Source organism: Citrobacter sp. Cu231 (assembly GCF_030332265.1).
Taxonomy (GTDB): Bacteria; Pseudomonadota; Gammaproteobacteria; order Enterobacterales; family Enterobacteriaceae; genus Citrobacter; species Citrobacter meridianamericanus.
Genome location: NZ_JAOWIE010000046.1, coordinates 1 through 114795, shown reverse-complemented (window position 1 = coordinate 114795; position 114795 = coordinate 1). Strand labels below are relative to the sequence as shown.

The 114795-nt window shown below is 52.5% G+C and carries 115 protein-coding genes and 4 tRNA genes (1 of these 119 only partly in view); 40 read left to right on the top strand and 79 right to left on the bottom strand.

The annotated features are described in order from the left end of the window. Together nrdD and nrdG are read left to right on the top strand one after the other, a co-directional pair. Positions 1 to 118, top strand: partial view of an anaerobic ribonucleoside-triphosphate reductase gene (nrdD, locus tag OGY15_RS20355; protein ID WP_151217433.1) — the final stretch only. It extends 2021 nt beyond the left edge of the window; 118 of the gene's 2139 nt are visible here — the last part of the coding sequence; its start codon lies beyond the left edge, outside the window; the stop codon is at positions 116 to 118. Between the two features lie 159 nt (positions 119 to 277). Then, positions 278 to 742 (top strand): anaerobic ribonucleoside-triphosphate reductase-activating protein, encoded by a 465-nt coding sequence (gene nrdG / locus OGY15_RS20350; protein ID WP_151217431.1) that lies wholly within the window; start codon positions 278 to 280, stop codon positions 740 to 742. 33 nt (positions 743 to 775) lie between these two features. Here nrdG and OGY15_RS20345 read toward each other — a convergent pair whose 3' ends face one another. The 11 genes from OGY15_RS20345 to pmbA all read right to left on the bottom strand — a co-directional run bounded on the left by OGY15_RS20345 (position 776) and on the right by pmbA (position 10297). Then, the gene (locus tag OGY15_RS20345) at positions 776 to 2689 is read right to left on the bottom strand and encodes a BglG family transcription antiterminator (protein WP_151224486.1); all 1914 of its coding nucleotides are present in this window, start codon (positions 2687 to 2689) and stop codon (positions 776 to 778) included. 21 nt (positions 2690 to 2710) lie between these two features. Then, complete coding sequence (gene dagF / locus OGY15_RS20340) at positions 2711 to 3451, bottom strand: 2-dehydro-3-deoxy-phosphogluconate aldolase (RefSeq protein WP_151217427.1); 741 nt, start codon at positions 3449 to 3451, stop codon at positions 2711 to 2713. Then, positions 3448 to 4566: a DgaE family pyridoxal phosphate-dependent ammonia lyase gene (locus OGY15_RS20335; protein ID WP_151217425.1), complete on the bottom strand. Its 1119-nt coding sequence runs from the start codon at positions 4564 to 4566 to the stop codon at positions 3448 to 3450. Before OGY15_RS20335 ends, dagF begins: the two co-directional genes overlap by 4 nt. After that, the gene (locus OGY15_RS20330) at positions 4550 to 5683 is read right to left on the bottom strand and encodes an amidohydrolase/deacetylase family metallohydrolase (RefSeq protein WP_210904370.1); all 1134 of its coding nucleotides are present in this window, start codon (positions 5681 to 5683) and stop codon (positions 4550 to 4552) included. Before OGY15_RS20330 ends, OGY15_RS20335 begins: the two co-directional genes overlap by 17 nt. 58 nt (positions 5684 to 5741) lie before the next feature. Beyond that, positions 5742 to 6386, bottom strand: a complete 645-nt coding sequence (locus tag OGY15_RS20325) for a DUF4310 family protein (RefSeq protein ID WP_003830379.1) — start codon at positions 6384 to 6386, stop codon at positions 5742 to 5744. 11 nt (positions 6387 to 6397) lie between these two features. Further along, positions 6398 to 7174, bottom strand: coding sequence for a DUF4311 domain-containing protein (locus OGY15_RS20320; RefSeq protein WP_151217421.1), 777 nt, complete (start codon positions 7172 to 7174; stop codon positions 6398 to 6400). A 22-nt stretch (positions 7175 to 7196) separates the two neighbouring features. Further along, entirely contained in the window at positions 7197 to 7496 is a 300-nt protein-coding gene (locus OGY15_RS20315) for a DUF4312 family protein (RefSeq protein ID WP_038636649.1), read from the bottom strand. Positions 7497 to 7498: 2 nt separating this feature from the next. Beyond that, complete coding sequence (locus OGY15_RS20310; RefSeq protein WP_103675660.1) at positions 7499 to 7861, bottom strand: SFCGS family glycine-rich protein; 363 nt, start codon at positions 7859 to 7861, stop codon at positions 7499 to 7501. 10 nt (positions 7862 to 7871) lie between these two features. Continuing rightward, positions 7872 to 8180 carry a PRD domain-containing protein gene (locus OGY15_RS20305; RefSeq protein ID WP_016151467.1) on the bottom strand — a complete coding sequence of 103 codons (309 nt, stop codon included), beginning with the start codon at positions 8178 to 8180 and terminating at the stop codon, positions 7872 to 7874. Positions 8181 to 8510: 330 nt separating this feature from the next. After that, on the bottom strand, positions 8511 to 8897 hold the full coding sequence (gene cybC, locus OGY15_RS20300) for a cytochrome b562 (RefSeq protein WP_151217419.1): 387 nt from the start codon (positions 8895 to 8897) through the stop codon (positions 8511 to 8513). Positions 8898 to 8944: 47 nt separating this feature from the next. Then, the gene (pmbA, locus tag OGY15_RS20295; RefSeq protein ID WP_003830385.1) at positions 8945 to 10297 is read right to left on the bottom strand and encodes a metalloprotease PmbA; all 1353 of its coding nucleotides are present in this window, start codon (positions 10295 to 10297) and stop codon (positions 8945 to 8947) included. A gap of 95 nt (positions 10298 to 10392) precedes the next feature. Here pmbA and yjgA point away from each other — a divergent pair, with 95 nt between their 5' ends. After that, positions 10393 to 10944: a ribosome biogenesis factor YjgA gene (gene yjgA / locus OGY15_RS20290; RefSeq protein ID WP_087051760.1), complete on the top strand. Its 552-nt coding sequence runs from the start codon at positions 10393 to 10395 to the stop codon at positions 10942 to 10944. Positions 10945 to 11043: 99 nt separating this feature from the next. On the opposite strand, the gene mpl is transcribed toward yjgA, so the two are convergent. Further along, positions 11044 to 12423, bottom strand: a complete 1380-nt coding sequence (gene mpl / locus OGY15_RS20285; protein ID WP_187259196.1) for a UDP-N-acetylmuramate:L-alanyl-gamma-D-glutamyl-meso-diaminopimelate ligase — start codon at positions 12421 to 12423, stop codon at positions 11044 to 11046. A gap of 175 nt (positions 12424 to 12598) precedes the next feature. On the opposite strand from mpl, the gene fbp reads away from it, so the two are divergent. Then, entirely contained in the window at positions 12599 to 13597 is a 999-nt protein-coding gene (gene fbp / locus OGY15_RS20280; protein ID WP_003025742.1) for a class 1 fructose-bisphosphatase, read from the top strand. A 52-nt stretch (positions 13598 to 13649) separates the two neighbouring features. Here the strand turns inward: fbp and OGY15_RS20275 are convergent, their stop codons facing one another. From OGY15_RS20275 to ytfQ, 5 genes are all read right to left on the bottom strand, one after another. Then, positions 13650 to 14762, bottom strand: a complete 1113-nt coding sequence (locus tag OGY15_RS20275) for a methyl-accepting chemotaxis protein (protein ID WP_151224482.1) — start codon at positions 14760 to 14762, stop codon at positions 13650 to 13652. A gap of 103 nt (positions 14763 to 14865) precedes the next feature. Then, the gene (yjfF, locus tag OGY15_RS20270; protein WP_151217415.1) at positions 14866 to 15867 is read right to left on the bottom strand and encodes a galactofuranose ABC transporter, permease protein YjfF; all 1002 of its coding nucleotides are present in this window, start codon (positions 15865 to 15867) and stop codon (positions 14866 to 14868) included. Further along, positions 15854 to 16876 carry a galactofuranose ABC transporter, ATP-binding protein YtfT gene (gene ytfT, locus OGY15_RS20265; RefSeq protein WP_151217413.1) on the bottom strand — a complete coding sequence of 341 codons (1023 nt, stop codon included), beginning with the start codon at positions 16874 to 16876 and terminating at the stop codon, positions 15854 to 15856. The genes yjfF and ytfT overlap by 14 nt, the downstream gene beginning before the upstream one ends. Positions 16877 to 16889: 13 nt before the next feature. Then, complete coding sequence (gene ytfR, locus OGY15_RS20260; protein ID WP_187253625.1) at positions 16890 to 18392, bottom strand: galactofuranose ABC transporter, ATP-binding protein YtfR; 1503 nt, start codon at positions 18390 to 18392, stop codon at positions 16890 to 16892. 84 nt (positions 18393 to 18476) lie between these two features. Then, positions 18477 to 19433 (bottom strand): galactofuranose ABC transporter substrate-binding protein YtfQ, encoded by a 957-nt coding sequence (gene ytfQ / locus OGY15_RS20255; protein WP_005134480.1) that lies wholly within the window; start codon positions 19431 to 19433, stop codon positions 18477 to 18479. 308 nt (positions 19434 to 19741) lie between these two features. Between ytfQ and ppa the strand changes: the two genes are divergently transcribed. Then, a complete protein-coding gene (gene ppa, locus OGY15_RS20250; RefSeq protein WP_003025726.1) occupies positions 19742 to 20269 on the top strand; it encodes an inorganic diphosphatase in 528 nt (175 codons plus the stop codon). A 104-nt stretch (positions 20270 to 20373) separates the two neighbouring features. On the opposite strand, the gene OGY15_RS20245 is transcribed toward ppa, so the two are convergent. Genes OGY15_RS20245 through tamA form a run of 3 tightly spaced genes read right to left on the bottom strand, consistent with a single transcriptional unit; the run spans position 20374 to position 26227 of the window. Next, positions 20374 to 20718, bottom strand: coding sequence for a gamma-glutamylcyclotransferase family protein (locus OGY15_RS20245; RefSeq protein WP_029139743.1), 345 nt, complete (start codon positions 20716 to 20718; stop codon positions 20374 to 20376). A 2-nt stretch (positions 20719 to 20720) separates the two neighbouring features. Then, positions 20721 to 24497, bottom strand: a complete 3777-nt coding sequence (tamB, locus tag OGY15_RS20240; RefSeq protein ID WP_286540838.1) for an autotransporter assembly complex protein TamB — start codon at positions 24495 to 24497, stop codon at positions 20721 to 20723. Further along, positions 24494 to 26227 (bottom strand): autotransporter assembly complex protein TamA, encoded by a 1734-nt coding sequence (gene tamA, locus OGY15_RS20235; protein ID WP_003025718.1) that lies wholly within the window; start codon positions 26225 to 26227, stop codon positions 24494 to 24496. The genes tamB and tamA overlap by 4 nt, the downstream gene beginning before the upstream one ends. A gap of 211 nt (positions 26228 to 26438) precedes the next feature. On the opposite strand from tamA, the gene msrA reads away from it, so the two are divergent. Together msrA and paeA are read left to right on the top strand one after the other, a co-directional pair. Further along, positions 26439 to 27077 (top strand): peptide-methionine (S)-S-oxide reductase MsrA, encoded by a 639-nt coding sequence (msrA, locus tag OGY15_RS20230; protein ID WP_286540836.1) that lies wholly within the window; start codon positions 26439 to 26441, stop codon positions 27075 to 27077. A gap of 274 nt (positions 27078 to 27351) precedes the next feature. After that, positions 27352 to 28692: a polyamine export protein PaeA gene (gene paeA, locus OGY15_RS20225; RefSeq protein WP_151217392.1), complete on the top strand. Its 1341-nt coding sequence runs from the start codon at positions 27352 to 27354 to the stop codon at positions 28690 to 28692. A 67-nt stretch (positions 28693 to 28759) separates the two neighbouring features. Here the strand turns inward: paeA and OGY15_RS20220 are convergent, their stop codons facing one another. After that, positions 28760 to 28966 carry a DUF1107 domain-containing protein gene (locus OGY15_RS20220; RefSeq protein WP_003025710.1) on the bottom strand — a complete coding sequence of 69 codons (207 nt, stop codon included), beginning with the start codon at positions 28964 to 28966 and terminating at the stop codon, positions 28760 to 28762. A 328-nt stretch (positions 28967 to 29294) separates the two neighbouring features. Here OGY15_RS20220 and OGY15_RS20215 point away from each other — a divergent pair, with 328 nt between their 5' ends. Continuing rightward, positions 29295 to 29852: a YtfJ family protein gene (locus tag OGY15_RS20215; RefSeq protein WP_286540833.1), complete on the top strand. Its 558-nt coding sequence runs from the start codon at positions 29295 to 29297 to the stop codon at positions 29850 to 29852. On the opposite strand, the gene cysQ is transcribed toward OGY15_RS20215, so the two are convergent. Then, positions 29842 to 30582, bottom strand: a complete 741-nt coding sequence (cysQ, locus tag OGY15_RS20210) for a 3'(2'),5'-bisphosphate nucleotidase CysQ (protein WP_008786026.1) — start codon at positions 30580 to 30582, stop codon at positions 29842 to 29844. The two genes, OGY15_RS20215 and cysQ, sit on opposite strands and share 11 nt — an antisense overlap. Before the next feature lie 188 nt (positions 30583 to 30770). Here cysQ and cpdB point away from each other — a divergent pair, with 188 nt between their 5' ends. Continuing rightward, positions 30771 to 32714 carry a 2',3'-cyclic-nucleotide 2'-phosphodiesterase gene (cpdB, locus tag OGY15_RS20205; RefSeq protein ID WP_286540829.1) on the top strand — a complete coding sequence of 648 codons (1944 nt, stop codon included), beginning with the start codon at positions 30771 to 30773 and terminating at the stop codon, positions 32712 to 32714. A 45-nt stretch (positions 32715 to 32759) separates the two neighbouring features. On the opposite strand, the gene OGY15_RS20200 is transcribed toward cpdB, so the two are convergent. Next, on the bottom strand, positions 32760 to 33140 hold the full coding sequence (locus OGY15_RS20200) for a winged helix-turn-helix transcriptional regulator (RefSeq protein ID WP_005134463.1): 381 nt from the start codon (positions 33138 to 33140) through the stop codon (positions 32760 to 32762). Positions 33141 to 33230: 90 nt separating this feature from the next. On the opposite strand from OGY15_RS20200, the gene OGY15_RS20195 reads away from it, so the two are divergent. The 3 genes from OGY15_RS20195 to OGY15_RS20185 all read left to right on the top strand — a co-directional run bounded on the left by OGY15_RS20195 (position 33231) and on the right by OGY15_RS20185 (position 36027). Next, positions 33231 to 34097 carry an SDR family oxidoreductase gene (locus OGY15_RS20195; protein ID WP_286540825.1) on the top strand — a complete coding sequence of 289 codons (867 nt, stop codon included), beginning with the start codon at positions 33231 to 33233 and terminating at the stop codon, positions 34095 to 34097. 63 nt (positions 34098 to 34160) lie between these two features. Continuing rightward, positions 34161 to 34985: an AraC family transcriptional regulator gene (locus tag OGY15_RS20190; RefSeq protein WP_286540823.1), complete on the top strand. Its 825-nt coding sequence runs from the start codon at positions 34161 to 34163 to the stop codon at positions 34983 to 34985. A gap of 76 nt (positions 34986 to 35061) precedes the next feature. Beyond that, positions 35062 to 36027 (top strand): DMT family transporter, encoded by a 966-nt coding sequence (locus OGY15_RS20185; RefSeq protein WP_151217489.1) that lies wholly within the window; start codon positions 35062 to 35064, stop codon positions 36025 to 36027. A gap of 64 nt (positions 36028 to 36091) precedes the next feature. Here OGY15_RS20185 and OGY15_RS20180 read toward each other — a convergent pair whose 3' ends face one another. Continuing rightward, the gene (locus OGY15_RS20180) at positions 36092 to 37663 is read right to left on the bottom strand and encodes a methyl-accepting chemotaxis protein (RefSeq protein WP_187253613.1); all 1572 of its coding nucleotides are present in this window, start codon (positions 37661 to 37663) and stop codon (positions 36092 to 36094) included. 244 nt (positions 37664 to 37907) lie between these two features. Between OGY15_RS20180 and ytfE the strand changes: the two genes are divergently transcribed. Then, positions 37908 to 38570, top strand: a complete 663-nt coding sequence (gene ytfE, locus OGY15_RS20175; protein ID WP_151217382.1) for an iron-sulfur cluster repair protein YtfE — start codon at positions 37908 to 37910, stop codon at positions 38568 to 38570. Between the two features lie 82 nt (positions 38571 to 38652). Here ytfE and cycA read toward each other — a convergent pair whose 3' ends face one another. Together cycA and bamJ are read right to left on the bottom strand one after the other, a co-directional pair. Next, complete coding sequence (gene cycA / locus OGY15_RS20170) at positions 38653 to 40062, bottom strand: D-serine/D-alanine/glycine transporter (protein ID WP_286540821.1); 1410 nt, start codon at positions 40060 to 40062, stop codon at positions 38653 to 38655. 308 nt (positions 40063 to 40370) lie between these two features. Then, the gene (gene bamJ / locus OGY15_RS20165; RefSeq protein WP_003025685.1) at positions 40371 to 40991 is read right to left on the bottom strand and encodes a BamJ family beta-barrel-assembly machinery protein; all 621 of its coding nucleotides are present in this window, start codon (positions 40989 to 40991) and stop codon (positions 40371 to 40373) included. Between the two features lie 219 nt (positions 40992 to 41210). Between bamJ and OGY15_RS20160 the strand changes: the two genes are divergently transcribed. Continuing rightward, positions 41211 to 41861, top strand: coding sequence for a LysM-like peptidoglycan-binding domain-containing protein (locus OGY15_RS20160; protein WP_286540819.1), 651 nt, complete (start codon positions 41211 to 41213; stop codon positions 41859 to 41861). 55 nt (positions 41862 to 41916) lie between these two features. Here the strand turns inward: OGY15_RS20160 and OGY15_RS20155 are convergent, their stop codons facing one another. From OGY15_RS20155 to OGY15_RS20130, 6 genes are all read right to left on the bottom strand, one after another. Further along, on the bottom strand, positions 41917 to 42840 hold the full coding sequence (locus tag OGY15_RS20155) for a DMT family transporter (protein ID WP_187253612.1): 924 nt from the start codon (positions 42838 to 42840) through the stop codon (positions 41917 to 41919). Between the two features lie 144 nt (positions 42841 to 42984). Continuing rightward, positions 42985 to 43434 (bottom strand): 50S ribosomal protein L9, encoded by a 450-nt coding sequence (gene rplI / locus OGY15_RS20150; RefSeq protein ID WP_003025676.1) that lies wholly within the window; start codon positions 43432 to 43434, stop codon positions 42985 to 42987. Between the two features lie 41 nt (positions 43435 to 43475). Beyond that, positions 43476 to 43703: a 30S ribosomal protein S18 gene (gene rpsR / locus OGY15_RS20145; RefSeq protein WP_000135199.1), complete on the bottom strand. Its 228-nt coding sequence runs from the start codon at positions 43701 to 43703 to the stop codon at positions 43476 to 43478. A gap of 4 nt (positions 43704 to 43707) precedes the next feature. Continuing rightward, a complete protein-coding gene (priB, locus tag OGY15_RS20140) occupies positions 43708 to 44022 on the bottom strand; it encodes a primosomal replication protein N (RefSeq protein ID WP_003025674.1) in 315 nt (104 codons plus the stop codon). Positions 44023 to 44028: 6 nt separating this feature from the next. After that, positions 44029 to 44424, bottom strand: coding sequence for a 30S ribosomal protein S6 (rpsF, locus tag OGY15_RS20135; protein ID WP_003025672.1), 396 nt, complete (start codon positions 44422 to 44424; stop codon positions 44029 to 44031). Positions 44425 to 44582: 158 nt separating this feature from the next. Beyond that, positions 44583 to 45347: a TSUP family transporter gene (locus OGY15_RS20130; protein WP_151217375.1), complete on the bottom strand. Its 765-nt coding sequence runs from the start codon at positions 45345 to 45347 to the stop codon at positions 44583 to 44585. Between the two features lie 298 nt (positions 45348 to 45645). Between OGY15_RS20130 and yjfY the strand changes: the two genes are divergently transcribed. Continuing rightward, positions 45646 to 45921 (top strand): DUF1471 family protein YjfY, encoded by a 276-nt coding sequence (yjfY, locus tag OGY15_RS20125; protein WP_151224466.1) that lies wholly within the window; start codon positions 45646 to 45648, stop codon positions 45919 to 45921. Between the two features lie 132 nt (positions 45922 to 46053). Here the strand turns inward: yjfY and OGY15_RS20120 are convergent, their stop codons facing one another. The 6 genes from OGY15_RS20120 to ulaA are packed head-to-tail and all read right to left on the bottom strand — an operon-like array spanning position 46054 to position 50462. After that, positions 46054 to 46740, bottom strand: a complete 687-nt coding sequence (locus OGY15_RS20120; RefSeq protein ID WP_151217371.1) for an L-ribulose-5-phosphate 4-epimerase — start codon at positions 46738 to 46740, stop codon at positions 46054 to 46056. After that, a complete protein-coding gene (locus tag OGY15_RS20115) occupies positions 46740 to 47594 on the bottom strand; it encodes an L-ribulose-5-phosphate 3-epimerase (protein WP_151224465.1) in 855 nt (284 codons plus the stop codon). The genes OGY15_RS20120 and OGY15_RS20115 overlap by 1 nt, the downstream gene beginning before the upstream one ends. Before the next feature lie 9 nt (positions 47595 to 47603). Then, on the bottom strand, positions 47604 to 48254 hold the full coding sequence (ulaD, locus tag OGY15_RS20110) for a 3-keto-L-gulonate-6-phosphate decarboxylase UlaD (RefSeq protein ID WP_151217368.1): 651 nt from the start codon (positions 48252 to 48254) through the stop codon (positions 47604 to 47606). 12 nt (positions 48255 to 48266) lie between these two features. Continuing rightward, positions 48267 to 48734, bottom strand: coding sequence for a PTS ascorbate transporter subunit IIA (gene ulaC, locus OGY15_RS20105; protein ID WP_151217366.1), 468 nt, complete (start codon positions 48732 to 48734; stop codon positions 48267 to 48269). A 9-nt stretch (positions 48735 to 48743) separates the two neighbouring features. Beyond that, on the bottom strand, positions 48744 to 49049 hold the full coding sequence (gene ulaB, locus OGY15_RS20100) for a PTS ascorbate transporter subunit IIB (protein WP_003025655.1): 306 nt from the start codon (positions 49047 to 49049) through the stop codon (positions 48744 to 48746). A 15-nt stretch (positions 49050 to 49064) separates the two neighbouring features. Next, positions 49065 to 50462, bottom strand: a complete 1398-nt coding sequence (gene ulaA, locus OGY15_RS20095) for a PTS ascorbate transporter subunit IIC (protein ID WP_151217364.1) — start codon at positions 50460 to 50462, stop codon at positions 49065 to 49067. A gap of 364 nt (positions 50463 to 50826) precedes the next feature. On the opposite strand from ulaA, the gene ulaG reads away from it, so the two are divergent. Next, on the top strand, positions 50827 to 51891 hold the full coding sequence (gene ulaG, locus OGY15_RS20090) for an L-ascorbate 6-phosphate lactonase (protein WP_151217362.1): 1065 nt from the start codon (positions 50827 to 50829) through the stop codon (positions 51889 to 51891). A gap of 105 nt (positions 51892 to 51996) precedes the next feature. Continuing rightward, positions 51997 to 52752, top strand: coding sequence for an HTH-type transcriptional regulator UlaR (gene ulaR / locus OGY15_RS20085; RefSeq protein ID WP_003025646.1), 756 nt, complete (start codon positions 51997 to 51999; stop codon positions 52750 to 52752). On the opposite strand, the gene yjfP is transcribed toward ulaR, so the two are convergent. Further along, positions 52749 to 53498 (bottom strand): esterase, encoded by a 750-nt coding sequence (gene yjfP, locus OGY15_RS20080; RefSeq protein ID WP_151224462.1) that lies wholly within the window; start codon positions 53496 to 53498, stop codon positions 52749 to 52751. The genes ulaR and yjfP overlap by 4 nt on opposite strands. Positions 53499 to 53679: 181 nt before the next feature. On the opposite strand from yjfP, the gene bsmA reads away from it, so the two are divergent. Beyond that, complete coding sequence (bsmA, locus tag OGY15_RS20075) at positions 53680 to 54009, top strand: biofilm peroxide resistance protein BsmA (protein ID WP_151217358.1); 330 nt, start codon at positions 53680 to 53682, stop codon at positions 54007 to 54009. 147 nt (positions 54010 to 54156) lie between these two features. After that, positions 54157 to 54432, top strand: coding sequence for a DUF1471 family protease activator YjfN (gene yjfN, locus OGY15_RS20070; RefSeq protein WP_151217356.1), 276 nt, complete (start codon positions 54157 to 54159; stop codon positions 54430 to 54432). Positions 54433 to 54517: 85 nt separating this feature from the next. On the opposite strand, the gene OGY15_RS20065 is transcribed toward yjfN, so the two are convergent. From OGY15_RS20065 to nnr, 22 genes are all read right to left on the bottom strand, one after another. Continuing rightward, positions 54518 to 56140 (bottom strand): isovaleryl-CoA dehydrogenase, encoded by a 1623-nt coding sequence (locus tag OGY15_RS20065; protein ID WP_286540812.1) that lies wholly within the window; start codon positions 56138 to 56140, stop codon positions 54518 to 54520. Positions 56141 to 56224: 84 nt separating this feature from the next. Beyond that, entirely contained in the window at positions 56225 to 57391 is a 1167-nt protein-coding gene (locus tag OGY15_RS20060) for a glutathionylspermidine synthase family protein (RefSeq protein ID WP_151217354.1), read from the bottom strand. A gap of 2 nt (positions 57392 to 57393) precedes the next feature. Then, positions 57394 to 58035, bottom strand: coding sequence for a DUF1190 domain-containing protein (locus OGY15_RS20055; protein ID WP_187259217.1), 642 nt, complete (start codon positions 58033 to 58035; stop codon positions 57394 to 57396). A 9-nt stretch (positions 58036 to 58044) separates the two neighbouring features. Continuing rightward, on the bottom strand, positions 58045 to 58443 hold the full coding sequence (locus OGY15_RS20050; protein ID WP_006686318.1) for a DUF350 domain-containing protein: 399 nt from the start codon (positions 58441 to 58443) through the stop codon (positions 58045 to 58047). A gap of 17 nt (positions 58444 to 58460) precedes the next feature. Further along, entirely contained in the window at positions 58461 to 59144 is a 684-nt protein-coding gene (locus OGY15_RS20045; protein WP_187253605.1) for a YjfK family protein, read from the bottom strand. Beyond that, a complete protein-coding gene (locus tag OGY15_RS20040) occupies positions 59120 to 60187 on the bottom strand; it encodes a potassium channel family protein (RefSeq protein WP_286540808.1) in 1068 nt (355 codons plus the stop codon). Before OGY15_RS20040 ends, OGY15_RS20045 begins: the two co-directional genes overlap by 25 nt. Beyond that, positions 60187 to 60885: a PspA/IM30 family protein gene (locus OGY15_RS20035; protein WP_187253603.1), complete on the bottom strand. Its 699-nt coding sequence runs from the start codon at positions 60883 to 60885 to the stop codon at positions 60187 to 60189. The genes OGY15_RS20040 and OGY15_RS20035 overlap by 1 nt, the downstream gene beginning before the upstream one ends. Before the next feature lie 15 nt (positions 60886 to 60900). Continuing rightward, on the bottom strand, positions 60901 to 61305 hold the full coding sequence (locus OGY15_RS20030) for a YjfI family protein (protein WP_151224459.1): 405 nt from the start codon (positions 61303 to 61305) through the stop codon (positions 60901 to 60903). A gap of 123 nt (positions 61306 to 61428) precedes the next feature. After that, positions 61429 to 62160 carry a 23S rRNA (guanosine(2251)-2'-O)-methyltransferase RlmB gene (rlmB, locus tag OGY15_RS20025; protein ID WP_003830482.1) on the bottom strand — a complete coding sequence of 244 codons (732 nt, stop codon included), beginning with the start codon at positions 62158 to 62160 and terminating at the stop codon, positions 61429 to 61431. A gap of 70 nt (positions 62161 to 62230) precedes the next feature. After that, positions 62231 to 64693 carry a ribonuclease R gene (gene rnr / locus OGY15_RS20020; protein ID WP_210904351.1) on the bottom strand — a complete coding sequence of 821 codons (2463 nt, stop codon included), beginning with the start codon at positions 64691 to 64693 and terminating at the stop codon, positions 62231 to 62233. A 38-nt stretch (positions 64694 to 64731) separates the two neighbouring features. Beyond that, positions 64732 to 65157: a nitric oxide-sensing transcriptional repressor NsrR gene (nsrR, locus tag OGY15_RS20015; protein WP_005134424.1), complete on the bottom strand. Its 426-nt coding sequence runs from the start codon at positions 65155 to 65157 to the stop codon at positions 64732 to 64734. 216 nt (positions 65158 to 65373) lie between these two features. Beyond that, entirely contained in the window at positions 65374 to 66672 is a 1299-nt protein-coding gene (purA, locus tag OGY15_RS20010) for an adenylosuccinate synthase (RefSeq protein ID WP_003025606.1), read from the bottom strand. 102 nt (positions 66673 to 66774) lie between these two features. Next, positions 66775 to 66972 carry a DUF2065 domain-containing protein gene (locus OGY15_RS20005; protein ID WP_006686310.1) on the bottom strand — a complete coding sequence of 66 codons (198 nt, stop codon included), beginning with the start codon at positions 66970 to 66972 and terminating at the stop codon, positions 66775 to 66777. 82 nt (positions 66973 to 67054) lie between these two features. Further along, positions 67055 to 68059 carry a protease modulator HflC gene (hflC, locus tag OGY15_RS20000; RefSeq protein ID WP_151217347.1) on the bottom strand — a complete coding sequence of 335 codons (1005 nt, stop codon included), beginning with the start codon at positions 68057 to 68059 and terminating at the stop codon, positions 67055 to 67057. Between the two features lie 2 nt (positions 68060 to 68061). Beyond that, positions 68062 to 69315, bottom strand: a complete 1254-nt coding sequence (hflK, locus tag OGY15_RS19995) for an FtsH protease activity modulator HflK (RefSeq protein WP_151217345.1) — start codon at positions 69313 to 69315, stop codon at positions 68062 to 68064. A gap of 189 nt (positions 69316 to 69504) precedes the next feature. Then, on the bottom strand, positions 69505 to 70785 hold the full coding sequence (gene hflX / locus OGY15_RS19990; protein WP_151217343.1) for a ribosome rescue GTPase HflX: 1281 nt from the start codon (positions 70783 to 70785) through the stop codon (positions 69505 to 69507). 74 nt (positions 70786 to 70859) lie between these two features. Beyond that, positions 70860 to 71168, bottom strand: coding sequence for an RNA chaperone Hfq (gene hfq / locus OGY15_RS19985; protein WP_003025584.1), 309 nt, complete (start codon positions 71166 to 71168; stop codon positions 70860 to 70862). Positions 71169 to 71252: 84 nt separating this feature from the next. After that, entirely contained in the window at positions 71253 to 72203 is a 951-nt protein-coding gene (gene miaA / locus OGY15_RS19980; protein ID WP_151217341.1) for a tRNA (adenosine(37)-N6)-dimethylallyltransferase MiaA, read from the bottom strand. After that, the gene (gene mutL / locus OGY15_RS19975) at positions 72196 to 74046 is read right to left on the bottom strand and encodes a DNA mismatch repair endonuclease MutL (RefSeq protein ID WP_286540798.1); all 1851 of its coding nucleotides are present in this window, start codon (positions 74044 to 74046) and stop codon (positions 72196 to 72198) included. The genes miaA and mutL overlap by 8 nt, the downstream gene beginning before the upstream one ends. 9 nt (positions 74047 to 74055) lie before the next feature. Further along, on the bottom strand, positions 74056 to 75381 hold the full coding sequence (amiB, locus tag OGY15_RS19970; RefSeq protein WP_187259220.1) for an N-acetylmuramoyl-L-alanine amidase AmiB: 1326 nt from the start codon (positions 75379 to 75381) through the stop codon (positions 74056 to 74058). Positions 75382 to 75397: 16 nt separating this feature from the next. Further along, positions 75398 to 75859 carry a tRNA (adenosine(37)-N6)-threonylcarbamoyltransferase complex ATPase subunit type 1 TsaE gene (gene tsaE / locus OGY15_RS19965; protein ID WP_187259221.1) on the bottom strand — a complete coding sequence of 154 codons (462 nt, stop codon included), beginning with the start codon at positions 75857 to 75859 and terminating at the stop codon, positions 75398 to 75400. Beyond that, positions 75831 to 77378: a bifunctional ADP-dependent NAD(P)H-hydrate dehydratase/NAD(P)H-hydrate epimerase gene (nnr, locus tag OGY15_RS19960; protein ID WP_286540795.1), complete on the bottom strand. Its 1548-nt coding sequence runs from the start codon at positions 77376 to 77378 to the stop codon at positions 75831 to 75833. Before nnr ends, tsaE begins: the two co-directional genes overlap by 29 nt. On the opposite strand from nnr, the gene queG reads away from it, so the two are divergent. Then, entirely contained in the window at positions 77377 to 78516 is a 1140-nt protein-coding gene (gene queG / locus OGY15_RS19955) for a tRNA epoxyqueuosine(34) reductase QueG (RefSeq protein WP_286540793.1), read from the top strand. The two genes, nnr and queG, sit on opposite strands and share 2 nt — an antisense overlap. A 269-nt stretch (positions 78517 to 78785) precedes the next feature. On the opposite strand, the gene OGY15_RS19950 is transcribed toward queG, so the two are convergent. The 4 genes from OGY15_RS19950 to orn form a co-directional block, all read right to left on the bottom strand. After that, positions 78786 to 78861, bottom strand: a tRNA-Gly gene (locus OGY15_RS19950). A 37-nt stretch (positions 78862 to 78898) separates the two neighbouring features. Further along, positions 78899 to 78974: transfer RNA gene (locus OGY15_RS19945), tRNA-Gly, on the bottom strand. A gap of 37 nt (positions 78975 to 79011) precedes the next feature. Continuing rightward, a tRNA-Gly gene (locus OGY15_RS19940) sits at positions 79012 to 79087 on the bottom strand. 185 nt (positions 79088 to 79272) lie between these two features. After that, entirely contained in the window at positions 79273 to 79818 is a 546-nt protein-coding gene (gene orn / locus OGY15_RS19935) for an oligoribonuclease (protein ID WP_151217332.1), read from the bottom strand. A 105-nt stretch (positions 79819 to 79923) separates the two neighbouring features. On the opposite strand from orn, the gene rsgA reads away from it, so the two are divergent. The 3 genes from rsgA (at position 79924) to mscM (ending at position 85369) form a co-directional block, all read left to right on the top strand. Next, positions 79924 to 80976 carry a small ribosomal subunit biogenesis GTPase RsgA gene (rsgA, locus tag OGY15_RS19930; RefSeq protein WP_187253597.1) on the top strand — a complete coding sequence of 351 codons (1053 nt, stop codon included), beginning with the start codon at positions 79924 to 79926 and terminating at the stop codon, positions 80974 to 80976. 92 nt (positions 80977 to 81068) lie between these two features. Further along, positions 81069 to 82037 (top strand): archaetidylserine decarboxylase, encoded by a 969-nt coding sequence (gene asd, locus OGY15_RS19925; RefSeq protein WP_151217331.1) that lies wholly within the window; start codon positions 81069 to 81071, stop codon positions 82035 to 82037. 17 nt (positions 82038 to 82054) lie between these two features. Further along, positions 82055 to 85369 (top strand): miniconductance mechanosensitive channel MscM, encoded by a 3315-nt coding sequence (gene mscM / locus OGY15_RS19920; protein ID WP_151217329.1) that lies wholly within the window; start codon positions 82055 to 82057, stop codon positions 85367 to 85369. A 65-nt stretch (positions 85370 to 85434) separates the two neighbouring features. Here the strand turns inward: mscM and yjeM are convergent, their stop codons facing one another. Both yjeM and epmA read right to left on the bottom strand, forming a co-directional pair. After that, positions 85435 to 86937, bottom strand: coding sequence for a glutamate/gamma-aminobutyrate family transporter YjeM (gene yjeM, locus OGY15_RS19915; protein ID WP_187253595.1), 1503 nt, complete (start codon positions 86935 to 86937; stop codon positions 85435 to 85437). 214 nt (positions 86938 to 87151) lie between these two features. After that, positions 87152 to 88129, bottom strand: a complete 978-nt coding sequence (epmA, locus tag OGY15_RS19910; RefSeq protein WP_003830517.1) for an elongation factor P--(R)-beta-lysine ligase — start codon at positions 88127 to 88129, stop codon at positions 87152 to 87154. Positions 88130 to 88453: 324 nt separating this feature from the next. Between epmA and frdA the strand changes: the two genes are divergently transcribed. Genes frdA through frdD form a run of 4 tightly spaced genes read left to right on the top strand, consistent with a single transcriptional unit; the run spans position 88454 to position 91744 of the window. Further along, positions 88454 to 90244 (top strand): fumarate reductase (quinol) flavoprotein subunit, encoded by a 1791-nt coding sequence (gene frdA, locus OGY15_RS19905; RefSeq protein ID WP_048212906.1) that lies wholly within the window; start codon positions 88454 to 88456, stop codon positions 90242 to 90244. Next, a complete protein-coding gene (gene frdB / locus OGY15_RS19900; RefSeq protein WP_137384014.1) occupies positions 90237 to 90971 on the top strand; it encodes a fumarate reductase iron-sulfur protein in 735 nt (244 codons plus the stop codon). The genes frdA and frdB overlap by 8 nt, the downstream gene beginning before the upstream one ends. Before the next feature lie 10 nt (positions 90972 to 90981). Beyond that, on the top strand, positions 90982 to 91377 hold the full coding sequence (gene frdC, locus OGY15_RS19895) for a fumarate reductase subunit FrdC (protein ID WP_151217327.1): 396 nt from the start codon (positions 90982 to 90984) through the stop codon (positions 91375 to 91377). Positions 91378 to 91387: 10 nt separating this feature from the next. Beyond that, positions 91388 to 91744, top strand: coding sequence for a fumarate reductase subunit FrdD (gene frdD, locus OGY15_RS19890; RefSeq protein ID WP_103768662.1), 357 nt, complete (start codon positions 91388 to 91390; stop codon positions 91742 to 91744). Between the two features lie 40 nt (positions 91745 to 91784). On the opposite strand, the gene ampR is transcribed toward frdD, so the two are convergent. Next, positions 91785 to 92660 carry a LysR family transcriptional regulator AmpR gene (ampR, locus tag OGY15_RS19885; RefSeq protein ID WP_151224455.1) on the bottom strand — a complete coding sequence of 292 codons (876 nt, stop codon included), beginning with the start codon at positions 92658 to 92660 and terminating at the stop codon, positions 91785 to 91787. Between the two features lie 131 nt (positions 92661 to 92791). Here ampR and blaCMY point away from each other — a divergent pair, with 131 nt between their 5' ends. Together blaCMY and OGY15_RS19875 are read left to right on the top strand one after the other, a co-directional pair. Then, positions 92792 to 93937, top strand: a complete 1146-nt coding sequence (gene blaCMY, locus OGY15_RS19880) for a CMY-2 family class C beta-lactamase (RefSeq protein ID WP_286540787.1) — start codon at positions 92792 to 92794, stop codon at positions 93935 to 93937. A gap of 92 nt (positions 93938 to 94029) precedes the next feature. Then, complete coding sequence (locus OGY15_RS19875) at positions 94030 to 94563, top strand: lipocalin family protein (RefSeq protein WP_151217324.1); 534 nt, start codon at positions 94030 to 94032, stop codon at positions 94561 to 94563. Here OGY15_RS19875 and sugE read toward each other — a convergent pair. Beyond that, positions 94560 to 94877, bottom strand: coding sequence for a quaternary ammonium compound efflux SMR transporter SugE (sugE, locus tag OGY15_RS19870; RefSeq protein WP_000118520.1), 318 nt, complete (start codon positions 94875 to 94877; stop codon positions 94560 to 94562). The two genes, OGY15_RS19875 and sugE, sit on opposite strands and share 4 nt — an antisense overlap. Before the next feature lie 256 nt (positions 94878 to 95133). Between sugE and OGY15_RS19865 the strand changes: the two genes are divergently transcribed. After that, the gene (locus tag OGY15_RS19865; RefSeq protein ID WP_151217322.1) at positions 95134 to 95733 is read left to right on the top strand and encodes a helix-turn-helix transcriptional regulator; all 600 of its coding nucleotides are present in this window, start codon (positions 95134 to 95136) and stop codon (positions 95731 to 95733) included. A gap of 30 nt (positions 95734 to 95763) precedes the next feature. On the opposite strand, the gene ecnB is transcribed toward OGY15_RS19865, so the two are convergent. From ecnB to efp, 3 genes are all read right to left on the bottom strand, one after another. Then, the gene (gene ecnB / locus OGY15_RS19860; RefSeq protein WP_003025482.1) at positions 95764 to 95910 is read right to left on the bottom strand and encodes a lipoprotein toxin entericidin B; all 147 of its coding nucleotides are present in this window, start codon (positions 95908 to 95910) and stop codon (positions 95764 to 95766) included. A 107-nt stretch (positions 95911 to 96017) separates the two neighbouring features. Beyond that, positions 96018 to 96152, bottom strand: a complete 135-nt coding sequence (locus OGY15_RS19855; protein WP_151217320.1) for an entericidin A/B family lipoprotein — start codon at positions 96150 to 96152, stop codon at positions 96018 to 96020. Positions 96153 to 96209: 57 nt separating this feature from the next. After that, positions 96210 to 96776, bottom strand: coding sequence for an elongation factor P (gene efp, locus OGY15_RS19850; RefSeq protein WP_003025478.1), 567 nt, complete (start codon positions 96774 to 96776; stop codon positions 96210 to 96212). Between the two features lie 41 nt (positions 96777 to 96817). On the opposite strand from efp, the gene epmB reads away from it, so the two are divergent. Both epmB and yjeJ read left to right on the top strand, forming a co-directional pair. Further along, positions 96818 to 97846, top strand: coding sequence for an EF-P beta-lysylation protein EpmB (gene epmB, locus OGY15_RS19845; RefSeq protein WP_151217319.1), 1029 nt, complete (start codon positions 96818 to 96820; stop codon positions 97844 to 97846). 184 nt (positions 97847 to 98030) lie between these two features. Then, complete coding sequence (gene yjeJ / locus OGY15_RS19840; protein ID WP_286540785.1) at positions 98031 to 98894, top strand: YjeJ family protein; 864 nt, start codon at positions 98031 to 98033, stop codon at positions 98892 to 98894. A 171-nt stretch (positions 98895 to 99065) separates the two neighbouring features. On the opposite strand, the gene OGY15_RS19835 is transcribed toward yjeJ, so the two are convergent. From OGY15_RS19835 to OGY15_RS19825, 3 genes are all read right to left on the bottom strand, one after another. Then, on the bottom strand, positions 99066 to 99419 hold the full coding sequence (locus tag OGY15_RS19835; RefSeq protein WP_151217317.1) for a DUF4156 domain-containing protein: 354 nt from the start codon (positions 99417 to 99419) through the stop codon (positions 99066 to 99068). 134 nt (positions 99420 to 99553) lie between these two features. Next, positions 99554 to 101200, bottom strand: a complete 1647-nt coding sequence (gene groL / locus OGY15_RS19830) for a chaperonin GroEL (RefSeq protein WP_003025464.1) — start codon at positions 101198 to 101200, stop codon at positions 99554 to 99556. A gap of 43 nt (positions 101201 to 101243) precedes the next feature. Continuing rightward, on the bottom strand, positions 101244 to 101537 hold the full coding sequence (locus OGY15_RS19825; RefSeq protein ID WP_000027827.1) for a co-chaperone GroES: 294 nt from the start codon (positions 101535 to 101537) through the stop codon (positions 101244 to 101246). Between the two features lie 274 nt (positions 101538 to 101811). On the opposite strand from OGY15_RS19825, the gene yjeH reads away from it, so the two are divergent. Further along, positions 101812 to 103059, top strand: a complete 1248-nt coding sequence (yjeH, locus tag OGY15_RS19820; RefSeq protein WP_187253589.1) for an L-methionine/branched-chain amino acid transporter — start codon at positions 101812 to 101814, stop codon at positions 103057 to 103059. Positions 103060 to 103099: 40 nt separating this feature from the next. Here the strand turns inward: yjeH and OGY15_RS19815 are convergent, their stop codons facing one another. Further along, positions 103100 to 103579, bottom strand: coding sequence for an FxsA family protein (locus tag OGY15_RS19815; protein ID WP_151217315.1), 480 nt, complete (start codon positions 103577 to 103579; stop codon positions 103100 to 103102). A 337-nt stretch (positions 103580 to 103916) separates the two neighbouring features. Between OGY15_RS19815 and aspA the strand changes: the two genes are divergently transcribed. The 6 genes from aspA to OGY15_RS19785 all read left to right on the top strand — a co-directional run bounded on the left by aspA (position 103917) and on the right by OGY15_RS19785 (position 109780). Next, positions 103917 to 105353 (top strand): aspartate ammonia-lyase, encoded by a 1437-nt coding sequence (gene aspA, locus OGY15_RS19810; RefSeq protein ID WP_016151388.1) that lies wholly within the window; start codon positions 103917 to 103919, stop codon positions 105351 to 105353. Positions 105354 to 105468: 115 nt separating this feature from the next. Next, positions 105469 to 106770 (top strand): anaerobic C4-dicarboxylate transporter DcuA, encoded by a 1302-nt coding sequence (gene dcuA, locus OGY15_RS19805; RefSeq protein WP_151217313.1) that lies wholly within the window; start codon positions 105469 to 105471, stop codon positions 106768 to 106770. A 131-nt stretch (positions 106771 to 106901) separates the two neighbouring features. Beyond that, entirely contained in the window at positions 106902 to 107249 is a 348-nt protein-coding gene (gene cutA / locus OGY15_RS19800) for a divalent cation tolerance protein CutA (RefSeq protein WP_151217311.1), read from the top strand. Then, a complete protein-coding gene (locus tag OGY15_RS19795) occupies positions 107225 to 108934 on the top strand; it encodes a protein-disulfide reductase DsbD (RefSeq protein ID WP_187259230.1) in 1710 nt (569 codons plus the stop codon). Before cutA ends, OGY15_RS19795 begins: the two co-directional genes overlap by 25 nt. A gap of 36 nt (positions 108935 to 108970) precedes the next feature. After that, positions 108971 to 109546, top strand: coding sequence for a transcriptional regulator (locus OGY15_RS19790; RefSeq protein ID WP_210904338.1), 576 nt, complete (start codon positions 108971 to 108973; stop codon positions 109544 to 109546). A 158-nt stretch (positions 109547 to 109704) separates the two neighbouring features. Then, positions 109705 to 109780: transfer RNA gene (locus OGY15_RS19785), tRNA-Phe, on the top strand. 205 nt (positions 109781 to 109985) lie between these two features. On the opposite strand, the gene OGY15_RS19780 is transcribed toward OGY15_RS19785, so the two are convergent. Genes OGY15_RS19780 through OGY15_RS19770 form a run of 3 tightly spaced genes read right to left on the bottom strand, consistent with a single transcriptional unit; the run spans position 109986 to position 114251 of the window. Then, positions 109986 to 111044: a tyrosine-type recombinase/integrase gene (locus OGY15_RS19780; protein WP_187790914.1), complete on the bottom strand. Its 1059-nt coding sequence runs from the start codon at positions 111042 to 111044 to the stop codon at positions 109986 to 109988. Positions 111045 to 111085: 41 nt separating this feature from the next. Beyond that, positions 111086 to 112741 carry a TraI domain-containing protein gene (locus OGY15_RS19775; protein WP_057513807.1) on the bottom strand — a complete coding sequence of 552 codons (1656 nt, stop codon included), beginning with the start codon at positions 112739 to 112741 and terminating at the stop codon, positions 111086 to 111088. Positions 112742 to 112751: 10 nt separating this feature from the next. Beyond that, complete coding sequence (locus OGY15_RS19770) at positions 112752 to 114251, bottom strand: UvrD-helicase domain-containing protein (RefSeq protein WP_097506487.1); 1500 nt, start codon at positions 114249 to 114251, stop codon at positions 112752 to 112754. Between the two features lie 329 nt (positions 114252 to 114580). Here OGY15_RS19770 and OGY15_RS19765 point away from each other — a divergent pair, with 329 nt between their 5' ends. Then, positions 114581 to 114742, top strand: a complete 162-nt coding sequence (locus OGY15_RS19765; RefSeq protein ID WP_286540776.1) for a hypothetical protein — start codon at positions 114581 to 114583, stop codon at positions 114740 to 114742. Positions 114743 to 114795 lie beyond the last annotated feature (53 nt).

Here is a 114795-nt window from a genome sequence, read left to right as displayed (position 1 = left end):
GGTCACCCGCCGCGTCTGCGGTTATTTAGGCAGCCCGGACGCCCGTCCGTTTAACGCCGGTAAGCAGGAAGAAGTGAAGCGCCGCGTTAAGCATTTAGGTAATGGGCAGATAGGTTAATTTCGGCAGTATTATTGCCTGGCGATGCGACGCTTTTCGCAAAGCAATTGGCGCCAGGACAAGGCGGCAAGCAAGTGAATCCCGGGGAGTTTACATAAGTAAGTGACCCGGGTGAGCGAGCGCAGACAACGCAGTAATGGCGTCAATTGAGAAGCGAAAATGAACTTTCACCAATATTACCCCGTCGACATCGTTAACGGCCCAGGAACCCGCTGCACCCTGTTTGTATCAGGGTGCGTGCATGAATGTCCCGGTTGCTATAACAAAAGCACCTGGCGGCTCAATTCCGGCCAGCCGTTTAGCAAAGAGATGGAAGACAAGATCATTGCCGATCTGAACGATACGCGAATCAAGCGCCAGGGGATCTCGCTCTCAGGCGGCGATCCGCTGCATCCGCAAAACGTGCCGGATATCCTGAAACTGGTACAGCGCATTCGCGCTGAGTGCCCTGGGAAAGATATCTGGGTGTGGACCGGCTACAAGCTCGATGAACTCAACGCCGCGCAAATGCAGGTTGTCGACCTCATCAACGTGCTGGTCGATGGCAAATACGTGCTGGATCTCAAAGACCCGGCGCTAATCTGGCGCGGCAGCAGCAACCAGGTCGTACATCGTTTGCGTTAATTTTCAGGCGGTAAACATTCTGTTATCCACCTCTCAAAAACGGCTCACGCACTCCATGGCGACGGTTTTGAACTCGCTGAAATTCTGACATGCGCAGAGCCGCGTCATGGCGCGCTCGCGCAGGAAGGTGACGAAAATATCGTAGATCGCCATCGCTTCTTCGTACTCGCTTTTACTGATGGCGAGGAGGAAGATCACGTGCGCCGTTTCATCGCCCCAGGCAATACCCTGCGGAGCGAGGATAGTGTAGACCACCGTTTTCTTTGCCAGCAGACCGAGGGCGTGCGGCAACGCGATGCCGTCGCCCAGCATCGTGCTGACGATGGCCTCACGTTCAACCACCGAATCAAGAAACTCTGCATCGACAAAGCCTTCATTCTGCAACTGCAGACATAGCGTGGTGAACAGCGTTTGTTGATCCATAGGACCGTCGATCACACGAAAATGGGCGGCATCGAAAAATTTATTCAGCATCCACGGACGAGTTCTGTCCACCAGCACCAGTTTGCCAATTTGCTCCAGTTGATAATCGGTCGGGAACGGCGCAATCATCGCTACAGGCTTATCTTTTTCCCCGATCCGCGCGGTAGAGATAACAAAATCTTCGCTAATGCTTTCCCGCTGTTCGTAGTCACGCAGCGTGACGGTATCGACAATGTCTATCTGCGGATACTTACGCGCCAGCACCGCTTCAATCATCCGCGCCATCGCGTTTCCGGCATCGCATACCAGCAGAACTTTCGGCTGTCTCTGGTAACCGATGTTGTAACTACGTTCCAACCCAACGCCAATATGCAGGACCAGAAAGCCAATCTCATTTTCACTGATGGCATATGGCGTATATTTCCCCCATCCCGAGACGGCGGCCAGCGTCATATCCCACGCCATAGGATAGTGCTGTTTAATATTTTCCAGCAGCGGATTGGGGATCATTATCTGGTAACGTACGCGGGTGATCATCGTCTTAATATGCGTCAGCAGATCGGCATGTAACTGTTTGTCATTCAACAGGTTGTAGTTGTACTGCGTGTTGATAAAACGCAGGATGTAATTAACCAGCGCTTCGTCATCATCCGCATTGATGGCGCTGGGGGCGATCTCTTGTACCTGACGGGCGGCGATGTGCACCTGTAGCCAGTTCTCTTCGAAAACAGAAAGCGGTTTGTCTGCCAGTCGGTGCAGGACCGCCGCAATCTCACGCGCGGCAAGGCATACCGATTGATCCGTTTCTTCTGCGGCAAACTCCGGCAATGGATACCCTTCGCTAATCCGCCGTACCGCTACTGCGCTGTACAACCGCAAAAATAGCTCGCCCTCATCGGTCAGGCGAATATGAAAACGAGCAAAAATATCCTGTAAAACGGGCTGTAGCTGCTCAGGGATCCCGGCATTCAGCGCCTCTTGCATCACTAGTGGGTGCTGCGGATCCTGCTGCGCCAGCGTCCACAGCAGATCGGTCAGACAGGCGCGGATCGCCATCTCGCTGCCAAACAGCTTCATGCCGTGACGGGGGCGCGTTTCCAGCGTGAGATGATAACGTTGCAGATGTTCACGTACCTCAGCCATATCGTTTTGCAGCGTCGCACGGCTGATAAACCATTCATCAGCCAAATCTTCAAGCTTTAGCGAGAAGGCCGACGTCAGAAAACGAACCACCAGCCAGTGTATCCGTTCCTGGCTGGTTCGCGGGATGCGCAGCAACCCATCAGGCTGCTGCGTTTGCAGGGTATGATAACTTGCCGGATCGTCAATTTTGAGCTGATAACCGTTGCCCCGGCTGAGGACAAACTGCGCGCCGTACTGGGTGAGCAGCGCGTTTAGCGCAGTGATGTCAGCTCGTACGGTGCGTGTGGAAACCGACAACCGCTGCGCCAGCTCGTCCTGTGGAAGCGCTTCGTTTTGCAGCATGCCAAACAGCTGCGCTAAACGTTGGTTGGGGAATCGCACGTCAGTCTCCTCATCTGTCAGTTAGCCTACGCAAGCCCGGGTCATCGCCATCAACTGGCGCACGTCATCCGGGCGGGTGTTACCACTCACCTTATCAATAATCGAACTATAGATGTGAGGAATGATTTTGCTCACTCCGGCATCCAGAGCGATCTGCAGGATTTCAGTGAAATTATCCAGATCGATACCCCCGGTAGGCTCCAGCCAGAAGTCATGCCGGGCACAGGCCTGCGCTACGGCAATGTACTCATCACGGCATTTCAGGCCGCCCATCGGGAAGTATTTAATCGAGCTACCACCCATATCTTTGAGCAACGCAATCGCGGTTTCTACCGGTACAATACCGTCCGATGTCTGGCTGCTCAGCGGACCGGTGGAGATTTTCACCATCCCCGGCGTACCCGTTGGCGAGACCAGACCGTTGACTACCGTCTCCTGCTGGCCCAACAGCGCACGACTGGTTGCCACACCGGTAAAGACTTGATTAACATGCTGCGGCTGTACCTGACGAGAGATCTCACTGACCATCGCCGACTGGTTTGGGTCGCCTGCCCCCAATCCCACGGAGAGCGCATTGTCGATAAGCGCTGCGTATTCACGCATATCCGCGACCGCGCTTGCGACATCCGGATAATTTTTTGACAACACGCCGACCAGCACGTGTCCTTCCGCTGCCGCGTAAATATCCCGCGCATTTTCTTTGGAGCCAGCCAGCACGTTCAGGCAGACGCGGTCGCGATAAAAGTTAGGGGTCAGTTTCATGCGTTTTTCTCCTGTGAAATCACTTCACCAATTCGACGGGCCACAATTTCCAGTTGCGCGCGATCGACGCTGCGCACATCGGCCTCGATAATGCCTTCGTTGGCTTTGTAACCACGGAAGTAAATCGCGTACTCGCCTTGTTTCAGGGCTTCAACCAGTTCGCCCGTGGCGATACCGGTTACCGCTTCGTCAAACTTAATTTCCGTACGGGCGATGTCGCGCCCAGCGCCATCCCACACCACGCGGGCACTGACGCCATTAAAGGTATTCAGCGCATTAATGAACGGCGTCATTTTCTCGACCATCTCCGCGCCACTCTCTTTTTGCGCGTTCAGATACAGTTCGATAGCGCAGGTCAGGCCAAGAATACCCTCTTTGCCCACCTTCATCGCCCGGCCAATCCCCGCCGTCTGGCGCTTCACCCACTCAACGTACTGGGTTTTGCCGATCACCAGACCGCTGGTTGGCCCTTCAATCGCCTTTGCGCCGCTGTAAATCACCAGGTCCGCACCAAGGCGGTAGTAGCACTGCAAATCTTCTTCCGCCGCTGCGTCCACAATCAGCGGCAGATTATGCGTGCGCGCCACCACCGCGGCCTGCTCCACGCTGAGCATACTTTTCTGTACACAGTGGTGAGATTTGATATAAAGAATCGCCGCCGTGCGCGGCGTAATGGCCGCCGCCAGCTGTGCCGCGGAACATTCATTGGCATAGCCCGCTTCCACCAGCTTACCGCCGCCGAGCGCCACCATAGTGCCTACCGGTGCGCCAAAGTTGACGTTGTGGCCTCTGGGCAGCACGATTTCGTTGTTCTCGATGGGCGTAACGTGCAGATTTTCCAGCAGCCAGTCGCTATCTTTAACCAGCACCGCAGCCACCGACTGGGCGATTCCCGCCGACGCGCAGGAAACGACTGTCGCCCCTTCCACTTCCAGTAATTTCGCGATGTAGTCGCCGGTTTTATTGACCAGATCTTTCATTTCGAAGTACTGATTCATTCCCGCCATCGCGACCTGAACCACTTCTGGTCGCGGCGTGGAGACGCCAAGTGCCGTCATACGGCCTGATGTGTTAATTACCTGTTTTAAATCGTATTTCTCAAAAATCGAAGGCATGTTCCGCGCTCCCTTGTTCGGTCATATAGCCCTTGCCCGCACGTATTGCGGCAAGCGGCACCAGCAGTTGTTCAGCCTGCAGGCTGTCGTTTTCTGCATCTACCAGCACGGTTGGCTGGCGCTTAAGCGTAAAGAGGGTCAAATCAGCATCCAGACCAACCTGCAGTCGCCCTTTCTGTTTCAGACGCAGGCCGTCAGCGGCATTGGCGGTCACGCACTCGATGACCTGCGGGAGCGACATCCCAATGGCGAGAAATTTCGACATCACATTCGCCAGGGAATACACAGGACCGCTGATACGGTTGCGGCAATAAATATCGGAGCTGATGGTGTGCGGCAAAATGCCAAGACCGATAGCGCGTTTTGCCACCGCAAAGCTCAGGCTGGCGGTGCCGTGGCCAACGTCCAGACGGACTCCACGTTGCAGCGCCCGCGTGACAGATGCGCGCAGCTCGCCTTGCGGCGTCAGAATGCGGTTCGGCTTACCGTTGTAGCAGTGGGTAATAATGTCGCCCGCACTCAGGCGTTCGGCGATCTCATCGAGATTCGGCGGGTTGTTGCCGATGTGCACCATCAGCGGCAGGTCGCCATTCTCTTTTTGCATCTCTTTGGCACGATCCAGCGGGGTGATGCCGTTTTCACCGACCACGCTGCTGCTCATGCGTGCCTTCAGGCCGACGATAAAATCAGGATAGCGTTTCACTGCCTGCCGCACCGCATCGGCGTCAATATTGGCCATGTTAGCCAGCTCATTCTGGGCAATAAGCCCAACACGGGAGATGTTCAGCAGCGCATACACTTCAGTCGTCGCTTCCCGGGTCAAGGTGTAAAAATCGTCGATATCATCCGCCCCGGTACTGCCCGCATCCACGACCGTGGTGACGCCAGTCGCAATACCGACGCTGTCCGGCTGGTCGTGATAAATCGGGGATTTCGGGTAACAGTGAACGTGGGAATCAATCCAGCCTGCGCTGACGTAGCACTCGCCGCCGAGCTCAATGGTTTTCAGCGCTGGGCCATCAACGTTGCCCAACGCCGCAATTTTGCCGTCTTTCAGCGCAATATCGCTCACCGTATCGTCAACGAGGCGCGCACGGCGCAGGAGTAAATCAAACATCGCTCTCTCCTTTGCCGGATGGCGGCGTAACCGCCTTATCCGGCCTACAAATCAACAGTTAGCTAATGGCAATCGGGAAGATTGAACCGAGGATCATTGCCCCAAGGATCGCCCCGCCGGTGATCGGTTTTTGCCACAGGTAAAACAGCAGCGCACCTGCCAGCGAACCGATGCCGATAGGGATAGAAGCGGTCATCGCGCTGAGGATAATCAATGGCCCGAGGAAGCGGCCAGAGGCGTTACCGGCCCCCATCATGACGTCCGCCCCGTAGGTTGAATCGCTCTGATTGATGGTGAACTTACGCGCCAGGATGATGATGTAGCCAATCGCCAGGCCAATCACCAGGCCGGTGACCAGAGAGGCGGCGAAGTTGGCGACCGGGAAGATAATGCCCGCGCCCAGCAACAGCGCCGGAACACCTAACCCGACTCCGGTCTGAATCGCGCCGCCGATATCCAGAATCCCCACCAGCGAACCTTCAATGATGCGGGCAAACAGGAAGCTTGCGCCAAATGCCGCCACCGCTCCGTAAGAGCCGGTGTCCATTCCCGCCTTTAGCATCGCCACAAAAGCGACTTCGTTAAATGCGCCGATACCGTACAGGTAGTACATGTGCGTTCCGGCAAATACGCCAGAGGAGAGCAGGCCAACGAAGATCGGGAACGACCAGTCAGCGAACCAAAAACCTTTATTCTGTTCCATGATGGCCTCCGTTATTTGCCGCTGAGTGAGTTATGGATAAGTTCCAACCAGCCAGGCACAGTCAGATGGAAGGATTCGATCATCTTCATATCGAAGCCGCGGAAGAAGCCGCTCAGGACAAACAGTGCAACAATAGCCACCATCATGACTTTGGTAACGTGGTTCCAGCCGCTTTCTTCCACGCCTTTACCGATCAAAATACCAAGGACCAGACCCGGGACGGCGTTGCCCATAATCAGTTGCGCCGCGCCGCCAAAAACGGTGGCCCAGAAACCTGATTTCTTACCGGCATCGATCGCCGCCAGCCAGAAAATCACTGGCATCACGGTGTTAACCAGCAGGTTAGCCGCAGGCACCAGTACCTTGACGGCAGTAACTTGCAGCGCTTCCGGTACGGATGACGCGGTGAGGTTCAGGAAGGTCACGACAATCATCCCGATAACGCCACAGGCAATCGCCATGCGTTTGGGATCGTGCAGCGTTTCGCCGACGTTGCGGTTTTTAACCATCAGCGCGGCGGCGCCCCAGTTGGGGATGATGCGATGGTCAACGTCCTGCGTGAACGCTCCCGCCGCAACGGAAGAAGCCCAGGCGTTAAAGAAGAAGCCCAGGCCGAACGAGAAGTGAGAAGCCGGATCCCCTTCACAGGAATTCAGTTCTCCCAGAGTACGAAACGCGCCCATCCCTTGAGTGGTAGGCGCATGAAACATGCGTGCAGCCCCAGCGCCGACACCGACGCCAACCAGGCCACCAATGATGAGCGATTTTATTAATATTATCAGGAACATATTTATGCCTTTTAATAAAGAATCAGCGTTGCGTAACGAAATCCACCTTGTCGAGATTGATGGCAGTCACGTTGACGGTCACATCCAGCTCCACGCTGAAGGTGCGTCTTTCCCGGCGCAGAAAGAGAAATAAAAACGCCTCTTTGCGCACCGTTTCACGCGCTTGAACAACCTGCACATCCTGTGGCTCAATACGCAGTAAGATATGCGGCGACGCTTTCATCACCGCAGCCTGAACGTGGTTCAGGGCGTCGGCAAAGGCGCGCGCTTTTGCCTCGCCCTTGCCAGTGACTCTCACCGTGGTGGTGAATTGCTCTTTCATGCTTAAGCGCCGTGTTTCTTTTGCCACGCCTGAACCAGGCGTTCACCGAGCTCTTCTTTGTCCATAAAACCGAACCCCAGCACGTTGCAACCTTCGTTGATGGCGGTGACGCCTTCATCAACCGAGCGCATGCCGTATTTCGCCTTGTAGCCGTATTTGTTCTGCGCGGTAATTGCCCCCGCCCCACCGCTGCCGCAAAACGAGATACCAAAGGTGGCGTTTTCCGCTTTCATTACGTCACCCAGCTTCATGTCAGCCGCAACGCCTGGTACCACAACCGCACGGCCACCCGCTTTCTCAACGCCTGCCGCCACTTTCTGGCCTTTACCCAGACGATCGCCAATCACTACGGTAATCTGTTCCATCTTTTGCTCCTTAAAGGTTGTCTTTTGCGACTTCGAAGTGCACCGACAGCAGCCAGGCCTCTTCCTCAGGAAGGTTGCCAAACTCGGCAACCACGTCGCGGGCAAGCGCCATTGATTCGGCAGAAATTTCATCAAACAAGCTGGCATCGACTTCAGGTAAGGGTTCACCCGTTACCGAGCGGTGCGCCATGGCGCGAACATGCGACGTCAGCATCTGTTCCTGTACAGCGTTGGGAATAATGTGGCGTTCACGCAGCAAGGCATACACCTGCGCCAGCATGCGGTCGGCCAGTTCCACCGATTCCCCCATGTCATTCATTACAGCTCCGTTATTCACTCGTCTTACCCCACTAATGGCTCTGGGGATAAATTAGCGGTGGGGGTTAAAAGTTTGTAGCGAGTTGTTTTCCACTTCGAAGTGGAAAGGGGGTCAGCGTTAGTGATCTGCGCCGCAAAATGGGTCGGGTTCACGATTTATCACTGGAAGAATGTGATTGAGATCGCAAGAGTGAGCCGAAAAATGGACGGCGATACGAACAATGAATGGACGATAAAAATGAAAAAATGTGATGGGTATAGCGTTTACTTATGGGGTGTTGTGACGCAGCGTCTTATCCGGCCCACGGTTATGCAGGCCGGATAGCGTAGATTAGCGGAACTTCTTGTGGTTTTCGTTGCGCGTGGTTTTCATGTCTTCCGCAACGGCTTTCGCCTCTTTGACTTTACCTTCGTTCGCCAGCTTAAGCGCGCCATCAATCTGACCGATCAGTGTGTCAAAACCGTGGCGGAAATCCTTCATCTCCGGGCTGTCCGGGGATTTGCTTTCCAGCTTCGGCGGTGTTCCTTTTTGAGCGTCCAGCGCGGCTGCACGCATTTTGGTTAACGCATCTTTCAGTTCAGTCGCATTATCCGTTTTTTCGACGATCTTCAGGTTGTCGTTGAGGATCCCCATGTCATCTTCGAGATCGGCTGCAAACGCAGAAGAACCAAGAACCAGCGTTGAAGCCGCGACGATCGCTAACAGGTGTTTACGCATTGCTCACTTCCTTTTTTATTATTAAAAAATTTACGCCTTAACGAGTATCATTGCCCGGCGATTTTCATCTCCGGTAACAATACCGAACCACACTGAATATTACTGCGCGTTTCAATATCGTTCCCTACGGTCACAATATTGCGCCACATCTCTTTTAAGTTCCCGGCGATGGTAATTTCACTTACCGGATACTGAATTTCGCCGTTTTCGACCCAGAAGCCCGCCGCACCGCGCGAGTAATCCCCGGTAATGCCGCTTACGCCCTGGCCCATCAGCTCGGTAACCACAAGGCCTGTACCCATCTCTTTGAGTAGCTGCTCGAAGCTTAGACCTTGTCCCGGAATTCGCCAGTTGTGGATCCCCCCCGCATGCCCGGTGCTCTTCAGCCCCAGCTTACGTGCGGAATAGTTGGTCAACAGCCATTGAGTCAGCACGCCGTCTTTAATGATGTCGCGGCGTTCAGTCCGTACCCCTTCACTGTCGAACGGCGATGACGCCAGTCCCTTCAGCAGGTGCGGATGTTCTTCAATAGTCAGCCATTCCGGCAGAATTTGTTTACCCAGCGAATCCAGCAGGAAGGTGGATTTGCGGTACACCGAACCACCGGCGATCGCGCCGACCAGGTGTCCGAACAGTCCGGTCGCCACTTCGTTGGCGAAAATCACCGGCGCTTTCATGGTGGAAAGCTTACGCGGCGACAAACGAGATAAGGTACGGCGAGCACAGTCTGCCCCCACCCACTCCGGCGTTTGCAGATCGCCCATCGCCCGACCAATGGTGTAGGCGTAATCGCGTTCCATATCGCCATTTTCTTCCGCGATCACACAGCTGGAAAGGGAATGACGAGTGGAGCAGTAGCCCTGCAGCATGCCGTGGCTGTTGCCAAATACTTTGATGCCATAGTGGCTGTTAAAGCTGCCGCCTTCGGTATTGGTGATACGCTTATCAGCCTGCAGCGCCGCCTGTTCAGCGCGGGCAGCCAATTCGATAGCTTCGTCAGGCGAGACTTCCGCTGGGTGGAACAGATCCAGATCGGGCGCATCAAAGGCCAGTAATTCTTTATCTGCAACGCCCGCGCACGGGTCCGGTGAGGTGTAACGCGCAATATCCAGTGCAGCCTGCACGGTACGGGCAATCGCCTGCGGACTTAAATCGGTGGACGATGCGCTACCCTTACGGTTCTGGTGATAAACCGTAATCCCCAACGCGCCATCGCTATTGAATTCTACGTTCTCCACTTCACCATAACGGGTGCTGACACTAATACCCGTGGTCTTGCTTACAGCGACTTCCGCGCCATCCGACTTACCTGACGCTAATTCCAGTGCCGTCGAGACCGCTTCTTCCAGAATCTTACGCTGCGCTTCAACTTGTGAGATTACTTTCATCGCAAATGCCATAATGTAGAGAGAGTTTCTCTGAAGTCTAACAGAGAACCGTTTTTCAGTGCGCATCTTAACTGGTAACATTAGCCTCTTTTTTTAAGGAGCCTGACATGACTAAGCAGCCCGAAGACTGGCTCGACGACGTTCCCGGTGATGACATCGAAGACGAAGACGATGAAATTATCTGGGTCAGTAAAAGTGAAATAAAACGTGACGCCGAGGAGTTAAAACACCTGGGCGTGGAACTGGTAAAACTGGGGAAAAACGCGCTGGATAAAATCCCGCTTGATGCGGATTTACGTGCCGCGATTGAGCTGGCCCAGCGTATTAAGATGGAAGGTCGCCGCCGCCAGCTGCAGCTGATTGGCAAAATGTTGCGCCAGCGCGATGTTGATCCTATCCGTCAGGCGCTGGATAAGCTGAAAAACCGCCACAACCAACAGGTCGTTGTCTTCCATAAGCTGGAGCAACTGCGTGACCGTATGGTTGACGGTAACGATGAAGCTATCGAAGAAGTGATGAACCTGTGGCCTGACGCCGACCGTCAGCAACTGCGTTCGCTGGTGCGTAACGCCAGGAAAGAAAAAGCGGGCAACAAGCCGCCAAAATCTTCCCGCCAGATCTTCCAGTATCTGCGTGAACTGGCGGAAAACGAAGCGTAACCTCTTCATCTGCCGAAAGTGCCGGATGGCGGTGCAAATACCTTATCCGGCCTACGATCCGTTGTAGGCCCGGTAAGCGTAGCGCCACCGGGCATTTTTTTACTCTTCCGTTTCTGCCTGAGCTTTCTTCGCCAGGCCATCCAGCAGTTTTTGATGAATACCACCAAATCCGCCGTTGCTCATCACCAGAATGTGGTCGCCAGGCTGTGCGGTTTTCACCACCATATCTGCCAGTGCATCCACATCGCCACTCCAGTGGGCTGGCTGAACGCAGGCTTCAGCAACTTCTGCTACTTGCCACGGAATATGCGGGGGTTGCAGCAGGAACACTTCATCCGCACGGCCTAACGACGGCGCCAGATCGTCTTTGCACAGGCCCATTTTCATGGTGTTCGAACGGGGTTCCAGCACCGCGATGATGCGCGCCGTACCGCCCACTTTACCGCGCAACGCCGCAAGCGTCGCCAGAATGGCCGTTGGGTGATGGGCGAAATCGTCATACACCGTCACGCCATTGGCTTCACCCCGCAGCTCAAGACGACGACGAGCGTTGATGAATGAACCGAGCGCGTTGGCTGCATCCGCAGGCACGACGCCCACATGGCGCGCGGCCGCAATCGCCATCAGACCGTTATGCATGTTGTGCTCGCCGACCAGGCCCCACTTCACCTCACCGACTTTTTCACCGTCCAGCCACACTTCCCACTCGGAGGCATCGGTGGTCAGCTTTTTCGCCTGCCAGTGGCCTTGTTCGCCCACCAGCTCTTGTTCGCTCCAGCAGCCCATCGCCATCGTCTGTTTCAGATTGATGTCGTTTTCCGGGTAGATGATGCGTCCCTGGCCCGGCACGATACGCACCAGGTGATGGAACTGTTTCTGGATCGCTTTCAGATCGTCAAAGATGTCCGCGTGATCGAACTCAAGGTTGTTGAGGATCAGCGTACGCGGGCAGTAATGCACGAATTTGGAACGCTTGTCGAAGAAGGCGCAGTCGTACTCATCTGCTTCAATCACGAAGAAGTCGCTTTCGCCCAGACGCGCAGAAACCTCAAAGTTACCCGGTACGCCGCCGATCACAAAGCCAGGCTTATAGCCGCAGGCTTCGAGGATCCAGGTCGCCATTCCGGCGGTGGTGGTTTTGCCATGCGTGCCCGCAACCGCCAGTACCCAGCGATCGCGCAGCACAAAGTCATGCAACCACTGTGGGCCGGACATGTACGGGATGTTCTTCTCGAGCACCGCTTCCACGCACGGATTACCACGGGTCATGGCATTACCGATGATCACTAAGTCCGGCTGCGGGTCGAGCTGGCTGGCATCGTACCCCTGAATTAAATCAATACCTTGCTTCTCAAGCAAGGTACTCATCGGCGGATACACATTGGCGTCCGAACCGGTTACTTCATGACCGAGCGAGCGCGCCAGCATCGCCAGACCGCCCATGAAAGTGCCACAAATTCCCAAAATATGAATGCGCATACGTCACTATCCTTTTTTAATCTGGGGGCCATTTTACGCACATGTCCGGCAAGTGAGAAACGCATTTCAGGATATTCCGTAGTTTGCTGGCGCGATTCACCTAAGCGCAACAATGGAAATATTTGTTAATATTGTTGCGGTCGCTTTACTCCACATAAATTGCAGGGAAAGTGTTATGAAAACGTTAGGTGAATTTATTGTCGAAAAGCAGCACGAGTTTTCTCATGCTACCGGTGAACTCACTGCTTTGTTGTCGGCAATAAAGCTGGGCGCCAAGATCATCCACCGCGATATCAATAAGGCCGGTCTGGTCGATATCCTGGGTGCCAGCGGTGCTGAGAACGTGCAGGGAGAGGTTCAGCAAAAACTCGATCTGTTCGCGAACGAAAAACTGAAAGCTGCACTGAAGGCGCGCGACATTGTGGCGGGCATTGCCTCGGAAGAAGAAGATGAAATCGTCGTCTTTGAAGGCTGTGAACACGCAAAATATGTTGTGCTGATGGATCCGCTGGATGGCTCATCCAACATCGATGTTAACGTCTCTGTCGGTACGATTTTCTCTATTTATCGCCGCGTAACCCCCGTCGGCACGCCGGTCACGGAAGAGGATTTCCTGCAGCCGGGCAACAAGCAGGTTGCGGCAGGTTACGTGGTTTATGGTTCTTCCACCATGCTGGTGTACACCACCGGCTGCGGCGTACACGCCTTCACCTACGATCCTTCTCTGGGCGTATTCTGCCTCAGCCAGGAACGTATGCGCTTCCCGGCGAAAGGCAGCACATACTCCATTAACGAAGGCAACTACATTAAATTCCCGAACGGCGTGAAGAAGTACATTAAATTCTGCCAGGAAGAAGATAAGTCAACCCAGCGCCCGTACACCTCGCGCTACATTGGCTCTCTGGTTGCGGACTTCCATCGCAATCTGCTGAAAGGCGGAATCTACCTGTACCCAAGCACCGCCAGCCACCCGGAAGGGAAACTGCGTCTGCTGTACGAATGCAACCCAATGGCCCTGCTGGCCGAGCAAGCGGGCGGCAAGGCGAGCGACGGTAAAAATCGTATTCTGGATATTATCCCGGAAAGCCTGCATCAGCGCCGCTCCTTCTTCGTGGGTAACGACCATATGGTTGAAGATGTAGAACGCTTTATCCGCGAGTTCCCGGACGCGTAATACGTTTTGCCGGATGAGACGTGTTAACGCCATCATCCGGCAAATTTATCCGCTACGCCGTTTGTACTTTAAACACTGCCATTGCTTCAAGCAGCGCATGTGACTGCTCTTCCAGCGAGCGGGTAGCTGCTGACGACTGCTGTACCAACGCCGCATTTTGCTGCGCCGTTTCATCCATCTGAATCACCGCAATATTCACCTGCTCAATGCCGCGACTCTGTTCCTGGGACGCACTGGCAATTTCACGCATCAGTTTGGTCATACGCATGACCTCGGTCGCAATCTCATCCATGGTTTCACCCGCCTGCTGCGCCAGCTCACTGCCTTCACCTACGTGCGTGTGCGAATCGCTGATTAAGGTGCGGATCTCTTTTGCCGCTTCAGCACTGCGGCTGGCCAGATTTCGGACTTCACCTGCGACAACCGCAAAGCCCCGCCCTTGCTCACCGGCGCGCGCCGCTTCAACGGAGGCATTAAGCGCCAGGATGTTGGTCTGGAAAGCAATACCATCGATTACGCTAAGGATGTCGGCGATTCGGCTGGAACTGCCTGAAATATCGCGCATTTTCTCGATCACATAGCACACCATCTCGCTACCGCGATCGGCGGTATCCGACACCGATTTTGCCAACTGATGCGCCTGTTCCGCGTTCTGCGCATTCTGTTTCACGGTCGCCGTGAGTTCTTCCATGCTGGCGGCGGTCTGCTCCAGCGACGTGGCGGTCGATTCAGTGCGTTGCGCCAGATGCTGGTTTCCGGCAGTCAGCTCACGGCTACCAATATCAATTTGCGAACTGGCATCGCGTACGCGTTGTACCGAGTCGCCCAGCGAATGGCGCATTTCATCCATCGCTGCGCTCAGGCGGTTGAATTCAGCGCTAGCCGACAGCGCCGAAACCGGCGACAAATCCCCCGTCGCCAGGCGTTCCAGTTGCTCCACTATACTATCCAGCGGCTTGAGAAACTTATTTCGCAGCATGAACCAAATCACGGCCAGTAGCGCGATAGCAGCCAACATTGCCCCACTCATAATAGCGTGGTAAATCAATGAAGTAATAATACGAGTAGAGGCATATAGCCCCATCCCTCCAGTCAGTAACAGAAGGAACGTCAGCAGCGACAATAACACCAACAAACTTGATCGAATTGAAAGGGATTTTGGCATTGTTATATTTCCGGTTGTAGGGTTAAAACAGACCTGTACAGAACCTATCGACTACAACCGGAAAAAGTTTAGGTATTTAAATGTTTTTAGTAAAATCAGGATGTTACTTTGGTGTTGCTGTCGTACCCACTCGGGTTACCGGCGAGCTTTGACGATTTTCCCATAGCACCGTCAAACCGCGTTGTAACGCTATAAAAATAAACAATAAAATACCAATCGCAATCTTCGTCCACCAGGAACTTAATGTGCCGTCAAAATTAATATAGGTTTGAATTAATCCCTGAATAGCGACGCCAAACAAGGTACCTAACACCGTACCGACCCCGCCGCTCAGTAGCGTTCCGCCGATAACAACCGAAGCAATCGCATCCAGCTCAACGCCAACGCCCGCCAACGCATAACCCGCCTGGGTGTAAATTGAAAACACAATGCCGGCCAGCGTAGCAAGCCCGGTAGACAGCATATAGATACGAATGGTCGTGCTACGGGTTGAGATCCCCATCAGGTTGGCCGAGGTGGCGTTGCCACCAATGGCGTAAACCTGATTACCAAACCGCGTACGGTGCGCAAGGAAGATGCCAATCACCACCACGCCCAGCATTAACAACCCCATCGCGCTCAGGCGACCGCCGCCGGGAATTTTCCATGCCAGGCTTGAGAGCGTGTCATAGATCGGATGGTTAATTGGGATCGACTCTTCAGAGACCAGATAGCTGACGCCACGCAGGAAGAACATTCCCGCCAGCGTAATAATGAACGCAGGGATCTTCAGCGCATCAATCAGTAACCCCATAAATGCGCCAAACGCGCAACCCATCAGCAAAATCAGGGGAAACGCCAGCAGCGGGGAAATACCCCAATAACCAATAGCCTTCGCCAGAAATACGCCAGTAAAGGCGATGACCGAGCCAACGGAAAGGTCGATCCCGCCAGAGAGGATCACGAAGGTCATGCCCACGGCAATAATCCCTAAAAAAGCGTTATCGGTCAGGATATTGCAGATTACCCGAGTTGAAGCAAAAGCCGGAAACTGGGTCAGGCAGTAGAGATACCCCAGCACAAACACGCCGAGAGTAATCATTAGCGGTAAATTACGTTTTATCATGACCACGCACTCCTTTTATCAGGCTGATAAAGCGTTGTGACTGCACGACCAGTACACACAACACCACCACGGCTTTGACCACCTGGTTCAGCTCCGGCTGGAAGCCCGACAGTAAAATCCCGGTGTTCATTCCCTGAATAATCAATGCGCCGATCACCGACAGCAGCAGGTTAAATCGCCCGCCCATCAGCGAGCCACCACCGATGACCACCGCCAGGATGGCATCCAGTTCCAGCCACAATCCGGCGTTATTGGCATCTGCCCCACGGATATCCGCCGTGACGATAATACCGGCGATAGCCGCACACAGGCCGCTCAGTACATAAGTGAGCATCACAATGATGCGGGTATTCACCCCGGCATTTTTCGCCGCACGAATGTTAATGCCCACCGCTTCAATAAACATGCCCAGCGCCGTTTTACGCGTTAGCAGCCAAAAGGCGACCAGCGTCAGCAGCGCGATGATCACCGGCGTGGGGAACAGAAAGAGCGAGCCGCTGCCAAACCACGACAGCTCGGGCGAGTTGAAGGTGACGATCTGCCCGGACGTGATAAGCTGCGCCACTCCACGCCCGGCCACCATCAGGATGAGCGTCGCAACAAACGGCTGGATCTTGAGGATTGCCACCAGAATCCCGTTCCACAGCCCGGCCAGAATGCCGGAACCTAAGGCAGCAAGCAGCACCACCGGCAGACTGTGCCCGGCCACCGTCATCGCCGCGGTGGTCGCACCGGCAATCGCCATCACCGCGCCAACGGAAAGATCAATACCGCCGGTGGCGATCACCAGCGTCATACCAATCGCCAACAGCGCCACGGGAGCGGCACGGTTGAGAATATCAATCGGGCTGCCGAACAGGCGTCCATCCTGCAAAATCACCTGGTAGAAGTGTGGGGCCACCAGGCTGTCGACCAGCAGCACCAGCAGTAGCGCCACCAGTTGCGGCATACCTTTTGGCCAACGGAACCGTCGTTTCGCAGTGTTGGATTGAGGGAGAGATTGAGGCATCACCATAGTCTCCTTAGGCCGCAATGGCATTCATGATCGCCGGTACGGACAGTTCAGCCAGCGGGATCTCGGCCACCTGTTTGCGATCGCGCATAATAATGACGCGATCGGCATAACCCACTAACTCCTCCAGTTCGGATGAAATCACCAGCAGCGCCAGGCCATCCGCGCACAGCGTTTCGATCAGGCGGATGATCTCAGCATGTGCGCCGACATCGATTCCCCGCGTGGGTTCATCGAGGATCAGGAACTGCGGTTTGGTGAGTAACCAGCGCGAGAGCAAAACTTTTTGCTGATTACCGCCAGAGAGAAACTCGATTGGTTGCTCGGCGTTGGGGGTACGAATTCCAAGCTGACGGATAAAACGCTCGGCAATCTCGTTTTGTTCTTTCCTCGCAATAGGCCGCAGCCAGCCACGTTGCGCCTGCAAAGCCAGAATGATGTTTTCCCGCACCGAGGCGGCGGCGATAATACCATCCGTTTTACGATCTTCCGGACAGAAGCCGATCCCCAGGCACGAAGCCTGATGTGGGGATCGTAAAATCTGCGGTTTACCTTTGATCAGCGCACTACCGCTATCGGCAGGTTTAATACCGAAGATCACCTCCGCCGTTTCCGTGCGCCCGGATCCCAGCAATCCGGCAAGACCAACAATCTCACCGGGACGCACCTGTAGATCAAACGGCGCGATGGTGCCTTTCTTGCCAAAACCGCTAAAGGCCGCCACCGGCTTATCGCTCAGTAACGTGCGTCCCGCACGCTGTAGCGCATGGGTATCCAGTTCGCGGCCCAACATCATTTTGACCAGTTCGATCTGTGGCAACTCGCGGGTTTCGCGGCAGCCAACGAAGCCGCCGTTACGCAGAACGGTGATGCGATCGCTGACCTGATAAACCTGATCGAGGAAATGGGTGACGAAGATCAGACTGACGCCCCGATCGCGAAGATGGCGCATCAGGCCGAACAGCATTTCAACTTCCTGGGTATCGAGGCTGGCTGTGGGTTCATCGAGGATCAGCACTTTCGCGGAGAGATCGATCGCGCGGCAAATCGCGACAATCTGCTGCATCGCCACAGAAAAGCGGTTCAGCGGCTCGCGTACGTCGAGGGAAAAACCGTATGACGCCATCAGCTCCGTGGCGCGTTTTTCCATCTGCTTACGCTGTAGCAGGCCAAAACGCCGTGGTTCACGGCCAATAAACAGGTTATCCGCGACCGACATATTGGGCAGCAGGTTTACTTCCTGATACACGGTGCCAATCCCCAGTTGCTGGGCATGGGCGGTATTTTTCGGGGAAATCTGCTGGCCTTCGAGCCAGATAGTGCCGCGATCGGCGTGGTAAACACCGGTCAGCGCTTTGATTAGCGTCGATTTACCGGCTCCGTTTTCACCCAGCAGCGCCATAATCTCGCCACGACGCAAACTAAAATCCACGTTATCCAGTGCTTTGACGCCGGGAAAAAATTTACTTAATCCTTCGGTGCGGAGGATCTCCTGATGTTGGTCGGTGGTCATGGCATTCCTCCGGTGCGAAATCACGGCGTTTCGTAGGCCTGATAAGCGCAGCGCCATCAGACCTACAGAAGACCGACAGCAAAACTAGTAGCCCATGTTTTTCTTCTTCTCTAACTCTTCTTTCGCCGTATCTGGCAGGTAGAGGATCGACTTGGTGATGGTCAGCTTCTCAGGCATCGTGCCGTCTTTTTTGAATTTCTCCAGCGCATCGAAGGCCGGACCTGCCATATTCGGCGTCAGCTCGACGCTGGCGTTAGCTTCACCATCAATCATCGCTTTGTAGATATCCGGTACGCCGTCGATGGAACCGGTAAGAATATCTTTACCGGGTTTCAGACCCGCTTCTTTGATCGCCTGAATCGCACCGATCACCATGTCATCGTTGTGGGCGTAAACCATGCAGATGTTCTTGCCGTTGTTTTCAGCTTTAATAAAGCTCTCCATCACTTCTTTCCCTTTACTGCGGGTGAAGTCACCGGACTGTGAGCGGATAATTTTGATGTTAGGTGCGTTAGCGATGGCTTCAGCAAAACCTTTTTTACGATCGATCGCTACACTTGCCCCGACGGTCCCTTGCAGCTCAACAACGTTACACGGCTTGCCGTTCACTTCTTTAATTAGCCAGTCGCCAATCAATTTACCTTCCAGCACGTTGTCAGCGGTGACGGTGGTCATATAGAGAGATTTGTCTTTTACATCGATGGAACGATCGAGCAAAAAGACGGGAATGTCGGCATCTTTTGCTTCTTTTAAGACCGGCTCCCAACCCGTTGCCACGACCGGGGCAATAAAGATGGCATCAACGCCCTGCGCCACGAATGAGCGGACTGCCTTAATCTGGTTTTCCTGCTTTTGCTGGCCGTCAGCGATTTTCAGCGTAATACCCCGCTTTTCGGCCTCGCTTTTCGCAACGTTGGTTTCTGCGGCGCGCCAGCCGGATTCAGAGCCAACCTGTGAAAATCCTACGGTTAAAGGGGCTGCCATTGCCATAGACGACATGGCTGCCGAAACTGCTGTGACTAAAAGTAAGCGCTTCCACATAAGTGCGTCCTCGTAGGGTGATTATTGTTGGTTAATAAACCGTCGCGAAAAACTATAGACAATTGAGCATGTAACAGATTGCGTTACATCACACTTCAAAAAAGTAAATAAAACGTTAATCACAACTTTGTAATCGTTTTCATCTCGCTATGAAAAATGCGGCTGAAGATATGGATTTTTCTGTCATCAGAGAGGGGTAAAAAGAAGAAAATGCACGTAGATAAAGCGAAAACAAGCGGAGACATTCAGCGCGAGTTGGCTATAATACCCGCCACTTGTTTGCCATAGCATATTTAAAGGAAACAGACATGAGCTTACTCAACGTCCCTGCCGGTAAAGATCTGCCGGAAGATATCTACGTTGTTATCGAGATCCCTGCCAACGCAGATCCGATCAAATACGAAGTTGACAAAGAGAGCGGCGCCCTGTTCGTTGACCGCTTCATGTCCACCGCGATGTTCTATCCGTGCAACTACGGTTACATCAACCACACCCTGTCTCTGGACGGTGACCCGGTAGACGTTCTGGTCCCGACCCCGTATCCGCTGGAACCAGGTTCAGTGATCCGCTGCCGTCCGGTTGGCGTACTGAAAATGACCGACGAATCCGGTGAAGATGCGAAACTGGTTGCGGTACCGCACACCAAGCTGAGCAAAGAATACGACCACATCAAAGATGTGACCGACCTGCCGGAACTGCTGAAAGCGCAGATTACCCACTTCTTCGAGCACTACAAAGACCTCGAAGCAGGCAAATGGGTAAAAGTTGACGGTTGGGACAACGCTGAAGCCGCTAAAGCTGAAATCGTTGCTTCCTTCGAGCGCGCGAAAAAGTAAGTTTTACTTTTGATGCTTAGCCCCGCATGTCGGGGCTTTTTTATGCCCTGATGCGAGTACGATTGGCACAAAAAACAACGCCACCCGAAGGTGGCGTGTTCACATCAGTACTGGTCTCTGTCTAACCAGTTGCCGCTTTCAATCAGCGTTAAGCCATCAACCGGACGTTGGTACACGTACATCCATGCACTTCCGTACGGCGTTTGAATTAACTGGCGTGCGTATTCACCGCCACGGGTACGCAGAGCATCAAGCTCTGCCAGCGTGGCGTTATCAATACGATAAACTTCCCCGTGTACTGTTCCCTTTCCCGGAACGGCGCCTGGATAGTGGCCCAGGCTATACAACTGGTAGTTGTCGATACTGAAATTCCCCAGCAACAGGGCATTGGTCATCCAGTGGCTGTTGCCTTGTTTGGTTCGTAAACTGCCGTAGACAAATATTCGCATTGCTAAAACTCGAACTGATAGAGCAAATCAAGTGCCTGATCTACGCCAGACACTGCTTCCAGATATAGCTTAGGCATCAGACGATAACGTAGCGTGAGTGTCGCTAAGGAGTCAAATATACCCACACCATATTTCACCTGCAGACCTGGCAGTACGTATCCGCTGACAACTACCTGAGATGAATCGCCCACCCCTTGCGTGTCCAGTGCCAGATTGCTTACGCCAAATGTCTCCCCGATTTTACCCACAACCTGACCACTTTGTGCAACCCCCAGACCAATAAGCATTGAGGTCATCGCCGCGCTGTCACTCTGTTCGCTATCAAGTCCTTGTCCGCGAAGTAGGTAGGAAAGCGCCATTTGCTGCGACATTGCCGGGTCGGAGAAGATCTCCGCCTTCGGTTCATCGGCAGTGCCGGTCACGCGAACACCGGCGATCACGTCGTCTTCGGTGGCATCCGGGTTACGAATCGCTTCAATATTGAGCAACGGCTGATCCGGCGGGCCGGAGAACAACAGCTCGCCCTTACGCACAATCAGATCCTGACCATAGGCATGGAAGCGACCGCTCGGAATATTAATTTGTCCGTTCAGCCCCAGCCCCTGCTTATCCTGTACCACTTTCAGGTCGCCCGTCAGACGCGCTTTCAGACCAAAAGCGTCAATACGCACGTTGTTACCGACGTGGATGTTCAGGTTGCTGTTAATCGGAATACTGGCTGTCTGCGGTTTCTCCGGCTGCAGATTGTTGTTCAGCATGACCATGTCGCTGGAAACCCCTACCGCGCTCTCCGGCAGGTCGTGTACCACGATACGCGCCCATGGCACATCTACGTTGCCATCCAGGGTAAACAGGCTCGGCGTGGCTTCAAAGACCACGTCCGGCGAGACATCCAGGCGAACCATCGGCGGCACGGTAATACGTACCCTGCTGCCTTTAGCCGCCACCCGCGCCCGCCAGTTGTCTATTTGACTCCAGTCGGCATCGCCGCTCAGGTTAATTTCTCCCTGCTGCGTGCGCACCACGCCCGCCAGCGTGGAGCGTGTTCCGGTGAAATTAACGGCTAACTGGCTTGGCTGCATGTCGAACGGCATAAAGTTACCGTCGATATCCAGACCGCTCAGTTGCAGTTGTCCAAGCAGTTGTGGGCTTTGCACATCACCGCCCAGTCGCAGGTTGGCGTTGATCACCCCAGCCGCTTTTTCACCGCGCGAGAAGATGGGGTTCACCATCGCCAGATTGAAGTTGCGAATATTGACGTTACCGCCCAGGTTGCGGCGTCCTTGCGGATCCGTCACCTGTACCTGGCCGTCAAACTGCCCGTTGTTGGTCAGGCGAATCAGCCAGCCCAGCTCGGCACGGTTATTATGCAGGTCAGCAGTCAGATTCAGCGTGTCAAACGCCACCGGAAGCGATGCATCGTTCACGCTTTGCGTGACCTTCACGTTACGTCCATTCAGCGTCACTTGCCCCTGCGGCAGCCCTTCTTTGGTGGTGTCCCAGCTCACATCGGCTTTGCCAGTGAACACACCGCTGGCCTGGGTTGCATCCGGCATAAACGGTTTCAGCATTGCCAGATCGAAGCGATTCAGGTTCACCACCGCGCGCCCTTCTGCACCGGCATCAATGGCTTGCGGTACGCACAGTTCCGCATTCGGGTTGTTCCAGCAGTGCGGCCCAATGCTGATTTTCTGTTCCTGATTACGGTAATCCAGCGCAATAGGGCGGTTCAACGACCACGGACCCACCGGCGTCTGGAAGCGCGTATTGCTCAGCGTCCCTTTCCAGCGCTGTTCTTTACGATCAAAGCTACCCGCTAGATCAAGCTGTCCGGAAACCGGCTCACCCTGAATGCGCAGTTGCAGCTCATGCTGCTTTTCACTGCCTTTGGCGTTAAGCGTCACCAGGCCAATATTCACGTCAGGTTGTACAATCCGCTCTACGCGAACATTGAGATTACCGGCGATTTGCTCGGCCGATTTCACATCGCCTTCGACGCGTACCTGAGCGACGGAAAGCTCTTGCCAGCGCAGACCGCGAGCGGTGATATCCGCCAGCAGCTGCGGCGCTTCAACCGTACCGCGAACTTTTACCAGCCCTTTCGCCGTACCGCCCAGTCCAGGCAGCGCGTTATCCAGGCTCGGGGCATCAATCGTCGCGTCGAGATTGAGGTCTTTGACCCCCAGTTCCCCTTTCACATCCGCGCTGTTGCGCCCCAGTTCCAGATGCAGCCCCGGGATCGTCCACTGCAGGTAACTGTTACCCTTCAGTGAACCATTCACATTGACCTTGTTCTGCTTCACGTTGCCGGTCAGCTTCAGCTCCGGAACCTCCATCTGCCAGCTTCCACCGTACAGACTGCCGCGCGTTTTCACCAGGCCATTCAGTTTTGACGGCCAGTCTGGAATCGCTTTCGCGGTGTTGATGCCATCCAGCGTTAACTCCCCGCGCCAGCTGATCGCCTGCTGCCAGTCCACCAGCGCTTTCAGCTCGGTTTTCCCTTCCAGCGCCGCAACGCTGAGTTTGTCGAGATTGATCTGCTGTTCGTTACCTTTAGCGTCCAGCGTGATGGTAGCCGGAGGAATATCCTGCCCCTTCACTGCGGTACGCATCGACAACGTGTAGTCGGTCATCTTGCCGGTCAGTTTGAGCTTGATGTCATCAGCCTGGAACTGCTTGTCGCCGGTAAACGGCCAGTATATTTGCTTACTCACCACTTCCAGATTGAGCGGCAACCCGGCTTCCGCCAGACGCGTTTGCGCCCGTAGGTCCATATCCACCGGACCAGACAGATTTACGCCGACTTCCAACTGGTCACGCAGTGCGCCGCCGACCTTCAGCTTCACCTTTTCGCCTTTTAACGGGTCGATGTTCAGCGTGCTGTTTAACGTAATATCGACCGGCCATGTGTCGGTGAGCTGCGCCGTACCGCTGGCTTTTACCGATCCCTGATTCGAGTCGATATCCAGCGTATCCAGCTTCATGTTGCCGTCAATGCTGCTCACTTTCAGCAACAGGTTATGGACCGTTAAATCCGTATCTCCGGTCACGCGCAGCTGCTCGCCGCGAAACTCTTCAATATTGAGATTGAGCGGCAGATGGACATCGGTCATTTCCGGCAGCACCGGCTGTGAGAACAGATCTTTTAGCGTTTCGCCGAGCGGCTTTTCATCCGGCTGCGGGTTTTGAATCTTTGGTTCGACGACCTCTTCCTGCGCCACTTCCGCCACTTTAGGCAGGGCAATCAGCAGCCCCTGCAATGACGTTGGCTTCAACGTCAGCGTTTTTTCCTGCCAGTTCAGACCAGAGGTAAAGTCCAGCACGGAAACCGTGGTGTCATCGATTTTAATATTGATGTTGTTAAGTGCCACGCGTGAAAGCGTGATTGGGTAAGGCGTGGAAAGGTTAAGCGGACCGTTCTCTTCTTCCTCAACCGGCGCTGATGGCGGCATTTTTTTGCTGTCGATCGCTACGTTGATATTTTTCAGCGACAGATCGTTGACGCACAGACTGCTATTCCACAGGCAATTAAGCCCAACGGCCAGATGTACTTCGCCAGCATTTACTGCCACGCCGGGCTGGTCATAACGGATATTTTTAAGTGATAAATCCCGCCAGCCGCCGGTGACCTGACCGATCTCCAGCCCCGGAACCCAACGATTAGCTGCTTTGAAGATCAGATGCAGGCCGGAGGTGGTACCGACGAGGAACGCCACCGTGCCTAACAACAGCAGGATAAAAATCAGCACACCGAGGCTTATCTTCTTCCATAAACTCATAATTCAGGCCCCAGACCGATGTAAAACTGTAAACCATGTTCATCTTTGTCGCCGACCGGGACGGCAAAGTCGAGCTTGATAGGCCCCACTGGTGATTGCCAGCGTACGCCGACCCCGGCACCGGTTTTGAAATCGCTTCGGCGAATATCGCTGACCGCTTCACCGCTATCGACAAACATCGCGCCCCACCATTTACCGGTCACGTTGTACTGGTATTCCAGCGAGCCAGTTGCCAGCTTGGAGGCCCCTTTCAGCTTGCCGTCGCTACCTTCCGGCGAAATAGATTTGTATTTATAGCCGCGAATACTGCGATCGCCCCCGGCGAAGAAACGCAGATCCGGCGGTACTTTGTCGAAGTCTCCGGTCTCAATCCAGCCGAGATTACCGCGCATCACAAAACGATGGCGATCGTACAGCGTGCGGATCCAGACGTTTTGCGCCTGGAAAACGGAGAAATCAACATCTGACCCCCAGGCGGTGTTGGAGTAATCAATAGAATAACGCTGAGAGTCGCCCCAGACAGGCATCAAGCCGCCGCGTGAGCGCGTCCGGCTGATCATCACGCCCGGATAGAGCAGCATAGTAGTGTTGGTGACGTTACCCTGGGTAAAGTGGTCGAGGCTCCAGCGCAGGTTAATCGCGCGCTGCCAGCCGCTGGAGAGGTCCCAGTAGCGGGAAACCGCAAGCGTTGTGGAATCCTGCTCGGTGTCATTTAAATCGGTTCGCTTAAAGCCGCCCTGTACCAGGTAATACTGTTCCAGCGGGTTCTTTAACAGCGGCATTTTATAGCTGAAATCAAGCACCTGCTCTGGCGCCGAGATACTGGCGCTGGTTGTCAGGCTGTGGCCGTAGGAGTTCATCCACGGCTTTTTCCACGAGGTCTTCACCCGTGGTCCGACATCAGTTGAATAACCAACCCCGGTTTCGATGGTGTTTTCGGTGCGCGGTGAGACCACGCCTTTCAGCGGCAGCACTTTGGTTTTGCGGGCTTTATCAAACTCCGGCGCGACGACCACGGAGTTAAACCATCCGGTCGCCGACAGACGACGGTTCAGTTCGCCCAGATCTTTCGACTCGTACTCTTCACCTTCTTTAAAGGGCACCAGATTTTGCAGATACTCATCGCGAATTTGCGAGCCTTCAAAGGTGACATGCCCAAAGCGATAGCGTTCACCGCTGTTGTAATCGATATCCCAGAACGCCTGGCGGCGCTCAAGCGCTATTCCAAGCTGGCTTTTATTAAATTCACTGTCGAAATAACCTTTGCGCAGCGCCACGCTGGTGAGTGACTTTTTGAAGTTGTCATAGTCACCCTGATTCAGCACAGTGCCGATTGCCGGGCGCGTTTTCAGCAGATCCAGGTAATCTTTATCCGTACGTGCGCCACCGCGCAGAATCACTTCTGTGCCGCCAATCAGCACTGGCTCGCCAGGAGTGACTTTGGCAATCAGCACCTGGCGTCCTTTTGCCGGCGGTGGACGTAGTTCAAAATCAATGGTCGGCTCAAAGTAGCCCAGCGCTTTTAGCCCTTCGCGGATGGCATCATCAACGCGCGCACGAAAGCGTCGGTCTGGAGTGACTTCATCACTTTGAATCGTGGACAGCTGCGCACGGACGTTTTTCTCCAGCGGTCCTGATAATCCTTCGACCTGTAAGCGAACATTCGCGGCGGCGGCGGAGCCACTTAAGCACAGTAATCCCACCCAACATAACTGACGGATATGTGGCACATTTTCTCCTGAATATCCTTTTTTCCCACCCCTGGAAAAAATACTATGCCGTTCCTCGGCTTAACAAAAAATCAACAATAAGAGTTGAAAAACAGACGGCAACCCAAATATTTCTTATGTTTAACTCTAGACGCATTCACGCTGTTTATTGTGGGCAAAGACGCGTCTCGTTACAACCTTAACCCAAATGACTGATTTCGGGAGAACGGCCATGAGTTTATTTGATAGAAAGCATCTTGTTACTCAAGCAGATGCCCTACCTGGACGCAACACCCCGATGCCAGTGGCAACGCTGCATGCGGTTAACCAACATTCGATGACCAACGTGCCCGAAGGTATGGAGATAGCTTATTTCGCCATGGGATGCTTCTGGGGCGTTGAACGTTTATTCTGGTCATTACCCGGCGTATATAGCACCGCAGCCGGATACACAGGTGGTTACACCCCAAACCCAACTTATCGGGAAGTCTGTTCCGGCGATACCGGACACGCCGAAGCGGTACGCGTCGTCTATGACCCGCATGTTATCAGCTACGAACAACTGCTGCAGGTGTTCTGGGAAAATCACGATCCGGCGCAGGGCATGCGTCAGGGGAACGACCAGGGTACGCAGTATCGCTCCGCCATTTACCCGTTAACGCCGGAACAAACCGCCGCCGCACAGGCCAGCCTTGAGCGTTTTCAGGCAGCAATGACCGCCGCAGGCGACGAGCGCACCATTACCACAGAAATCACTACGGCAACGCCTTTCTACTATGCCGAGGACGATCACCAGCAATATCTGCATAAAAATCCTTATGGATATTGTGGCATTGGCGGAATTGGCGTTTGCCTGCCGCCACAAGGATAATTTCCCCCCTCTGGCGACTTTACAGTACCTTACGCTATACTAGCTTCTGAAATTACCGGTCCACTCCCTTCGGACCGGTTTTCATTGAATATTCCATTGGATTTATACTCTATGGATTTCGAGTTGCAGGCAGGCGGCAAACTCGTGAATCCCCAGGAGCATAGATAACTATGTGACTGGGGTGAATGAGTGCAGCTAACGCACCTGCAGCTTGAAAGACGACGAGTATCAACTTCTCCCTTCCGAGGATCTGACCTGAACGGTCGGATAAGATATGTTAAACAGTATTTTAGTCATTCTCTGCCTGATCGCCGTGAGTGCGTTTTTCTCGATATCTGAGATCTCGCTTGCTGCATCACGCAAAATAAAACTTAAACTGCTTGCCGATGAAGGCAGCGTGAACGCACAGCGTGTTTTGAAGATGCAGGAAAACCCCGGCATGTTTTTTACCGTCGTGCAAATCGGCCTTAACGCGGTCGCTATTCTCGGCGGTATAGTCGGTGATGCGGCATTCTCCCCGGCTTTTCACAGCCTGTTCTCAAAATACTTCGCTCCAGAGCTGTCCGAACAGTTAAGCTTTATTCTGTCATTCTCGCTGGTTACTGGCCTGTTCATCCTGTTCGCGGATTTAACCCCGAAACGCATCGGTATGATTGCGCCAGAAGCTGTGGCTTTGCGTATCATCAACCCGATGCGCTTCTGCCTGCTGGTCTTCCGCCCGCTGGTGTGGTTCTTCAACGGTCTGGCAAATAACATTTTCCGCCTGTTTAAGATCCCGATGGTGCGTAAAGACGATATCACTTCGGACGACATTTACGCCGTGGTCGAAGCCGGTGCGCTGGCAGGTGTTTTGCGTAAGCAGGAACATGAGCTGATTGAAAACGTGTTCGAACTGGAATCGCGTACCGTACCGTCTTCTATGACCTCCCGCGAGAATATTATCTGGTTCGATCTCCACGAAGATGAGCAAAGCCTGAAGAACAAGGTGGCGGAACATCCGCACTCCAAGTTCCTGGTGTGTAACGAAGATATCGACCACATCATTGGCTATGTTGATTCAAAGGATCTCCTCAACCGCGTACTGGCGAATCAAAGCATGGCGCTGAACAGCGGCGTACAGATTCGCAATACGTTGATTGTTCCGGATACATTGACGCTCTCGGAAGCGCTGGAAAGCTTCAAAACCGCAGGCGAAGATTTTGCCGTCATCATGAACGAGTACGCGCTGGTGGTAGGGATTATCACGCTCAATGACGTGATGACCACGCTGATGGGCGATTTAGTTGGCCAGGGTCTGGAAGAGCAGATTGTGGCGCGTGATGAAAACTCATGGTTAGTTGATGGCGGTACGCCGATTGATGACGTTATGCGCGTACTGGATATCGACGAGTTTCCGCAGTCCGGCAACTATGAAACCATCGGCGGCTTTATGATGTTCATGCTGCGTAAAATCCCGAAACGCACCGACTCGGTGAAGTATTCTGGCTACAAATTTGAAGTGGTGGATATCGATAACTACAAGATCGATCAGTTGTTGGTAACGCGACTGGACAGCAAACCTACCGTTCTGGTACCAAAGCTGCCGGATGCAAAAGAAGAGGCAAAGGCGTCTTAACGCCTGACAAAAACATCAACGGCTCCCATCCAGGAGCCGTTTTTTTAACTACCGCATAGCACTTTGATCAAGCCATCTCAGTTTGCAGACGCAAGACCTGACGGTTAACTTCGGACATCACGGAAAAATGCAGTTTGTCCTTCACTTTTGGGATAAGAATCTTACCCTTATCAAATTCAAAAGCGCCTACATCCTTGATATATAACCGTCCACGAAACAGGATCTTCACGTACTTCGCCACCTGCAGCGGGTTGTATCGTTGGAAAATTTTCATTGTTGTCTCCTGCTGAGCATTACGCCTTTGCGGTACCACAATCGGTCCGACAATCCTCAGGCGCAAATTTTAATGCCCTATGACTATAGACTATCTCGTTGATGTTTCCAGCGTGTATAAGTTTATTTACCTTCAGGTTACAATTATTCAGAATTATCTTTTCAACGCTTCGCTGTCTTCAGTATAAGCCTTCATTTTTTGCAGGATTTGTGCGCCCGTCCGCAAACTGGCATCGCGCTTGCGGGAAAAAGCATCAATCGCACATATGATTAAATTCCAGACCCAAGTGGTCGGATCACCTGCAAAATAAAAGAAAGAAGGAAAACCTATGACCTTACGAAAACTGTTGGCGCTGTCGTTTCTGCTGCTGCCGATGATTGCCTCCGCACATAAGTTTGAGGCTGACCAACGCGTACCACCGGTGGGGATCGCCGATCGCGGCGAACTGATTCTCGATAACGATAAGTTTAGCTACAAAAGCTGGAATAGCGCGCAGTTGCCTGGGAAAGTGCGAATTGTGCAACACATTGCCGGACGCACCTCCGCCAAAGAGAAAAATGCGACACTGATCGAGGCAATCAAAGCCGCCAACCTGCCGCACGACAAATACCAGACCACCACTATCGTCAACACAGATGACGCCATTCCCGGCTCCGGTATGTTTGTGCGCAGCAGTCTGGAGAGCAATAAGAAGCTCTACCCGTGGTCGCAATTCATTGTCGACAGCAATGGCATTGCGCGTAAAGCCTGGCAACTGGATGAAGAGAGCTCCGCTATCGTCGTACTCGACAAGGACGGACGCGTGCAGTGGGCAAAAGATGGCGCATTAACGCAGGAAGAGGTGCAGCAGGTAATTGCCCTGCTGCACAAATTGCTCAGTAAATAGAAACGCGGAAGCCGGGGTTGAGGAACGATTCACGTGGGGTGTAATCCAGAGGTTTCCCCTGCCAGTCGTGAACGTGCGCTCCGGCTGCGGCGGCAACAGCGTGGCCCGCGGCGGTGTCCCATACGTTAGTGGGCCCAAAACGCGGGTACAGCTGTGCGTGCCCTTCCGCCACCAGGCAGAACTTCAACGATGAGCCAATCGACGTGGTCTGGTGCTCGCCCAACTGTTGCAGATACTCTTTTAACTCATTATCGGCATGCGAGCGGCTAATGACCACCAGCGGCGGACGCGCGTCACGAACCTGAATTTGTTTACGTACGCCGCACTCTTCTTTCCACGCTTTACCTTCTGCTGCGCTGTACATCACTTTCATTACCGGCGCGTAAACCACGCCCAGAACCGGCTTTCCTTTCTCGATCAGCGCAATATTGACGGTAAATTCACCGTTACGCTTAATGAACTCTTTGGTCCCGTCCAGCGGGTCCACCAGCCAGTAGCGCTGCCAGTGCTGGCGAACATCCCAGCCAGGAGGCGCCTCTTCAGACAGAACCGGAATATCCGGCGTCAGAGCCAGTAATCCTTCGAGGATCACCGTATGCGCGGCGATATCTGCCGCCGTGACCGGAGAATCATCCTGCTTGCTGGTAATCTCCATCGGTTTGATTCCATCGTAGACCTGCATAATGGCATCGCCCGCGTTCCGTGCAAGCTGGCATACATGTTCTAGCATTCTCCACCTCGTTTCTGTCAGTGGTGTTAACTCGTTGTTTTACTTATACCCGATCGTCAGGGGATCCGCCAACTGTGATAGCGTCTGCGGTTTTAAACGCTATATTCATGTCATGATTCACAGTTCTGTAAGCAAGAAGATTTATATACATTTTCTTTTGTGGCTTAGATCTTAAAAGGATGCCCCTGATGATTAAGTTTAGTGCAACGCTTCTGGTAACGTTGATTGCAGCCAGCGTCAATGCCGCGACCGTCGATCTGCGTATAATGGAAACCACTGATTTGCATAGCAATATGATGGATTTCGATTATTACAAAGATACACCGACTGAAAAATTCGGTCTGGTACGTACGGCAAGTCTTATCAACGCTGCGCGTGGAGAAGTCAAAAACAGCGTGCTGGTTGATAACGGCGATTTGATTCAGGGCAGTCCACTCGGGGATTATATGGCAGCCAAGGGGCTGAAAGCGGGCGAAACTCACCCGGTCTATAAGGCGCTAAACACGCTGGATTACGCGGTGGGTAACCTCGGCAACCATGAATTCAACTACGGTCTAGAGTATCTGCACAACGCGCTGGCAGGGGCAAAGTTCCCTTACGTTAACGCCAATATCATCGACGTTAAGACCAAAAAGCCGCTATTTACGCCTTATCTGATCAAAGACACTGAGGTTGTCGACAAAGAAGGGAACAAGCAGACGCTGAAGATTGGCTATATCGGTTTTGTACCGCCGCAGATCATGACCTGGGATAAAGCCAACCTCAGCGGCAAAGTGACGGTGAATGACATCACCAAAACCGCACGTAAATACGTGCCGGAAATGCGAGCCAAGGGTGCCGATGTGGTGGTGGTGGTTGCTCACTCCGGGCTTTCTGCCGACCCATACCAGACTATGGCAGAGAATTCCGTTTACTACCTCAGTGAAGTCCCGGGCGTGGATGCCATTATGTTTGGTCACGCCCACGCTGTTTTCCCCGGTAAAGACTTTGCCAACATCAAAGGTGCAGATATCACAAAAGGTACGCTCAATGGCGTTCCGGCGGTGATGCCGGGTATGTGGGGCGATCATCTGGGGGTGGTGGATTTAGTGCTGAATAACGACAGCGGTAAATGGCAGGTCACCCAGGCGAAAGCCGAAGCACGTCCGATTTATGACGCGGCAGCGAAAAAATCACTGGCAGCAGAAGACAAAAAAATCGTTGAGATCCTGAAAGCCGACCACGACGCCACGCGTGAGTTTGTCAGCAAACCGATCGGTAAATCCGCCGACAATATGTACAGCTATCTGGCGCTGGTACAGGATGATCCGACCGTACAGGTGGTGAACAACGCGCAGAAAGCCTATGTGGAACACTTTATTCAGGGCGATCCGGATCTGGCAAAACTACCGGTACTTTCCGCCGCCGCGCCGTTTAAGGTCGGTGGGCGTAAGAACGATCCGGCAAGCTTTGTCGAAGTCGAAAAAGGCCAGTTAACCTTCCGTAACGCCGCTGATTTGTATCTCTATCCCAACACTCTGGTGGTGGTGAAAGCCAGCGGTAAAGAGGTGAAAGAGTGGCTGGAATGTTCCGCCGGGCAGTTCAATCAGATTGATATCCACAGCAGCAAACCACAGTCATTGATTAACTGGGACGGCTTCCGTACCTATAATTTCGACGTGATTGACGGCGTAAATTACCAGATTGATGTGTCGCAACCCGCCCGCTATGACGGTGAATGCCAGACCATCAATCCGCAAGCAGAGCGTATTAAAAATCTGACCTTCAACGGCAAACCTGTCGATCCAAATGCCACCTTCCTCGTCGCGACGAATAACTACCGTGCCTACGGTGGTAAGTTTGCCGGAACTGGCGACAGCCACATCGCGTTTGCTTCTCCGGATGAAAACCGCTCGGTGCTGGCGGCATGGATAGGTGCCGAGACGAAGCGCGCCGGTGAAATACATCCGGCAGCGGATAACAACTGGCGTCTGGCGCCGATTCACAGCGATACCAAACTGGATATTCGCTTTGAAACATCACCAACCGAGAAGGCCGCCGCGTTTATCAAAGAGAAAGGACAATATCCGCTGAAAAAAGTCGCGACCGATGACATTGGTTTTGCGATTTATCAGTTGGATTTGAGTAAGTAATTTTCGTGCCGGATGTGACGCAACTGCGTCTTATCCGGCAATACTTTACGCCGCCCGCTCTTCCCGCTGCGCCAGCACCTGCGGCAAATTCAGTTCTATCCAGTCCGCCAGTGCGGCGACTTTATCGCTCACCTGCTCCCCCAACGACGTCAGGCTATACTCCACATGCGGCGGTACGACCGGATACGATACCCGGTTGATAAACCCGTCCTGCTCCAGCGCCTGCAGGGATTGCGCCAGCATCTTTTCACTGACGCCGCCCATCTTACGGCGCAGATCGCTAAAACGGTGCGTACCGTCGCGCAGCGCCACCAGAATCAACACCCCCCAGCGGCTGGTAACGTGTTTTAACACCTCGCGGGAGGGGCACTGCTCGGCGAACAAGTTGCCATCGCGTAACTGCTGAGAAAGCGTGGGTGTGGCCATTTTCATACTTACCTTTTTGTGCGTACTTACTAAAAGTTAGTTTAGGTGTTAGCGTGATTAAACACAAGACTAATACCAAGGAGTCACCCCATGATCGCGATTACCGGCGCCACCGGCCAACTGGGCCAACACGTTATTGAAACTTTGCTGAAAACCGTTCCTGCCAGCCACATTGTGGCCATTGTACGTAACCCTGCGAAAGCGACGGCGCTTAGCCAGCAGGGCATTACCGTTCGTCAGGCGGATTACAGCGATGAAGCCGCCTTTACAACTGCCCTACAGGGTATCGACAAGCTACTGCTGATCTCGTCGAGCGAAGTGGGACAACGCGCCCCACAGCATCGCAACGTAATTAACGCGGCAAAAGCTGCCCACGTGAAATTTATCGCCTACACCAGCCTGCTACATGCCGACACTTCCCCGCTGGGGTTGGCTGACGAGCATGTCGCAACCGAGAAGATGCTGGCTGAATCCGGTATCGCGTACGCGCTACTGCGTAACGGCTGGTACACCGAAAACTATCTCGCCAGCGCACCGGCCACGCTGGAACATGGCATCTTTATTGGCGCGGCAGGTGAGGGCAAAATCGCCTCGGCGACCCGTGCCGACTACGCCGCCGCTGCCGTGCACGTCATCAGCGAAGACGGTCACGCCGGTAAAATCTATGAGCTGGCGGGCGATGACGGCTGGACACTGAGCCAACTGGCTGCCGAACTGGCAAAACAGAGCGGTAAAAAAGTGGTGTATCAGAACCTGAGCGAAACTGACTTTGCCGCTGCGCTGAAGGGCTTTGGTCTACCTGCCGGGCTGGCGGACATGCTGGCTGACTCAGACACTGGCGCCTCCAAAGGCGGCCTCTTCGACGACAGCCATACGCTGAGCAAACTGATTGGTCGCCCGACCACATCGCTGGCTGACAGCGTCAAAGGCATCGTGCAAATGTTAAAAATTAGTTAATTGTGGTGGCATCCCCGCGCATCCTCTCTGATAATGACAGAATGATGCGTGGGGAGAGAAAACGTGCAAGGTGTACCTGAGCAGTTTATTGATGAGAAAGACAGCGCCCGCTTTCGCCATCTGGCGCAGGTGCCCGGCGTTGAGTTGTATCATGCGCATATCTCGCGTTACGCCTTTGAGCCGCACACTCATGAAGCGTTTGGTATTGGCGCGATAGAAGCCGGAGCCGAACGCTTTCGCTATCGCGGTACGCAGTACGTGGCCCCCGCCCAGTCCGTCGTCACCATGAATCCCGATGAGCTGCACACCGGCGAAGCCGAAACCGCCGACGGCTGGCGCTATCGGATGATCTATCTTGAACCCGATCTTCTGGAGGAGGTCACCGGGATCCGCCACTGGTGGTTCCATGACGTAACGCGTCACGATCCGCTGCGCTCGCGTCAGATCTGTTCATTGATCCACGGTCTGTGGAACACGGAAGATCCGCTGGCGCAAAAAGGATTATTACTCGATCTGATCGACACGTTCCAACCGCTGGCCCGCCATGCGCCGGTATTGCCGGAGGGGGCGCATCGCTTTGAACGAGTCCGCGAGTATCTGCACGATAACTATATGCACCCGGTCACGCTCGACGAACTGGCGCGGGTGGCATCGCTGAGTCCCTGGCATTTTCAGCGCCAGTTCAAATTGCATTTCCACGTCACGCCGCACCAGATGCTGATGGCGATCCGCCTGTGGCGAGCTAAAGGTTTTCTCACTCACGGTATACCCGCCGCAGAGGTCGCCGCCGCAACCGGCCTCACCGACCAGTCGCATCTCACCCGCGCGTTTACCCATCGCTACGGCATTACGCCGGTGCGTTATCAGAAACAAGTCGTCCGGCGTTGATCAGCAATCTCATACAATACCGCGGCATTTTTCCTGCCTACACTCGACTTATTGTTAAGCGATGTGGATGTCAAAAATGATTAGCGGCGTGTTGTATGCCCTGCTGGCAGGGCTGATGTGGGGATTAATTTTTGTTGGGCCGCTGATCGTACCGGAATACCCGGCGGTGTTACAGTCGATGGGGCGTTATCTGGCGCTGGGGCTGATAGCGTTGCCGATCGCCTGGCTGGGGCGTGTGCGCCTGCGCCAGTTGACGCGTAAAGACTGGATAACGGCGCTGGCACTAACGATGATGGGTAACCTGGTCTATTACGTTTGTCTGGCAAGCGCCATCCAGCGCACCGGAGCACCGGTCTCAACCATGATAATCGGTACCTTGCCGGTGGTGATCCCTATCTTCGCTAACTTGCTCTATAGCCAACGCGACGGCAAATTATCATGGTGGCGTTTGTCGCCTGCGCTGGTGTTAATTGGCATGGGTCTGCTGTGCGTGAATATTTCGGAGCTGAATCAGGGCCTCCCCGACTTTAGCGGCTGGCGATATGGCTCTGGCATCGCGCTGGCGCTGATTTCGGTGGTGTGTTGGGCGTGGTATGCACTGCGTAATGCCCGCTGGCTACGCGAAAATCCGGATAAGCACCCAATGATGTGGGCGACGGCCCAGGCACTGGTGACGCTGCCTGTATCCCTGTTCGGTTATATTGCCGCCTGCCTCTGGCTGAACGGGCAAACGCCGGACTTCGCTCTGCCCTTCGGCCCGCGTCCGGGCGTGTTTATCGGCCTGATGATAGCCATTGCGGTCTTGTGTTCGTGGGTTGGCGCACTGTGCTGGAACGTCGCCAGCCAGAAGCTGCCGACGGTGATCCTCGGTCCGCTGATTGTGTTTGAAACACTGGCAGGCCTGTTGTACACCTTTATACTGCGCCAGGAATTTCCGCCGTTGCTGACGATAAGCGGCATTGCGCTGCTGATGGTTGGGGTAGTGATAGCCGTCAGAGCCAAGCCGCAGAAACCCAGCGTTGTCGTGGTACCACAATCATAATGTGCCGGATGGCGCTGCGCTAATCCGGCCTGGGGAATAATACCTTGCAGGCCGGATAAGGCGTTTACGCCGTCATCCGACGCGACACTTTAAACACCGCCACTGTCTGATTCAATCGTGCAGCCTGCTCTTCGAGCGCAGCGGCAGCGGAAGCAGACTCCTCCACCAGCGAGGCGTTTTGTTGCGTGACGCGATCCATCTCAGCCACCGCCTGGCCTACCTGATCGATACCCCGACTCTGTTCATCGGAGGCCGAGGCAATCTCGCCCATAATATCGGTCACGCGAGTCACGGCGCTGACAATTTCCGCCATCGTTTCACCCGCTTCATGAACCAGCGCGGTACCGGCATTGACCCGATTCCCCGAGTCATCAATCAGCGCCTTAATCTCTTTCGCTGCTTGAGCGCTACGCTGCGCCAGCGTGCGAACCTCGCCTGCAACTACTGCAAAGCCACGCCCCTGTTCACCCGCTCGCGCCGCTTCTACCGCCGCGTTCAGCGCCAGAATATTGGTCTGGAAAGCTATGCCGTCGATAACATTGGTAATTTGCGCGATTTTGCTGGAACTGGTAGCGATTTCATCCATAGTACGCACCACGCTATCAACCACTGTTCCGCCTTTTTGCGCCGTCTGTGAGGCGTTTTTTGCCAGACTGGTCGCCTGACGCGCGTTATCCGCATTCTGTTTCACGGTCGCGGTGAGTTGTTCCATGCTGGCAGCGGTCTCTTCCAGAGAAGCGGCCTGCTGCTCGGTACGTGAAGAGAGATCGTTACTGCCAGCGGCAATTTCACCCGCACCGGTATAGATGGTGTCAGCCCCGTCACGCACTACGCTGACCGTATTCGCCAGCGCCTGCTGCATCTCGCGGACGTTGCCTGCCAGCAGCGCCATTTCATTACTGCCATCGGCGTTGATGCGGTGCGTCAAATCACCCGCGGCAATGTGGCGAATATGTGCCATCACTTCGTGGAGCGGCTTGAGTAACACTCGCTGCATCGCCAGCCAGCTGGCGATAATCACGCCGACAACAATTAGCATCACTGCGGACAGCAACCAGATAATCTTCTGATAATCACTTTCATTGTCCTGCACTCCGGCAGTGGCCAGCGCCGTTTGCGCGCTACGCCATTCCCGATAAACGGCCTGCATCGCCGTTTGCTTTTGCTCGGCATTCTGTTTGAACATCTCCTCCAGCTTACCTTCAGCCAGCAGCGCGTTCATTTTAGCCAGCGTTGCAGAATAGATACCGTACTGTTCTTCCAGTCGATCGGCCAGATGCTCATCCAGTCCCGGCGTTTCCGGCAAGGCGTAGTAGGTATCGTAATGCTCTTTCGATTCGGCCAACAGACGATTTGCCGTGTTCACCAGTTCCTTCAACTGACCACCATTGATATCGCTGGCCATCGTTCCCTGTAAACGCAGCATGCCCCTGTTGAGCGTGACACGAGCCTGGTTCAGGCTAATCCACGCATCGGTAAACTCAGCCACGTTCTGGCTGGAAAGCTGCGAGACGTTAAAGTTTTGTTTATCATTATTGAGCGCGCCAATAAACACGCCCGCGGAGATGAGCTGCATTGCGCCCAGGGCGAGTAACACAGTGATAAGTAAGGTTATCACTTTAATTCGTTTGAACATCTGTAGCCTTTTATTATGCAGGTATTGTCTGAGGTCTAACTATCGGCAGCGGCGTGCGCTTATTTAACACTGTCGCGTGGCTTTTTTCGCCGTCCCCCTCCTTTCCAATAAGATTCAGCACCTTAACGAAATAAGAAATTCTTGTGACATTCATCACAAAAAACCCCACCCCGAAAGGGTTATATCCTTCACCATAACTTGTATTTAAAATGCATCTTATATTATTGAGAATGAGGTAACGGCAATGTCTTATCGCGATCAACCTTTAGGTGAACTGGCGCTCTCTATTCCTCGCGCTTCGGCCCTGTTTCGTAAATACGATATGGATTACTGCTGCGGCGGTAAGCAAACGCTGGCACGCGCTGCCGCGCGTAAAGAGCTGGATGTCGAAGCCATCGAATCCGAACTGGCAAAACTCGCTGAGCAGCCGCTGGAAAAAGACTGGCGTACCGTGGCGCTGGCTGAAATCATTGACCATATCGTTGTGCGTTATCATGACCGACACCGTGAACAGCTGCCGGAACTGATTCTGCAGGCCACTAAAGTTGAACGCGTTCACGCAGACAAACCGAACGTACCGCGCGGTCTGGCGAAAAACCTGACCATGCTGCATGAAGAGCTGTCCAGCCACATGATGAAAGAAGAGCAGATCCTGTTCCCGATGATCAAACAGGGCATGGGTAGCCAGGCGATGGGGCCAATCAGCGTGATGGAAAGCGAGCATGACGATGCGGGTGAACTGGTGGAAGTAATCAAGCATATCACCCACAACGTGACGCCGCCGCCAGAAGCCTGCACCACCTGGAAAGCCATGTATAACGGCATTAACGAAATGATCGACGACCTGATGGAACACATCAGTCTGGAAAACAATGTGTTGTTCCCGCGTGCCCTCGCAGGTGAATAAAAAAGGCGCCCGAGAGCGCCTTCCTGAAGTCCGCATTCGGCCACTGTTTATGTGGCCTTTTTTGTGCCCGAGATGGCAACGCTTAACGCATACCTGCCATACGTTTCTTACCGATAAACAACCAGCCCAGACCCAGCACGATGAACCACAGCGGTGTCACCATCAACGCCTGACGGGTATCATCTTCTAGCGTCAACAGCACAAGTACGAAGACGAAGAACGCCATACATACCCAGCACATCAGCTTGCCTAACGGCATCTTGTAGATTGATTTTTCATGCAGGTGCGGACGTTGCTTACGGTACACAAGGTACGAGCAAAGAATGATGGTCCAGACGAACATGAACAGAATCGCCGACACGGTAGTGATCATGGTGAACGCGCCAATTACGCTCGGGTTCACGTACAGCATCACCACGCCGCCCAACAGACAGATACAGGAGAAGGTTAAACCTTTCGCCGGAACTGCGCGTTTAGACAGCTTGGCAAACGCTTTAGGCGCAACGCCTTCCTGTGCCAGGCCGAACAGCATACGGCTTGTCGAGAACACGCCGCTGTTTGCGGAAGAGGCCGCTGAAGTCAGCACCACAAAGTTGATCAGGCTCGCTGCGGCAGGCAAACCAACCAGCACAAACAATTCAACAAATGGGCTCTTGGTTGGCACGACCGAGCTCCACGGCGTGACGGACATAATCACAATCAGCGCAAAAACGTAGAACATGATGATACGGATCGGAATCGAGTTAATGGCGCGCGGCAGAGATTTCTCCGGATCCTTGGTTTCCGCAGCGGTCGTTCCCACCAACTCAATACCCACAAACGCGAACACAGCTATCTGGAAGCCAGCAAAGAAACCGCTCAGACCTTTCGGGAACCAGCCACCGTCATTCCACAGATGCGTAAATGATGCCTGAACGCCGGTTGGCGACTGGAAGTGCGTCAATACCATCACCAGACCGACGACGATCAGGCCGATGATGGCGACGATTTTGATCATCGCAAACCAGAACTCCATCTCCCCAAACATTTTTACGGTGGCGAGGTTGAGGCTCAGAAGCAGCACAATCACCGCCAGCGAGGCGACCCAGTCTGACAGCTCGGGGAACCAGAATTGTGCATACGCCGTAATGGCGACAACGTCCGCCATCCCGGTAACGACCCAGCAGAACCAGTAGGTCCAGCCGGTAAAATATCCGGCCCATGGCCCGAGCAGGTCGGAGGCGAAATCACTAAACGATTTGTACTCCAGATTCGAGAGCAGCAATTCCCCCATTGCCCGCATCACGAAAAACAGCATAAAACCGATGATCATATACACAAAGATGATCGACGGCCCGGCGAGGCTGATAGTTTTACCTGAGCCCATAAACAGGCCGGTGCCGATAGCACCACCAATGGCAATAAGTTGAATATGACGGTTTGTGAGATTGCGCCGTAGCGACTGTTCAGTCGATGCCTCTTCAGCGGCGTCGACTTTTACCTGATCTACCATGTTTTTTCTTCCTGTACCTGTCTGTGTTGTTCAGGCTCTACGGCCTTTAGTGTGTCGATGATACGACGATCCTGTTATCAGGACTCATCGATATTAGGTAAGAATTGGCGGGATGAATACTAAGATTTAGATATAATGTTAATTTAATGTTTAAAGTGAGTGTCATATCACTCTGATAGCGCGAAACAGTTCACAAAAATACACGCTGATGCGGCATTTGCAAGATAAAATCTCGACATCGACGTAACAATAGCTTTTCACGCTATTTTTTTGCTCCCCCCGGCCTCGGGGGGAACAGAGTTCACTGCTTACAGGATCTCAAGCAGCTCAACGTCGAACACCAGCGTACTGAACGGAGGGATGGACGCGCCAGCGCCACGCTCGCCGTAAGCCAGTTCCTGAGGAATAGTCAGTTCCCATTTGGAACCTACCGGCATCAGGGTCAGCGCTTCAATCCAGCCTGGGATAACGCCGTTAACCGGGAATTCAGCCGGCTCACCGCGTGCGACAGAACTATCAAACACGGTACCGTCGATCAGTTTACCGGTATAGTGAACGCGAACGCGGTCAGTACGCGCCGGAATAGCACCTTCGCCCTGAGTCAGAACGCGGAACTGCAAACCGGATTCAGTGCTGTTCACACCTTCTTTCTCACGGTTTTCTTCCAGATATTTGACGCCATCAGCCGCCATAGCCTGGAAACGCTCGCGACGTACTGCATCAGCACGTTCGTGGATTTCACGCAGTGCGCGATGCACAACATCGACCGGCACTGCCGGGTGCTTACCTTCCAGCGCGTCAGCGATACCCGCTACCAGCGCTTCAGGCAACAGTCCTTCCAGTCCGGATTCGCTCAGCTGTTGTCCTACCTGCAAACCAATGCCGTAGCTTGCTTGCGCTTCGATAGTGTCAAAAGTCGGGTTAGCCATCATATTTCCTTTCATCGGATGTAAAGTAGCGGGCAGCATATCAGCCATGCCGCATCCGGTAAAACTTTGTCTCGGGAACAGATGACAAATCGCGAGGAAACATAAACAATAGGAATATCCCGCGTTGACGTCACGAAAGCGGGTAATATGACGAACATCATAGCGTTAGCCATCTATACTCTATGATCGAGGAACGAGACGCGGAGCAGGAGGAAAGCCATGCCCGGGCGCTTTGAATTAAAACCAACCCTGGCGAAAATCTGGCATGCACCGGACAATTTTCGCATTATGGACCCGCTACCGCCTATGCACCGACGCGGCATTATTATTGCTGCTATCGTGCTGGTGATCGGTTTCCTGCTTCCTTCCAGTGACACTACTGATGCCCCTGTGGTGACGCGTACTGCCCAACTGGATTTACAGTCACAGTCGCAACCGCCAACCGAGGCTCAGCTTCAGGCACAGTTAGTGGCCCCGCAAAACGATCCCGGCCAGGTCGCTCCGGTTGCACCGGAACCGATCCAGGAAGGAGAACCGGACGCGCAGCCGCAGGTTCAGCAATCTCAGCCGCAGACGCAACTTTTCCAACAGGATAACGGAATTGAGCAACAGTGGCGTTCTTATCGCGTCGACTCGGGCAAAACGCTGGCCCAGGTCTTCCGTGACCATAACCTCCCGCCAACCGATGTGTATGCAATGGCGCAGGTTGAAGGTGCAGGAAAACCGCTAAGTAATCTGAAAGACGGTCAGATGGTGCAGATCAGGCAGAATGCCAATGGCGTGGTGACCGGGTTAACCATCGATACCGGTAATGGCCAGCAGGTACTGTTTACCCGCCAGCCGAACGGCAGTTTTATTCGCGCCCGTTAAGCAGCACACATGTAAGCCTGATAAGCACAGCACCATCAGGCATCAAGGTGAAGCATCAGCGCTTCACCTTATTCACCCACCAGATCCCTGAACAAACCAGCACCAGCGCCAGCGCATATTTCCATTCGAGAATGTTTTCGCCGAGGAATATCGCCGACAGCACCGCTCCCGAAACCGGGATCAGAAAGTTAAACGGCGCAATCATCCCCACGCGGTTATGCTTGAGCAGAATACTCCACAAGGCAAAGGCGACCGAAGAGAGTAACGTCAGGTAGCCCAGAATCGCCACTGAAGATGCGCCATGTAAGGTCAGCGAGCCCCCAAAAGCGTAGCCGCCGATAACCAGCGCCAGACCGCCACCGCCCAGTTGATACCCCGTCATTACCGTCGGATCTACCGTCTGAGAAATGCGTTTACCGTATAACGTGGCGGCCGAAAGAATAAAGGCGGCCATCACCACTGAACCGTCACCTAACAGGCTGAAACTAAAATCCATTCCGCTGCTAAAGTTCACCACCATCACCCCAGCAAAGCCGAGGATACAGCCCAGCGCTTTGTTGTAGCTCAGTTTGTCATTATGGTAGATAAAATGGGCCAGCAGCACGCTGAAGAAGGTCCCGGTCGCATTCATGATGGAGCCTTTTACCCCCGTCGTGAACGCCAGGCCAATATAGAAGAAGATGTATTGCAGCGAGGTTTGCGTCAGTCCCAACAGCGTGAGCTGACCGTATTGACGCGGGCTTAACCGGCCAATCGGTTTACGCTGCGCCATCGCCAACAGTAGCAGCAATAATCCCGCAAACAGGAAGCGATAGCCGGCAAAGACAATTTTTGAGGGAATATCATCCGTGGCAATCTGGAAGATCTCATATCCGCTTTTTATCGCCGGATAGGCGCTCCCCCACAGCAGGCAGCAGAACGCCGCGCTCAGGTAGACAACATTTTTACGCGCAAACAGAGGTTGGTGCGTTGGTTCCATTCCATCACCACTTTGAAATAATGTTTTATTTTTGTGATTATCCCGAAAAGGATAAAGAATAGCCAGAGCGAAAAGCGGGGGGAAACAGAAAAGCAAAACGCCGGCACAGGGCCGGCGCTTTTACGCGGTTATCAGAATAAAAACTTATTCTGCAACTACGTTTACAGTCAGCTTAGCAAACACTTCGCTGTGAACCTGGAAGCTCACTTCGTGCTCACCAGTGGTACGCAGAACACCGTTCGGCAGACGAACTTCGCTCTTAGCAACTTCAACGCCAGCTGCAGTTACAGCGTCAGCGATGTCGCGAGTACCGATGGAACCGAACAGTTTACCTTCGTCGCCAGCTTTAGACGCGATGGTTACGGTTTCCAGTGCGTTGATTTTCTCAGCACGAGCTTCAGCAGCGGACAGAACGTCAGCCAGTTTAGCTTCCAGCTCAGCGCGGCGCGCTTCGAAAAATTCAACGTTTTTCTTGGTAGCAGGAACAGCTTTACCCTGTGGTACCAGGAAGTTACGAGCATAGCCCGCTTTAACGTTAACCTGATCACCCAGGCTACCCAGGTTTGCTACTTTATCAAGCAGAATAACTTGCATTACCTTATCCTCTCAAAGTCGTATTAATGGACCGTGACCGATTACTGATGACGATCAGTGTACGGCAGCAGGGACAGGTAGCGAGCGCGTTTGATAGCGCGAGCCAGCTGACGCTGGTATTTTGCACGGGTACCGGTGATACGGCTTGGGACAATCTTACCGCTTTCGGTGATGTAGTTTTTCAGCGTAGCGATATCTTTATAGTCGATCTCTTGAACGCCTTCCGCGGTGAAACGGCAGAACTTGCGACGACGGAAATAACGTGCCATATGGCTAGTCTCCAGAATCTATCAATTCAATCTGCTCGGCATGCAGAACCATTTTGCTCAGGCCGTTCTTTGCCTTGTGGCAAGAGATGAACCCCTGAACGGTCACTGCGCTACCGACCGTTATACTGTGAGTAATGGCCTGGTTTTCGTGTCCGCTAATAATAACGGGCATTTGGCACCACGCCTGCCGGTGAAACCCGGCTTCCTCCTGCACAGAACGATGCTCAAGCACGAACTGGCAATGAGGAATTCCTGATGGACTGACCTTTCGAAGGGGAGCCCTGCACACGGTGCCGGACAACGCCAGACGGTTGGTCATCAGAAATTACTCTTCAGAATCCCCAGCTTCAGCATCATCTGCGGTTTCGTTAGCGAAATCATCGCGACGCTCACGGCGCTCGTCTTTCGCTTTAACCATCGGAGATGCTTCGGTAACAGCGTGTTTAGTACGCATAACCATGCTGCGGATAACGGCATCGTTGAAGCGGAAGGTAGTTTCCAGCTCATCGATCACTTCCTGCGGCGCTTCAACGTTCATCAGAACGTAGTGAGCTTTGTGCAGTTTGTTGATCGGGTAAGCCAGCTGACGGCGGCCCCAGTCTTCCAGACGGTGGATCGTGCCTTCTGCACCAGTGATGGCAGCAGTGTAGCGTTCGATCATACCCGGAACCTGTTCGCTCTGGTCAGGATGGACCATAAAAACGATTTCGTAATGACGCATCGAATTGCTCCTTACGGATTATTCAGCCTCCTGTCTGGGTCAGCCGAGGCCCATGGAGGCAAGGAACGTGTTAAAGGTCGGCTGAAAAATGACGCGTCATAATACTGGGGTCAGCCGCTAAACTCAAGGTGATTGTACGATTATTTACCATGCCGCAATTAATACATATCAAGCAGCATTTTGATGCTGATACAAATGGAGACAACGACAATCATCGGCCGGATAACTTTCTTCCCGCGCGTCAGTACCACCGTCGCGCCAAGACGTGCGCCAAGGGACTGACCAGCAAACATCACCAGCCCCAGCGACCAGATCATTTTACCGCCGAAAATGAAGAACAGAATCGAGGCGATGTTCGACGCCAGGTTGATAAAATTCGAGTGAATTTGCGCCTTATCGATGCTGTATCCCCACAGCAGGATGTAGCAGAGCGTATAAAAGGAGCCTGCTCCGGCACCGAGAAAACCATCATAAAACCCAATTCCTCCCCCGCAGATCAACGAGAAGAGAAACAGGGATACCTGCTGCTTTCTTTTCGGTTCGCTAAGATTAGGCGCAGAAATAAAGTAGATGGCGACCGCAATAATCAGGATCGGCAGCAGTTTCTTCAACACTTCTGGTTCAATAAACTGGATAAGCGTCGTGCCCAACGCAGAACCGATAAAGGCAGATAAAAAGACATATTTGTGTTCCTGCACATTAATATGTCCCCGGCGTAAAAAGTAAATTCCGGAGGTCAGCGAGCTGCCCAACGCCTGAATTTTATTGGTTGCCAGCGCATTGGCGGGGGGTAAACCAGAAATTAAGAGAGCGCCAATAGAGAGAAAACCACCGCCGCCCGACACTACATTAATAAAGCCTGCCACCAGCGCGACCATAAACATAATCACAAAGTAGCTGAAATCCATGAATGAAGTATCCATAAGTTTTTGCCTTATTATCATAAAGTTATATTAATTATCCGGCTCACTATAAACGGCGTACTCACCCGATTAAATTGACTATTTGGTAAGAGCTTATGCGCGCGAGGCAGGTATTTTTAACCGCAGCGGAAGGCTTCAGCTGATTGTTAATTAAAGAAAAGATGGCTTTGCGGTAATTTTTTGAACAACTGCATCAGAAATGGTCGCTATCGACTGCGCCGGGAGCGGTTAAAATTAAATCAGAAGTTATCCACTCACAGGAGAGAGCTAACCAGAGACCGCAATCGAGGAGGTACATATGCGAGCCCGTATTTTGCCCCTTCTGGCTGTACTTTTGCTCAGTGCAAATGCAACGGCAGCCATCAAAATTGACAATCATCAGGCCAGGAATATGGATGATGTGCAGAGCTTAGGCGTTATTTACATAAATCATAACTTCGCCACTGAAAGTGAAGCCACTCAGGCCCTGAATGAAGAAACCGATGTACAAGGCGCAACCTACTATCACGTGATCCTCACCAGGGAACCCGGTAGTAACGGAAATATGCATGCCAGTGCAGATATTTATCGCTAGCATCAGAAATAACCAACGAGAATATTGCCACAGTTTGATTTGCCCCCTTATCGGGGGCTTTTTTTTGCAAAAAAGTCCTGAAGCCAGACCGCTCTCATCCCCATGAAGAGTTGGCTCCGGAACGTTTTTTTCTTACTTCTGGCCGTAATAGGCATTTGGGCCGTGCTTTCGCATGAAGTGCTTATTCATCAGGTAACTGTCGATGGGGCTGAGCGCCGGGTTAATGCCACGCGCAATCCACGCCATTTTCGCCACTTCTTCCATGACCACCGCGTTGTGTACCGCATCGTGAGCATCTTTACCCCAGGCAAACGGACCGTGCTGATACACCACAATACCCGGCGAATGTAATGGTTCTACATTGCCCAGCGTTTCAATGATCACCTTGCCAGTATTCAGCTCATACTCGCCCTGCACTTCTTCTTCCGTCAATGCCCGGGTACAGGGAATATCGCCAAAGAAGTAGTCCGCGTGAGTGGTTCCCAGAGCCGGGATCGCCAGCCCTGCCTGCGCCCAGGCAGTGGCATGAGTAGAGTGCGTATGCACGACTCCGCCCAGCGACGGATAACGCTGGTAGAGCGCCAGGTGGGTGGCGGTATCGGAAGAAGGACGAAAGCCGCCTTCTATCACCTTCCCTGACATATCGACCACCACCATATCATCAACAGTCATGTGCTCGTAGGCGACACCACTGGGCTTGATCGCTACCAGCCCACGTTCACGGTCGATGGCACTGACGTTACCCCAGGTAAATGTCACCAGCCCGTAGCGTGGCAGATCCATATTGGCTTCAAAAACCTGCTGTTTAAGTTTTTGCATTACACCGCCTCCATCAGACCTGCGCTGGCCATACGCGCTTTCACCCAATCGCGCGCTTTCGCGACTTCACGTACCGGATCGTCCGCTGTTTCACTCCACATCTCAATCAGGTATGGCCCGCAGTATCCACTCTGTTTGAGCGTCACAAAACAACGCTCGAAATCAACGATCCCTTCACCAAACGGCACATTTTTGAATACACCTGGTTTAGTATCCTTCACGTGTACCGCGACGATATGGCCTACCCCAGCCTGCAGCTCCATCTGCACGTCGTTGTCCCACGCCGACAAATTACCAATATCGGGATACAGCTGGAACCACGGATTGTTGAGATAGTGAGCATAACCCAGCGCCTTGCTGATCGAATTCATCAGCGGATAATCCATGATTTCCATCGCCAGCGTCACCTGCGCACGGCTCGCCATCTCCACGCTCTCTTTTAGTCCATCGCGAAACCGACGACGCGTTTCGTTATTGGCCTGCTGGTAATAGACGTCGTAACCCGCCAGTTGAATAACGCGAATACCGATATCCTGCGCAAACTGAATGGCTTTACGCATAATCTCCAGCCCCTGTTCGCGCACCCGATCATCTTCGCTGCCAAGCGGGAAACGACGGTGGGCGCTCAGGCACATGGACGGTACGCGTATTCCGGTTTCGGCGATAGCCGCCACCAGCGCCAGTCGCTGCTCGCGACACCAGTCAAGGCGCGCCAGGCGTGCGTCGGTTTCATCAACCGACATTTCGACAAAGTCAAAGCCCAGTTCCTTCGCCAGTTGCAAGCGTTCCAGCCAGCACTCCCCGCCAGGGAGCGCTTTTTCATAAATACCGAGCGGGACCTCTTTCGACAGCATAGCCGCTCCTTATCCCCACAGCTGGGCGATGGAACGTTTGAACTGACGTGCGGCCTCAACCGGAGAAGCGGCGTCGCGAATGCTGCGACCAGCGATAAAGACGTGAATCGGGATCCCCTGGAACAACGGCAGGTCCTCCAGCGCCAGACCGCCGGTCACGGTAACTTTAAAGCCCATATTGGCCAGACGCTTGATCGCGCTGATATCCGCCTCTCCCCACGCCACGCCTGCCGCCTGCGCATCACGACTGCGGTGATAGACAACTTGCCCAATACCCGCGTCACGCCACTCCTGCGCCTGCTCCCAGGTCCAGTAGCCGGTCAGTTCAATCTGTACGTCACCGTTAAATTCTTTCGCCACCGCCAGAGCACCCTTGGTGGTGTTGATATCGGCACAGCAGATGACGGTTACCCAGTCTGCGTTGGCTTCGAAACACATGCGGGAGAGGATTTTGCCCGCGTCGGCAATTTTAGCGTCCGCCAGCACAATTTTATGCGGGTAAAGCGCCTTCAGATCGCGAACGGCACGAACGCCCTCTGCCACGCAAAGAATAGTACCCACCTCAATGATATCGACCTCTTCGGCAATCAGACGCGTCGTTTCATACGCGGAAGACATTGATTGGTTGTCCAGCGCAACCTGCAACATAGGTAATGACATTTTGGTATCCTTTTAAACAGCCGCCGCGGTGGCGTTATCAATTAAATCCAGCACTTCCTGCGCGGTGCAGCAGGCGCGTAAACGGTCGAAATTGGCTTCGTCGTCAAACAGATTCACGATCTGCATGATGCCTACTTCCTGATGCGTGTTGGCATCAACTGCCGCCATCGTTATCAGGATATCGACCGGGTCGTTATCTTCGTGGTTAAACACCAGCGGAGTTTTCAGCGTTACCAGCGCGAAGCCCGTTTTTTTGACGCCTTCTTCCGGGCGACCGTGCGGCATCGCCAGACCGGGTGCGATCACAAAGTACGGACCAAACTGCTCGACTCCGTCGAGGATCGCCTGGTAGTAACGTGGTTCAACCACATCAGCCTTAACCAACAGATCCACGCCAAGCTTTACCGCTTCCTGCCAGGTGCTGGCCTCAGCCTGTAAAAGGATTGAATTATTGTCTGCCAGCGAATCACGTAATTTCATGGCGTGTCCTTACTTCACGTCCTGTGGGAAATGCGCTTTGATCACTTCCAGCAGTTTTGGTCCAAAATCGGCGGGAGACAGCATGTTGCGCACGCCGACAACATATTTATTGCCAGATACGGTAATCTCGCCGGCAATATGGGTAGAGGCGATGATGATATCTGCGCCGCTCAGTTCACTTTTGTATTCCCCCACGGCACAGCTGTTTACCGTATGGTCGATATTTGACTGGGTTAAAAACTGATCCACCTTCATTTTCATGATCATGGAACTGCCCTGCCCATTGCCACATACAGCCAGAATACGTACGGTCATAATCGGAACTCCTTTTTAAGCAGAGTGTTCTGCCAGTTGTTTTTCTGCGTCTTCCTCAGCGCGCAACGTGCGCCCTGCGAAAAACATATAAGCCAGTGCAATCAGAAGAATGACGACCATAAACACGATGCCGATGGAGGCGAAACCCTGCATCATCGGCGGCGCCAGAATTGACCAGTCCGCCATGCCCATCCAGGCGCTCATACCGGTAAGCTTCACCGCCCAGACGCAGCCGAAGATTTCGATCATCCCCATCACCAGGCAAATCTTGAGCGCCGCTCGCCAGCCGCCAAAGTGATTAGCAAATACGCCAATAGTGGCGTTCGAGAAGAACATCGGGATAAAGCCTGGGATAATCAGGATGGAGGAGCCGCAGCCCACAAGAATGCCCACTGCTATCAGTTGGCCAATGGTGCCCCACATAAAACCCCAGACCACCGCGTTAGGAGCAAAGCTATAAATCGCCGCGCAGTCGATGGCCAGCACCGCGCCGGGAATCAAACGCTGAGAGATACCGTTGAACGCTTCTGAAAGTTCAGCAACGAACATGCGTACGCCCTGAGTGATGATGAAAATAGCGACGGCGAACGAAAAACCAGTTTGCAAGATATAGACCGTCCAGTGGGTTTTACCCGCCATCGCCTGAACCACATCAATGCCAAAAGAGAGCAGGATAGCGCCGAAGAAAATGGTCATCACAATCGCGGTAGAAACGATGTTGTCATGGAAGATATTCAGCCAACCTGGCAGTTTGAGATCTTCCACGCTCTCCTCTTTCTTACCTAAGTAAGGCGCGACTTTGTAGGCAATCCACGAGGCAAACTGCTGCTGGTGACCGATGGAAAAACCGCAACCGTCGGTCACTTCCTGGGTAGGCTTGTACATCATATTGGAGGTAATGCCCCAGTAGAGCGACACCAGCACCGCTGTACAGATGATGGTCGTCCACATGGAATAGCCAAAGATGTAGAAAGAAACGGCGATCAGGCCCGCCTGCTGGAACATGATGTGCCCGGTCAGCATGATGGTGCGAATACCGGTAATCCGCCGTAGCAGTACGTAACAAATGTTTAGCGCCAGCGCCAACAGCACGGCATACCCTACCCAGCTATAGGCATCCCCCATACGTTCGATGGTTGCCATCATGGAAGCATAGGTATCGGAAATCGCACCGTTGATACCGTAAACCTCGGACATCTTCGCCACCACCGGTTTGAACGTGCTGGTGAGAATGCCAGACCCCGCCTGCAGCAGCATAAAACCGATAATCGTTTTGATCGTGCCTTTAATGATAACGCTGACACTTTTACGCAACAGGATATAGCCAAGACAGGTCACAATACCCAGCAACAGCGGGGCGTTGGTCATAACCTGATTAAAAAAGACGGTAAAGATGTTGTAGAGGATCTCCATAACGATCTCCAGTAGACGAAGTTGCCGGGCTTTCCAGATGCCCAGGATGTTGTCCACTCACTGTAATTTTCAAAAGTAATCACAACAAGATTAAATTTGATTAAATGTGATGCAGTACGCAAATAATTACCACATTTAAAGAGTGGATAATTAAGCAGTGCGACGAAAAATACTCAATGTTAATTAAATCAATAAATTACAATAAACCCCATAGCGTAAAACCACCTAAAATCATTACATTACCTTTTCTGTCATTGGTGCAAAGCTCAAAAATCCCCCATTGCCAATATGAAAAAATAATGTCAGGATTAATCAAAACAAATCACACATTGATTCAATTTGAGTAAACATGAAGGTAAATGCGATGAGTAAAGTAAAAAGCATCACGCGTGAATCATGGATCCTGAGTACATTCCCGGAGTGGGGAAGCTGGCTGAATGAAGAGATCGAACAGGAACAGGTTGCACCAGGCACTTTCGCTATGTGGTGGCTTGGCTGTACCGGAATTTGGCTGAAATCAGAGGGCGGGACTAACGTCTGCGTCGATTTTTGGTGCGGTACGGGTAAACAGAGTCACGGTAACCCGCTGATGAAAACCGGCCACCAAATGCAACGTATGGCAGGGGTGAAAAAACTGCAGCCGAATCTGCGCACCACACCGTTTGTTCTTGATCCGTTTGCCATTCGACAGATCGATGCGGTACTCGCGACGCACGATCATAACGATCACATTGATGTGAATGTTGCGGCAGCCGTCATGCAGAACTGCGCCGACGACGTGCCGTTTATCGGACCACAAACCTGCGTGGATCTATGGATCGGTTGGGGCGTACCAAAAGAACGCTGCATCGTAGTGAAACCGGGCGACGTTGTTAAAGTAAAAGATATTGAGATTCACGCGCTCGACGCGTTTGATCGTACGGCATTAATCACCTTGCCTGCAGATCAAAAAGCGGCAGGCGTGCTGCCGGATGGTATGGATGCCCGCGCGGTAAACTACCTGTTCAAAACGCCGGGGGGTACGCTGTATCACAGCGGAGACTCACACTACTCCAACTATTATGCAAAACATGGCAACGAGCACCAGATTGACGTCGCGCTTGGATCCTACGGTGAGAATCCGCGTGGGATTACGGACAAAATGACCAGCGCCGACATGCTGCGTATGGCTGAAGCGCTGAATACGAAAGTGGTGATCCCCTTCCATCATGACATCTGGTCAAACTTTCAGGCTGACCCTCAAGAGATCCGCGTCCTGTGGGAGATGAAAAAGGATCGGCTGAAGTATGGCTTTAAGCCATTCATCTGGCAGGTAGGCGGCAAGTTCACCTGGCCGCTGGACAAAGATAACTTTGAATATCACTATCCGCGCGGCTTTGATGACTGCTTCACCATTGAACCAGATTTACCGTTTAAATCCTTCCTGTGATCCACACAAAATGCCGGGTCATCCCGGCATTTTTCCCTTTTACTTTAGTATTTCCAGGCTATTTCAAATATCATCTTTTCAAATCAATTTGTATCGGAATAGCTCATGACTGAAGCACAAAGACATCAAATATTGCTGGATATGCTGGCGCAGTTGGGCTTTGTTACCGTTGAGAACGTGATTGAGCGTCTGGGGATTTCACCCGCAACGGCCCGTAGGGACATCAACAAACTCGACGAAAGCGGCAAACTCAAGAAAGTCCGCAACGGCGCAGAAGCTATTACGCAGCAGCGTCCGCGCTGGACGCCAATGAATTTGCACCAGGCGCAGAACCACGATGAAAAAGTACGTATTGCCAAGGCGGCATCCCAGCTTGTGAATGCGGGTGAAAGTGTGGTGATCAACTGCGGATCGACCGCTTTCCTGCTGGGTCGTGAAATGTGCGGCAAGCCAGTGCAGATCATCACCAATTATCTGCCGCTGGCAAATTATCTGATCGACCAGGAGCATGACAGCGTGATCATCATGGGCGGGCAATACAACAAAAGCCAATCCATCACGCTTAGCCCGCAAGGCAGTGAAAATAGCCTGTATGCCGGACACTGGATGTTTACCAGCGGTAAAGGGTTGACCGCGGACGGACTGTATAAAACCGATATGCTGACTGCGATGGCCGAGCAGAAGATGCTTAACGTGGTGGGCAAACTGGTGGTACTGGTCGACAGCAGTAAGGTCGGTGAACGCGCGGGGATGCTGTTCAGCCGCGCCGATCAAATCGATATGCTCATTACCGGTAAAAACGCGAACCCTGAAATTCTGCAACAGCTTGAAGCTCAGGGCGTAAGCATTATGCGCGTTTAAAGGTGCTGGCGAAAAAATGTTACCGTCGCAGCCAGCGCTTCAGGCGTAATGCGATGGCGCACGCCCGCTTCCCACAGGCAGGTCAGATTATTGTCCAACCCTGCCTGAATCAGCGCCTGCTGTAAGCGGTAGGTTTCAACCGCCGGTACCACATCGTCTTCTTGTCCATGCCACAGCAGCAATGGTCTATCGGCCAGACGTTGCAGTTGATGCGTAACATCCCATTCGGCTAGCGGATCAATAACGGCATCGAACTCTGCCTGCTGCTCTGGCGTCTGGACCTGCAAAGGAGGAAAAAGCGTACGCGCAAGACGGGTGAAATAGCCTGAACCCATCAGGCTGGCTACACATTTAACCTCAGTGTGGCGAGCCATAATGCCCAACGCCGTCATTCCTCCCATGGATGCTCCCGCAACAGCAAGTCGTTCATCTGATAACCAATTTTCCGCCACCAGCGCCGCACGTAACGTCGTAAATTCCTGCATGTTTTGCTGCAATATATTCCAGAAGCGGAACATTCGCTCCTGAGCATTACCGTTAAAGCGGACACCATGGTCGGGCGCATCTGGCATGACGACGCGAAATCCGGCCTGAGCCAGAGCAACGGCAAAATAACTGTAGACCAGACTTGAAGATGTAAATCCGTGGTAGAAGATAATGCATGGGAGTGAACTTTCACACTTGCCTGCCGGAACGGCGTGCAGGACAGGGATACCAGCCAACTGTCGTGTTTCAATTTCGATCATTTGTCGCCTCTTTCTTTCTGGTATGCCATGCAGCAATACTTAACGCAAGCGAATGTGTTCGGCAATGATTCATAATGTTGAGAACTGGGTTACGCTTTCACAACATTTTCATTCGAAAATCGCGTGAGAGATAACAATTCGGGAACATTCCCCTAAAGGGAAATTGATAAGGCACTACACTATGGATATCAGGAAACGAGATAGAGTTATGCGTCGGTTTGCCTCTTTATTGTTGGTGGTGTTTTTAAGCGCCTGTAGCGTGCTACAGGGAACTCCGCAACCCGCACCACCCGTTGCCGACCACCCGCAGGAGATTCGCCGTGACCAAAGTAATGGGTTACAGCGAATAGGGACGGTTAGCTCGCTGGTAAGAGGCTCTCCGGATGATGCGCTGGCAGAGATCCGTGCCAAAGCCGTCGCGGCTAAAGCTGATTACTACGTGGTTTTATTAGTGGATGAAACCATCGTGACAGGCCAATGGTATTCACAGGCAATTTTGTATCGTAAATAACATTGGGTTGAAATTTAGTCAGCTTTACATTGCTTTGCACCCCTATGCGTTTACCTGTGCACAATAAACCAACAGCAGGAAGCTTGCGGTTTATTATCGCGATGGAATGCCCTGCCGTGTGTAGGGGTACGAATAATGGAGCTGACGATGAAACAAACACTTGCCTTATCCTCACTGCTGCTTTCTGCCGGACTGGTAGGTACTACGGCGCAGTCTGCCGAGTTCGCCAGTGCTGACTGCGTTACGGGCCTGAACGAAATTGGCCTGATCTCTGTCAGTAACATTGCTGGGAATCCGCAGGATGTAGAACGTGTAATCGCGTTAAAAGCGGATGAACAAGGTGCCTCATGGTATCGGATCATTCAAATGTACGAAGACCAGCAGCCCGATAACTGGCGCGTACAGGCCATACTTTATGCGTAACAGATTGCCGGATGGCGTAAACTTATCTGACCTGGACTGAGCGTAGGCATGATAAGACGCGCCAGCGTCGCCATCAGGCAAGTTATTACCGTAATCCCCCCGTTGCCCGCAGGAGCAAATCGTTCAGCACCTGTTCAGACAATCGTAGTCCGCCCCGCGTATCGAGCATCATTTGACACCAGGCCTGCGCCACTGGCGGAGAGGCATAGCGCAACATCTGTGCCCCGCAGCCGAGCAAGAACAGTTGCTGCGTAATCTCCCGTCCCAACTCCTCGCTGGGTTTACGTAAACGTTGCTGTAGCTGACGTACCATTCGATCGTAATGCCGATCTTGCCCCTTTACCTCCGCAAAAGCTTCGCTGAGCATATCGTAGATGCCAGGTTGTTTTGTCAGTACCCGCAATACATCAAGGCACATAATGTTACCGGAGCCTTCCCAAATACTGTTTACCGGCATCTCACGATACAGCCGCGGCAGCTCGCTCTCCTCGCAATAGCCAATCCCGCCCAGCACTTCCATCGCCTCTGCCACAAACGGCATACCGGCCTTGCAAATGGAGAATTTCGCTGCTGGCGTAAACAACCTGGCCCACAGCGCTTCTTTGACATCAGCACGACGGTCCCAGGCCCGCGCCAGTCGGAACAATAACGCCGTCTGTCCTTCTAACTGGAGTGCCATTCGACCTAATACCTGACGCATCATCGGTTGTTCAATCAATGTCTTACCAAAAACCTGTCGCAGATGCGCATGGTAAATCGCGACGGAAAAAGCACGCCGCATCATGCCGTGACTGCCGAGCGCGCAGTCAAAACGCGTCATCCCGCCCATTTTCAGGATATGGCGGATACCTTCCCCTTCGTCACCCAATAGCCAACCAATCGCATCGTGGAATTCAACCTCGCAGCTGGCGTTGGATCGGTTGCCTAACTTATCTTTGAGTCGTTCAAAACGAATCGCATTCCGGCTCCCATCAGGTAAAAATCGCGGTACAAAAAAGCAGGATAAACCGCCCTTTGCCTGAGCCAACACCAAATGGGCATCGCTTTGCGGCACGGAGAAAAACCACTTATGTCCGACCAGCCGATACGCGCCGTCTGTAAGACGTTCTGCCTGAGTGGTATTGCTCAGCACATCTGAACCACCCTGCTTTTCGGTCATTCCCATGCCGATTAGCAGCCCACGCTTTTGCCCTCCGGGCAGTAAATGCGAGTCATAACGGTCACTTAGCAGCGGCGTCAACCAGTCGCGAAATTGTGCAGGTAACATTTGGATCAACAGCGGCGTGGCGGCAAACGTCATAGTCACCGGACACAACGTACCCGCTTCCACCTGTGCATGCAGCATGAAGCGGGCCGCCCGGGCAACAAATGTTCCCTGCCTCGCGTCTTCTTCCCAGGCCAGATTATGTACGCGGTTGGCGCACAATCCCTGCATCAGCATATGCCAGGCTGGATGAAAACGCACATCATCCAACCGCTGCCCCTGCGGGTCGTAGCGCAACAGTTCCGGTGGATAAGCGTTAGCCAACCGACCCAATTCGAGCGACTCGGCAGTCCCTAACTGCTGACCAATACTGGCGAGAAGATCGCTGTCCCAGGCCGCGCCTTCGCGATTGACCGCTTCGCACAGAGCCCCATCCGACAGGTACAAATTGCTGTTATTGAGCGGTACAGGTTGGTTAAAAACGGTATGCGTTTGCCAGTGCATTGTGTCTCCCTCCGTCAATGGCCCTCGCCTTAAGTATGGTCAGAACCTCATTATTCGCGACGGAGGGAGATCACAAAAGTGCGGTTAGCCCGCAATATAGTGAGGGACGAAACGAGAAGTATCTTTAGTGATCAACGTATTGTCCTCGCGGATCCCCATACCACAGGCTTCATCATCCACGATCCAACTGCCGATCAGCGTATAGCTGTCGCCAAAGTGCGGTAATGGCTGAAATGCCTGATAGATCATCGGCTCTTCGGCGTAGTCCCCCTCAGCATGTTCAACGACCTGCTGCTGACCATTAAAAATGGTGACGTTTCCCCCCTCCCGAGAAAATATCGGTTTGCGCACATAACTTTTACCAGCCGCAATTTGTGGCGTTTCACCATCAAACCAGGCGGGAAGCAGATTAGGATGGTTGGGAAAAAATCGCCACAGCAAAGGCATCAACCCTTTATTGCTGAGCACACTCTTCCACAACGGCTCAACCCACTGTTCTCGGCGATGGCGCAGTAAGGGACCATTTTCATCGCGCATCATCCACTCCAGGGGATAGAGCTTAAAGGCGCGACGAACGACGTTATCGTCCAGATCCGTGAGCACGCCGCCGACGCCAAGCCCCAGTTCTTCGACATAAATAAATCGTGACTTTTGCCCAGCCTGCTGCGCGCAATCCTGTAAATACAATACCGTGGTCCGATCTTCATCGGTATCTTCGCAGCAGCAGAAATAGAAGGGCTCGGGACTATAAAGCTCAGCAAAACGAGAGATCAGCCGCTCCTGAATAGCGTTGTACTGGTCGGCATCGCGTGGGATCACTCCGCTACGACGCGCATCTTCCAGCCATAACCACTGGAAATACGCGGACTCGTAGAGCGACGTTGGCGTATCGGCGTTGTACTCCAGCAGCTTGACCGGGGCGTTATTCCCGCACCAGACAAAATCCATGCGGCCATACAGCGAAGGATCGCGATCGCGCCAGCTTTCGGCAATCACATCCCAGTACAGGGGCGGGATCGCCAGTTGCTGCATAATCTGTTCGTCTTTAACTGCCCGCTCGACGACATCCAGACACATCTGGTGCAATTCTGCGGTAGGCTTTTCGATCTGCTCTTCCACTTGCCTGAGCGTAAAGCGGTATGCCCGACTCTCATCCCAGTAGATTTCGTCATCGATAATATGAAAATCGAAACCATGATCGTAGGCGATCCTGTCCAGAGCGGGGCGCACAGGGACATCATGTCGCAGCATCGTTAACCTCCCCAGTGCCCGCGTGCGCTGGACGAACGTCCGTAGCCACCGCGTGAAACTGTCGAGACTTTTTTCGTCGTATAGCTATGGCTGGTTGCGGTATCACTCTTTCCGCTACCGGAACGCCAACTGTAATCTCCGGAAGGCGTACGCCAGACCGGGCGTGAAGCATAAGAAGAACCGCCGCTGCTGTAGACATACTGCTCGTCGCGATCCTTACGAATAATGCGGCTGAGTAAAAAACCGGTGAATACCGGCACCCAGCTTTGATCGGTGCTATCGAGATAGCAGTCACCAAACTGCGTCTGACAACTCTCCTTGCTCATTTGCTTCGGCAGATCAGCGTAAAACTCTGATTTCGCATTGTTCCAGCCATCGGCACAAACGGTGGCGCTATTGCCACCGTCAATGCATTCGTTCACCGTGGAGTAAAAGGTACCGTCACCGTCGTTATCGGTATTATCGTCGTCTGTGCATCCTTTAAGGATAAAAAATGCCGCTCCGCCCATAATGGCCAACGTCAGATATTTTCCGCTGTAGCGGCTGCGTTTTTTTGCAAAAGGATCGACCGGGCGTCCGATTCGCGTGATGGAGGAATGCCCTGACGTCCTGTTTTTGTTTCCGGATTTGCGTATTCTTGCCATGATCGTCCATTACCATGTCATGCAGGCGGCGTTAAAAATGCCCCCCGCTAGGGCAGCGGTCCCCATAAACATTCCCGCTGCGGTATTGTGATTAATAATTTTCTCACTCAGTGCTGGCATGTATAAACGCACGCCGCCGTAGATAATGAGTTGAATTACCAGCGCAATTGCCCCCCAACAAAAATAATCCGGGATGCTAACAGCATTTATTGCCGCGCTGGATAACGGAATAACGTAGCCCAGCAATGTACCGCTAAAGGCCAGCGATGCTGCCGTATTATTATTTTTAATCAGCTGCCATTCATTGTGCGGTGTAATCTTTGAATAGATGATAAGAAAAATTATCACCATGGCTGCACCAATAAAAAAATAGGCGCAAAAAGCCAGTAATGAATCCAGTATATGCATTGTAACCATCCCTAAAATTAACCAATAATATCAAGCGATGTTAATGAAATATCTACACCCAGCGCCCGCGAAAATACCCACTCAGGCTCTCCCTGCTCATTGAACGACTCTTCACCGTTTAACAACAGGTATTCCCACGTATCATCTGTAACCTGCCGCTGGTAGCCCATAGTAAAATTATGTACATCCCATGTGGCATGCTGATGATTTTCCACTTTCTCCAGCATATAAACCGGTTCAATATTCCCCGGCTCTTCATCGTTAAAAAAGCGCTGCCAGCATACTTCCTGCCAGCTCAGCGTCGGCGTACCTATTGCGGACGGGCTAATGGCAGACTGCCAGTGTTTTTTCTGTGAAATCCCGTAACTTTCTTCATAAACAAAAAATTTGATATCGTCGATATCATCAATATCTGAGCCGCCCGTGGTATTGATTTGCAGAAACTCCTCTCCAGACGTGTAGTAGCGGAAAATCTGGCTTCCTCCTCCCAAATCAATATGGCTAACCGCGGCGACGGTGTACTCCTCACCAGGTAATTCGATCAGCAAAGACTCTTCCAGCAGGCGAAACGCCAGCGTATTGAGCGTAAACCCTGCATTCAGATGTAACCCCAACGGCCCGCGTACTGGCGCATCGGCAGCAGCTTTACCAAATAAACGCTGGAAAAAACTCGTCATTATTTTCCCTCTATCTCCAGCCATGCAATCTCTTTCGCCAGAATGCGGCTATTACCTATCAGATGCAGCCACATACCTCCTTTTACCTCTGTCGAAATGACCGGATTTAATTCCATCCCCCGACCATTTTTACAGCTGCTAATCCCCAAAACCGTGGCATCGTGACGAAGCTTCATATAGCGCATGAGGTCGCCATAACGAATTGAAACCACCTCTTCAGGTATTGGCACGGCAAACCCCGTATCACCCAGCATGGGATTCATGATGGATGCGACCGACTGCGAAGACCCTGGGTCCTGAATGGAGCGAGAAAGCTGCTCAGCGGAGAGATTGCGCACAATTTCAATGCGCGGACAATGAACTTCCAGCAATCCTGCGTAACGCTCATCTTCCATATAAGCAACAACATGGCATTGTTCAGGAATGGAATCTACCAGTGAAAGCGCGATGGTAAACGTGAGTTCATCTGTACGAGCAAATATGATCACACTCTGGCAATTGCATAACCCCATGCGAGCATGCTCTTGCGGGTCATTAAAATTACGGATACGAATGAAATCAACCCAGTTATTTCCTGATAAAGGATGCTGAATATCATCTGATTCACACAGGAGCACCCGCTCAAAAGCGCGCCGGGTGTCATACAGCAACAGCGATATCATTTTTTCCGTCTGGTGGCCTCGCCAACCGACCACCAGCATATGGTTACGCAAATGCTGATAATCTCCCATCCCCATCATTCCTTTCGCTAACATCCCTTGCACCAGGCCGATAACCTTTCCCATTAATGCGCCAAATAAACCAACGCTGACAGGAATTTGCCAGATCGCTGTAAAAATCCGACCTGCCGCAGTTTGCGGACTCATGTCACCAAAACCCAACGTAGAGCCGACGACTGAGCAGTAATAAATAAAGTCGCTCAGACGACCAACCAGGACCGCCTCACCAAGTAACCTCAGCACCAGGTAACAAAACAGATACTGCCCTGCGAATAACCCCAGTAATGCAGGCCAGGTCAGTCTTGAAAGGTGCCGTTGGCACGTTTTGATGACCCAAGTGAACGGCATTACTCGCCTTGCTGACGCTGCAGTCGTGCCAGGACATCCTGAGCCGAACTTTTATTGGTCGCCCCAATGCCAGCTTCGGCCAGCTTCTCGTCGAGGTCACGCCCATCGGCAACCTTTTCGAGTTGCGCAGCGGTATCCAGACGAGCCTGACGCTCTGCCTGCCGCGTTTGCAAACGCTTGAGCGACTCTGCGGCTGTAGACACGCTGGAAGACGCGCCCACTGTCGATGTAGTCACCGCCTGTTGGGCGCGCTGCATCGCTTCTGTTGCCTTTACCACCTCAAGCTGCTGTTCGAACTGCGCAATCCGTTGTGAGGTTGCGTTCACCGCTTTCTCAACGCCATCGCGCGACGCCTCAATGTTAGTAAGTACTTGCTCTTCAGCTGAAATCATATTCTCAAGGCGGGCAATCTCTTCCGCAACTTCATTTATCAAAGATGGATCAACGTTTTTACTCAGCGCTTCCATCGCTCGCGTTTCCAGCGTGGATTTACGGTCGCGCAAATCTTTCAGTTTGTCGTTGCTGAGCTTCACACGCGCCAACAGATCAACCCGTGATTTTCCCGCTTTATCCAGTTCACCTTTCGCGTCACGAATATGCTGCTCCAGCATCCGCACACCCTGTGCTTCTTCAATTGATTCTTCCGCTTGCGAAATCATTGACTTGCCGAGGGTGAACAGACTTTTCAAAATTCCCATTAATAACGTTCCTTGTTATTCGTGCGTGTATTCTTCAGTGATTTCAGCCAGATCCAGCGCATTATCGGCTAACGTTTTCATTTCAAGGACAACATCGTCCAGAGATGAATTAAGCGACAGCGCGCCAAACGCAACGTAATATTCATCTCGCTGAACGCGAGAAATTCCCACAGAGGACAGCGGCAGCAGTTTTTGATGACGTAACAAAAAGAGATTGAATTCGTCATGGTGTTGAATATCATTCACCGAACAAATAATAGTTTCAATTATCATCTGGCGGGAAGTAAATAAAACGTTAAGCTGCAGATCGCCATAATCATCCATTTTAACTATTAAGGATTGCTCATCATTATGAGTTTTAATATTTAAATCATGGATATTCTGCAGCGCAGTAGCGAGCATTTGTGGAGTCCACACTATATATCTTCCATATATTGATTATTTAGGAATAAATAAAATGAATGTTATTTTTACTCGCTTATAATACCCGTTTTAGATAAAAAAAAACCATCCTAAATTGGATGGTTTGTCTGAAAATTAAATTTATCCGCGCTGGCGGACTGCTTCAAACAGGCAGATGCCCGTCGCAACTGAAACGTTCAGCGACGAAACGCTACCTGCCATCGGGATGCTGATGAGTTCGTCACAGTGTTCACGGGTCAGACGGCGCATACCTTCACCCTCTGCGCCCATCACCAGCGCCAGACGCCCGGTCATTTTGCTCTGGTAGAGAGTATGGTCGGCTTCACCTGCGGTTCCGACGATCCAGATATTCTCTTCCTGCAGCATACGCATGGTGCGTGCCAGATTAGTTACACGGATCAGCGGTACGCTTTCTGCCGCGCCGCAGGCCACTTTTTTCGCCGTCGCATTCAGCTGCGCAGAACGATCCTTCGGTACGATAACCGCATGCACGCCAGCAGCATCGGCGCTACGCAGACATGCGCCCAGATTATGCGGGTCAGTGACGCCATCAAGGATCAAAAAGAACGGCTGATCGAGTGTAGCAATCAGATCCGGCAGATCGTTCTCCTGGTACTGACGACCCGGCTTCACGCGAGCAATAATGCCCTGATGTACCGCACCCTCACTTTTCTCATCCAGGAACTGGCGGTTAGCCAACTGAATGACAACACCCTGTGCTTCCAGTGCGTGGATCAGCGGCAGCAGGCGTTTATCTTCACGACCTTTGAGAATAAAGACGTCCTGGAAGCGCTCAGGCGCACGTTCCAGCAGAGCCTGCACCGCATGGATGCCGTAAATCATTTCACTCATGAATGTACTCGTTAATTTTTTATGTGTAACGCGGGCAACGCGAAGTTGCCCGACTTACTGTTTATGGCTGTTATTGTGCGACTTTCTTTTTCGACGCACGTTTAGCTTTGGTGGCGGCAGCGATTTTAAGCGTTTTTGCCGATGGCTTTTTCGCTTTTTTGTCGCCTTTCTTCTCAGCCGTTTTCTTATCCGCCTGAGGTTTGGCTCTGCCTTTCTTCTCGCCGCGGAAAGCGCTGTCCGGCTCGAAATTCACCTTTTTGCCCATCTGACGACGTTTACCGGTATTTTTACCTGCATCACCTTTTTTCGCTTTTTCGCGCGCGGTTTTGCCTTCATTGCGCGGTGCACGTTCGCTGGAGATCAAACTGAAGTCGATTTTACGCTCGTCCATATTGACCGCTTCTACACGAACTTCCACCCGATCGCCCAGGCGATACATTTGACCGCTGGATTCACCCGTCAGGCGCTGCCCAACCTGGTCGAAACGATAGTAGTCGTTATCCAGGGAGGAGACATGCACCAGACCGTCGATAAACAACTCATCAAGACGGACAAAGAAGCCAAATCCGGTGACGCTGGCGATCACGCCTTTGAAGACATTCCCTACCTGATCCAGCATGAAGTCGCACTTCAACCAGTCAGAGACATCGCGCGTGGCTTCGTCAGCACGGCGCTCGGCCATCGAACAGTGCTGACCCAGTTGCAGCATCTCTTCCATCGAATAATGGTAGCCACCCGTTTCCGTGGTGTTGCCCTTATGGCCCTGCTCCTGCGCCAGCAGATACTTAATCGCCCGGTGCAAGGAGAGATCCGGGTAACGACGGATCGGCGAGGTAAAGTGCGCATAAGATTGCAGCGCCAGACCAAAGTGTCCGCGGTTTTCCGGATCGTAAATCGCCTGCTTCATCGAACGCAGCAGCATGGTTTGCAGCATTTCAGCGTCAGGACGGTCAGCAATCGACTCCAGCAGCTCAGCGTAATCACGTGGCTCCGGTTTGTTGCCGCCTGGCAACTCCAGCCCCAACTCCGCCAGTACGGAACGGAACGAGTTAATCGCTTCGGTCGTCGGCTTATCATGAATACGGAACAGCGCGGGTTCTTTGGCTTTCTCAACGAATCGCGCCGCGGAGATGTTCGCCATGATCATGCACTCTTCAATCAGTTTGTGCGCATCATTACGTTGTGTCTGCTCAATACGCTCAATACGGCGTTCAGCATTGAAGATAAACTTCGCTTCTTCACTTTCAAACGAGATACCGCCACGCTCTTCTCGCGCTTTATCCAGCACTTTGTAGAGGTTGTGCAACTCTTCAATGTGTTTAACCAACGGCGCGTACTGCTCACGCAGTTCCTGGTCCCCCTGCAGCATATGCCAGACCTTGGTGTAGGTCAGACGCGCATGGGAGCTCATGACCGCTTCGTAGAATTTAAAGCCGGTTAAACGGCCTTTCGACGAAATGGTCATTTCGCAGACCATACACAACCTGTCCACCTGCGGGTTGAGAGAACACAATCCGTTAGACAGCACTTCCGGCAGCATCGGAACAACCTGCGACGGGAAGTAGACGGATGTGCCACGGCTGCGGGCTTCCTGGTCCAGCGGAGTCGGCGGGCGAACATAATAGCTTACGTCAGCAATCGCCACCCATAAACGCCAGCCGCCGCCACGTTTCTTTTCGCAGTAAACCGCATCGTCGAAGTCACGCGCATCTTCACCATCGATAGTCACCAGCGGCAGTGAGCGCAGATCGACACGTCCGACTTTCGCTTCTTCCGGCACTTCTTCTTTCAGCCCGGCGACCTGTTTTTCGACCGCCTGCGGCCAGATATACGGGATTTCATGAGTACGCAGAGCCATATCTACGGCCATGCTGGTTCCCATGTTGTCGCCCAGGACTTCAACAATTTTACCCACCGCTTTGGTGCGACGAGTCGGACGCTGGGTCAGTTCAACCACGACCACAAAGCCCATACGCGCCCCCATAATCTCTTCCGGCGGGATCAGGATATCGAAGCTCAGGCGGCTATCGTCAGGGACAACAAACCCAACGCCAGCGTCGGTAAAGTAGCGACCGACAATCTGGCTGGTTTTTGGCACCAGGACGCGCACAATACGCGCTTCGCGACGACCTTTACGATCTGCGCCCAGCGGTTGTGCCAGTACCTGATCGCCATGAATACAGGTTTTCATCTGCTCGCTGGACAGGTACAAGTCATCTTTACGGCCTTCAACGCGCAGAAAGCCGTAGCCATCACGGTGGCCAATAACGGTACCTTTCAGCAGGTCAAGACGTTCCGGCAGCGCATAGCACTGGCGGCGGGTGAAGACCAGTTGTCCGTCACGCTCCATGGCGCGCAGGCGACGACGCAACGCTTCTTGCTGCTCTTCACCTTCAATGTTGAGTTCAGCGGCCAGCTCATCGCGGTTGGCCGGTTTTTCACGTTTAGTTAAATGTTCGAGGATAAATTCCCGGCTCGGGATAGGATTCGCGTATTTTTCTGCTTCGCGTTCCTGGAAAGGATCTTGTGACATTGAGGTTCCTCCATTGTCAGCTCTGATGAAGATTTTCGTCACTCCACCAGCAATAATTTATAAAGCGGTTGATTTTCTTCAACCAAATCAGCAAGTGTGTAGTTGTCCAGTTCCGTGAGAAAACTTTGCACTGCCTTAGAAAGCGCCTGTTTGAGTCGACAGGCCGGGGTAATATGGCAAAACTCGCTGCTACAATTGACCAACGATAGAGGTTCGAGCTCGCGAACCACATCACCAATACCAATAGCTTTAGCCGGTTTACCCAAGCGGATACCGCCATTTTTTCCACGAATAGCAGTAACAAAGCCCGCCCGGCTAAGTTGATTGATTATTTTGACCATATGATTACGGGACACGCCGTAGACTTCTGTCACCTCAGAAATACTGGTCATACGTCCTTCGGGAAGTGACGCCATGTAGATTAGCGCACGTAATCCGTAATCGGTGAAACTTGTTAACTGCACATCAACCTCAGGAAAAGGGATAAAACGGATAAACCTGGTGGTATTAATTACATTGATGATAAACCAGCCACCAGCCAGGTCGCTAATTTATTTCAATTCAGGAAGGAAAAAAGCGAGGAACTTACGTGAATTTAAGCCGGATTCTAATACAAAGCGCTCCATCCGGCCTAAGATAGTGCAAGCGCAGCGCCATTCGACGCCACGCTATAACCAGAATTATGCGTCGAACGGGTCGCGCAGGATCATGGTTTCGGTACGGTCTGGGCCAGTTGAGATAATATCAATCGGCACACCGGTCAGTTCTTCAATACGCTTGATGTAGTTCAGTGCTGCCTGCGGCAGACCGCTACGTTCCTTCACGCCGAAGGTGGATTCAGACCAGCCCGGCATGGTTTCGTAAATCGGCTCAATACCTTTCCAGTCGTCAGCTGCCAGCGGAGTCGTCGTTACTTCACGACCATCTGGCATACGGTAAGCGACACAGATTTTCACCTCTTTCAAACCGTCCAGTACGTCCAGTTTGGTCAGGCAGAAGCCAGACAGGGAGTTAATCTGTACTGCGCGACGTACAGCAACGGAGTCCAGCCAACCGGTGCGACGACGACGACCGGTGGTCGCGCCATACTCGTTACCTTGTTTGCACAGGAACTCACCAACGTCATCAAACAGCTCAGTCGGGAACGGACCCGCACCGACACGTGTAGAGTAAGCTTTGATGATACCCAGAACGTAATCCACATAACGTGGACCCAGGCCGGAGCCGGTCGCCACACCACCTGCGGTAGTGTTGGAAGACGTTACGTACGGATAGGTACCGTGGTCGATATCCAGCAGCGTACCCTGCGCGCCTTCGAACATGACGAAGTCGCCACGCTTACGCGCCTGGTCCAGCAGATCGGAAACATCAACAACCATCGAGGTCAGGATGTCGGCAATCGCCATCACATCATCCAGCACTTTCTGGTAGTCAACCGCTTCAACTTTATAGAAATTCACCAGCTGGAAGTTGTGATATTCCATCACTTCTTTCAGTTTTTCAGCGAAGGTTGCTTTATCAAACAGATCGCCAACGCGCAGACCGCGACGTGCCACTTTGTCTTCATAAGCAGGACCGATACCACGACCGGTAGTACCGATCGCTTTCTCGCCACGCGCTTTCTCACGAGCGTTATCTAACGCCACATGATAATCAAGGATCAGCGGACAAGCTTCAGACAACAGCAGGCGCTCGCGAACCGGGATACCACGATCTTCCAGTCCTTTCATTTCTTTCATCAGCGCGGACGGAGACAGCACAACACCGTTACCGATGATGCTGATGACATTCTCGCGAAGAATACCTGATGGAATAAGATGGAGGACGGTTTTTTCACCGTTGATTACGAGAGTATGGCCTGCGTTGTGACCACCCTGGTAGCGCACAACATATTTAGCCCGTTCAGTCAGAAGATCGACGATCTTCCCTTTACCTTCGTCACCCCATTGGGTGCCCAGTACGACGACGTTGTTACCCATTTTTCAAAATCACCGTTTGCTTAAAAATGGATTCTACCACCGCTTTTTCAGATATACAGCACTTTTTGCATGCGAAAATCCGCAAAATAGGCTACTAATTGATCAGCCAATCGTTTTCCTCAACATGTAGTAGACCACAACGCCCGCAACCACAAGACCTCCACCAAAACGACGTAAAGTATTTTCAGGAAGCTGCGCCATTGCGGAGATCATTTTCTTCCACGCGCCGGGATAAAGCATCGGTCCCAGGCCTTCCAGCACCAGAACCAGTGCGAGCGCCAGCAAAATTGTTGAATTCATCCATCGTCCTTTTATAAAAAGAAAACCACCGCATCCTGGGGATGCCGGTGGTTTTGCTGGTTTTTAAACCGCTGGAACGCTATTAGCGTGTCGCGGTATTCGGCGTCTTCATGTAGCGGAAGAAATCGCTGTCCGGGCTCATGACCATCACGTCCTGATTACCTTCGAAGCTCTTCTCGTACGCGCGCAGGCTACGGATGAAGGCGTAGAAGTCAGGATCCTGGCTGAACGCATCGGCAAACAATTTAGCGGCTTCTGCATCGCCCTCACCGCGCATTATGCGGCCCTGGCGCTCAGATTCTGCCAGCGTTTTGGTGACTTCATAGTCTGCCGTCGCGCGCAGTTTTTCCGCTTCTTCCTGACCTTGTGAACGATGGCGACGCGCTACCGCTTCACGCTCAGCGCGCATACGGTTGTAGATAGCCTCGGACACTTCAGCAGGCAGGTTGATTTGCTTAATACGCACGTCAACCACTTCAATCCCCAATGCCGCCATACTGTTCGGGTTGATGACCGGTACTTTACCTTTCGTTTCAGCCTGAACACGCTCAGCCGCTTCGGCAATTGCGCTGTCCGCCGCCGGCGTCGCGACTTCATCTTCCGTGCCAGCAGAACCGGAGTTCAGCGCGTCACGCACTTCCAGGGTCAGACGACCGCGGGAGTCGGTAACGATGTCTTTCACGTCCAGACGACCAATTTCAGAACGCAGACGGTCAGAGAACTTACGTTTCAGCAGGACTTCTGCCTGAGAAACATCACCACCGCCCGTTGCCAGGTAGTAACGGCTAAAGTCACTGATACGCCACTTAATGTAGGAGTCAACGATCAGGTCTTTCTTCTCTTTGGTGACAAAGCGATCGGCCTGGTTGTCCATGGTCTGAATACGCGCATCCAGCATCTTCACTGATTCAATAAACGGAATCTTGAAGTGCAGGCCTGGTGCAACAACCAGCGGCTTGTTTTCATCGTCACGTAGTACTTTACCAAAGCGCAGAGTAATACCGCGCTCGCCTTCTTTGACCACAAAGACAGACATGAACAGAACTACCAGAACGATGATGATAATCGCAATAACTGACTTACGCATCGTTATTCCCCCTGACGCTGGTAGTCGTTACGCTGCGCATTCGCGCGGCGTTGGTCCATAATATCGCCCTGACTGGTGGACGAAGTATTGCTTGCTCCAGTACTGGAAGTCGCTGCTGGCGGCAGACGCAGCAGGTTTGAACTGCTGTCAGTCTTTGCTGCCGGCGCACTGCCGCCCTTCAGCATTTGATCCAGCGGTAGAACCATCAGATTGCTGCCTTTATCGTTAACCAGGACTTTGCGGGTATTGCTCAACACTTTTTCCATGGTCTCGATATACAGACGCTCGCGGGTAATTTGCGGCGCGGCTTTATATTCCGGCAGAATTTTTGCGAAACGAGCCACTTCACCCTGTGCTTCCAGGATGGTTTGCGTTTTGTAAGCTCGCGCTTCTTCCAGAATACGCTGCGCCTGACCGTTTGCACGCGGCTGCACTTCGTTGGTGTACGCTTCTGCTTCACGAATGTACTGCTGTTCGTTTTCACGTGCTGCGATAGCATCGTCAAACGCGGCTTTTACTTCTTCCGGCGGACGTGCGGCCTGGAAGTTGACGTCCAGCAGAGTGATACCCATGTTGTACGGACGGATCGTTTCTTCCAGTTCACGCTGGGTATCGCTACGAATAACGGTACGGCCTTCAGTCAGGATACGGTCCATAGTGTATTTACCGATAACACCACGCAGGGCGCTGTCGGTTGCCTGACGCAGGCTGTCATCCGCGCTGGTTACGCTAAACAGGTAACGCTGCGGATCGGTCACACGATACTGCACGTTCATTTCAACGCGTACGACGTTTTCGTCAGAGGTCAGCATGACGCCGGATGCGGCAAGTTCACGCACGGCTTCAACGTTAACCGGGGTCACTTCATCGATAAAGGTCGGTTTCCAGTTCAGACCCGGCTCAACCAAATGGCTGAATTTACCGAAGCGTGTCACCACGCCGCGTTCCGCTTCTTTAATGGTGTAGAAACCGCTGGCCGCCCAGATAATGACGATAGCTGCCGCTGCGATAGCAAAGACCCGACCGCCCAATTGAGGACGCGGGCCTTGCGATGAACTACCGCCGCCAGAACCAGTACCTTTACCGCCACCCAGACCACCGAGCTTTTTGCTCAGTTTGCGGAAGATATCATCCAGATCGGGAGGTCCCTGATCGCGACCACCTTTGTTTCCATTTCCCTCAGAGTTGCCGCCAGGTTTGCTGCTTCCCCACGGGTCGCGGTCTTGTCCGTTATTACCGGGCTGATTCCACGCCATTTTTGTGCTCCATATTTGTTATGCGATGCTATACCTGCGTCTTTTGCGCTGCCGATGCGTTGGCTACGTCCCTCAACTCCAGTCACATAGTTGACTATGCAGCTGGAGATTTCAGGACTTGCCGCCTTCCTGCCGCACAAAATCCACAAGGTATAGAGGCGAAAAAATCTTCAGGCCATATCCGTCAGATCAGACAACATAGTCTTCCAGTGCCGGTTCTTGTTTACAGAGGCGACGCCAGTCTACGATCGGCATACGAACCTGCAGACCTACGCTGCCGTCCTCCTCCATCCACTCTTTTTCTATTGCCTGAAGTTGATAAAACCGGCTTCTCAGACGCCCTTCCTGCGGCGGCAAACGCAACGTATGCTGCGCCACCTCACCGGAAAGTCGCTCAGTCAAAGCCTGAAAAAGCTGTGGTATACCTATTCCCGTTTGCGCTGAAACCCAAACGCGAATCGGTTTATTTTCTTCATCTCTGTCGATACGCGGCTCAAAATCTTCCAGCATATCGATTTTATTCATCACCAGCAGGGTCGGGATCTCGTGAGCATCGATCTCTTCGAGCACCGTGTCGACGGCCTCGATGTTTTCCTGCACACGAAAATCTGCTGCATCAATAACGTGCAGCAGCAATGTCGCCTGACGTGTTTCCTGCAGGGTGGCTTTAAACGCCGCCACCAGGTCGTGCGGTAAATGACGGATAAACCCTACGGTATCCGCCAGCACAGTTTCACCGACGTCCGCTACGTCTATTCGGCGCAGCGTCGGGTCCAGAGTTGCAAACAGCTGATCCGCTGCGTAAACCCGGGCTTCGGTAATCTGGTTGAACAGGGTGGATTTTCCGGCGTTGGTATATCCCACCAGTGATACGGTTGGGACATCCGCTTTCTTGCGCGACTGTCGCCCCTGCTCACGTTGCTTTTCAACTTTTTCCAGGCGCGACTGTATTTGCAAAATGCGATTACGCAGCAAACGACGGTCGGTTTCGAGCTGGGTTTCACCCGGACCGCGCAAACCAATCCCGCCTTTTTGCCTTTCAAGGTGGGTCCAGCCACGGACCAGACGCGTAGCCATATGGCGCAACTGCGCCAGCTCAACCTGCAACTTACCCTCATGGGTGCGCGCACGCTGGGCAAAAATATCTAAAATAAGGCCTGTCCTGTCGATAACAAGACACTGGCACAACTGTTCCAGGTTACGTTCCTGGGCGGGGCTTAGAGCATGATCAAAAATCACCACCGCAGCGCCAGTCGCTTTTACGGCTTCGGCAATTTCGATTGCCTTACCTTCACCAACAAAATACTTCGGGTGCGGTGCTTTACGGCTCCCGGTAATCACCTGCATTGCTTCGACACCGGCGGAAGAAACCAGAGATTCAAACTCCTGGAGGTCTTCCATATCTTTGTCTTGCGAAAAATAGATGTGTACCAGTACCGCCTGCTCACCGGCATCATAACGGTCAAACAAGCGTCAACCCCTTAATATGTATCAACGGGGAACGCAGGATCGCTGGCTCCCCGTGTGTAAAACAGCAGACAACCTTATTCGGTTTCTTCGCTGTCCTGTTGCGCAGATGAACCTTGCGCGTTGCTACCGTGATGGTAGTTGCTGCCAGTGCCGCCGGTGGCATTATTGCTGTGATGAGAAACCGGGCGAGACGGGACAACAGTAGAAATCGCGTGCTTATAAACCATCTGGCTGACCGTGTTTTTCAACAGGATCACGAACTGATCAAAAGACTCGATTTGACCTTGCAGCTTAATACCATTCACCAAATAAATAGAAACTGGAACACGTTCCCGACGCAGTGCGTTCAGGAACGGATCTTGTAAAGATTGCCCCTTAGCCATTCTCTCTTTTCCTTATATGCTTATTTGTACTTTGAACCTTTCGATTCTGAAAAATTGCGCACGATACGTTTCAATTGTACACATTCAGTTCGCGATAGCACCAACAACCTGTAATACTTCGTTTCGCGCCTGGTCAGGCTTTTCACTGTCAAGCCAATGCACGCCTTCCCAACCACGCAACCAGGTTATCTGTCGCTTCGCCAACTGCCTCGTGGCGCAAACACCTCTATAAACCATTTCATCGTATGAAATTTCGCCTTCAATGTATGACCACATCTGGCGATACCCTACACAACGAATGGAAGGCAAATCCGTATGCAAATCTCCTCGGGCAAAAAGCGCCCGGACTTCTGCTTCAAAACCTGAAGCTAACATCTGATGAAAACGCTGCTCAATTCGCTGATGGAGCAGTTCACGGCTCGCCGGGGCGATTGCAAACTGATGCACCTGATACGGCAAAGCATCTCCTGACGTTTGCGTCAGCTCCGTTAAAGTTTTACCCGAAATGAAAAAAACTTCCAGTGCCCGGGAAAGTCTTTGCGGATCATTTGGATGAATACGCGCCGCTGCCACTGGATCGATTTCCTGAAGCTGTCGGTGCAACGCGTCCCACCCAAGCTCTGCAGCCTGCTGCTCAATTCTGGCCCTGACTTCCGGGTCCGCCGACGGTAACGGCGACAGCCCTTCAAGCAAGGCTTTAAAATATAACATTGTACCGCCCACCAGCAGCGGGATACGCCCCGCAGCGGTAATATCGGCCATCTCGGCTAACGCATCGCGGCGAAAATCCGCCGCAGAATATGCTTGCGACGGATCGCGAATATCCAGCAATCGGTGCGGCGCAGCCTGTAATTCATCTGCATCAGGCTTGGCTGTGCCGATATCCATCCCTTTGTAAATAAGGGCGGAATCAACGCTTATCAACTCTATGGGTAAAACTTTACGCAATTCAATTGCCAGTGCCGTTTTACCAGAGGCCGTTGGCCCCATCAAAAAAATCGCCTTTGGCAGGCTCGCCTTACGGGTATCACTCATGTTTCAGGGCATTCATTACCGAATGTAAATCAACGGGTTGTAACAGACCACCCGGCGGCGCCTTCACGAGTTGTGGGCAAAGCCGCTCAACATCCGCTAACAGCGTAATCGCCTGAGCCATGCTCCACTGAGGATGCTCGCTCATCAGGTTACGTGCAATCCACTGTGCAATATTGCCCGGTTCGAATACGGACTGCTGCGCCAGGTAGCCTATCAGTTCAGGAATCAAGATTTGTAAATTTTGTTGGCGTAAGGGTAAAGGCACCGCCCGGATGGTCACATGCTGTGCATCCAGTTGAAATTCAATGCCCAGCTCAGCCAGTTGGCCCTGCCCTTTTTGCAGCGCCGCTTTTTCATCGGCGGTGACTTTTAAACGTAAAGGGATCAGCAACGGCTGGGCGCAAACGGTCCCCTGGTCTGGCGTTAACTGCGCCTGACGCAGCCAACGTTCCGCCACCGGTAATGCCAGCAACCGAATATGACCATCGCATTCGAGTAACGCGCAGTCTGCGCCGACAATCGTTAGCACCCGTCCAAAGCCCTGAGCGCTGCCGGTCAGCGGTGCCGATGATGTTTCAGAGACCGGCGTTTTACGCGGCGGAGCCGGCGTCTGCAGCAGTTGCTGATAAATTTCACCCTGCTGCTTTTGATATCCAGGTTGGGCATGAGGCCAGCTAGCCGCCTGACGGCCTGCGCCACCAGCGGACGCGGAGTAACGCGGTGTCGCAGGTTCACGCACGGGAGCCGGTTCGGCAAAATGGTTACGTCCGGCGGCAACGCGGTTTTCAGGAATGTGCCTTGGGGCGGGTTCATCGTCATCAGCCAACGGCAGCGACGTTTCAAGCTGCTGTTGCAGAACACTCAACACGCCCTGATAAATAAAATCGTGCACCAGGCGGGACTGATGAAAACGGACCTCATGTTTGGCCGGATGTACGTTAACATCCACCTGATGCGGGTCGATTTCCAGATACAACACAAAAGCGGGTTGCTGATCGGCTCCCAGCTTATCTTCACAGGCCTGACGAATAGCATGGTTGATCAGCCGATCGCGCATCATCCGGCCATTCACATAGCAGTACTGGATTTCCGCCAGCGCTGCCGTTGTGTGGTTAGGATCGGCCACCCAGCCGCGCAACGTTAAATCGCCATGCTGCCATTCAATCGCCAGCGCATGTTCCAGAAACGGCGTGCCGCAAATCGCGCCCAGTCGGCGCTCTTTCTGTCCATCAGCAGCCACTGCACGGTACTGGCGTACCACTTTACCGTTGTGTGACAAATTAATCGTCACATCAAAACGTGCCAGGGCAATGCGACGAATAATCTCATCAATATGATTAAATTCGGTTTTTTCGGTACGCATAAACTTGCGCCGCGCCGGGGTGTTGTAGAACAGATCTAACACCTCCAGTGTGGTTCCCACTGGATGCGCAGCAGGTTTTACCGTCACATCCATGTCGCGCCCTTCAGCATAGGCTTGCCAGGCCTCAGGCTGCTCTTGTGTGCGCGACGTCAGGGTTAAACGAGAGACGGAGCTGATACTGGCCAGCGCTTCGCCGCGAAATCCGAGGCTCACGATGGCCTCGAGATCGTCAAGCGAGGCAATTTTACTGGTGGCATGGCGCGCCAGCGCTAACGCCAACTCGTCTTTTTTAATCCCGCAGCCGTTGTCACGAATACGGATAAGCTTCGCACCACCGCGCTCTATATCAATATCAATGCGCGTCGCACCAGCATCAATGCTGTTTTCCACCAGCTCTTTCACCACTGACGCAGGCCGTTCTACCACCTCGCCTGCGGCAATCTGGTTCGCCAGCTGTGGCGGTAGAACCTGAATCGGCATGGCTAATCCTTAATTTGTTAACGTGTTACCAGGCGATACAGCACTGGCGGTTTGCGCCTGTGCGCCCTGCGGCCCAGTTTGCATTGGGTGCGCCTGGAAATAGTTACGCAATCCTTTGTAAATAGCCTCGGCCAGCTGCTGCTGATAATCATCACTCGCCAACAGACGCTCTTCGCTGTTGTTACTGATAAAGCCGGTTTCAACCAGCACTGACGGGATATCAGGCGAACGTAATACCCCCAGACTGGCATGTTCAGGACGACGCTTATGCATCGAGCCAATACGTTCTAACTGGCCGATCATGCTGGTCGCCACATCATACCCGACACGTTGCGAATGGCCGAATTGCAGATCCAGCACGGCCTGACTGAGATAAGGATCGGACTGACTGTTTGCCAGCACATCGCCCGCGCCGCCCAAAAGCTCTGATTGCTTCTCATGCTGTTCCAGCCAGCCGGCCATCTCGCTGTTTGCCCGACGGTTTGACAGAACCCAAACGGAAGCGCCGGTGGCATCCCGGTTTGGCGCGGCATCCGCATGAATAGAGACCAGGAAATTGGCATTTTGTTTACGCGCGACGTCTGAACGCCCCATCACCGAGATAAAGTAATCGCCATCACGGGTGAGTACGCCTTTAAACATCGGGTCATCATTGAGCAAACTACGCAGTTTGCGCGCCACGGCAATCGTGACGTTTTTCTCACGCGTACCGCCAGGGCCAATCGCCCCCGGATCCTGCCCACCGTGCCCTGCATCAATGGCAATAACCACTTTTTCACTGCTGCTGGTGCTGGCGCGCGCCGCAGGTCGTGTGGAGGTATTACTGTTGGTCACCATCGTGGTGCGATCGTTTTCCGCTTTAAACGGGTTACGCGCAGGCTCGGCAGGACGAGGGGCGACAACCGGCGTTTCAACACGCTTAGCAACCACTGGAGGTGGAGGCGGCGGCGCATCTGCTTTGATGGTAAACACAACGGTATAATTGCCACCGTTCTGACGTTTAACGGCTTCAGCTTTGCCGTTCTCGGTTAAATCCACTACCAGGCGCAGAGACTGCGCATCTTTTGGCGTGCCGGAACGGATAGATTTCACCAGATTATTGCCGCTAAACAGCAGTGGTAAACCCTGAATCACACCAGTTTGTTTAATATCAAACGCGACGGTGCGTTTCCCGTCCTGGGTCACGGCGTATTCAGGATCGCCAATAAAGCTCAGCGTGATCCGCGCCTGTTGATCGCCATTGGAAACCTGAAGATCGGAGAGGCTGGCGGCCCCTGCCTGCGTGCACAGCAGGACCAGGGTTGCCATCAGCCAGTTTCTGATGCAATAAATCATCCCGCCACCCTTAAGGTTATTCGGCTAAATGCGCCAGCAATAATTCACCCGATGAGGAGATTGCGCTTACGCGCGCCTCTCGACCTTGCGCCTGATATTCAATGTGTATTTCGACGTCCGGGTCTGGCAACACACCTTTACCTTGTTGCGGCCATTCCACCAGGCAGATGGCATCATTGGCAAAATAATCGCGGATCCCCATAAATTCCAGCTCCTCCGGGTCCGCAAGTCGGTACAGATCGAAGTGATATACCATCAAGTTATCGAGTGAATAGGGTTCAACCAGCGTGTAGGTGGGGCTTTTTACATTACCTTTGTGGCCTAACGCCTGCAGGAATCCCCGGCTGAAAGTGGTTTTACCCGCCCCCAGATCGCCGTACAAATATATAACCGTCGCGCCGTCACAGGCTTTGGCTACCCGCAGTCCCAGGTCTAAAGTCGCCTGCTCATCAGGTAGTGGAATTACTCGATTCATCATGATAAACGTCAATCACATCAGGGTTAACAATACGCTGTAGCGTGGTAAAGAGATCTGTCGCCAGCATGCCGCGCATACCAAAACGCGCCGCCAGCACATCCGCCGCCGCTCCGTGCGCAACACATCCCGCACATGCTGCATCATACGGGGTAAGCTTCTGTCCGAGCAATGCGCCAATAATACCGGAAAGCACATCACCCATTCCGCCGCTGGCCATCCCTGCATTGCCAGTATCAATAATACCTAACTCAGCTTGTTCAGCAGCAACAACCGTACCCGCGCCTTTCAGCACAACCACGCCTCCGTACCGTTTTACCAGACGTTGCGCACAAAGTAAGCGATCGTCTTCAATTTCTGCAATGGAACAGCCCAGCAGCCGCGCGGCTTCGCCAGGATGCGGCGTGATCACGCGATTGTGACGTTTATCGGGGTTGATTGCCAGCAGGTTCAGCGCATCCGCATCCCAGAGCATCGGTTTGCGAAAATTCTCTACTTTTTGCAGCGCTTTTTTGCCCCACTCCTGCTGACCAAGCCCTGGTCCGATCACTACAACATCCGCCCATGCCAGGCTCTCTTCCAGAGTCTGCGGCGTCAGCGCATCGACCATCAGTTCCGGTCTGGCAGTCAGAACAGGCGCAATGTTCTCACTGCGCGTCAACACTTTGACCAGCCCGGCTCCCGCACGCAACGCCGCTTCACCGGCCATACGTATTGCGCCTGCCGTACCGTGGTCACCGCCAATAATCACCAGCCGACCGTGGGAACCTTTGTGTGAGGTGGGCCGACGTGGCTTTAGCCAGTGCGCAAGCTGTTGAGCATCAAAACGTTGCAGCGGCGCGTTCTGCCCCGCCAGCCAGTCGTCCAGCCCAAGTGCATTAACATGCAGACGTCCGGTGACATCGCGTGCTTTACCGGTGAGCAAACCTGGCTTGAGCGCAATAAAGGTAACGGTGTGCGCAGCGTGGATGACCGCACCCGGCGTTGCCCCTGTTTGCGCCAGCAGGCCGGATGGAATGTCGATTGCAATTGTAGGGGCTGGGTGGCTATTGGCACGTTCGATCAACGCCGGGAGAGGTTCACACGGCGCGTTTTTTAAGCCAGTACCTGACAGCGCATCAATAATGACGTCCACGCTGTCTGGCCAGTTAATATCAGCAGCATGAATCACGCCACCAGCGTTAAGCCAGGCGTCGTGCGCCTGCTGTGCTTCCTCGGGGAGCGGTTTATCACTCTCGTGCGCCAGCAACGTAACATTAAAACCCTGCGCTTTGGCAAGCCTTGCCACCACGTAACCATCACCGCCGTTGTTGCCATGACCGCAGAGCACCAGCCAGTGTTGGGCATTCGGATAGCGTTCGCGTGTGACCTGAAACGCCGCCTCTCCTGCTCGTTGCATCAGCTCATACAACGTCAGCCCTAAACTGTCTGCTGCCTCTCGCTCCATCCGCCTGATGTCATCGGCGTGCCAGATGGAGTGTGGTATACTTGTGGGGTTTTTCTTCATTGTATGGTCCGTCATGTCAGAGCCCCTCGATCTCAATCAGTTAGCGCATAATATTAAGCAGTGGGGGCTGGAGCTTGGCTTTCAGCAGGTCGGTATTGCCGATACCGACCTCAGCGAAGCGGAACCCAAACTGCAGGCCTGGCTGGATAAACAATACCACGGCGAGATGGACTGGATGGCCCGTCACGGCATGATGCGCGCCCGACCTCACGAATTGTTACCCGGTACTCTACGCGTCATCAGCGTACGTATGAACTATCTTCCTGCTAATGCAGCCTTTGCCGGCACGTTGAAAAATCCCTCACTCGGTTATGTCAGCCGTTACGCGCTTGGACGCGACTACCATAAGCTACTGCGTAACCGCTTAAAAAAGCTGGGGGAGAAGATCCAACAGCACTGCGCTTCGCTGAATTTTAGACCTTTTGTCGATTCCGCGCCCATTCTTGAGCGTCCTTTGGCGGAAAAAGCCGGGCTTGGCTGGACAGGTAAGCACTCACTTATCCTCAATCGTGAAGCAGGTTCATTTTTCTTCCTCGGGGAATTACTGATCGACGTGCCCCTGCCGGTCGATGAGCCAGTCGAAGAAGGCTGCGGGAAGTGCGTTGCCTGTATGACCATCTGCCCAACCGGGGCCATCGTTGAACCCTATACTGTAGATGCGCGCCGCTGTATCTCGTATCTCACTATCGAACTGGAAGGCGCGATCCCGGAAGAATTTCGTCCTCTGCTGGGGAATCGAATTTATGGCTGCGATGATTGTCAGCTCATCTGCCCGTGGAACCGCTATTCGCAGTTGACGACAGAGGATGACTTCTCCCCCCGCAAGCAACTTCATGCCCCGGAGTTAATTGAACTGTTTAGCTGGAGCGAAGCGTGTTTTTTAAAAGTCACGGAAGGTTCTGCCATTCGCCGTATTGGCCACCTGCGCTGGCTGCGAAATATCGCCGTTGCGTTGGGTAATGCCCCATGGGATGAAGCGGTTATTCACGCGCTGGAAAGTCGAAGAAGTGAGCACCCACTTCTCGACGAACACATAGACTGGGCGATTGCTCAGCAAATTGAGAAGCGGAATGCCAGCGTAGTTGAGGTGCAGTTACCGAAGAAACTACGTTTGGTCAGGGTCATTGAAAAGGGTCTGCCGCGCGACGCATAAGTCATCCACAGCTTGTGTATAAAAATAAAAACACATTGATATTCAAGAGGGAAAAAATCGTCAAGTGATCGCATTAACAATTTGAAATGATAATTAATTCAATAATTTCAGATGGTTAAAATGATACTATTCACCCAGCGAAGTTTTTTGTATTCGAGGAACAATACCCGGACCTGTGGATAAGTCTGTTTACAAGAGTATGTCAATGACGAAACAAAACGCCCCCAACGCGATTAGTCGTTGTGGATATTTTTATTGGGGTAAGAATTTGGAGCGGGAAACGAGACTCGAACTCGCGACCCCGACCTTGGCAAGGTCGTGCTCTACCAACTGAGCTATTCCCGCTTGGGTGTGTCTTTGCTTTACAAGCATTTTCAAATTTTGGAGCGGGAAACGAGACTCGAACTCGCGACCCCGACCTTGGCAAGGTCGTGCTCTACCAACTGAGCTATTCCCGCTTGGGTGTGTCTTTGCTTTACAAGCATTTTCAAATTTTGGAGCGGGAAACGAGACTCGAACTCGCGACCCCGACCTTGGCAAGGTCGTGCTCTACCAACTGAGCTATTCCCGCAAATTTGTTGCTGTCGTAATTCGCATTTCTGCGTCGTTACGGGAGGCGCATTATACGAGAAATCCGTTTAGCTGCAACCCCCCTGAATACGTTTTTTTCGAAAATCCGTTCAAGTGATTACTTTACAATCAAGCTGAACAATTTAGCGTCAAAAACCCGGTGACGCAAGCCACCGGAGAACAAAATCAGAGCTTAATAAAATGTTCGCGATAGTAAGCAAGCTCGGCAACCGATTCACGAATATCGTCCATAGCCTGATGTGTTCCCTGCTTGGTGAAGCCAGCCAGAATTTCCGGCTTCCAGCGACGCGCCAGCTCTTTGAGCGTGCTGACGTCCAGATAGCGATAATGGAAATACGCCTCCAGCTCCGGCATGTATTTAAACAGGAAACGACGATCCTGACCGATGCTGTTGCCGCAGATAGGTGATTTTCCTTCTGGAACCCACTCTTTCAAAAACGCCAGGGTGGCCAATTCGGCTTCACGATCTCCCATGGTGCTTGCCTTCACGCGATCCACCAACCCGCTACCGGTATGTGTACGTACGTTCCAGTCATCCATTAACGCCAGTTGTTCGTCGGATTGGTGCACCGCAATTGTCGGTCCTTCAGCCAGAATATTCAGGTCGGCATCCGTCACCAGCGTGGCGATCTCAATAATGCGATCGCGCTCGGGATCCAGGCCTGTCATCTCCAGATCGATCCAAATCAGGTTGTTTTCATTGGCACTCATGCTATTTTCCACCCTTCAGCGTCACATTCAGTGTGACTATATTCGTCTAAAATTGCGTGTATCATAAATGTTTTGCCCATCATGGGCGACCAGGAGCCAGTCCGATTGAGTAAGAATAAACTCTCCAAAGGCCAACAGCGCCGAGTGAATGCCAATCACCAGCGTCGTCTTAAAACGTCCACGGAGAAGCCAGACTACGACGACAACCTGTTTGGCGAAACCGCCGAAGGCATCGTTATCAGCCGTTTTGGCATGCATGCCGACGTGGAATCCGCTGACGGCGAGATTCACCGCTGCAATATCCGCCGTACAATTCGCTCGCTGGTTACCGGCGATCGCGTCGTCTGGCGCCCGGGTAAAGCGGCAGCAGAAGGTGTGAATGTCAAAGGCATCGTTGAGGCGGTACACGAGCGTACCTCAGTACTGACACGTCCCGATTTTTACGACGGGGTGAAACCCATTGCCGCCAACATCAACCAGATCGTTATTGTCTCAGCCATTTTACCCGAGCTGTCACTCAATATTATCGACCGGTATCTTGTAGCCTGTGAAACACTACACGTTGAACCAATTATCGTACTGAATAAGATCGATCTGCTGGATAGCGAAGGCATGGCCTTTGTTAACGAACAGATGGATATCTATCGCCACATTGGCTATCGCGTGTTGATGGTATCAAGCCGCACTAAAGACGGTCTGAAACCACTTGAAGAAGCATTAACCGATCGCATCAGCATTTTTGCCGGTCAGTCGGGCGTAGGGAAATCCAGCCTGCTTAATAACCTTCTCGGGCTGCAGGAAGAGATCCTGACCAACGATGTCTCCGACAACTCCGGCCTTGGACAGCATACCACCACGGCCTCTCGTCTGTATCATTTCCCGCATGGCGGTGACGTGATCGACTCCCCTGGCGTTCGTGAGTTCGGGTTGTGGCATCTGGAGCCGGAACAAATCACGCAGGGCTTTGTCGAATTCCATGACTACCTGGGCCACTGCAAATACCGCGACTGCAAGCATGATACCGATCCAGGCTGCGCTATCCGTGAGGCTGTAGAAAAAGGGGCCATAGCCGAAACTCGGTTTGAAAATTATCACCGCATCCTGGAAAGCATGGCGCAGGTAAAAACGCGTAAAAACTTTTCTGATACAGACAACTGACAACTAAGCTAAGCATCGCTAGAATCGTCCCCCTTTTTTCAGGATCCGGCCCGTATGCCGGATCGGGAACAAATTATGGCCTGGAGGCTACCTTGTTAAACTCATTTAAGCTTTCGCTACAATACATTCTGCCGAAACTATGGCTCACTCGCCTGGCGGGTTGGGGTGCAAGCAAACGAGCTGGATGGCTAACTAAACTGGTTATCGATCTGTTCGTGAAATACTACAAGGTCGATATGAAAGAGGCACAAAAGCCGGACACCGCAAGCTATCGCACCTTTAACGACTTCTTTGTTCGCCCGCTGCGCGATGACGCGCGCCCGATCAACACCGATCCAAACGTTCTGGTCATGCCTGCTGACGGTGTGATTAACCAGTTAGGTAACATTGAAGAAGACAAACTGCTGCAGGCCAAAGGACACAGCTATACCCTGGAAGCGCTGCTGGCCGGCAACTACCAGATGGCGGACAAATTCCGCAACGGTACGTTTGTGACCACTTACTTGTCTCCACGCGATTACCACCGTGTACACATGCCGTGTAACGGTATCCTGCGTGAAATGATGTATGTACCGGGCGATCTCTTCTCTGTAAACATCCTGACTGCGCAAAACGTGCCGAACCTGTTTGCACGCAACGAACGCGTAATCTGCTTGTTTGATACCGAATTTGGTCCGATGGTGCAGATTCTGGTCGGTGCGACCATCGTCGGCAGTATTGAAACCGCCTGGGCTGGCACCATTACCCCACCGCGTGAAGGCGTCATTAAACGCTGGACCTGGCCGGAAGGCGAAAGCGAAGGATCGGTGGCGCTGCTGAAAGGTCAGGAAATGGGTCGCTTTAAGCTCGGTTCCACCGTCATCAACCTGTTCGCACCGGGCAAAGTTAACCTGGTTGAGCAGTTGCAGGACCTTTCCGTGACAAAAATTGGCCAACCAATGGCCATCTCGACCGAGACTTTCGTGACGCCAGAGGCAGAACCTGCCCCGCTAACGAAAGAAGAGATCGAAGCAGAACACGATGCCAGCCCGCTGGTTGACGACAAAAAAGACGAAAGTTAAACATAGGAATCGCTGCTGTGCGCCTGATTATCACTTTTCTGATGGCCTGGTGCCTCAGCCTGGGGGCGTACGCTGCGACGGCCCCCGATGCCAAACAACTCACCCAGGAACTGGAGCAGGCAAAGGCGGCAAAACCCGCTCAGCCAGAAACCGTCGAGGCGCTCCAGTCCGCGCTGAATGCCCTTGAGGAGCGTAAAGGATCTCTCGAGCGCGCCCAACAATATCAACAGGTTATTGATAACTTCCCCAAGCTGTCTGCAACATTACGCGCGCAGCTTAGCAACCTGCGCGATGAACCGCGCAATGTGCCAACCGGACTCACCACCGATGCGTTAAATCAGGAGATCCTCCAGGTCAGCAGCCAGCTATTGGAAAAGAGTCGTCAGGCCCAGCAGGAGCAGGATCGCGCCCGGGAAATCGCCGACTCCTTAAGTCAGCTTCCTCAACAGCAAACCGATGCCCGCCGCCAGCTCAATGAGCTTGAGCGACGTATTGGTGCCGCCAACGCGAATCCCGCGCAGAATCAGGCGATGCAGGCTGAATCCGCCAAACTCAAAGCTCTGGTCGATGAACTGGAGCTGGCGCAGCTTTCCGCCAATAACCGCCAGGAACTGGCACGTATGCGCTCAGAGCTGGCGGAAAAACAGAGCCAACAGCTTGATACTTACCTGCAGGCTTTGCGCAACCAACTCAACAGTCAGCGCCAGCGTGAAGCAGAGCGAGCGCTGGAAAGCACCGAACTGCTGGCGGAAAACAGCGCGGGGCTGCCGGAAGGCATTGTTGACCAGTTCAAAGTTAACCGCGAACTGTCTCAGGCCTTAAACCAGCAGGCGCAGCGTATGGACCTGGTTGCCTCGCAACAGCGTCAGGCCGCCAGTCAAACATTACAGGTGCGCCAGGCATTGAATACGCTGCGAGAGCAGTCCCAATGGCTTGGGGTCTCAAATATGCTGGGAGAAGCGCTGCGCGCGCAGGTATCCCGTTTACCGGAAATGCCCAAACCCCAGCAGTTGGATACCGAAATGGCGCAGCTACGCGTGCACCGTATGCGCTATGAAGATCTCCTCAACAAACAGCCACAACTGCGTCAGATTCATCAGGCCGATGGACAACCGCTAACTGCTGAACAGAGCAGCATTCTCAACGCCCAGCTACGCACCCAGCGTGAGTTGCTGAACTCTCTGTTACAGGGTGGCGATACCCTGATCCTTGAGCTGACCAAACTCAAGGTCTCCAACAGCCAACTGGAAGATGCGCTAAAAGAGGTCAACGAAGCAACGCACCGCTATCTGTTCTGGACGTCAGACGTCAGCCCCATCTCGCTCTCCTGGCCTGTCGACATCGTTCAGGATTTGCGGCGTTTGATCTCATTAGATACGTTTAATCAGTTGGGTAAAGCCAGCATCATGATGCTGACCAGCAAAGAAACGCTGCTACCGCTTTTCGCGGCATTGGTGCTGGTTGGCTTTAGCCTCTCTTCGCGCAAACATTTCACCCGTTTTCTGGAGCGTTCATCAGCGCGGGTCGGGAAAGTCACCCAGGACCACTTCTGGTTGACGATACGCACGGTTTTCTGGTCAATACTCGTCGCTTCGCCGTTGCCGGTGCTGTGGGCAACGCTCGGTTACGGGTTGCAGGAAGCCTGGCCTTACCCGCTGGCTGTTGCTATCGGCGATGGCGTTACCGCCACGGTGCCTATGCTATGGGCGGTAATGATTTGCGCCACCTTTGCGCGTCCCAACGGTTTGTTCATTGCCCACTTTGGCTGGCCACGTAACCGCGTCGCGAAAGCCATGCACTATTACCTGATGAGCATCGGACTGATTGTCCCGCTGATCATGGCGGTGATTATGTTTGATAATCTCAATGATCGGGAATTCTCCGCCTCACTGGGACGTCTGTGCTTTATTCTGATTTGCGGTGCGCTGGCGGTTGTAACCCTGAGCCTGAAACGCGCCGGGATACCGCTGTACCTCGATAAAGAGGGCAACAGCGACAACATGGTCAACAGCATGCTATGGAATATGCTGATGGGCGCGCCGCTGATTGCTATTCTCGCCGCAGCCGTGGGCTACCTCGCCACGTCACAAGCGTTGCTGGCACGTCTGGAAACGTCCGTGGCGATTTGGTTCTTGTTATTGGTGGTTTATCACGTCATCCGCCGCTGGATGCTGATCCAGCGCCGCCGCCTGGCCTTCGATCGCGCCAAGCATCGACGCGCCGAAATGCTTGCGCAGCGCGCGCGGGGTGAAGAAGAACCACCGCATTCCACCAGTCTTGAAGGCACAATTGATGTTGATGAAAGCGAAGTGGATCTGGATGCTATCAGCGCGCAATCGCTGCGTCTGGTGCGTTCTATCCTGATGCTTATCGCCCTGCTCTCGGTCATTGTGCTGTGGTCAGAAATTCATTCCGCTTTTGGCTTCCTGGAAAACATCTCGCTGTGGGATGTCACCTCTACGGTGCAGGGCGTGGAAAGCCTGGAGCCGATAACGCTGGGTGCAGTGCTTATCGCAATTCTGGTGTTTATCATCACCACTCAATTAGTACGCAACCTGCCCGCGTTGCTGGAACTGGCGCTGCTGCAACATCTGGATTTAACCCCCGGCACCGGTTACGCCATCACCACTATCACCAAGTACCTGCTAATGCTGATTGGCGGTCTGGTTGGCTTCTCGATGATCGGTATTGAGTGGTCCAAACTGCAATGGCTGGTGGCGGCTCTCGGTGTTGGTCTGGGCTTTGGTTTGCAGGAAATCTTCGCCAACTTTATTTCCGGCCTGATTATCCTGTTTGAAAAACCAATCCGCATTGGCGACACGGTGACAATTCGCGATCTTACCGGTAGCGTGACGAAAATTAATACCCGCGCCACGACCATCAGCGACTGGGACCGCAAAGAGATCATCGTGCCCAACAAAGCCTTTATCACCGAGCAGTTTATCAACTGGTCGTTGTCAGATTCGGTCACCCGCGTAGTGTTAACCATCCCGGCACCGTCGGAGGCGAACAGCGAGGAAGTGACGCAGATCCTGCTTACTGCCGCACACCGCTGTTCACTGGTTATCGATAACCCGGCGCCAGAAGTCTTTCTGGTTGACCTGCAGCAGGGGATTCAAATCTTCGAACTGCGTATCTATGCCGCAGAGATGGGGCACCGTATGCCGCTGCGCCACGAGATCCATCAGCTGATACTGGCTGGTTTCCGCGAGCACGGTATCGATATGCCATTCCCACCGTTCCAGATGCGTCTGGAGAGTCTGGGGGGTAAGCAAACGGGTAGAACGTTAAGTTCTGCGGGCAGAGGCAGTCGCCCGGCGGGAAGTTTGTAAACAGACGGCTACAGCGTATCCGGTCTACGAAGATGCTTCTTTGTAGGCCGGATTAGGTAGGATGTTTATTCCACCGCCCACTCAGGTTCGTTGACCTTGCGGCGGCTGTAGTTCTGATAAATCGCCATCGCCAGCAGCGAGAAGAAGATTGGGCCACCGGTCATCCACAATGCGCTGTTCCAGTCCCCGGCTTCAATTACCGGCTGGATGATGGTGAATACGTTGGCAAACGTCACCACCAGTACTACCACGCCTGTTGCCAGTAGCGTCGCCGCTCGGGTTTTAAAGACAACAAACGGTCTTTCCAGACCCGTGCGGGATTTAAAGAACGGAAATGCCAGCGCAAGGAACAGATACGGCAGCGTCATCGAAACGTTCGCCATCAGGGTCAGTTTGTTGTAGAACGCTGAAGCCGTATCGCCGCCAAACGAAACCAGCAGGATAAACAGGCTTACCAACAAACACTGCAACCACATTGCGGTCGTCGGCATTCCCACCGCATTCAGTTTGGTCATCGGTGCGGGCCACAATGCCTTCGGCGTACCCTGAATAATCGCTTTCAACGGCGAGTAGCTGAGCGTGAAAAACGCGCCGGTATAAGCGAGGAACATAGAAAGTCCGGTAATACGCGCGAACCATTCGCCCATCGCCATCGCGGTCTCAGGGGAAAGATGCAGCGCATTACCCAACGTCATCCCAAGGCTTTTCATCAGGATATAAGTAATATTGCCGAGGTTAACCGAGCTATTACTTAATACCTGCTGCCAGTTAGTACTAACCCCCCATAAAAAAATAGCCAGCGAATAACCCACAGAAATCACAATCGCGGCAAAAACAATGCCTTTCGCAAAATTCTTTTCGGGTTTTTCCGTTTTATCAACTAATCCACCCACGGCTTCTATTCCACCGTAAGCAAAAATGGCAAATACCACAAATGACAGCATGGCCAGACCGGACTGATATCCCGGATTAGGCGAGGAGATAAAATTAATATCCTGAGCAAAGTGGCCACCAGTTAATAACAAAATAGCGACACTCACTAACAACAGAACTAAATTAAGACACATTACGGCAATTCCGCCTACTGCCGTAATACGGGCAATCTTATTAATACCCCGGGAGGCCACGCAGGTCACCAGAATCATCCAGCCAACGGCGAGCAGTCCGACGACCTGCGTAGGCTCAAGCCCCGCGATACGCCAATGTTGCGTCATGTCTGCGCCAAATAAGAAGGTTGAAAAAGGTACCCAGACTTTCGCCGCAGTGCTGACCATCCAGATAACATAGGAAGAGAACCACATAAAGGTGCCGATAAAGGCATAGCGTGGTCCAACGCTATTATTCATCCAGGAATAGATACCGCCCTCTTCTTTACGATAGGCAGAACCCATTTCAGCCATCATTAAGGCGAATGGAATAAAGAATAATAATGCAGAAAATACATACCATGGAATAGCACTGTATCCCATTAAATAGAAAGCCGATGGGCTATTAGCAAATCCAAAAACTGACGTAAATATCATGAGGATGAGACCAATCAGGCTCATCTTTTTTATTGTTTGGGTCATTAAACCATCCCTTTCTCTGGCAAGCGTTTAACTAACGCCGCTCACCGATTGGCACTGCTCTCTTTGCAGAGTTCAGCGATAGATAAATCAACACAGAATTGATACCTGAACGATATCAAATATCCAGGAGTAAATTGTGGCTATTAGAGGGAAAATGAAAAAATATGCTACAAAGTGGCGATTTTACCGCCACGTTGTATTGAAGAAGAGTCAGTTACGCGCGATCGACGGTAAATGCGATAACCTCAGCCAGGCTCTCTGCGCCCAGCGCCAGCATCACCAGACGGTCAACGCCCAGCGCCACGCCAGAACAATCCGGCATGCCTACTTTTAACGCTTCAAGCAAGTTGGTGTCGATAGGTTGCTGCGGTAAGCCTCGTGCGGCACGTTTGCGGTTATCCTGTTCAAACCGCTGCTGTTGTTCACGCGCGTCGGTCAATTCATGGAAACCATTTGCCAGCTCAATACCTTTGTAATAAACCTCAAAACGTTCAGCCACGCGGTGATCTTCGGTACTGATTTGCGCCAGTGATGCCTGACTGGCCGGGAAATGATACACAAACGTCGGTTTGTCTTTGCCAATATGCGGCTCAACGCCCATCGTAAACAGCAGTTGCAGTAAGGTGTCCCGGTCTTCTTCGGTATCAGCGATATTGCTGAGATCCAATTTCGCCGCGACTTCCCGCAGTTGGGTTTTATCCGCAGACAACGGGTCTATCTCCAGATGACGCTGAAAGGCTTGCTGGTAAGAGAGACTTTCCGCAGGCGAGCAGTCCAGCACCTGCTGAAGCAAATCATCCACTTCGTTCATCAGGCGATACATATCGTAGTGCGGACGATACCACTCGAGCATGGTGAATTCAGGGTTATGATGGCGCCCCATCTCTTCATTACGGAAGCTGCGGCACAGTTGATACACCGGGCCGCACCCTGCCACCAGCAGGCGCTTCATATGGTATTCCGGACTGGTCATTAAATAGAGATTCATCCCCTGGGAGTGCCCCGGGCCGACGAAACGCGTTTCGAACGGGAACAGATGGATGTCCGTTACCGTTGCCTGACTCATACAAGGGGTCTCAACCTCAAGCACGCCACGATCGGCAAAAAAGCGGCGAATCTCCGCTATAATTGCTGCACGTTTTAACAGATTGGGGATGGACGCGCTCGGCTGCCAGGTTGCCGTTTCGCTCATGGTTGTTTCTCCGATTTAAGACAAGGGCACGAAGTCTACTCGTATCGCGTTAACGAGACAAATTTCGCGCCCCAGTAATCTGTACAAGCAATTGGGTAAAAAAAGCGACATAGGGTGGTTTAGTAATTAAATTAATCAAATTCAATGATAATTCCCCCCTGTGACACGCTAAAAAAATCGAACACGTCAAATTTCCCGCACATCCCTGAGACTATACTATTGTACCTATAAAGGAGCAGTGGAAACGCGTTCATAACCTGTTTGGAGCCGATGAAGCATCTGATTTCAGGCAGGAATGAAATAACAACAATCTGGAGGAATGTCGTGCAAACCTTTCAAGCCGATCTTGCCATTATAGGCGCCGGTGGCGCGGGATTGCGTGCAGCAATTGCTGCCGCACAAGCAAATCCCAACGCTAAAATCGCACTGATCTCAAAAGTGTACCCAATGCGCAGCCATACCGTTGCTGCCGAAGGCGGCTCTGCTGCTGTCGCGCAGGATCATGACAGCTTTGACTACCATTTTCACGATACGGTAGCAGGCGGAGACTGGCTGTGTGAGCAGGATGTCGTGGATTACTTTGTCCACCACTGCCCAACTGAAATGACGCAACTGGAACAATGGGGCTGCCCATGGAGCCGTCGTGAAGACGGTAGCGTCAACGTACGTCGCTTCGGCGGTATGAAAATCGAGCGTACCTGGTTTGCCGCGGATAAAACCGGCTTCCACATGTTGCATACGCTGTTCCAAACATCTTTGCAGTTCCCGCAGATTCAGCGCTTTGATGAACACTTCGTTCTGGATATCCTTGTTGACGATGGTCATGCTCGCGGCCTAGTAGCCATGAACATGATGGAAGGCACGCTGGTGCAGATCCGTGCTAACGCCGTTGTGATGGCGACGGGCGGTGCAGGTCGTGTTTACCGTTACAACACCAACGGCGGCATCGTAACCGGCGACGGTATGGGCATGGCACTTAGCCATGGCGTTCCACTGCGTGATATGGAATTCGTTCAGTATCACCCGACAGGTCTGCCAGGCTCCGGTATCCTGATGACTGAAGGCTGCCGCGGTGAAGGCGGTATTCTGGTCAACAAAAACGGCTACCGTTATCTGCAAGACTACGGCATGGGCCCAGAAACTCCGCTGGGCGAGCCGAAAAACAAATATATGGAACTCGGTCCGCGCGACAAAGTTTCTCAGGCTTTCTGGCACGAATGGCGCAAAGGCAACACCATTTCCACTCCGCGTGGCGATGTTGTTCACCTCGACCTGCGTCACCTCGGCGAGAAAAAACTGCTCGAACGTTTACCGTTCATCTGCGAACTGGCGAAAGCCTATGTGGGTGTCGATCCGGTTAAAGAACCGATCCCGGTACGTCCGACAGCACACTACACCATGGGCGGTATCGAAACCGATCAGCACTGTGAAACCCGCATTAAAGGTCTGTTCGCTGTCGGCGAATGTTCCTCTGTTGGTCTGCATGGCGCTAACCGTCTGGGCTCCAACTCTCTGGCGGAACTGGTGGTCTTCGGTCGTATGGCCGGTGAACAAGCTGCGGAACGCGCTGCAACGGCTGGCGCTGCAAACAGTGCTGCTCTGGATGCACAGGTTGCTGGCGTTGAAAAACGCTTGAAAGATCTGGTTAACCAGGAAGGTAACGAAAACTGGTCTAAGATCCGTGACGAAATGGGTATTTCCATGGAAGAAGGTTGCGGTATCTACCGTACGCCGGAACTCATGCAGAAAACCGTTGATAAGCTGGCGGAACTGCAGGAGCGCTTCAAGCGCGTACGTATCACTGATACTTCCAGCGTCTTCAACACCGACCTGCTGTACACCATCGAACTGGGTCACGGTCTGAACGTTGCTGAATGTATGGCGCACTCCGCTCTGGCACGTAAAGAATCCCGCGGCGCGCACCAGCGTCTGGATGAAGGCTGCACCGAGCGTGACGACGTGAACTTCCTCAAACACACCCTCGCCTTCCGCGATGCTGACGGCACGACTCGCCTGGAATACAGCGACGTGAAAATCACCACTCTGCCACCGGCTAAACGTGTTTACGGTGGCGAAGCGGAAGCAGCCGATAAGAAGGAGAAGGCGAATGGCTGAGATGAAAAACCTGAAAGTTGAGGTGGTGCGCTATAACCCGGAAACCGATACCGCGCCGCACAGTGCTTTCTACGAAGTTCCTTATGATGAAACCACGTCACTGCTGGATGCGCTGGGCTACATCAAAGATAACCTGGCGCCGGACCTGAGCTACCGCTGGTCCTGCCGTATGGCGATCTGCGGCTCCTGCGGCATGATGGTCAACAATGTGCCAAAACTGGCGTGCAAAACCTTCCTGCGTGATTACACCAGCGGTATGAAGGTTGAAGCGCTGGGCAACTTCCCGATCGAGCGCGACCTGGTCGTTGACATGACGCACTTTATCGAAAGTCTGGAAGCAATCAAGCCGTACATCATCGGTAACCCGCGTACACCGGATCAGGGACCAAACACCCAGACTCCGGCGCAGATGGCGAAGTATCATCAGTTCTCCGGTTGCATCAACTGTGGTCTGTGCTACGCCGCGTGCCCGCAGTTCGGCCTGAACCCTGAGTTCATTGGACCGGCTGCGATTACGCTGGCGCATCGTTACAACGAAGATAGCCGCGACCACGGTAAGAAGGAGCGTATGGCTCAATTGAACAGCCCGAACGGCGTCTGGACCTGTACTTTCGTGGGCTACTGCTCCGAAGTCTGCCCGAAACACGTCGATCCGGCTGCGGCCATTCAGCAGGGTAAAGTTGAAAGTTCAAAAGACTTTCTTATCGCTACCCTGAAACCACGCTAAGGAGTGCACGATGACGACTAAACGCAAACCCTATGTGCGTCCTATGACGTCCACCTGGTGGAAAAAGCTGCCATTTTATCGTTTTTACATGCTGCGCGAAGGCACGGCAGTTCCGGCAGTCTGGTTCAGCATTGAACTGATTATCGGCCTGTTTGCACTCAAGCATGGTGCAGAGTCCTGGATGGGCTTCGTCGCCTTTTTACAAAACCCGGTGGTGGTGATCCTGAACGTTATCGCCCTGGCAGCAGCGCTGCTGCATACCAAAACCTGGTTTGAGCTGGCGCCTAAAGCCGCCAACATCATCGTAAAAGACGAAAAAATGGGGCCAGAGCCGATCATCAAAGGTCTCTGGGCAGTTACTGTGGTTGCGACAGTAGTAATACTGTTTGTTGCCCTGTTCTGGTAAGGAGTCCGGAATGATTAATCCAAATCCAAAACGCTCTGACGAACCCGTATTCTGGGGCCTATTTGGTGCAGGCGGTATGTGGAGCGCAATCATTGCGCCAGTGATGATCCTGCTGGTCGGCATTATGCTGCCGCTGGGCTTTGTTCCTGATGCCTTCACCTATGAACGCGTACTGGCATTCGCTCAGAGCTTCATCGGACGTGCGTTTCTGTTCCTGATGATCGTTCTGCCGCTGTGGTGCGGTTTACACCGTATGCACCACGCAATGCATGACCTGAAAATCCACGTGCCTGCTGGCAAATGGGTATTCTACGGCCTGGCAGCGATCCTGACCGTTGTAACGGCGATTGGTATCCTGACCATCTAATCGCATACGTTAATTTCAGGCCCGCCAGTGGCGGGCCTTTTTATTTGTGCAATACCCCGATCAACCAACGTGAAAACTCGCGCATCGCAGGTGTCTCCTGGCGAGATTGCAAACGCGTTATCCAGTAACTCCCCAGATCAATCTGCGTTAAAAACGGCTGGACGATACGTTCACTACTGAGCAAATGCGTGAACATTCTGACTGGGGCGATTGCCACACCAATCCCCGCCTGCGCGGCCTCCAGCATGGTGACGGACGAATCAAACACCACCACGTTGTGCGTCGGTGACGGCGGCGCTTCTCCGACGGCCTGCATCCAAAGCGCCCATTCATCACGCCGATACGATCGCAGTAACGAAAATTTCAGGATGTCCGCAGGTACTTTAATCTGCGAAGCCAATGTCGGTGAACACAGAGGAGACATCAACGCGCTACATAAATATTGCGCATCGGTATCGTGCCAGGCACCACCACCATAGCGAATGGTATAATCCAGCCCCTCGGCAGCGGGATCCACGCGGTTATTATGGGTGGAAATGTGCAAATCAATATGCGGGTAGCTGCGCTTAAATTCGCTCAGCAGAGGGAAAAGACAGCCGACCGCAAAAGTCCCTACCACGCCAATTTTAAGTTTTTCCTGAGTCTGTTGAGTGGCAAAACGATCCAGCATCCCCGCCATACGATCGAAAGAGTCATTAAGTACAGGTAACAGACTTTCTCCTTCAGTCGTCAGCATTAACCCACGAGAACCACGCACGAAAAGCTGACAATTCAGCTGCTGCTCTAGTGATTTTACATGCTGGCTAATTGCAGAATGCGTCACGTTGAGTTCAATCGCAGCACGGGTCAAACTGAGATGTCTGGCCGCGGCTTCAAAAGCACGCAGCGAGTTTAGAGGGATATAGCGACGCGTCATCATCTGGCCTGTTAGAAAAACTTATATCTGCTGCTAAATTTAACCGTTTGTCAACACGATGCAAATCAAACACACTGATTGCGTCTGACGGGCCCGGACACTCTTTCGCTTTTTATAACGGAACTGATTTCATGATGAAAAAATCAATATGCTGCGCGTTGCTGCTGACAGCCTCTTTCTCAACGTTTGCCGCGTCAAAAACAGAACAACACATTGCCGATATCGTCAATCGCACCATCACACCGCTGATGCAAGAACAGGCTATTCCGGGTATGGCCGTGGCGATTATCTACCAGGGGAAACCGTATTACTTTACCTGGGGTAAAGCCGATATCGCCAATAACCGTCCCGTTACTCAGCAAACACTGTTTGAACTTGGCTCGGTCAGTAAGACGTTCAACGGCGTGTTGGGTGGCGATGCTATCGCCCGCGGCGAAATCAAGCTCAGCGATCCGGTCACGCAATACTGGCCAGAATTGACGGGCAAACAATGGCGGGGTATCAGCATGCTGCACTTAGCCACCTATACGGCGGGTGGTCTGCCGCTTCAGATCCCCGACGACGTTACGGATAAAGCCGCATTACTGCGCTTTTATCAAAACTGGCAGCCGCAATGGGCTCCAGGTGCTAAACGTCTCTATGCTAACTCCAGTATTGGCCTGTTTGGCGCACTAGCGGTGAAACCTTCAGGGATGAGCTATGAAGAGGCGCTAACCAGACGCGTCCTGCAGCCTTTAAAACTGGCGCATACCTGGATTACGGTTCCACAGAGCGAACAAAAAGGTTATGCCTTGGGCTATCGCGAAGGAAAGCCAGTGCATGTTTCCCCCGGACAACTTGATGCCGAAGCCTATGGCGTGAAATCCAGCGTCGTCGATATGACTCGTTGGGTTCAGGCCAACATGGACGCCAGCCAGGTTAAGGAGAAAACGCTCCAGCAGGGCATTGAGCTTGCGCAATCACGTTACTGGCGTATTGGCGATATGTATCAGGGACTGGGCTGGGAGATGCTTAACTGGCCGGTGAAAGCCGACTCGATAATCAGCGGTAGCGACAGCAAAGTAGCGCTGGCAGCACTTCCCGCCGTTGAGGTAAATCCGCCAGCCCCGGCCGTGAAAGCCTCATGGGTGCATAAAACAGGGTCTACTGGCGGATTTGGCAGCTACGTTGCCTTCGTGCCAGAAAAAAAACTTGGCATCGTGATGCTGGCAAACAAAAGCTACCCTAACCCGGCTCGCGTAGAGGCCGCCTGGCGCATCCTGGAAAAGTTGCAATAACTGACAAAGAGGTCCGGTAAATCGGACCTCCATTCTTGATCTTTTTTTCCTGCTGTCATCTACACTTAACAAAAAACAGTAAGGAAAACACTATGCGCATTCTGCCCGTCGTTGCTGCAGTTACGGCTGCATTTCTGGTTGTTGCTTGCAGTACCCCTACACCGCCGAAAGGCGTTACCGTGGTGAATAACTTTGATGCCAAACGCTATCTGGGCACCTGGTATGAAATTGCGCGTTTCGACCATCGATTCGAGCGTGGACTGGAAAAAGTGACCGCAACCTACAGCCTGCGCGACGATGGCGGCATCAATGTGATCAACAAGGGCTATAACCCTGACAGGGAAATGTGGCAGAAAACCGAGGGTAAAGCCTATTTCACCGGCGATCCAAACCGCGCTGCGCTCAAGGTCTCGTTCTTTGGCCCTTTCTATGGCGGGTATAACGTGATTGCGCTCGACAGGGAATATCGTCACGCGCTGGTTTGCGGGCCGGATCGCGACTACCTATGGATCCTTTCACGGACCCCGACTATTTCAGACGAAATAAAACAGCAAATGTTGGCTGTCGCGACCCGGGAAGGGTTTGAGGTAAATAAACTGATTTGGGTAAAACAACCAGGCGCTTAGTGGGTGCTCAGCTTCAGGCCAATAATGCCGGCAACAATCAGCCCGAGGCTCAGTAAACGCGCCGGGCTGGCAGACTCACCCAGCAGCAGAATCCCGGTAATTGCTGCGCCAACTGCGCCAATACCGGTCCATACGGCATAAGCGGTCCCGACAGGCAACGTACGCATTGCCCAGGATAGCATGGCGATGCTGACGATCATCGCCGCAATGGTAATAATGCTTGGCGTCAAACGCGTAAAACCGTGGGTATATTTCAGGCCAATCGCCCAGACAACTTCGAGCAGACCTGCAATTAATAAAACGATCCAGGACATATCAGGCTCCAGAACAATGGGGCCGTCCCCGGTGAAAGAAGCGTTTGCAGGTCGTCCTGCAAAGCTGATGTGTGAAATGGCATTTTTGCCCGGAAGAAAATGAATTTCAACCTTTTTATTCGCAACCTACTAAAAGCAAGAATTAAGCATAATTAGCGGCGTAGTTCCCGCGTTTGGCGCTCATCGGAGTTCTCTATGATGAAGGGCTTTCTGAATCCAGAAAGTCGATTGCCTCTCTTCTGAATGCGAAAAGGTTATGCTTAAAATTTTAGTGATTGACCGGTGCCACTATACTCGCACAGGGATTGAGGCCTTGCTTAATCATTCCGGCAGGTTCAGCTCCTCATTTCTGGTATCAGGAATAAATAACCTCCTGTTAGCAAAAGAGCATATTTTGCAGTGGAAGCCGCATCTGGTGATCGCGGATTTATACAGTTTTATTAGCGAGACGCATCCCAGCCCGCCAATTACGCCCTTTTTTATGAGCTGCGGCGTCGTTCCGCTGATTTTATTGCAATCAGCTGACAGATTACATCCCTCTCTTGCTTCCCCTCAATCCGTCGCCCATTCGGTTTTAACTAAGCACGCCACTCTGAACGCACTTTCGAACACCATTCAGGAGGCGCTCCAGGTTCGTCCCACCTTAGAAATCGGCGAAAACGCGTCTCCGCTGCTTACGCCCCAGGAAGAGAAAGTATTATCGATGTGGATGGATGGTGTGAGTAACAATGCGATAGCTGCCGCCCTCAGCATTCATGGCAAGACAGTCTACACCTATAAACGGAATATCCGCATGAAACTGCACCTGGGGAATCGATTCTCGCCGTTTCTCTCACTAGCCGAGAAAGGTAATTAACGGTACGACACAACGTCGTACCGTTGATGGTCATTGCTGAGCTTTTGTCGCTGCACCAGAGATGGCGCTACCGCCTTCAGAAATATCCTGCCCTACGCCTCGCGTGGTGTTACACGCGGTTAATACAGAAGAAAGTACCAACACAGAAAAGATCGCAGCAATTGTCTTCTTAACCATAACGTCTTCCTTTTCTAGCCAATATTGTTTGTGTATAGCTACTTAATAATAGACAAGATCCGCAAGGATGATGGATAAACAACCATTTTTAAGACTATGAGAGAGGATTAGCTGGCGGCGTGAGAGATTGAACTGCCAAGATGTTTGATGTCTTCACCAAAGCCGCGCGCGGTATTACACCCCGTCAACAAGGTGCAGGTGAAAGAAATGAGCATTACAAGACCGAGAAGACGTTTCATCATTCCTGCCCTGGAAAAAGTATGGCGCAGTAACCTGCGCCATATAATCAATGAGATATCTTATTTTACGCGAGAAACGTATTCGCCTGAGCGAGTATCCACTTTGATCACTTCGCCGATCTGTACGAACAGCGGAACTTTAACGACTGCGCCGGTGGACAAGGTAGCCGGTTTGCCGCCAGTACCTGCGGTATCACCTTTCAGACCTGGGTCGGTTTCAACAACTTCCAGCTCAACGAAGTTCGGCGGAGTCACGGAGATCGGCTGACCGTTCCACAGGGTCACGATGCATTCAGCCTGGTCCAGTAGCCATTTGGCGTTATCGCCTACCGCTTTCTCGTCTGCAGCCAGCTGTTCGAAAGTGGTGTTATTCATAAAGTGCCAGAACTCACCGTCGCTATACAGGAAGGTCAGGTTCATGTCAGCTACGTCTGCGCCTTCAGCGGAGTCAGTAGACTTGAAGGTTTTCTCTACACGAGTACCGGTCAGCAGGCGACGCAGCTTAACGCGCGCAAATGCCTGGCCTTTACCTGGTTTAACGAATTCGCTGGCTTCAACCGCATAAGGTTCGCCGTCCAACATGATTTTAAGACCAGCACGAAAATCGTTGCTATAGTACGTTGCCATAAGGCCCTCTGAAAATTGTTAACTGGTAGCTAAGCCACAAAATGGCGCATATTGTAACCCTAAATACCCCATCCAGAGAAGATTGGTTATCGCAACTTGCCGATGTTGTGACCGATCCTGATGAACTTCTGCATCTTTTGAATATAGACGCAGATGAAAAACTGTTGGCCGGACGCGACGCGAGACGGCTTTTCGCCCTGCGCGTACCACGTACGTTTATTGCCCGCATGGAAAAAGGCAATCCGGACGATCCTCTTCTGCGTCAGGTACTGACTTCTCAGGAAGAGTTCGTTTCTGCACCTGGCTACTCCACCGATCCACTGGAGGAACAGCACAGCGTGGTTCCCGGTCTGCTGCATAAATATCGCAACCGTGCGCTGCTGTTGGTTAAAGGTGGTTGTGCAGTAAATTGTCGCTATTGCTTCCGTCGACACTTCCCGTACGCTGAAAACCAGGGCAATAAGCGCAACTGGCAGGTCGCTCTGGACTACATTAGCGCACATCCTGAGCTGGATGAGATTATCTTCTCCGGTGGCGATCCGTTAATGGCTAAAGACCATGAACTGGACTGGCTGCTCACGCAACTGGAAGACATCCCGCATATTAAGCGTCTGCGTATTCACAGCCGTTTGCCGATTGTTATCCCAGCACGTATTACTGAAGGACTGATCGAACGTTTTGCGCACTCTTCCCTGCAAATTCTGCTGGTCAATCACATTAACCACGCGAATGAAGTCGATGAGACATTTCGCCAGGCGATGGTCAGACTGCGTGCTGCAGGCGTCACGCTTCTCAACCAAAGCGTACTGCTGCGTGACGTGAACGATAACGCACAAACGCTGGCCAACCTGAGTAACGCGCTGTTTGATGCCGGTGTGATGCCCTATTACCTGCACGTACTGGATAAAGTGCAGGGTGCCGCCCACTTTATGGTCAGCGACGATGAAGCGCGTCGTATTATGCGTGAGCTGCTGACACTGGTTTCCGGCTATATGGTCCCTAAACTGGCACGTGAAATTGGTGGAGAACCAAGTAAAACACCGTTGGATCTGCAGTTACGCCAACAATAGTCATTATTGAGTGTCCGATTTCGGACACTCGCTATCGATCGCGATTATTTACTATCCCTGTAGGTGGAGTCGCACTTTTAATATGTGCTATTTTAACTCGCGGCGCGCAATTTATTATTTGCAAAACATATAAATCAGGTCAAATCTAGATTTTTAATAAATATATGGTTAGGGAGAACCTTTGATGACTATCAGTATTAAAGGTATTAATACCGGTGTTATTCGTCAGAAGAATGAATTTGTTGCTTTGGCATTGAAGATTAAAGAACCAAGAAATAAAGAGTCGTTATTTTTTCTCTCTCCGCTTGGACTAAGAGATCTGCTTATCGCGCTCGAGAGCAGACTCTATACAAAGCACCAGCTTAGCGAAGACGCTCGTTTGCAATATGAAAAAGAACGTGACAAAGCCAGCAAAAAAATGCACGAAAATATCCCTTTAATTCAGGAAGATGAGTTAAGGAACGCGGATATTAACTTTCGCATAAATTCGCTCATGTTAGTGAATAATAAAGGGGAAAACTTAACATTTTCTCTGACGTTGCATGACGGAAAAACGCACGAACTACGGGTTAATGAATTACAGATTCAAGTGCTGGTCCATGCAATTATTCATGCAATAAATAATGCAGGCATGCGGGAGTTGGCGCTACGAATTACATCACTACTGGATTTTCTGCCGCTGTATGATGTTGATTGCCAGCAAAACGACAATCTTGAATACGACTCTTATACACAACCAGAATGGAAGCATAACCTGTTTAATTATTATCTGGCGATTATCTATCGTTATAAGGATGAAAAAGGGAAAGTCCAGTTCTGTGGATCGGTAGTAAAAACTCGCGCCCTTTCCGGCAGCAAAGAAGCCGAAGCCATTACTCGTCGTCTTCTCGATTTCAGCCCTCGGCTGAAAAAAATAGCGGGCGTACCCTGTCAGGTATTTGTCAGAACGTTGACGAGTGATAAGGCGCAAAAGCTCACTCAGGATCAATGCTTGCGCGCACTACATCATTTACGCGTCCAGTCTGCGCAAAAAGTTCAGAATGCCTGATGGCGTTGCGCTTATCAGGCCTATGACCAAGCGAATTTGGTAAGTGCTTTTCATTACGCAAAATCATTCAATCTGCATCACGGCGGCAAGCAAAGAGATCCCCAGGAGCATAGATAGCTATGTGACTGGGGTTTCATAGCGCAGCCAACAAGGAGGCAGGATGAAGTGTAATCAATTAGGGCACTTATAAACCTGGCCAGTCATCTCACTGGCAGTAGGAACAAAGCTGGAAAGCATTCCTTGTGATGGGCTGCTGACGCCATAAATCACGTTACCACCCATTGCTGCGGCCTGGTTACGCAGATCGTTTGCGGCACCACGCATTGAACCACCCTCTTCGCCGTGCTGGCCAGAAAGCCAGTTACTTTGTTTGCCGGTTGCGGTGCCAATCAGTTGACACTCTGCGCCAGGCTTGTCTTCGACAAAGCGTACGCTTTGTCCGGCTGAACTCAGTTCGTTGCTGGAGCTACAACCCGCCATCAGTAGCGCGGCACCAACGATCCCTGCTAAATATTTCACGTGCATGTCATTCCCCATAATCAATTAGCTGGACGTTATGTCCGTAGCTGAATCATATACTAAAAAGATGACCAAAAGAAAAACCCCCGGACATTTCTGCCCAGGGGTTTCTCAATTCTGAGAGATTCAGAACAACATGATTACATCATGCCGCCCATACCGCCCATGCCGCCCATACCACCAGCAGCACCTAAGTCAGGCGCATCGCCTTTCGGCAGGTCGGTAACCATGCACTCGGTGGTGATCATCAGACCCGCAACAGAAGCAGCGTACTGCAGAGCAGAACGCGTTACTTTGGTTGGATCCAGGATACCCATGTCGATCATGTTGCCGTACTCTTCAGTTGCAGCGTTGTAACCGTAGTTACCGTCGCCCGCTTTCACGGTGTTAGCCACTACAGAAGGTTCTTCGCCGCAGTTCAGCACGATTTGACGCAGCGGGGATTCCATTGCGCGCAGCGCAACTTTAATACCAACGTTCTGGTCTTCGTTCTGGCCTTTCAGGCCGGCAATTTTGCTTGCTACACGGATCAGCGCAACACCACCACCAGCAACCACGCCTTCTTCTACCGCAGCACGGGTCGCGTGCAGGGCATCTTCAACGCGGGCTTTCTTCTCTTTCATTTCAACTTCAGTCGCAGCACCTACTTTGATAACTGCAACGCCGCCTGCCAGTTTCGCTACGCGCTCCTGCAGTTTTTCACGGTCGTAGTCGGAAGTTGCTTCTTCGATCTGCTGACGAATCTGAGTCACGCGACCCTGGATTGCAGCTTCGTCACCCACGCCATCGATGATGGTGGTGGTGTCTTTGTTGATAACAACGCGTTTAGCCTGACCCAGATCTTCCAGAGTTGCTTTTTCCAGCTCCATACCGATCTCTTCAGAGATAACGGTACCACCGGTCAGGGTAGCGATATCCTGCAGCATCGCTTTACGACGGTCGCCGAAGCCTGGTGCTTTAACCGCAGCCACTTTCACGATACCGCGCATGGTGTTAACAACCAGAGTTGCCAGCGCCTCGCCTTCAACATCTTCAGCGATGATCAGCAGCGGTTTGCCTGCTTTCGCAACGGCTTCCAGAACCGGCAGCATTTCGCGGATGTTGGAGATTTTCTTATCAGCCAGCAGGATGAACGGGCTTTCCAGTTCTACTGCGCCAGTTTCCGGCTTGTTGATGAAGTAAGGAGACAGGTAGCCACGGTCGAACTGCATACCTTCAACCACGTCCAGTTCATCCTGCAGACCGGTACCGTCTTCAACGGTGATCACGCCTTCTTTACCGACTTTGTCCATCGCTTCAGCGATCAGTTTACCTACGGTTTCGTCGGAGTTAGCGGAGATAGTACCAACCTGAGCAATAGCTTTAGAGTCGGAGCACGGTACGGACAGTGCTTTCAGTTCTTCAACGGCAGCAGCGACAGCTTTGTCGATACCACGTTTCAGATCCATCGGGTTCATGCCCGCAGCAACGGCTTTCAGACCTTCAGTGATGATGGACTGAGCCAGTACGGTTGCGGTGGTGGTACCGTCGCCTGCAGCGTCGTTCGCTTTAGAGGCAACTTCTTTCACCATCTGCGCACCCATGTTTTCGAACTTGTCTTCCAGTTCGATTTCACGTGCTACGGAAACACCATCTTTAGTGATGGTCGGTGCACCGAAAGATTTATCCAGAACTACGTTACGGCCTTTTGGACCGAGGGTAACTTTCACTGCATCTGCCAGTACATTTACGCCGCGCAGCATTTTCACACGAGCGTCGTTACCGAATTTTACGTCTTTAGCTGCCATTTTCTCTTTCCCTTAAATTCGTATGTTCAGTGTCGTTCGCGGATTAGGCTTCAACAATTGCCAGGATGTCGCTTTCAGACATGATCAACACTTCTTCATTGTCGATCTTCTCAGATTTAACACCGTAGCCATCGTTGAAAATAACGATATCGCCGACTTTAACGTCCAGCGGCTGTACGGTACCGTTGTCCAGGATGCGACCCTTACCGACAGCGATGATTTCGCCACGAGTTGATTTACCTGCTGCAGAACCGGTCAGTACGATGCCACCAGCAGATTTAGATTCAACTTCTTTACGTTTGACGATCACACGATCATGTAACGGACGAATACTCATTGATAGCTCTCCTTTGAGAAAGTCTTTATCAGTTATGGGTGACGCCGGCCCGTAAACGGTTTCCCGGCTAGTGACCAGAGAGATGGGGATGGGGTTTTGTGCCTTCAAGGGGGCAAGCGAAAAAAAATTTTTATCAGCAGAAAATCCCGTCAAAACGCCGACGCGCCTCACATTTCATAACGATTTCAGCCGCGTCGTCATAAGCAAATCCGATTGTGATACCATCAAAAATCTGCGCTGTAGCCCGTCATTGGGCATAACCGGATAACAACTTATGAGCGGACTGAAACAAGAGCTGGGACTGGCTCAGGGCGTTGGCCTGTTGTCGACATCATTGTTAGGTACAGGCGTTTTCGCCGTCCCTGCGCTGGCTGCGCTGGTGGCCGGCAACAACAGTTTGTGGGCCTGGCCGGTGCTGATTGTTTTAGTTTTTCCCGTGGCGATTGTCTTTGCCATACTGGGTCGCCATTTTCCCAGCGCGGGCGGCGTAGCGCATTTTGTCGGCATGGCCTTTGGCTCACGCCTGGAGCGCGTCACCGGATGGCTGTTTTTGTCGGTGATTCCCGTCGGCTTGCCCGCGGCATTACACATCGCCGCCGGATTTGGTCAGGCGATGTTTGGCTGGCATGACGAGCAACTGCTGTTGGCGGAACTCGGTACGCTGGGATTGGTTTGGTATATCGGCTCTCGCGGCGCAAGCTCCAGCGCGAATCTGCAAACGGTCATTGCCGGACTGATTGTTGCCCTCATTGTCGCTATCTGGTGGGCGGGCGATCTGAAACCTGGCGAAATCCCCTTCCCTGCGATTAGCGATATTGAACTACCCGGGCTATTCGCCGCGCTGTCGGTGATGTTCTGGTGTTTTGTTGGCCTTGAAGCCTTTGCTCATCTGGCGTCTGAATTCAAAAATCCTGAGCGGGATTTCCCGCGCGCGCTAATGATAGGTCTGCTGCTGGCGGGCTCTGTTTATTGGGCATGCACCGTCGTCGTGCTTCATTTTGGCGCCTACGGTGAACAGATGGCGGCAGCGGCATCACTGCCAGAGATCGTCGTGCAGCTGTTTGGCGTACAGGCACTGTGGGTCGCCTGCATCATTGGTTATCTGGCCTGTTTTGCCAGCCTTAACATTTATATTCAAAGCTTCGCCCGGCTGGTCTGGTCGCAAGCACAGTATAAACCGGAGAGTCATCTGGCACGTCTGTCTCCCCGTCACCTTCCACGCAATGCGCTAAACGCCGTATTGGGCTGCTGCGTGGTGAGTACCTTGTGCATCTATATGCTGCAAATCAATCTCGATGCGTTAATCGTCTATGCCAACGGCATTTTTATTATGATTTACCTGCTGTGCATGCTGGCGGGATGTCGATTACTGAAAGGGCATTACCGCGCACTGGCAGTCATTGGCGGTCTGCTGTGTCTACTGCTACTGACGATGGTTGGCTGGAAGAGCCTGTACGCCCTGATTATGCTGGCTGGGCTGTGGCTGTTTTTACCGAGTCGGAAAATGGCTGAGGCCAAATAAGCAATAAAAAAGCCCGGTAGTACTTACCGGGCCTGCGGGGTCAGTCTCGACGATCGTCGTCTTTATGATCAAGACGGTTGCGCTCATCGTCTTTACGCTGAAATTCACCGTCGAAGGTCTCACCGCCACCGGTTCCAGCGCTAAAACCGCCACCCGGCATCCGCGAAAAACGTAAATGCGGCAGCAGTTTCATCGTCAGATGTTTTTGCACCGGAGGTAATAAAAGGAGAAGACCGAGGAAATCGGTGAAAAAGCCGGGCAGCACCAACAGCAAACCAGCGATAATCAGCGACACGCTTTTGATCATTTCTGCAGCCGGACTTTCACCAGCCGCCATTTTTTGTTGCATCAGTAAAAAGTTCTTAAATCCCTGGTTACGAACCAGTGACATACCGATAACCGACGTAAAAATAACCAAAATCAGCGTCATCAGGACACCAAATACATGGGCGACCTGAATAAAAATGGATATCTCTATGTAAACATAGAGAAAAATGGCAATTAGTGGTATCCAGCGCAAGGGGATCTCCTGTTAATAACAGTCGTTTTTTTCAACGCCTGTACGAAAATTATGTGACTCGCATCGGTTTGATATTGTGGTGGTTAGCAAAATTTCAAGCGGCTTGTACACTAATATTTAGGGTTAATCACAAAGGGGTGATCCATTTCACAGAATAATAAATAAGGGGTAAATTCCACGCTTTAAGTGATCCAGATTACGGTAGAAATCCTGAACCAGCATATGATCTCGAGTATCAGACCGATGCAGGGGATAATCGTCGGTCGAGAAACAATCGAAATCACATATATCCTGTGTGTTTAGTCAAATCATTGGCAGCTTGAAAAAGAAGGTTCACATGTTAAACAACATTCGTATCGAAGAAGACTTGTTGGGTACCAGGGAAGTTCCAGCGGACGCTTACTACGGTGTTCACACTCTGAGAGCGATTGAAAACTTCTACATTAGCAACAACAAAATCAGCGACATTCCTGAATTTGTTCGCGGTATGGTAATGGTTAAAAAGGCAGCGGCAATGGCCAACAAAGAGCTGCAAACCATTCCTAAGAGTGTGGCAAATGCCATCATCGCGGCGTGTGATGAAGTCCTGAATAACGGAAAATGCATGGATCAATTCCCGGTAGACGTTTACCAGGGTGGTGCGGGTACCTCCGTCAACATGAACACCAACGAAGTGCTGGCCAATATCGGTCTGGAACTGATGGGTCACCAGAAAGGTGAATATCAGTACCTGAACCCGAACGACCACGTTAACAAATGTCAGTCTACCAACGACGCTTACCCAACCGGCTTCCGTATCGCTGTTTACGCATCCATCATCAAACTGATTGATGCTCTGAACCAACTGCGTGAAGGCTTCGAACAAAAAGCTGTTGAATTCCAGGACATCCTGAAAATGGGTCGTACCCAGTTGCAAGATGCTGTACCGATGACTCTCGGTCAGGAATTCCATGCTTTCAGCGTACTGTTGAAAGAAGAAGTGAAAAACATTAGTCGTACCGCAGAACTGCTGCTGGAAGTTAACCTCGGCGCAACGGCAATCGGTACAGGTCTGAACACGCCGAAAGAATACTCCCCGCTGGCAGTACAGAAACTGGCTGAAGTCACTGGCTTCGCTTGTGTTCCTGCTGAAGACCTGATTGAAGCGACGTCTGACTGCGGCGCATACGTTATGGTGCACGGCGCACTGAAACGTCTGGCTGTTAAGATGTCCAAAATCTGTAACGACCTGCGTTTACTCTCCTCTGGCCCACGTGCTGGTCTGAACGAGATCAACCTGCCAGAACTGCAGGCGGGTTCTTCTATCATGCCAGCAAAAGTGAACCCGGTTGTTCCGGAAGTCGTAAACCAGGTGTGCTTCAAAGTCATCGGTAACGACATCACTGTCACCATGGCATCTGAAGCGGGTCAGCTGCAGCTGAACGTAATGGAACCGGTCATTGGCCAGGCAATGTTTGAATCCATTCACATTCTGAGCAATGCTTGCTACAACCTGCTGGAAAAATGCGTTAGTGGTATCACTGCTAACAAAGAAGTCTGTGAAGCGTTTGTATTCAACTCCATCGGCATCGTTACTTACCTCAACCCGTTCATCGGTCACCACAACGGCGACATCGTCGGTAAAATTTGTGCCGAAACCGGTAAGAGCGTACGTGAAGTTGTCCTGGAACGCGGTCTGTTGACCGAGTCTGAACTGGACGATATCTTCTCTGCACAGAACCTGATGCACCCTGCTTATAAAGCAAAACGTTATACTGATGAAAGCGAACAGTAATCGTGTAGGGTAGTACCGGAGAAGGCACGTCATGATGACGTGCCTTTTTTCTTACTCGAAGTTACTTAAAAACAACAATTTAATATCAACTTGTTAAACAACAAGGAAGGCTAATATGATAGTTTTAGAACTTATCATCGTTTTGCTGGCAATCTTTTTAGGTGCCAGACTTGGGGGTATAGGTATTGGATTTGCAGGTGGGCTGGGTGTTCTGGTTCTTGCCGCTATTGGCGTAAAACCGGGTAATATTCCGTTCGATGTTATTTCCATTATCATGGCGGTTATCGCTGCTATCTCTGCCATGCAGATTGCCGGTGGTCTGGACTATCTGGTTCATCAAACTGAAAAACTGCTGCGTAAGAATCCGAAATACATCACGATCCTTGCACCTATCGTGACCTATTTCCTGACGATCTTTGCCGGTACCGGCAACATCTCTCTGGCTACTCTGCCGGTTATCGCTGAAGTCGCGAAGGAGCAAGGTATCAAGCCTTGCCGTCCGCTCTCTACCGCGGTGGTTTCCGCACAGATTGCGATTACGGCGTCTCCAATCTCCGCGGCTGTGGTTTACATGTCTTCCGTCATGGAAGGTCATGGCATCAGCTACATTCACCTGCTGTCCGTGGTCATTCCATCCACTCTGCTGGCCGTTCTGGTGATGTCCTTCCTGATCACCGCACTGTTCAACTCCAAACTGTCTGACGACCCGATTTATCGTAAGCGTCTGGAAGAAGGCCTGGTTGAACTGCGCGGTGAAAGACAAGTTGAAATCAAAGCTGGCGCGAAAACCTCCGTTTGGCTGTTCCTGCTGGGCGTGGTTTGCGTCGTTGTATACGCCATCATCAACAGCCCAAGCCTTGGCCTGGTCGCTAAACCGCTGATGAACACCACCAACGCAATCCTGATCATCATGCTGAGCATCGCGACGCTGACGACAATCATCTGCCGCGTTGAAACTGACTCCATCCTGAACTCCAGCACCTTCAAAGCCGGTATGAGCGCCTGTATTTGTATCCTGGGTGTTGCATGGCTGGGTGATACCTTCGTATCTCACAACATTGACTGGATCAAAGATACTGCAGGTAGCGTAATCCAGGGTCATCCGTGGCTGCTGGCGGTCATCTTCTTCTTTGCTTCTGCACTGCTGTACTCTCAGGCTGCAACCGCTAAAGCACTGATGCCGATGGCTCTGGCTCTGAACGTTTCCCCGCTGACTGCTGTTGCGTCTTTCGCCGCGGTTTCTGGCCTGTTCATTCTGCCAACCTACCCAACTCTGGTTGCGGCGGTTCAGATGGATGACACCGGAACAACCCGCATCGGTAAATTCGTCTTTAACCATCCGTTCTTCATCCCAGGTACTCTGGGTGTCGTTCTGGCTGTCTGCTTCGGCTTCTTGCTGGGCAGCTTCATGCTATAAGACTTTACTGCAGGGTGCCTTCGCACCCTGCAGTTCCTCCTCTTTATCACCCCGCTTTAGCTAACATCCTTCCCTCGTCCGTTGTATAGTGACCACTCTTTAGCTGGTTACTCTGTTCTTTCGAGGTGTTTATGCTTGATGTAAAGAGTCAGGATATTTCCATCCCCGATACCGTTGTGGTGCTCTGTACTGCGCCGGATGAAGCAACCGCCCAGGATCTGGCTGCAAAAGTGCTGGCGGAAAAGCTAGCCGCCTGTGTAACGCTACTGCCCGGTGCGACCTCCCTCTATTATTGGGAAGGTAAACTGGAGCAGGAATATGAAGTCCAGATGATTTTAAAAACCACCGTTACGCACCAGCAAGCCCTACTCGATTGCCTGAAGTCACATCATCCATATCAAACACCTGAACTTCTGGTTTTACCCGTCATTCACGGAGACTTTGATTACCGCTCATGGCTCAACGCATCCTTACGCTGATCCTGCTGCTGTGCAGCACATCTACTTTTGCCGGATTATTTGACGCGCCAGGCCGCTCGCAGTTTGTACCTGCCGATCGGGCGTTTGTTTTTGATTTCCAGCAAAACCAACACGATCTGAACCTCACATGGCAGGTTAAAGATGGCTATTATCTGTATCGCAAACAGATAAGCATTACGCCTTCTCAGGCTGATATCGCCGAGGTAAAACTACCGCCGGGGGTCTGGCATGAAGATGAGTTTTACGGCAAAAGTGAGATATACCGTAAACAGTTGACCATCCCGGTCACGATCAATCAGGCGAAATCTGGCGCAACATTAACGGTCACGTACCAGGGCTGTGCTGACGCCGGATTTTGCTACCCGCCAGAAACCAAAACCGTACCGTTAAGTGAAGTATCCGCCGATACCCAGGCAACACCTGCGCCAGTGCCAGCCACTGTCGCGCCGCAAGAGCAACCGGAGCCCGCAGCCAAACTCCCCTTTACCGCTCTGTGGGCATTACTGATCGGAATAGGCATCGCGTTTACGCCCTGCGTATTACCGATGTATCCATTGATTTCCGGCATCGTGCTGGGCGGCAAGCAACGATTATCAACCGGGCGCGCACTGTTGCTGACGTTTATCTACGTCCAGGGGATGGCGCTCACCTATACCGCGTTGGGTCTGGTTGTTGCGGCCGCTGGATTGCAGTTCCAGGCCGCACTACAGCATCCTTACGTTCTGATTGGCCTTGCCGTCATCTTTACGCTACTCGCGTTATCGATGTTTGGTTTGTTTACGCTGCAGCTCCCTTCATCGCTGCAAACGCGCCTTACATTGATGAGTAACCGCCAGCAAGGTGGTTCTCCCGGTAGCGTCTTTGCGATGGGGGCGATCGCAGGTCTCATCTGTTCTCCTTGTACCACAGCCCCGTTAAGCGCGATTTTGCTGTATATCGCTCAGAGCGGGAACATGTGGCTGGGAGGCGGCACGCTGTATCTGTACGCGCTGGGGATGGGATTACCTCTGATGCTGATTACCGTATTTGGCAATCGCCTGTTACCTAAAAGCGGCCCCTGGATGGAGCATGTCAAAACCGCTTTTGGTTTTGTCATTCTGGCGCTTCCCGTCTTCTTACTCGAACGCATCATTGGCGACGAATGGGGCGCTCGCCTGTGGTCAGCGCTTGGCGTCGCATTCTTTGCGTGGGCATTCATCACCAGCCTGCAGGCAAAGCACGCCTGGATGCGCATCGTGCAGATTGTCCTGTTAGCTGCAGCGCTGGTCAGCGTAAGACCATTACAGGACTGGGCGTTCGGTGCGCCGCATGCTCAAGACCAGACGCATCTTAACTTTACGCCGGTAGCATCGGTAGATGCGCTAAATCAGGCGCTGGCGCAAGCTAAAGGCAAGCCTGTTATGCTGGATTTGTATGCCGACTGGTGCGTGGCCTGCAAAGAGTTTGAGAAGTATACGTTCAGTAACCCACAGGTTCAGCAAGCGCTCGGCAACACAGTGCTTTTGCAGGCGGATGTGACGGCAAACAATGCCCAGGATGTTGCTCTGCTGAAGCATTTACAGGTTTTAGGTTTGCCGACTATTTTGTTCTTTGACGCTGAAGGGAAAGAGCACCCGGAGGCCCGGGTAACGGGCTTTATGGATGCCACGACCTTCAGCGCACATTTGCGCGATCGCCAACCGTGAGCGACACTTGCAACAGGAAATACGGAGGAGAATACCGTGCAACGTGAAGATGTCCTGGGAGAAACCCTGAAATTACTTGAGGTTCAAGGGATAGCCAATACCACGCTGGAAATGGTGGCCGAACGTATCAATTATCCTCTTGATGAACTACAACGCTTTTGGCCCGATAAAGAGGCCATTCTGTACGATGCGTTACGTTACCTCAGCCAGCGGGTGGATATCTGGCGGCGTCAGCTTTTGCTGGATGACACCCAGAGCGTTGAGCAGAAATTACTGGCACGCTACAACGCGCTGTCCGAATGCGTGAGCAATAATCGCTATCCAGGCTGCCTGTTCATCGCCGCCTGTACGTTTTACCCCGATCCCGGACATCCGATCCATCAGTTAGCCGATCAACAAAAAAAGGCGGCGCATGACTTCACCCATGAACTGCTCACGACGCTGGAAGTTGACGACCCGGCAATGGTTGCCAAACAGATGGAACTGGTGCTGGAAGGCTGCCTGAGCCGCATGTTGGTCAATCGTAGCCATGCTGATGTCGAAACAGCACACCGTCTGGCTGAAGATATCCTGCGCTTTGCTCAGTGCCGTATGGGCGGTGCGCTGACTTAAGCGTACAACGCTTATTGGGTGGTGAGAAATTGGCACCACGCTATTTTGTTCAATCTTCAGGCATAAATGCGTAGATTGCCGTAATATTAAGCGGTTGAACGGTTTTTCCCGAAATTTAATTGACTGACAGACGTGAATACGGTTTAATGCGCCCCGTTGCCCGGATAGCTCAGTCGGTAGAGCAGGGGATTGAAAATCCCCGTGTCCTTGGTTCGATTCCGAGTCCGGGCACCACCGCATCAAAGCACGTTGGTTAAGGGATGAGATCCTTAACGGGCGTTTAATACAGGATTCGGTCATTACGGAATCTCCATCAGCGTAGTTTGGTTACACTGGTTGAATTCAGAATCGCATCCTCAAACAGGGTGTCTGTTAGCGCAGACACCCTGTTCTCGTTGCTGTATATTCTTACAACTTGAAATATCCCTGTCAAGCTGTGTTAATTTTCCGTCTCTTCTTCCCTGTTCTCTTCCCCCCTACAAACCTCACTGACCGTTCGTGTGTCGGTATACAGACCCAGCGCCATCTCCAGCGTTCTGGCTGCGGATGCAACACTGACATCCACATACTCCATGGTCGTCGCAATACTCTGATGCCCAAGCATGGATTTAACCAGATGCATGTTCCGCTCCGGTGACTCCATCAGAATCGTCGCCAGCGTGTGCCTGAAACGGTGGGCAGAAACCAGAAAACCACACTCCCGTGACAGACGCCTGAAAAATCCCTTGACCGCCTGATGGGCCCGCGCCGGACAATACACATAATCATCAGGCTCAATGCAGTCTGTAAACCGGCAAACATCAAACAAAAAATCATCAGGACCGGCTCCCAGACGTCGGGCCCGTGACAGGAGAAGTTCCAGGGGCGCTTTCAGAGGTGCCACGATCGGCACACACCACTCACGGTGTGTTTTACTCCCCTCCAGTTGCAGTTCAATCACCCCTTCTCCAGGACGAACATCCTTCAGCCTGATATGCTGCAGCTGATTAAAACGCATCCCGGTATAACGCAACACATCCAGAACCGTCAGCCAGTATCTTGCCGGATACAGGGCATTACGTCGCCGGTCGCAAGGTACCCTCTGCTGTGTTTCATATTCAGCAAACTTCTGAACAACCAGATAAACCTGGATCATCTGATCTTTGTTAAGCGTCTTCTTCTTTTTCGCCTCCTTTGCCACCGATGCCTCACATAACGGGTTTTCTGCCTGAGGCAGCAGCCCTTTTTTGATCCCAAAACCCAAAATCGCCCGGAGATGCGCCACCTTGTTATTCCACGTGTATGTTGAAAGTGACTGCGTTTTCAGAACCTGACGTCGCCAGCGCTGAATATCACGCTGGGCCACATCTGCCGGAAATACCCCCTCGCCCATAAAATCAACAAATCCCCGGACAACCTTGCGGTAACTCCATTCCGTATCCGGACGCAGGTTTCTCGAGAAAAAATACTCATCAAGCAGTTCATCCCAGGTCAGTTTCCCGGCCTTCTTTGATCCCATAAAAGCTCCATAACAAATCATTCCTTCCCCGCAGCATTCCGTCACGGAAATGCGATAAACGGGCTGTCTCCGGGGAGCCCTTTTCCGCTGAACAGACTGCGGCTTTTCACCAGGTAACCGCTGACAGGTTGATAACGCCCTTTTCGTTCCGCCGAACCATACAGCCTGGCCTGAACAAAGCGCTCCCCGGAACGAACCCGGTGAAGCCCCGCACGCTCAAATACGGACTGAACATAACGGCGATCGTGGTTACTCCCCGTCTGTTTCAGATACAGGTAAAACACATCCGGCACACGCAGAAAAGCATATCCGGCAATCAGATGAACTCTGGCATCAGGCTGATTCACCGGGATCTCTCCCGAATCCAGTCCATGTCTGAGCCATTCAACAAATTCACCACTACTGCCTGGAACCCTGACATTTTCCGTACTGTTCCTGTCCTGTGAGTGCTCAGGTGATTTTTTTATCTCCTGAGTCGGCTCACTGGTACATAAAACAGAGCCCAAAATCCCCGTGACTTGCGCAGGATCACTTTCCGCGCCAGCCTGTTCACTGTTTGCACAACCTGATTCATCAAAAATTGTCTTTTTATTTTCAACAGATTCCATCGCATCAGCCTCCGTGAGCTCAGTGTCATCACTGACTGCTGAAAACAGGCTCAGCAGCATATCGGTATCATCATGGAGGTTCTGCTCCTCCGGTGACTTTTCCTCCGCGTCTGTCGCAGACTGCAACGTATCCGGGACTACTGCTTCTGCCTCACCGGTTCCTGAAACAGATGGCTGCAGCGTAAATTCGCCCACCTCCGTGACGACCGCCGGCATTTCCGGCGCAATGGCCTCTGTTGATGTTTCTGTCTGGCTCTCAGATGGCACATTGCCTTCAGACTGCACTGTGGTTTCTGAAGGCAAAGGTGCCGTTACGGGTTCCGTTACTGGCGACGCAAGAAGCGGACTCTCCACCTCTTCTGCAGCTGTTTTCAGGACTGAACGAATCAATGCCATCTCCGGATGCTGATGCCAGACCGCTCCCGCCAGATTCTGTAATGCCCCCGGCACAGTGGCCAGCCAGGCTGTCGTCCCCTCCGGCAACAACTGCCCGGCCATCACCGCTGCCAGTTGCTGAGCCTCTGTGCCCTGCAGATGTTGCTGTCTGTAGCGAAAACGAAATGCTTCATCCGGTGATGACATCCCCGGCTGCCATAACTTTCCGCTGACCAGTTCCCCCTCCAGGTTTGCAAGAAGTGGCAGGTGATAAAACAGTGCCGACCAGAACACCACGGCATTCCATACACCGGACTGTGCGGCCTGCTCTTCCGGTGTGGCTCCGGGCGGAAACATATATCCTCTGGCCAGACGAACAGCACAGGTGGTGAACTGCAGTGTCAGGTCGCCAAAACCGTTGGCATCTGCCCACCGGGAGTCTCTGGCAGCGGGAACGTTCTGCGCCGCCATCAGGAGTTTTTGTACCGGCGTCAGGCAGAACTGCTGATACACATCGGATGGCATACTGCTGTTTTCCCATAGCTGCTTCAGACACTGTTTCCTGCGTGGTGTAAACGTCAGTTCCTCTGCAGTCCGGGGTATATAAAAACCTTCCGGCAGATGTTCCGGCTGACGGACGACTTCCGGGTCGGTTGTCTCAGCACTGCGGGTATTGCTGTTACCGGGAAGCAGTTTTTTCAGGCGATTAAGCATCTTCACTCCCCTACCCGTATACGGCATCGTTTTCCCCGCCTTCTGACGGAGATGCCTCTGCTGCTTTCTGGTTTTGTTTATTTCGACCAGCCTCTTCTGCAACCAGCTGGCGCATCAGACTGTTCAGTACCAGGGTTTTACGGGCACGGGTGACCGCAACGTACAACAGGTTAGTTTCGTCCCTCCGTTCATCTTCCGGCATCAGCGGGTCGGTGATATCCGCAAAATCCTCATCCAGTATCACCACCGGCCATTCCAGCCCCTTACTGCGGTGAGCCGTTGACACGGTAATATCCGCATCCTTCTCACACGTGACGGTATGCTCCAGCAGAAGCTTCAGTTTCACCGGCAACGGGAAACAGATATCCAGCAGGCGAATGGCCTGATTCATCTCCACATCCCGGGTGGATTTGGCTATCCGGCAGTATTCATCAAAATCGCGGTAATCCCGCCGCAGTGCATCAGAGTGCATCTTTTCCGGCATATCGGCAGAAAACCAGTACAGGTCCTCCAGTGCCTCTGTCCGGTAACCTTCAATACCGCCCACCCAGTACACCTTCCTGCCGCTCAGACTGGCCATCAGCGCCGTGCATATCACACCTGCCACCGTCCGGCTCAGTACCGTCTGGTGCCCTTCCGGTTTATCCGCGCCGGCACGGCTCATCAGTACTTCATCTTCCCCGCCACTGCCGGTCACCTGCCGTGTCTCACCAGCACGCTGCAAAAGCAGATTCGCCATCCGGGCCACTGACAGGCCAAAACGGAAGCTCTGCGTCAGCCAAAGGCGGTCTGCATCGTTCAGGGCAGGATGAAAAAGCGCATTATCTGCGCCACGAAAACGGTAAATCTGCTGGTAACGGTCACCAACCAGAATTACCCTGCAGGACTGACTGAGCACCAGTGCAGATGTCACAGGATTGGCGTCCTGTGCCTCATCAAACAGAATGGTGTCCCAGCGCCGGGACAGGTCCGGGGATGACAACTGGAACAGCTTCAGGTAGGTATCATGCGTGACAGGGAATGAGCCATCAGGACGACTCATCTCATGCCAGAGCACCTGTACTGCCTGCAGGATGGCTGAAACATCCGTACCGGCCCGGGCGTCCTCATCCGGCAAATGCTGCAGCCCCGGTTCAGTGTCAGCACTGCACAGAAACTGATTCAGACTGCTGAGTGCCAGACGAACCAGCAGCCAGTGACGGGTGTTCAGCTTTCTGGCCACATCCGTGATACGCAGGCTGGCAACCAGGCGATTCTGGTAATGTCTGCCGAAGCGCGACCAGGCCAGTTGGTGAGAAGTTTTGCACTCCACATTAAACGGAAATTTACGCTCAGCCTCATCGCGTACAGCGCGGTTATAAGCCAGATACAGCATTCTGCTGTCGGGGTTTGCCAGTGCATACTGAACCAGGGTACTGGTCTTTCCTGTGCCGGCAAAGGCGTTCACAACCAGCTTCTGCCCCTGCCAGTGAATAATGGCAGATTGTTCATCGGTGGGTGTCAGTGACATACAGGCCCCTGTAAAGAAAAAATGGTGCGCACACTCTGCATCACTACAGAATGTGCACACCATCATTAACTCTTTACCAGTGCAAAGAAATTATCCCGTCTGTTGCACCATCTTTGTCTCCCCTGCTGCTAACCAGCTTACTGCATATTCCTGTATTTAGCATCAGCTCGTAAATAAAACCCCAGCCTGCATGCAGTAACACATGCCCAATACCACATGAGCAGCAGAACAGCCCCGTTTTCAGAGACATGGAGCAATATGTTGAAAAGCTATAAAACCGTATGCTTAAATACTACAGGTACACAATACACTATGGATTCTGGCTCAGTATGAGTGATATCGAACATCTGAAAACAACGGATTATAAATTCTTACTCGAAAACGAAACCATTATTTATGTTAATCAGTTTCACTGTGTATGCTCAACCAGAACAGGAGATGTCCTTGCCGGCAATCAGGAGCAGGGTGATGCTGCCAACTTACTGATTTAGTGTATGATGGTGTTTTTGAGGTGCTCCAGTGGCTTCTGTTTCTATCAGCTGTC

Coding starts and splice junctions, on each gene's coding strand:
- nrdG (WP_151217431.1), top strand. CDS start 278: ATGAACTTTCACCAATATTACCCCGTCGACATCGTTAACGGCCCAGGA.
- dagF (WP_151217427.1), bottom strand. CDS start 3,451: ATGAAACTGACCCCTAACTTTTATCGCGACCGCGTCTGCCTGAACGTG.
- OGY15_RS20335 (WP_151217425.1), bottom strand. CDS start 4,566: ATGCCTTCGATTTTTGAGAAATACGATTTAAAACAGGTAATTAACACA.
- OGY15_RS20330 (WP_210904370.1), bottom strand. CDS start 5,683: ATGTTTGATTTACTCCTGCGCCGTGCGCGCCTCGTTGACGATACGGTG.
- OGY15_RS20325 (WP_003830379.1), bottom strand. CDS start 6,386: ATGGAACAGAATAAAGGTTTTTGGTTCGCTGACTGGTCGTTCCCGATC.
- OGY15_RS20320 (WP_151217421.1), bottom strand. CDS start 7,174: ATGTTCCTGATAATATTAATAAAATCGCTCATCATTGGTGGCCTGGTT.
- OGY15_RS20315 (WP_038636649.1), bottom strand. CDS start 7,496: ATGAAAGAGCAATTCACCACCACGGTGAGAGTCACTGGCAAGGGCGAG.
- OGY15_RS20310 (WP_103675660.1), bottom strand. CDS start 7,861: ATGGAACAGATTACCGTAGTGATTGGCGATCGTCTGGGTAAAGGCCAG.
- OGY15_RS20305 (WP_016151467.1), bottom strand. CDS start 8,180: ATGAATGACATGGGGGAATCGGTGGAACTGGCCGACCGCATGCTGGCG.
- cybC (WP_151217419.1), bottom strand. CDS start 8,897: ATGCGTAAACACCTGTTAGCGATCGTCGCGGCTTCAACGCTGGTTCTT.
- pmbA (WP_003830385.1), bottom strand. CDS start 10,297: ATGGCATTTGCGATGAAAGTAATCTCACAAGTTGAAGCGCAGCGTAAG.
- yjgA (WP_087051760.1), top strand. CDS start 10,393: ATGACTAAGCAGCCCGAAGACTGGCTCGACGACGTTCCCGGTGATGAC.
- mpl (WP_187259196.1), bottom strand. CDS start 12,423: ATGCGCATTCATATTTTGGGAATTTGTGGCACTTTCATGGGCGGTCTG.
- fbp (WP_003025742.1), top strand. CDS start 12,599: ATGAAAACGTTAGGTGAATTTATTGTCGAAAAGCAGCACGAGTTTTCT.
- OGY15_RS20275 (WP_151224482.1), bottom strand. CDS start 14,762: ATGCCAAAATCCCTTTCAATTCGATCAAGTTTGTTGGTGTTATTGTCG.
- yjfF (WP_151217415.1), bottom strand. CDS start 15,867: ATGATAAAACGTAATTTACCGCTAATGATTACTCTCGGCGTGTTTGTG.
- ytfT (WP_151217413.1), bottom strand. CDS start 16,876: ATGCCTCAATCTCTCCCTCAATCCAACACTGCGAAACGACGGTTCCGT.
- ytfR (WP_187253625.1), bottom strand. CDS start 18,392: ATGACCACCGACCAACATCAGGAGATCCTCCGCACCGAAGGATTAAGT.
- ytfQ (WP_005134480.1), bottom strand. CDS start 19,433: ATGTGGAAGCGCTTACTTTTAGTCACAGCAGTTTCGGCAGCCATGTCG.
- ppa (WP_003025726.1), top strand. CDS start 19,742: ATGAGCTTACTCAACGTCCCTGCCGGTAAAGATCTGCCGGAAGATATC.
- OGY15_RS20245 (WP_029139743.1), bottom strand. CDS start 20,718: ATGCGAATATTTGTCTACGGCAGTTTACGAACCAAACAAGGCAACAGC.
- tamB (WP_286540838.1), bottom strand. CDS start 24,497: ATGAGTTTATGGAAGAAGATAAGCCTCGGTGTGCTGATTTTTATCCTG.
- msrA (WP_286540836.1), top strand. CDS start 26,439: ATGAGTTTATTTGATAGAAAGCATCTTGTTACTCAAGCAGATGCCCTA.
- paeA (WP_151217392.1), top strand. CDS start 27,352: ATGTTAAACAGTATTTTAGTCATTCTCTGCCTGATCGCCGTGAGTGCG.
- OGY15_RS20220 (WP_003025710.1), bottom strand. CDS start 28,966: ATGAAAATTTTCCAACGATACAACCCGCTGCAGGTGGCGAAGTACGTG.
- OGY15_RS20215 (WP_286540833.1), top strand. CDS start 29,295: ATGACCTTACGAAAACTGTTGGCGCTGTCGTTTCTGCTGCTGCCGATG.
- cysQ (WP_008786026.1), bottom strand. CDS start 30,582: ATGCTAGAACATGTATGCCAGCTTGCACGGAACGCGGGCGATGCCATT.
- cpdB (WP_286540829.1), top strand. CDS start 30,771: ATGATTAAGTTTAGTGCAACGCTTCTGGTAACGTTGATTGCAGCCAGC.
- OGY15_RS20200 (WP_005134463.1), bottom strand. CDS start 33,140: ATGGCCACACCCACGCTTTCTCAGCAGTTACGCGATGGCAACTTGTTC.
- OGY15_RS20195 (WP_286540825.1), top strand. CDS start 33,231: ATGATCGCGATTACCGGCGCCACCGGCCAACTGGGCCAACACGTTATT.
- OGY15_RS20185 (WP_151217489.1), top strand. CDS start 35,062: ATGATTAGCGGCGTGTTGTATGCCCTGCTGGCAGGGCTGATGTGGGGA.
- OGY15_RS20180 (WP_187253613.1), bottom strand. CDS start 37,663: ATGTTCAAACGAATTAAAGTGATAACCTTACTTATCACTGTGTTACTC.
- ytfE (WP_151217382.1), top strand. CDS start 37,908: ATGTCTTATCGCGATCAACCTTTAGGTGAACTGGCGCTCTCTATTCCT.
- cycA (WP_286540821.1), bottom strand. CDS start 40,062: ATGGTAGATCAGGTAAAAGTCGACGCCGCTGAAGAGGCATCGACTGAA.
- bamJ (WP_003025685.1), bottom strand. CDS start 40,991: ATGGCTAACCCGACTTTTGACACTATCGAAGCGCAAGCAAGCTACGGC.
- OGY15_RS20160 (WP_286540819.1), top strand. CDS start 41,211: ATGCCCGGGCGCTTTGAATTAAAACCAACCCTGGCGAAAATCTGGCAT.
- OGY15_RS20155 (WP_187253612.1), bottom strand. CDS start 42,840: ATGGAACCAACGCACCAACCTCTGTTTGCGCGTAAAAATGTTGTCTAC.
- rplI (WP_003025676.1), bottom strand. CDS start 43,434: ATGCAAGTTATTCTGCTTGATAAAGTAGCAAACCTGGGTAGCCTGGGT.
- rpsR (WP_000135199.1), bottom strand. CDS start 43,703: ATGGCACGTTATTTCCGTCGTCGCAAGTTCTGCCGTTTCACCGCGGAA.
- priB (WP_003025674.1), bottom strand. CDS start 44,022: ATGACCAACCGTCTGGCGTTGTCCGGCACCGTGTGCAGGGCTCCCCTT.
- rpsF (WP_003025672.1), bottom strand. CDS start 44,424: ATGCGTCATTACGAAATCGTTTTTATGGTCCATCCTGACCAGAGCGAA.
- OGY15_RS20130 (WP_151217375.1), bottom strand. CDS start 45,347: ATGGATACTTCATTCATGGATTTCAGCTACTTTGTGATTATGTTTATG.
- yjfY (WP_151224466.1), top strand. CDS start 45,646: ATGCGAGCCCGTATTTTGCCCCTTCTGGCTGTACTTTTGCTCAGTGCA.
- OGY15_RS20120 (WP_151217371.1), bottom strand. CDS start 46,740: ATGCAAAAACTTAAACAGCAGGTTTTTGAAGCCAATATGGATCTGCCA.
- OGY15_RS20115 (WP_151224465.1), bottom strand. CDS start 47,594: ATGCTGTCGAAAGAGGTCCCGCTCGGTATTTATGAAAAAGCGCTCCCT.
- ulaD (WP_151217368.1), bottom strand. CDS start 48,254: ATGTCATTACCTATGTTGCAGGTTGCGCTGGACAACCAATCAATGTCT.
- ulaC (WP_151217366.1), bottom strand. CDS start 48,734: ATGAAATTACGTGATTCGCTGGCAGACAATAATTCAATCCTTTTACAG.
- ulaB (WP_003025655.1), bottom strand. CDS start 49,049: ATGACCGTACGTATTCTGGCTGTATGTGGCAATGGGCAGGGCAGTTCC.
- ulaA (WP_151217364.1), bottom strand. CDS start 50,462: ATGGAGATCCTCTACAACATCTTTACCGTCTTTTTTAATCAGGTTATG.
- ulaG (WP_151217362.1), top strand. CDS start 50,827: ATGAGTAAAGTAAAAAGCATCACGCGTGAATCATGGATCCTGAGTACA.
- ulaR (WP_003025646.1), top strand. CDS start 51,997: ATGACTGAAGCACAAAGACATCAAATATTGCTGGATATGCTGGCGCAG.
- yjfP (WP_151224462.1), bottom strand. CDS start 53,498: ATGATCGAAATTGAAACACGACAGTTGGCTGGTATCCCTGTCCTGCAC.
- bsmA (WP_151217358.1), top strand. CDS start 53,680: ATGGATATCAGGAAACGAGATAGAGTTATGCGTCGGTTTGCCTCTTTA.
- yjfN (WP_151217356.1), top strand. CDS start 54,157: ATGAAACAAACACTTGCCTTATCCTCACTGCTGCTTTCTGCCGGACTG.
- OGY15_RS20065 (WP_286540812.1), bottom strand. CDS start 56,140: ATGCACTGGCAAACGCATACCGTTTTTAACCAACCTGTACCGCTCAAT.
- OGY15_RS20060 (WP_151217354.1), bottom strand. CDS start 57,391: ATGCTGCGACATGATGTCCCTGTGCGCCCCGCTCTGGACAGGATCGCC.
- OGY15_RS20055 (WP_187259217.1), bottom strand. CDS start 58,035: ATGGCAAGAATACGCAAATCCGGAAACAAAAACAGGACGTCAGGGCAT.
- OGY15_RS20050 (WP_006686318.1), bottom strand. CDS start 58,443: ATGCATATACTGGATTCATTACTGGCTTTTTGCGCCTATTTTTTTATT.
- OGY15_RS20045 (WP_187253605.1), bottom strand. CDS start 59,144: ATGGCTGGAGATAGAGGGAAAATAATGACGAGTTTTTTCCAGCGTTTA.
- OGY15_RS20040 (WP_286540808.1), bottom strand. CDS start 60,187: ATGCCGTTCACTTGGGTCATCAAAACGTGCCAACGGCACCTTTCAAGA.
- OGY15_RS20035 (WP_187253603.1), bottom strand. CDS start 60,885: ATGGGAATTTTGAAAAGTCTGTTCACCCTCGGCAAGTCAATGATTTCG.
- rlmB (WP_003830482.1), bottom strand. CDS start 62,160: ATGAGTGAAATGATTTACGGCATCCATGCGGTGCAGGCTCTGCTGGAA.
- rnr (WP_210904351.1), bottom strand. CDS start 64,693: ATGTCACAAGATCCTTTCCAGGAACGCGAAGCAGAAAAATACGCGAAT.
- purA (WP_003025606.1), bottom strand. CDS start 66,672: ATGGGTAACAACGTCGTCGTACTGGGCACCCAATGGGGTGACGAAGGT.
- OGY15_RS20005 (WP_006686310.1), bottom strand. CDS start 66,972: ATGAATTCAACAATTTTGCTGGCGCTCGCACTGGTTCTGGTGCTGGAA.
- hflC (WP_151217347.1), bottom strand. CDS start 68,059: ATGCGTAAGTCAGTTATTGCGATTATCATCATCGTTCTGGTAGTTCTG.
- hflK (WP_151217345.1), bottom strand. CDS start 69,315: ATGGCGTGGAATCAGCCCGGTAATAACGGACAAGACCGCGACCCGTGG.
- hfq (WP_003025584.1), bottom strand. CDS start 71,168: ATGGCTAAGGGGCAATCTTTACAAGATCCGTTCCTGAACGCACTGCGT.
- miaA (WP_151217341.1), bottom strand. CDS start 72,203: ATGAGTGATACCCGTAAGGCGAGCCTGCCAAAGGCGATTTTTTTGATG.
- mutL (WP_286540798.1), bottom strand. CDS start 74,046: ATGCCGATTCAGGTTCTACCGCCACAGCTGGCGAACCAGATTGCCGCA.
- amiB (WP_187259220.1), bottom strand. CDS start 75,381: ATGATTTATTGCATCAGAAACTGGCTGATGGCAACCCTGGTCCTGCTG.
- tsaE (WP_187259221.1), bottom strand. CDS start 75,859: ATGATGAATCGAGTAATTCCACTACCTGATGAGCAGGCGACTTTAGAC.
- queG (WP_286540793.1), top strand. CDS start 77,377: ATGTCAGAGCCCCTCGATCTCAATCAGTTAGCGCATAATATTAAGCAG.
- nnr (WP_286540795.1), bottom strand. CDS start 77,378: ATGACGGACCATACAATGAAGAAAAACCCCACAAGTATACCACACTCC.
- orn (WP_151217332.1), bottom strand. CDS start 79,818: ATGAGTGCCAATGAAAACAACCTGATTTGGATCGATCTGGAGATGACA.
- yjeM (WP_187253595.1), bottom strand. CDS start 86,937: ATGACCCAAACAATAAAAAAGATGAGCCTGATTGGTCTCATCCTCATG.
- epmA (WP_003830517.1), bottom strand. CDS start 88,129: ATGAGCGAAACGGCAACCTGGCAGCCGAGCGCGTCCATCCCCAATCTG.
- frdB (WP_137384014.1), top strand. CDS start 90,237: ATGGCTGAGATGAAAAACCTGAAAGTTGAGGTGGTGCGCTATAACCCG.
- frdC (WP_151217327.1), top strand. CDS start 90,982: ATGACGACTAAACGCAAACCCTATGTGCGTCCTATGACGTCCACCTGG.
- frdD (WP_103768662.1), top strand. CDS start 91,388: ATGATTAATCCAAATCCAAAACGCTCTGACGAACCCGTATTCTGGGGC.
- ampR (WP_151224455.1), bottom strand. CDS start 92,660: ATGACGCGTCGCTATATCCCTCTAAACTCGCTGCGTGCTTTTGAAGCC.
- blaCMY (WP_286540787.1), top strand. CDS start 92,792: ATGATGAAAAAATCAATATGCTGCGCGTTGCTGCTGACAGCCTCTTTC.
- OGY15_RS19875 (WP_151217324.1), top strand. CDS start 94,030: ATGCGCATTCTGCCCGTCGTTGCTGCAGTTACGGCTGCATTTCTGGTT.
- sugE (WP_000118520.1), bottom strand. CDS start 94,877: ATGTCCTGGATCGTTTTATTAATTGCAGGTCTGCTCGAAGTTGTCTGG.
- OGY15_RS19865 (WP_151217322.1), top strand. CDS start 95,134: ATGCTTAAAATTTTAGTGATTGACCGGTGCCACTATACTCGCACAGGG.
- ecnB (WP_003025482.1), bottom strand. CDS start 95,910: ATGGTTAAGAAGACAATTGCTGCGATCTTTTCTGTGTTGGTACTTTCT.
- OGY15_RS19855 (WP_151217320.1), bottom strand. CDS start 96,152: ATGATGAAACGTCTTCTCGGTCTTGTAATGCTCATTTCTTTCACCTGC.
- efp (WP_003025478.1), bottom strand. CDS start 96,776: ATGGCAACGTACTATAGCAACGATTTTCGTGCTGGTCTTAAAATCATG.
- epmB (WP_151217319.1), top strand. CDS start 96,818: ATGGCGCATATTGTAACCCTAAATACCCCATCCAGAGAAGATTGGTTA.
- yjeJ (WP_286540785.1), top strand. CDS start 98,031: ATGACTATCAGTATTAAAGGTATTAATACCGGTGTTATTCGTCAGAAG.
- OGY15_RS19835 (WP_151217317.1), bottom strand. CDS start 99,419: ATGCACGTGAAATATTTAGCAGGGATCGTTGGTGCCGCGCTACTGATG.
- groL (WP_003025464.1), bottom strand. CDS start 101,200: ATGGCAGCTAAAGACGTAAAATTCGGTAACGACGCTCGTGTGAAAATG.
- OGY15_RS19825 (WP_000027827.1), bottom strand. CDS start 101,537: ATGAGTATTCGTCCGTTACATGATCGTGTGATCGTCAAACGTAAAGAA.
- yjeH (WP_187253589.1), top strand. CDS start 101,812: ATGAGCGGACTGAAACAAGAGCTGGGACTGGCTCAGGGCGTTGGCCTG.
- aspA (WP_016151388.1), top strand. CDS start 103,917: ATGTTAAACAACATTCGTATCGAAGAAGACTTGTTGGGTACCAGGGAA.
- dcuA (WP_151217313.1), top strand. CDS start 105,469: ATGATAGTTTTAGAACTTATCATCGTTTTGCTGGCAATCTTTTTAGGT.
- cutA (WP_151217311.1), top strand. CDS start 106,902: ATGCTTGATGTAAAGAGTCAGGATATTTCCATCCCCGATACCGTTGTG.
- OGY15_RS19795 (WP_187259230.1), top strand. CDS start 107,225: ATGGCTCAACGCATCCTTACGCTGATCCTGCTGCTGTGCAGCACATCT.
- OGY15_RS19780 (WP_187790914.1), bottom strand. CDS start 111,044: ATGGGATCAAAGAAGGCCGGGAAACTGACCTGGGATGAACTGCTTGAT.
- OGY15_RS19775 (WP_057513807.1), bottom strand. CDS start 112,741: ATGCTTAATCGCCTGAAAAAACTGCTTCCCGGTAACAGCAATACCCGC.
- OGY15_RS19770 (WP_097506487.1), bottom strand. CDS start 114,251: ATGTCACTGACACCCACCGATGAACAATCTGCCATTATTCACTGGCAG.
- OGY15_RS19765 (WP_286540776.1), top strand. CDS start 114,581: ATGAGTGATATCGAACATCTGAAAACAACGGATTATAAATTCTTACTC.